At 32.2% G+C, this 115343-nt stretch carries 122 protein-coding genes and 1 tRNA gene (2 of these 123 only partly in view); 60 read left to right on the top strand and 63 right to left on the bottom strand.

Annotated features, from left to right (window positions below):
* The 7 genes from HA143_RS03230 to HA143_RS03200 form a co-directional block, all read left to right on the top strand.
* Positions 1-114: the final stretch of a hypothetical protein gene (locus tag HA143_RS03230; RefSeq protein ID WP_209083198.1), read on the top strand. 309 nt of this gene lie to the left of the window's left edge; the window shows 114 of its 423 coding nt (coding positions 310-423); its start codon lies beyond the left edge, outside the window; it ends in the stop codon at positions 112-114.
* Positions 104-1120, top strand: a complete 1017-nt coding sequence (gene trpS / locus HA143_RS03225; protein WP_209083197.1) for a tryptophan--tRNA ligase — start codon at positions 104-106, stop codon at positions 1118-1120. The genes HA143_RS03230 and trpS overlap by 11 nt, the downstream gene beginning before the upstream one ends.
* Positions 1121-1123: 3 nt before the next feature.
* Positions 1124-3040 (top strand): threonine--tRNA ligase, encoded by a 1917-nt coding sequence (gene thrS / locus HA143_RS03220; protein WP_209083196.1) that lies wholly within the window; start codon positions 1124-1126, stop codon positions 3038-3040.
* 10 nt (positions 3041-3050) lie between these two features.
* Positions 3051-4088 carry a glucokinase gene (locus tag HA143_RS03215; protein WP_209083195.1) on the top strand — a complete coding sequence of 346 codons (1038 nt, stop codon included), beginning with the start codon at positions 3051-3053 and terminating at the stop codon, positions 4086-4088.
* 4 nt (positions 4089-4092) lie between these two features.
* Positions 4093-5040 carry a homoserine kinase gene (gene thrB, locus HA143_RS03210; protein ID WP_209083194.1) on the top strand — a complete coding sequence of 316 codons (948 nt, stop codon included), beginning with the start codon at positions 4093-4095 and terminating at the stop codon, positions 5038-5040.
* Between the two features lie 79 nt (positions 5041-5119).
* Positions 5120-6658, top strand: coding sequence for an NAD(P)H-quinone oxidoreductase subunit 4 (locus tag HA143_RS03205; protein ID WP_209083193.1), 1539 nt, complete (start codon positions 5120-5122; stop codon positions 6656-6658).
* Between the two features lie 18 nt (positions 6659-6676).
* Complete coding sequence (locus HA143_RS03200; RefSeq protein ID WP_209083192.1) at positions 6677-8767, top strand: M3 family metallopeptidase; 2091 nt, start codon at positions 6677-6679, stop codon at positions 8765-8767.
* Here HA143_RS03200 and HA143_RS03195 read toward each other — a convergent pair.
* The 4 genes from HA143_RS03195 to HA143_RS03180 all read right to left on the bottom strand — a co-directional run bounded on the left by HA143_RS03195 (position 8757) and on the right by HA143_RS03180 (position 15159).
* Complete coding sequence (locus tag HA143_RS03195) at positions 8757-9350, bottom strand: esterase/lipase family protein (protein ID WP_209083191.1); 594 nt, start codon at positions 9348-9350, stop codon at positions 8757-8759. The genes HA143_RS03200 and HA143_RS03195 overlap by 11 nt on opposite strands.
* 5 nt (positions 9351-9355) lie before the next feature.
* Positions 9356-9718: a dihydroneopterin aldolase gene (locus tag HA143_RS03190; RefSeq protein WP_209083190.1), complete on the bottom strand. Its 363-nt coding sequence runs from the start codon at positions 9716-9718 to the stop codon at positions 9356-9358.
* 11 nt (positions 9719-9729) lie between these two features.
* The gene (locus tag HA143_RS03185) at positions 9730-11040 is read right to left on the bottom strand and encodes a glutamate-5-semialdehyde dehydrogenase (RefSeq protein ID WP_209083189.1); all 1311 of its coding nucleotides are present in this window, start codon (positions 11038-11040) and stop codon (positions 9730-9732) included.
* 66 nt (positions 11041-11106) lie between these two features.
* The gene (locus HA143_RS03180) at positions 11107-15159 is read right to left on the bottom strand and encodes a hypothetical protein (protein WP_209083188.1); all 4053 of its coding nucleotides are present in this window, start codon (positions 15157-15159) and stop codon (positions 11107-11109) included.
* A gap of 121 nt (positions 15160-15280) precedes the next feature.
* On the opposite strand from HA143_RS03180, the gene HA143_RS03175 reads away from it, so the two are divergent.
* The 9 genes from HA143_RS03175 (at position 15281) to HA143_RS03135 (ending at position 25579) form a co-directional block, all read left to right on the top strand.
* Positions 15281-15724 carry a DUF2518 family protein gene (locus HA143_RS03175; RefSeq protein ID WP_209083187.1) on the top strand — a complete coding sequence of 148 codons (444 nt, stop codon included), beginning with the start codon at positions 15281-15283 and terminating at the stop codon, positions 15722-15724.
* A gap of 12 nt (positions 15725-15736) precedes the next feature.
* Positions 15737-16144, top strand: coding sequence for a DUF4332 domain-containing protein (locus HA143_RS03170; RefSeq protein WP_209083186.1), 408 nt, complete (start codon positions 15737-15739; stop codon positions 16142-16144).
* Positions 16145-16197: 53 nt separating this feature from the next.
* Positions 16198-16464: a hypothetical protein gene (locus HA143_RS03165; RefSeq protein ID WP_209083185.1), complete on the top strand. Its 267-nt coding sequence runs from the start codon at positions 16198-16200 to the stop codon at positions 16462-16464.
* A gap of 7 nt (positions 16465-16471) precedes the next feature.
* Positions 16472-18046 (top strand): CocE/NonD family hydrolase, encoded by a 1575-nt coding sequence (locus HA143_RS03160; protein ID WP_209083184.1) that lies wholly within the window; start codon positions 16472-16474, stop codon positions 18044-18046.
* 59 nt (positions 18047-18105) lie between these two features.
* Positions 18106-20373: a 1,4-alpha-glucan branching protein GlgB gene (glgB, locus tag HA143_RS03155; RefSeq protein WP_209083183.1), complete on the top strand. Its 2268-nt coding sequence runs from the start codon at positions 18106-18108 to the stop codon at positions 20371-20373.
* 123 nt (positions 20374-20496) lie between these two features.
* Positions 20497-21537: a uroporphyrinogen decarboxylase gene (gene hemE / locus HA143_RS03150; protein WP_209083182.1), complete on the top strand. Its 1041-nt coding sequence runs from the start codon at positions 20497-20499 to the stop codon at positions 21535-21537.
* 8 nt (positions 21538-21545) lie between these two features.
* Positions 21546-22529: an NAD-dependent epimerase/dehydratase family protein gene (locus tag HA143_RS03145; protein ID WP_209083181.1), complete on the top strand. Its 984-nt coding sequence runs from the start codon at positions 21546-21548 to the stop codon at positions 22527-22529.
* Positions 22530-22586: 57 nt separating this feature from the next.
* Positions 22587-22937: a plastocyanin gene (gene petE, locus HA143_RS03140; RefSeq protein ID WP_209083180.1), complete on the top strand. Its 351-nt coding sequence runs from the start codon at positions 22587-22589 to the stop codon at positions 22935-22937.
* A gap of 59 nt (positions 22938-22996) precedes the next feature.
* The gene (locus tag HA143_RS03135; protein WP_209083179.1) at positions 22997-25579 is read left to right on the top strand and encodes an ATP-dependent Clp protease ATP-binding subunit; all 2583 of its coding nucleotides are present in this window, start codon (positions 22997-22999) and stop codon (positions 25577-25579) included.
* A gap of 49 nt (positions 25580-25628) precedes the next feature.
* Here the strand turns inward: HA143_RS03135 and HA143_RS03130 are convergent, their stop codons facing one another.
* Positions 25629-26099, bottom strand: a complete 471-nt coding sequence (locus HA143_RS03130; protein ID WP_209083178.1) for a 6-carboxytetrahydropterin synthase — start codon at positions 26097-26099, stop codon at positions 25629-25631.
* A gap of 63 nt (positions 26100-26162) precedes the next feature.
* On the opposite strand from HA143_RS03130, the gene hisIE reads away from it, so the two are divergent.
* The 4 genes from hisIE to HA143_RS03110 all read left to right on the top strand — a co-directional run bounded on the left by hisIE (position 26163) and on the right by HA143_RS03110 (position 28637).
* Positions 26163-26819 (top strand): bifunctional phosphoribosyl-AMP cyclohydrolase/phosphoribosyl-ATP diphosphatase HisIE, encoded by a 657-nt coding sequence (gene hisIE / locus HA143_RS03125; RefSeq protein ID WP_209083177.1) that lies wholly within the window; start codon positions 26163-26165, stop codon positions 26817-26819.
* Between the two features lie 165 nt (positions 26820-26984).
* Complete coding sequence (locus HA143_RS03120) at positions 26985-27908, top strand: sigma-70 family RNA polymerase sigma factor (RefSeq protein WP_209083176.1); 924 nt, start codon at positions 26985-26987, stop codon at positions 27906-27908.
* A gap of 39 nt (positions 27909-27947) precedes the next feature.
* Entirely contained in the window at positions 27948-28316 is a 369-nt protein-coding gene (locus tag HA143_RS03115; protein WP_209083175.1) for a YkvA family protein, read from the top strand.
* Complete coding sequence (locus tag HA143_RS03110; RefSeq protein WP_209083174.1) at positions 28317-28637, top strand: hypothetical protein; 321 nt, start codon at positions 28317-28319, stop codon at positions 28635-28637.
* 241 nt (positions 28638-28878) lie between these two features.
* Here HA143_RS03110 and HA143_RS03105 read toward each other — a convergent pair whose 3' ends face one another.
* Positions 28879-29148, bottom strand: a complete 270-nt coding sequence (locus tag HA143_RS03105; RefSeq protein ID WP_209083173.1) for a YciI family protein — start codon at positions 29146-29148, stop codon at positions 28879-28881.
* Positions 29149-29246: 98 nt separating this feature from the next.
* Here HA143_RS03105 and HA143_RS03100 point away from each other — a divergent pair, with 98 nt between their 5' ends.
* On the top strand, positions 29247-29603 hold the full coding sequence (locus HA143_RS03100; RefSeq protein WP_209083172.1) for an AbrB family transcriptional regulator: 357 nt from the start codon (positions 29247-29249) through the stop codon (positions 29601-29603).
* Positions 29604-29687: 84 nt separating this feature from the next.
* Here HA143_RS03100 and trpA read toward each other — a convergent pair whose 3' ends face one another.
* The 6 genes from trpA to pyrC form a co-directional block, all read right to left on the bottom strand.
* The gene (gene trpA, locus HA143_RS03095) at positions 29688-30530 is read right to left on the bottom strand and encodes a tryptophan synthase subunit alpha (protein WP_209083171.1); all 843 of its coding nucleotides are present in this window, start codon (positions 30528-30530) and stop codon (positions 29688-29690) included.
* 26 nt (positions 30531-30556) lie between these two features.
* Positions 30557-30877 carry a DUF3007 family protein gene (locus HA143_RS03090; RefSeq protein WP_209083170.1) on the bottom strand — a complete coding sequence of 107 codons (321 nt, stop codon included), beginning with the start codon at positions 30875-30877 and terminating at the stop codon, positions 30557-30559.
* Positions 30878-30881: 4 nt separating this feature from the next.
* Positions 30882-31115 carry an NAD(P)H-quinone oxidoreductase subunit L gene (ndhL, locus tag HA143_RS03085; RefSeq protein WP_209083169.1) on the bottom strand — a complete coding sequence of 78 codons (234 nt, stop codon included), beginning with the start codon at positions 31113-31115 and terminating at the stop codon, positions 30882-30884.
* 78 nt (positions 31116-31193) lie between these two features.
* Positions 31194-31279 (bottom strand) — tRNA-Leu (locus HA143_RS03080).
* Between the two features lie 315 nt (positions 31280-31594).
* Positions 31595-32080: a DUF805 domain-containing protein gene (locus HA143_RS03075; protein WP_209083168.1), complete on the bottom strand. Its 486-nt coding sequence runs from the start codon at positions 32078-32080 to the stop codon at positions 31595-31597.
* A 388-nt stretch (positions 32081-32468) separates the two neighbouring features.
* Positions 32469-33518 carry a dihydroorotase gene (gene pyrC, locus HA143_RS03070; RefSeq protein ID WP_209083167.1) on the bottom strand — a complete coding sequence of 350 codons (1050 nt, stop codon included), beginning with the start codon at positions 33516-33518 and terminating at the stop codon, positions 32469-32471.
* Positions 33519-33635: 117 nt separating this feature from the next.
* On the opposite strand from pyrC, the gene HA143_RS03065 reads away from it, so the two are divergent.
* Positions 33636-34715, top strand: coding sequence for a calcium/sodium antiporter (locus tag HA143_RS03065; RefSeq protein ID WP_209083166.1), 1080 nt, complete (start codon positions 33636-33638; stop codon positions 34713-34715).
* 1 nt (position 34716) lies between these two features.
* On the opposite strand, the gene gorA is transcribed toward HA143_RS03065, so the two are convergent.
* A complete protein-coding gene (gene gorA / locus HA143_RS03060) occupies positions 34717-36081 on the bottom strand; it encodes a glutathione-disulfide reductase (RefSeq protein WP_209083165.1) in 1365 nt (454 codons plus the stop codon).
* Positions 36082-36133: 52 nt separating this feature from the next.
* Between gorA and HA143_RS03055 the strand changes: the two genes are divergently transcribed.
* On the top strand, positions 36134-37363 hold the full coding sequence (locus HA143_RS03055; protein WP_209083164.1) for a glutathione S-transferase: 1230 nt from the start codon (positions 36134-36136) through the stop codon (positions 37361-37363).
* Here HA143_RS03055 and dnaA read toward each other — a convergent pair whose 3' ends face one another.
* Positions 37364-38758 carry a chromosomal replication initiator protein DnaA gene (gene dnaA, locus HA143_RS03050; protein WP_209084416.1) on the bottom strand — a complete coding sequence of 465 codons (1395 nt, stop codon included), beginning with the start codon at positions 38756-38758 and terminating at the stop codon, positions 37364-37366.
* A 194-nt stretch (positions 38759-38952) separates the two neighbouring features.
* Here dnaA and HA143_RS03045 point away from each other — a divergent pair, with 194 nt between their 5' ends.
* Positions 38953-39564 carry a TIGR04282 family arsenosugar biosynthesis glycosyltransferase gene (locus tag HA143_RS03045; RefSeq protein ID WP_209083163.1) on the top strand — a complete coding sequence of 204 codons (612 nt, stop codon included), beginning with the start codon at positions 38953-38955 and terminating at the stop codon, positions 39562-39564.
* A 5-nt stretch (positions 39565-39569) separates the two neighbouring features.
* Positions 39570-40253, top strand: coding sequence for a TIGR04283 family arsenosugar biosynthesis glycosyltransferase (locus HA143_RS03040; protein ID WP_209083162.1), 684 nt, complete (start codon positions 39570-39572; stop codon positions 40251-40253).
* Here the strand turns inward: HA143_RS03040 and HA143_RS03035 are convergent, their stop codons facing one another.
* The 3 genes from HA143_RS03035 to hisG are packed head-to-tail and all read right to left on the bottom strand — an operon-like array spanning position 40254 to position 43231.
* On the bottom strand, positions 40254-40784 hold the full coding sequence (locus HA143_RS03035; RefSeq protein ID WP_209083161.1) for a GNAT family N-acetyltransferase: 531 nt from the start codon (positions 40782-40784) through the stop codon (positions 40254-40256).
* Positions 40784-42580 (bottom strand): ABC transporter ATP-binding protein, encoded by a 1797-nt coding sequence (locus HA143_RS03030; protein ID WP_209083160.1) that lies wholly within the window; start codon positions 42578-42580, stop codon positions 40784-40786. The genes HA143_RS03035 and HA143_RS03030 overlap by 1 nt, the downstream gene beginning before the upstream one ends.
* A 12-nt stretch (positions 42581-42592) precedes the next feature.
* On the bottom strand, positions 42593-43231 hold the full coding sequence (hisG, locus tag HA143_RS03025; protein ID WP_209083159.1) for an ATP phosphoribosyltransferase: 639 nt from the start codon (positions 43229-43231) through the stop codon (positions 42593-42595).
* Between the two features lie 40 nt (positions 43232-43271).
* Between hisG and gloB the strand changes: the two genes are divergently transcribed.
* The 3 genes from gloB (at position 43272) to HA143_RS03010 (ending at position 44741) form a co-directional block, all read left to right on the top strand.
* The gene (gene gloB / locus HA143_RS03020; protein WP_209083158.1) at positions 43272-44012 is read left to right on the top strand and encodes a hydroxyacylglutathione hydrolase; all 741 of its coding nucleotides are present in this window, start codon (positions 43272-43274) and stop codon (positions 44010-44012) included.
* 24 nt (positions 44013-44036) lie between these two features.
* Positions 44037-44429 carry a RidA family protein gene (locus HA143_RS03015; protein ID WP_209084414.1) on the top strand — a complete coding sequence of 131 codons (393 nt, stop codon included), beginning with the start codon at positions 44037-44039 and terminating at the stop codon, positions 44427-44429.
* An 87-nt stretch (positions 44430-44516) separates the two neighbouring features.
* A complete protein-coding gene (locus tag HA143_RS03010) occupies positions 44517-44741 on the top strand; it encodes a DUF3136 domain-containing protein (RefSeq protein ID WP_209083157.1) in 225 nt (74 codons plus the stop codon).
* Positions 44742-44750: 9 nt separating this feature from the next.
* On the opposite strand, the gene HA143_RS03005 is transcribed toward HA143_RS03010, so the two are convergent.
* The 8 genes from HA143_RS03005 to HA143_RS02970 form a co-directional block, all read right to left on the bottom strand.
* Positions 44751-44990 carry a 4a-hydroxytetrahydrobiopterin dehydratase gene (locus HA143_RS03005; RefSeq protein WP_209083156.1) on the bottom strand — a complete coding sequence of 80 codons (240 nt, stop codon included), beginning with the start codon at positions 44988-44990 and terminating at the stop codon, positions 44751-44753.
* A gap of 74 nt (positions 44991-45064) precedes the next feature.
* Positions 45065-45313 carry a carboxysome peptide B gene (locus tag HA143_RS03000; RefSeq protein ID WP_209083155.1) on the bottom strand — a complete coding sequence of 83 codons (249 nt, stop codon included), beginning with the start codon at positions 45311-45313 and terminating at the stop codon, positions 45065-45067.
* A gap of 13 nt (positions 45314-45326) precedes the next feature.
* Positions 45327-45584 (bottom strand): carboxysome peptide A, encoded by a 258-nt coding sequence (locus HA143_RS02995; RefSeq protein WP_025929977.1) that lies wholly within the window; start codon positions 45582-45584, stop codon positions 45327-45329.
* 2 nt (positions 45585-45586) lie between these two features.
* On the bottom strand, positions 45587-47116 hold the full coding sequence (locus tag HA143_RS02990; protein WP_209083154.1) for a carboxysome shell carbonic anhydrase: 1530 nt from the start codon (positions 47114-47116) through the stop codon (positions 45587-45589).
* A gap of 7 nt (positions 47117-47123) precedes the next feature.
* Entirely contained in the window at positions 47124-49421 is a 2298-nt protein-coding gene (gene csoS2 / locus HA143_RS02985) for a carboxysome assembly protein CsoS2 (RefSeq protein ID WP_209083153.1), read from the bottom strand.
* Between the two features lie 94 nt (positions 49422-49515).
* Entirely contained in the window at positions 49516-49857 is a 342-nt protein-coding gene (locus HA143_RS02980) for a ribulose bisphosphate carboxylase small subunit (protein WP_011376108.1), read from the bottom strand.
* A gap of 98 nt (positions 49858-49955) precedes the next feature.
* Positions 49956-51371 (bottom strand): form I ribulose bisphosphate carboxylase large subunit, encoded by a 1416-nt coding sequence (locus HA143_RS02975; protein ID WP_002805854.1) that lies wholly within the window; start codon positions 51369-51371, stop codon positions 49956-49958.
* Between the two features lie 69 nt (positions 51372-51440).
* Positions 51441-51752: a BMC domain-containing protein gene (locus HA143_RS02970; protein WP_002807869.1), complete on the bottom strand. Its 312-nt coding sequence runs from the start codon at positions 51750-51752 to the stop codon at positions 51441-51443.
* 335 nt (positions 51753-52087) lie between these two features.
* Between HA143_RS02970 and HA143_RS02965 the strand changes: the two genes are divergently transcribed.
* The gene (locus HA143_RS02965; protein ID WP_209083152.1) at positions 52088-52672 is read left to right on the top strand and encodes a non-canonical purine NTP pyrophosphatase; all 585 of its coding nucleotides are present in this window, start codon (positions 52088-52090) and stop codon (positions 52670-52672) included.
* Between the two features lie 7 nt (positions 52673-52679).
* On the opposite strand, the gene HA143_RS02960 is transcribed toward HA143_RS02965, so the two are convergent.
* Positions 52680-53450: a BMC domain-containing protein gene (locus tag HA143_RS02960; RefSeq protein WP_209083151.1), complete on the bottom strand. Its 771-nt coding sequence runs from the start codon at positions 53448-53450 to the stop codon at positions 52680-52682.
* A gap of 97 nt (positions 53451-53547) precedes the next feature.
* Here HA143_RS02960 and HA143_RS02955 point away from each other — a divergent pair, with 97 nt between their 5' ends.
* The 4 genes from HA143_RS02955 (at position 53548) to bchL (ending at position 57994) form a co-directional block, all read left to right on the top strand.
* Complete coding sequence (locus tag HA143_RS02955; RefSeq protein WP_209083150.1) at positions 53548-53916, top strand: hypothetical protein; 369 nt, start codon at positions 53548-53550, stop codon at positions 53914-53916.
* A 157-nt stretch (positions 53917-54073) separates the two neighbouring features.
* Complete coding sequence (locus HA143_RS02950; protein ID WP_209083149.1) at positions 54074-55330, top strand: ferredoxin:protochlorophyllide reductase (ATP-dependent) subunit N; 1257 nt, start codon at positions 54074-54076, stop codon at positions 55328-55330.
* A 3-nt stretch (positions 55331-55333) separates the two neighbouring features.
* Complete coding sequence (locus HA143_RS02945) at positions 55334-56914, top strand: ferredoxin:protochlorophyllide reductase (ATP-dependent) subunit B (protein ID WP_209083148.1); 1581 nt, start codon at positions 55334-55336, stop codon at positions 56912-56914.
* A 192-nt stretch (positions 56915-57106) separates the two neighbouring features.
* Positions 57107-57994, top strand: a complete 888-nt coding sequence (gene bchL, locus HA143_RS02940; RefSeq protein WP_002805445.1) for a ferredoxin:protochlorophyllide reductase (ATP-dependent) iron-sulfur ATP-binding protein — start codon at positions 57107-57109, stop codon at positions 57992-57994.
* A gap of 6 nt (positions 57995-58000) precedes the next feature.
* Here the strand turns inward: bchL and HA143_RS02935 are convergent, their stop codons facing one another.
* The 3 genes from HA143_RS02935 to psaM all read right to left on the bottom strand — a co-directional run bounded on the left by HA143_RS02935 (position 58001) and on the right by psaM (position 59597).
* The gene (locus HA143_RS02935) at positions 58001-59005 is read right to left on the bottom strand and encodes a protochlorophyllide reductase (protein ID WP_209083147.1); all 1005 of its coding nucleotides are present in this window, start codon (positions 59003-59005) and stop codon (positions 58001-58003) included.
* Positions 59006-59059: 54 nt separating this feature from the next.
* The gene (locus HA143_RS02930) at positions 59060-59407 is read right to left on the bottom strand and encodes a hypothetical protein (protein WP_209083146.1); all 348 of its coding nucleotides are present in this window, start codon (positions 59405-59407) and stop codon (positions 59060-59062) included.
* Positions 59408-59492: 85 nt separating this feature from the next.
* Positions 59493-59597: a photosystem I reaction center subunit XII gene (psaM, locus tag HA143_RS02925; protein ID WP_025887817.1), complete on the bottom strand. Its 105-nt coding sequence runs from the start codon at positions 59595-59597 to the stop codon at positions 59493-59495.
* Between the two features lie 139 nt (positions 59598-59736).
* Here psaM and HA143_RS02920 point away from each other — a divergent pair, with 139 nt between their 5' ends.
* Entirely contained in the window at positions 59737-60441 is a 705-nt protein-coding gene (locus HA143_RS02920; RefSeq protein WP_373921633.1) for a lipoyl protein ligase domain-containing protein, read from the top strand.
* A gap of 12 nt (positions 60442-60453) precedes the next feature.
* Here HA143_RS02920 and HA143_RS02915 read toward each other — a convergent pair whose 3' ends face one another.
* Entirely contained in the window at positions 60454-61677 is a 1224-nt protein-coding gene (locus tag HA143_RS02915; protein ID WP_209083145.1) for a site-2 protease family protein, read from the bottom strand.
* A 55-nt stretch (positions 61678-61732) separates the two neighbouring features.
* Between HA143_RS02915 and HA143_RS02910 the strand changes: the two genes are divergently transcribed.
* Positions 61733-62389 carry a phosphoribosylanthranilate isomerase gene (locus tag HA143_RS02910; protein ID WP_209083144.1) on the top strand — a complete coding sequence of 219 codons (657 nt, stop codon included), beginning with the start codon at positions 61733-61735 and terminating at the stop codon, positions 62387-62389.
* Here the strand turns inward: HA143_RS02910 and folE are convergent.
* From folE to HA143_RS02880, 6 genes are all read right to left on the bottom strand, one after another.
* Positions 62386-63126, bottom strand: coding sequence for a GTP cyclohydrolase I (gene folE, locus HA143_RS02905; protein WP_209083143.1), 741 nt, complete (start codon positions 63124-63126; stop codon positions 62386-62388). The two genes, HA143_RS02910 and folE, sit on opposite strands and share 4 nt — an antisense overlap.
* Before the next feature lie 150 nt (positions 63127-63276).
* Positions 63277-64011, bottom strand: coding sequence for an SDR family oxidoreductase (locus tag HA143_RS02900; protein WP_209083142.1), 735 nt, complete (start codon positions 64009-64011; stop codon positions 63277-63279).
* Positions 63986-64993, bottom strand: a complete 1008-nt coding sequence (locus HA143_RS02895; RefSeq protein ID WP_209083141.1) for an acetyl-CoA carboxylase carboxyltransferase subunit alpha — start codon at positions 64991-64993, stop codon at positions 63986-63988. Before HA143_RS02895 ends, HA143_RS02900 begins: the two co-directional genes overlap by 26 nt.
* 3 nt (positions 64994-64996) lie before the next feature.
* Positions 64997-66037: a long-chain acyl-[acyl-carrier-protein] reductase gene (locus tag HA143_RS02890; RefSeq protein WP_209083140.1), complete on the bottom strand. Its 1041-nt coding sequence runs from the start codon at positions 66035-66037 to the stop codon at positions 64997-64999.
* A gap of 106 nt (positions 66038-66143) precedes the next feature.
* Entirely contained in the window at positions 66144-66872 is a 729-nt protein-coding gene (locus HA143_RS02885; RefSeq protein WP_209083139.1) for an aldehyde oxygenase (deformylating), read from the bottom strand.
* 99 nt (positions 66873-66971) lie between these two features.
* On the bottom strand, positions 66972-67778 hold the full coding sequence (locus tag HA143_RS02880) for a creatininase family protein (protein WP_209083138.1): 807 nt from the start codon (positions 67776-67778) through the stop codon (positions 66972-66974).
* A 66-nt stretch (positions 67779-67844) separates the two neighbouring features.
* On the opposite strand from HA143_RS02880, the gene HA143_RS02875 reads away from it, so the two are divergent.
* From HA143_RS02875 to pgeF, 3 genes are read left to right on the top strand one after another with little or no spacing between them, the layout of a single operon-like run.
* The gene (locus HA143_RS02875; protein WP_209083137.1) at positions 67845-69059 is read left to right on the top strand and encodes a S1 RNA-binding domain-containing protein; all 1215 of its coding nucleotides are present in this window, start codon (positions 67845-67847) and stop codon (positions 69057-69059) included.
* Entirely contained in the window at positions 69056-69961 is a 906-nt protein-coding gene (locus tag HA143_RS02870; protein WP_209083136.1) for a Tab2 family RNA-binding protein, read from the top strand. Before HA143_RS02875 ends, HA143_RS02870 begins: the two co-directional genes overlap by 4 nt.
* Positions 69954-70766, top strand: a complete 813-nt coding sequence (gene pgeF / locus HA143_RS02865; RefSeq protein WP_245210841.1) for a peptidoglycan editing factor PgeF — start codon at positions 69954-69956, stop codon at positions 70764-70766. The genes HA143_RS02870 and pgeF overlap by 8 nt, the downstream gene beginning before the upstream one ends.
* Before the next feature lie 6 nt (positions 70767-70772).
* Here pgeF and HA143_RS02860 read toward each other — a convergent pair whose 3' ends face one another.
* From HA143_RS02860 to hemH, 3 genes are all read right to left on the bottom strand, one after another.
* On the bottom strand, positions 70773-71123 hold the full coding sequence (locus tag HA143_RS02860; protein ID WP_209083135.1) for a hypothetical protein: 351 nt from the start codon (positions 71121-71123) through the stop codon (positions 70773-70775).
* Positions 71124-71190: 67 nt separating this feature from the next.
* Positions 71191-72954, bottom strand: a complete 1764-nt coding sequence (gene ilvB, locus HA143_RS02855; RefSeq protein WP_209083134.1) for a biosynthetic-type acetolactate synthase large subunit — start codon at positions 72952-72954, stop codon at positions 71191-71193.
* Between the two features lie 137 nt (positions 72955-73091).
* Positions 73092-74267 carry a ferrochelatase gene (gene hemH / locus HA143_RS02850; RefSeq protein WP_209083133.1) on the bottom strand — a complete coding sequence of 392 codons (1176 nt, stop codon included), beginning with the start codon at positions 74265-74267 and terminating at the stop codon, positions 73092-73094.
* Between the two features lie 65 nt (positions 74268-74332).
* On the opposite strand from hemH, the gene HA143_RS02845 reads away from it, so the two are divergent.
* The 5 genes from HA143_RS02845 to HA143_RS02825 all read left to right on the top strand — a co-directional run bounded on the left by HA143_RS02845 (position 74333) and on the right by HA143_RS02825 (position 78760).
* A complete protein-coding gene (locus tag HA143_RS02845) occupies positions 74333-75502 on the top strand; it encodes a site-specific integrase (RefSeq protein ID WP_209083132.1) in 1170 nt (389 codons plus the stop codon).
* Positions 75503-75535: 33 nt separating this feature from the next.
* Positions 75536-76228 carry a cob(I)yrinic acid a,c-diamide adenosyltransferase gene (cobO, locus tag HA143_RS02840; protein WP_209083131.1) on the top strand — a complete coding sequence of 231 codons (693 nt, stop codon included), beginning with the start codon at positions 75536-75538 and terminating at the stop codon, positions 76226-76228.
* 126 nt (positions 76229-76354) lie between these two features.
* Complete coding sequence (pyrH, locus tag HA143_RS02835; protein WP_209083130.1) at positions 76355-77059, top strand: UMP kinase; 705 nt, start codon at positions 76355-76357, stop codon at positions 77057-77059.
* A 22-nt stretch (positions 77060-77081) separates the two neighbouring features.
* Positions 77082-77630 carry a ribosome recycling factor gene (gene frr, locus HA143_RS02830; protein ID WP_209083129.1) on the top strand — a complete coding sequence of 183 codons (549 nt, stop codon included), beginning with the start codon at positions 77082-77084 and terminating at the stop codon, positions 77628-77630.
* Positions 77627-78760: an NAD(P)/FAD-dependent oxidoreductase gene (locus HA143_RS02825; protein ID WP_209083128.1), complete on the top strand. Its 1134-nt coding sequence runs from the start codon at positions 77627-77629 to the stop codon at positions 78758-78760. Before frr ends, HA143_RS02825 begins: the two co-directional genes overlap by 4 nt.
* 24 nt (positions 78761-78784) lie before the next feature.
* Here HA143_RS02825 and tal read toward each other — a convergent pair whose 3' ends face one another.
* From tal to HA143_RS02805, 4 genes are all read right to left on the bottom strand, one after another.
* The gene (gene tal, locus HA143_RS02820) at positions 78785-79786 is read right to left on the bottom strand and encodes a transaldolase (protein WP_209084407.1); all 1002 of its coding nucleotides are present in this window, start codon (positions 79784-79786) and stop codon (positions 78785-78787) included.
* 88 nt (positions 79787-79874) lie between these two features.
* Positions 79875-81626 carry a peptidoglycan D,D-transpeptidase FtsI family protein gene (locus HA143_RS02815; protein ID WP_209083127.1) on the bottom strand — a complete coding sequence of 584 codons (1752 nt, stop codon included), beginning with the start codon at positions 81624-81626 and terminating at the stop codon, positions 79875-79877.
* Positions 81626-82054 carry a hypothetical protein gene (locus HA143_RS02810; RefSeq protein ID WP_209083126.1) on the bottom strand — a complete coding sequence of 143 codons (429 nt, stop codon included), beginning with the start codon at positions 82052-82054 and terminating at the stop codon, positions 81626-81628. The genes HA143_RS02815 and HA143_RS02810 overlap by 1 nt, the downstream gene beginning before the upstream one ends.
* 85 nt (positions 82055-82139) lie before the next feature.
* On the bottom strand, positions 82140-83501 hold the full coding sequence (locus HA143_RS02805; RefSeq protein ID WP_209083125.1) for a CPBP family intramembrane glutamic endopeptidase: 1362 nt from the start codon (positions 83499-83501) through the stop codon (positions 82140-82142).
* Positions 83502-83617: 116 nt separating this feature from the next.
* On the opposite strand from HA143_RS02805, the gene HA143_RS02800 reads away from it, so the two are divergent.
* Positions 83618-84946: a histidine phosphatase family protein gene (locus HA143_RS02800; RefSeq protein ID WP_209083124.1), complete on the top strand. Its 1329-nt coding sequence runs from the start codon at positions 83618-83620 to the stop codon at positions 84944-84946.
* Positions 84947-84999: 53 nt separating this feature from the next.
* On the opposite strand, the gene lepB is transcribed toward HA143_RS02800, so the two are convergent.
* The 5 genes from lepB to HA143_RS02775 form a co-directional block, all read right to left on the bottom strand.
* Positions 85000-85659 (bottom strand): signal peptidase I, encoded by a 660-nt coding sequence (gene lepB, locus HA143_RS02795; RefSeq protein ID WP_209083123.1) that lies wholly within the window; start codon positions 85657-85659, stop codon positions 85000-85002.
* A gap of 29 nt (positions 85660-85688) precedes the next feature.
* Complete coding sequence (locus HA143_RS02790) at positions 85689-86045, bottom strand: Spx/MgsR family RNA polymerase-binding regulatory protein (RefSeq protein WP_209083122.1); 357 nt, start codon at positions 86043-86045, stop codon at positions 85689-85691.
* On the bottom strand, positions 86042-86596 hold the full coding sequence (locus tag HA143_RS02785; protein ID WP_209083121.1) for an inorganic diphosphatase: 555 nt from the start codon (positions 86594-86596) through the stop codon (positions 86042-86044). The genes HA143_RS02790 and HA143_RS02785 overlap by 4 nt, the downstream gene beginning before the upstream one ends.
* A complete protein-coding gene (locus HA143_RS02780) occupies positions 86586-86840 on the bottom strand; it encodes a hypothetical protein (protein WP_209083120.1) in 255 nt (84 codons plus the stop codon). The genes HA143_RS02785 and HA143_RS02780 overlap by 11 nt, the downstream gene beginning before the upstream one ends.
* Before the next feature lie 96 nt (positions 86841-86936).
* Positions 86937-87287, bottom strand: coding sequence for a resolvase (locus HA143_RS02775; RefSeq protein WP_209083119.1), 351 nt, complete (start codon positions 87285-87287; stop codon positions 86937-86939).
* 175 nt (positions 87288-87462) lie between these two features.
* Between HA143_RS02775 and HA143_RS02770 the strand changes: the two genes are divergently transcribed.
* The 4 genes from HA143_RS02770 to HA143_RS02755 all read left to right on the top strand — a co-directional run bounded on the left by HA143_RS02770 (position 87463) and on the right by HA143_RS02755 (position 92141).
* Positions 87463-89265, top strand: coding sequence for a proline--tRNA ligase (locus HA143_RS02770; protein ID WP_209083118.1), 1803 nt, complete (start codon positions 87463-87465; stop codon positions 89263-89265).
* A 26-nt stretch (positions 89266-89291) separates the two neighbouring features.
* On the top strand, positions 89292-89729 hold the full coding sequence (psb27, locus tag HA143_RS02765; protein WP_209083117.1) for a photosystem II protein Psb27: 438 nt from the start codon (positions 89292-89294) through the stop codon (positions 89727-89729).
* An 81-nt stretch (positions 89730-89810) separates the two neighbouring features.
* The gene (locus tag HA143_RS02760) at positions 89811-91121 is read left to right on the top strand and encodes an adenylosuccinate synthase (protein ID WP_209083116.1); all 1311 of its coding nucleotides are present in this window, start codon (positions 89811-89813) and stop codon (positions 91119-91121) included.
* 15 nt (positions 91122-91136) lie between these two features.
* The gene (locus HA143_RS02755; protein WP_209083115.1) at positions 91137-92141 is read left to right on the top strand and encodes an adenosine kinase; all 1005 of its coding nucleotides are present in this window, start codon (positions 91137-91139) and stop codon (positions 92139-92141) included.
* 6 nt (positions 92142-92147) lie between these two features.
* Here HA143_RS02755 and cutA read toward each other — a convergent pair whose 3' ends face one another.
* Positions 92148-92453 (bottom strand): divalent-cation tolerance protein CutA, encoded by a 306-nt coding sequence (gene cutA, locus HA143_RS02750; protein WP_209083114.1) that lies wholly within the window; start codon positions 92451-92453, stop codon positions 92148-92150.
* A 13-nt stretch (positions 92454-92466) separates the two neighbouring features.
* Entirely contained in the window at positions 92467-93264 is a 798-nt protein-coding gene (locus HA143_RS02745) for a precorrin-6A/cobalt-precorrin-6A reductase (protein WP_209083113.1), read from the bottom strand.
* A 28-nt stretch (positions 93265-93292) separates the two neighbouring features.
* On the opposite strand from HA143_RS02745, the gene HA143_RS02740 reads away from it, so the two are divergent.
* A complete protein-coding gene (locus tag HA143_RS02740) occupies positions 93293-93718 on the top strand; it encodes a single-stranded DNA-binding protein (RefSeq protein ID WP_209083112.1) in 426 nt (141 codons plus the stop codon).
* Position 93719: 1 nt separating this feature from the next.
* Here HA143_RS02740 and HA143_RS02735 read toward each other — a convergent pair whose 3' ends face one another.
* Positions 93720-93902 (bottom strand): hypothetical protein, encoded by a 183-nt coding sequence (locus tag HA143_RS02735; protein ID WP_075440528.1) that lies wholly within the window; start codon positions 93900-93902, stop codon positions 93720-93722.
* A 42-nt stretch (positions 93903-93944) separates the two neighbouring features.
* Here HA143_RS02735 and HA143_RS02730 point away from each other — a divergent pair, with 42 nt between their 5' ends.
* The 3 genes from HA143_RS02730 (at position 93945) to HA143_RS02720 (ending at position 96504) form a co-directional block, all read left to right on the top strand.
* The gene (locus tag HA143_RS02730) at positions 93945-94475 is read left to right on the top strand and encodes a DUF2854 domain-containing protein (RefSeq protein WP_209083111.1); all 531 of its coding nucleotides are present in this window, start codon (positions 93945-93947) and stop codon (positions 94473-94475) included.
* Positions 94476-94539: 64 nt separating this feature from the next.
* Positions 94540-95391: an acetylglutamate kinase gene (gene argB, locus HA143_RS02725; protein WP_209083110.1), complete on the top strand. Its 852-nt coding sequence runs from the start codon at positions 94540-94542 to the stop codon at positions 95389-95391.
* A gap of 3 nt (positions 95392-95394) precedes the next feature.
* Entirely contained in the window at positions 95395-96504 is a 1110-nt protein-coding gene (locus HA143_RS02720; RefSeq protein ID WP_209083109.1) for a DUF3153 domain-containing protein, read from the top strand.
* Here the strand turns inward: HA143_RS02720 and priA are convergent, their stop codons facing one another.
* Complete coding sequence (priA, locus tag HA143_RS02715; RefSeq protein ID WP_209083108.1) at positions 96505-98778, bottom strand: replication restart helicase PriA; 2274 nt, start codon at positions 98776-98778, stop codon at positions 96505-96507.
* A gap of 324 nt (positions 98779-99102) precedes the next feature.
* Here priA and rpoD point away from each other — a divergent pair, with 324 nt between their 5' ends.
* Both rpoD and hemC read left to right on the top strand, forming a co-directional pair.
* Positions 99103-100290, top strand: coding sequence for an RNA polymerase sigma factor RpoD (gene rpoD, locus HA143_RS02710; protein ID WP_209083107.1), 1188 nt, complete (start codon positions 99103-99105; stop codon positions 100288-100290).
* Positions 100291-100386: 96 nt separating this feature from the next.
* A complete protein-coding gene (gene hemC / locus HA143_RS02705) occupies positions 100387-101337 on the top strand; it encodes a hydroxymethylbilane synthase (protein WP_209083106.1) in 951 nt (316 codons plus the stop codon).
* 6 nt (positions 101338-101343) lie between these two features.
* Here hemC and HA143_RS02700 read toward each other — a convergent pair whose 3' ends face one another.
* Complete coding sequence (locus HA143_RS02700; RefSeq protein WP_209083105.1) at positions 101344-101931, bottom strand: inorganic diphosphatase; 588 nt, start codon at positions 101929-101931, stop codon at positions 101344-101346.
* Positions 101932-101994: 63 nt separating this feature from the next.
* Positions 101995-103500 carry a carboxypeptidase M32 gene (locus HA143_RS02695; RefSeq protein ID WP_209083104.1) on the bottom strand — a complete coding sequence of 502 codons (1506 nt, stop codon included), beginning with the start codon at positions 103498-103500 and terminating at the stop codon, positions 101995-101997.
* A 109-nt stretch (positions 103501-103609) separates the two neighbouring features.
* Here HA143_RS02695 and HA143_RS02690 point away from each other — a divergent pair, with 109 nt between their 5' ends.
* Genes HA143_RS02690 through HA143_RS02675 form a run of 4 tightly spaced genes read left to right on the top strand, consistent with a single transcriptional unit; the run spans position 103610 to position 107120 of the window.
* Positions 103610-104065, top strand: a complete 456-nt coding sequence (locus HA143_RS02690) for a secondary thiamine-phosphate synthase enzyme YjbQ (protein ID WP_209083103.1) — start codon at positions 103610-103612, stop codon at positions 104063-104065.
* Positions 104066-104101: 36 nt separating this feature from the next.
* Positions 104102-104392 carry a 4a-hydroxytetrahydrobiopterin dehydratase gene (locus tag HA143_RS02685; RefSeq protein ID WP_209083102.1) on the top strand — a complete coding sequence of 97 codons (291 nt, stop codon included), beginning with the start codon at positions 104102-104104 and terminating at the stop codon, positions 104390-104392.
* 23 nt (positions 104393-104415) lie between these two features.
* On the top strand, positions 104416-105567 hold the full coding sequence (locus HA143_RS02680) for a CobW family GTP-binding protein (protein ID WP_209083101.1): 1152 nt from the start codon (positions 104416-104418) through the stop codon (positions 105565-105567).
* Positions 105568-105581: 14 nt separating this feature from the next.
* Positions 105582-107120: an ABC transporter permease gene (locus HA143_RS02675; protein ID WP_209083100.1), complete on the top strand. Its 1539-nt coding sequence runs from the start codon at positions 105582-105584 to the stop codon at positions 107118-107120.
* Here the strand turns inward: HA143_RS02675 and HA143_RS02670 are convergent.
* Genes HA143_RS02670 through HA143_RS02655 form a run of 4 tightly spaced genes read right to left on the bottom strand, consistent with a single transcriptional unit; the run spans position 107117 to position 110273 of the window.
* Positions 107117-108073: a hypothetical protein gene (locus HA143_RS02670; RefSeq protein ID WP_209083099.1), complete on the bottom strand. Its 957-nt coding sequence runs from the start codon at positions 108071-108073 to the stop codon at positions 107117-107119. The genes HA143_RS02675 and HA143_RS02670 overlap by 4 nt on opposite strands.
* Complete coding sequence (larC, locus tag HA143_RS02665) at positions 108070-109296, bottom strand: nickel pincer cofactor biosynthesis protein LarC (RefSeq protein WP_209083098.1); 1227 nt, start codon at positions 109294-109296, stop codon at positions 108070-108072. The genes HA143_RS02670 and larC overlap by 4 nt, the downstream gene beginning before the upstream one ends.
* Before the next feature lie 53 nt (positions 109297-109349).
* Complete coding sequence (locus HA143_RS02660; RefSeq protein WP_209083097.1) at positions 109350-109949, bottom strand: hypothetical protein; 600 nt, start codon at positions 109947-109949, stop codon at positions 109350-109352.
* Between the two features lie 39 nt (positions 109950-109988).
* A complete protein-coding gene (locus HA143_RS02655; RefSeq protein ID WP_209083096.1) occupies positions 109989-110273 on the bottom strand; it encodes a hypothetical protein in 285 nt (94 codons plus the stop codon).
* A 71-nt stretch (positions 110274-110344) separates the two neighbouring features.
* Here HA143_RS02655 and xth point away from each other — a divergent pair, with 71 nt between their 5' ends.
* Both xth and hemL read left to right on the top strand, forming a co-directional pair.
* The gene (gene xth / locus HA143_RS02650) at positions 110345-111181 is read left to right on the top strand and encodes an exodeoxyribonuclease III (RefSeq protein ID WP_209083095.1); all 837 of its coding nucleotides are present in this window, start codon (positions 110345-110347) and stop codon (positions 111179-111181) included.
* A gap of 227 nt (positions 111182-111408) precedes the next feature.
* Positions 111409-112710 (top strand): glutamate-1-semialdehyde 2,1-aminomutase, encoded by a 1302-nt coding sequence (gene hemL / locus HA143_RS02645; RefSeq protein WP_209083094.1) that lies wholly within the window; start codon positions 111409-111411, stop codon positions 112708-112710.
* Positions 112711-112773: 63 nt separating this feature from the next.
* On the opposite strand, the gene HA143_RS02640 is transcribed toward hemL, so the two are convergent.
* The 5 genes from HA143_RS02640 to HA143_RS02620 form a co-directional block, all read right to left on the bottom strand.
* Complete coding sequence (locus HA143_RS02640) at positions 112774-113577, bottom strand: prohibitin family protein (protein ID WP_209083093.1); 804 nt, start codon at positions 113575-113577, stop codon at positions 112774-112776.
* Positions 113578-113691: 114 nt separating this feature from the next.
* The gene (locus HA143_RS02635; protein ID WP_209083092.1) at positions 113692-113898 is read right to left on the bottom strand and encodes a hypothetical protein; all 207 of its coding nucleotides are present in this window, start codon (positions 113896-113898) and stop codon (positions 113692-113694) included.
* Positions 113899-113924: 26 nt separating this feature from the next.
* Positions 113925-114422 (bottom strand): YajQ family cyclic di-GMP-binding protein, encoded by a 498-nt coding sequence (locus tag HA143_RS02630; RefSeq protein ID WP_209083091.1) that lies wholly within the window; start codon positions 114420-114422, stop codon positions 113925-113927.
* A gap of 67 nt (positions 114423-114489) precedes the next feature.
* On the bottom strand, positions 114490-115002 hold the full coding sequence (locus tag HA143_RS02625; protein ID WP_209083090.1) for a DNA recombination-mediator protein A: 513 nt from the start codon (positions 115000-115002) through the stop codon (positions 114490-114492).
* Positions 115003-115027: 25 nt separating this feature from the next.
* Positions 115028-115343 carry the final stretch of a phosphotransacetylase family protein gene (locus tag HA143_RS02620; protein WP_209083089.1) on the bottom strand. It continues 794 nt past the right edge of the window, so only the last 316 of its 1110 coding nucleotides appear in the window; the start codon falls outside the window, past its right edge — the gene reads right to left on this strand; its stop codon occupies positions 115028-115030.

Genomic DNA, 115343 nt, shown 5'->3' with positions numbered 1-115343 from the left:
CAAAATTCTTATGAAGAAAAGACAAAAACAGCACCTGACCCTTTTGCAAGACCTGTAAAAAGTACATCAACTGAAGAGATCCAATCTAGCGCAGTAGAAGAGGATGGCAAATAAAAAAAGAATTCTTTCGGGAGTTCAACCAACTGGTGATTTACATATTGGGAATTGGCTTGGGGCCATAAATAATTGGGTTACGCTTCAAGAGCAATATGAAACATTTCTATGTGTAGTTGATTTGCACGCAATCACAGCTTCATATAATCCCAAAGAATTATCTCAGAACACTATCTCTACTGCTGCTTTGTACGTCGCTTGTGGAATAGATCCCAATATATGCTCTATTTTTGTCCAAAGTCAGATTTCCGCACATTCAGAACTTTGTTGGATATTGAATTGCATGACCCCAATAAATTGGATGGAAAGAATGATTCAATTCAAAGAAAAATCCATACAACAGGGGAATAATGTATCTATTGGATTATTTGACTATCCGATCCTAATGGCTGCAGACATTCTTCTATATGACGCTGACTTTGTACCCGTAGGTGAGGATCAAAAACAACATCTTGAACTTGCCAGAGATATTGCACAACAGAGAATTAATGCCAGATTTAGTAGGGATAAAAATATTTTAAAAATCCCTCAACCAATAATCATGAAGAATGGATCAAAAATAATGAGTTTAATTGATGGTTCAAAAAAGATGAGCAAAAGTGATCCTAATGAAGGCAGTCGTATTAACTTATTAGATGCTCCTGAAGTAATAACGAAAAAAATAAAAAGAGCAAAAAGTGACAGTTCTATTGGAATTGAATTTAACAACCCTGAGAGACCAGAATCTAAGAATCTTTTGATGATTTATTCAATATTATCTGGCAAAGAAATTTCTCAATGTGAAAATGATTTATCAGAGACTGGATGGGGGACATTTAAGAAATTAATTACAGAACAACTTATTGAATCACTAGAACCTATTCAGAAAAAATATAAATTATTAATTAATGATCCCTATCAATTAAATAAAATCCTTGATGAAGGGAAGGAAAAAGCTGAAAATTTAGCAAATCAGACTTTAAAAAGAGTTAAATCAAAATTGGGATTCTTTGAAATGGAGAAATAAAATATGCCAATAATTACCTTACCAGATGGTTCAAAAAAGGTTTTCGAAAAATCTGTAACTATTCTAGAAATTGCCCAGACTATAGGCGCTGGATTAGCTAAAGCAACAATTGCTGGAAAAGTAAATGATGTTCTCCTTGATGCAACTATTCCTATAAGTAGAGATTCCGAAGTTGTAATCATCACATCAAAAGATAAAGAAGGCATTGAAATAATAAGACATTCTTTTGCTCATCTTATTGGTCATGCAGTTAAACAAATTTACTCTGATATTAAGATGGCAATTGGTCCTGTAATTGAAGATGGTTTTTATTATGATATTTTCTCTGAATACAGATTTACTCCTGAAGATTTAATAAAAATCGAAAACAGAATTAATAAATTAATAAAAACAAACTATGACGTTGAAATTTTACAAGTTTCTAAAGAAGAGGCAATTAAAACGTTTAAAGAAAGAGATGAGACTTTTAAATTACGAATAATTGAAGAAATTCCTGAAGAAGGGCTCATAAATTTATACAAACACGAAGAATATATCGATATGTGTAGAGGGCCTCACGTACCCAATACTAGACATTTGAGACACTTTAAATTACTTAAGTTATCAGGTTCATACTGGAGAGGGAATAGTAAGAATGAATCATTACAGAGAATATATGGAACTGCATGGGCAAAAGAAAAAGAACTCAAAGATTATTTAACAAGAATTGAAGAAGCGGAAAAAAGGGATCATAGAAAACTTGGTAAAAAACATTCACTATTTCATATACAAGAAGAATCTCCAGGAATGATTTTTTGGCATCCAAATGGATGGACAATTTACCAAGTACTGGAAAAGTACATAAGAGAAATACTCAAAAAAAATGATTATTTAGAAATTAAAACCCCACAAGCTGTTGATAAATCTCTTTGGGAAAAATCCGGTCATTGGGAAAAATTTAGAGACGATATGTTCACTACTGCATCAGAAAATCGAACTTATGCAATTAAACCAATGAATTGTCCATGCCATATACAAGTATTTAATCAAGGTTTAAAAAGTTATAAGGATTTACCTATTCGTCTTGCTGAATTTGGTTCTTGTCACAGAAATGAGCCCTCTGGTGCACTGCACGGCTTAATGAGAGTAAGAAACTTTACACAAGATGATGCACATATATTCTGCACAGAAGAGCAAATTCAAGAAGAGGTATCAACTTTTATAGATCTTGTTTTCGAGGTTTATAAAACTTTTGGTTTTGATGAAATTATTATCAAATTATCAACCCGTCCTGAAAAAAGGGTAGGTAGTGAAGAGATTTGGGATAAATCAGAGGAGGCTCTTACCAAAGCTCTCGATAATAAGAACCTCAAATGGGAACTCCAACCAGGAGAGGGGGCTTTTTATGGTCCCAAAATAGAATTCTCCTTAAAAGATTGTCTTAATAGAGTTTGGCAATGCGGTACTATTCAGGTTGATTTCTCAATGCCTATTAGGTTGGATGCAACTTATGTAGATATTGATAATGAGAAAAGAAATCCAGTTATGCTTCATAGAGCAATTTTAGGATCCTTTGAGCGATTTATCGGAATCTTAATTGAACAATATGAGGCAAAATTCCCAATTTGGCTTGCGCCTTATCAAATAATTTTATTGAGCATTACGGATAGAAATATTGAAAAGTGTTTAACGTTTAATGAATTAATAAATAATAATGGTTACCGATCAAAAGTTGATGTTAGGAATGAAAAAATAGGATATAAAATAAGAGAGGCAACTCTAGGGAGAGTTCCCTTAATTGCAGTTATTGGGGATAAAGAAGAGGAAATTGATTCAGTCGCTTTAAGAGCTTTGGATGGAACAAGTTTAGGAATTTTCGACCTACCAAATCTATACAAATTAATGGATGAATTAATAGAAAAAAAAGGAAGAACACAATAATTTCGAATAGATGAATTTTCTGGCTTGTGATTTAGGAGGTACCAAGGTTCTATTGGGAATATTTGAAAGTGTAATAAATGATGATTCACCTAAATTGTTATTCAAGAAGAAGTATATATCTTCTGATTGGGATTCTTTTGAACTGATCCTAGAAGATTTCCTCAAAAATGAATGCAAAAATATTACTCATCCTTCTTCTGCATGTTTCGCTGTAGCTGGTCCTTTATCTAACAACAACGCAAAAATAATGAACTTGTCATGGAATATTTCAGGAAATAAATTAAAAAATAAATTTAAATTTGAACAATGCGAGCTAATTAATGATTTTGCAGTACAAATTTATGGAATTCCTTTCTTAAAAAAAAATCAATATTCAACTATCCAGAATGGATCAATATCTGCAGGGACTAACAATGATTTGCATGCTATTGTTGGAGCCGGTACTGGTTTGGGCATTGCAAGAGGTCTAATATCAGGAAGGGAGGTAAAAGTTTTAGCTAGTGAAGGTGGACACGTTGAATACTCTCCAAAGTCAGAATTAGAGTGGAACTTAAAGACTTGGCTCAAAAATTCTTTAAATATTGAGAGGATATCTTGTGAAAGGATCGTTAGCGGTACTGGTTTATCAAGAATTGCTGAATGGAGACTTAGCAAATCTGATGCCAAAAACCATCCTTTACAAAAATTTTTTATAGAAACTAAAATTTCTGATAGTTTGAGAAAAAAGCTGCCCGAAAAAATTTGTAATCTTTCTGAAGAAGGGGATCAAATAATGATTGAAGTTGAAAGGATTTGGTTAAGCGCTTATGCCTCTTTATTGGGAGATGTTGCTCTTCAAGAATTATGCTTTGGGGGATTATGGATTTCTGGAGGAACTGCACCAAAACATTTCAAAAACTTTAAATCAGATTTATTTATGAAACAATTTTTTGATAAAGGAAGATTAAAAGATATTCTTAGAACAATACCTCTGAGAGTGATTTCAGATGAAGAGTTTGGACTCTTTAGTGCAGCCTGCAGAGCAAAAATGCTTTTAAACACTACGTAAAAAAATGTCTATTCCTGAAGTAGGAAAAAAAATAAGAGTAACAGTACCTTCTACGACTGCCAATTTAGGTCCTGGGTTTGACTGCCTTGGTGCAGCATTAGATCTATATAATGAATTTATTTTTACAAGAATTGAAGGCGGTGGAGGGAGATTTGATTTAATAATGGAGAGTACAGATGGTAATCATTTAAGAGGTGGACCTGAAAACTTAGTTTTTAGAGCGGCTCAGAAAGTATGGGAGAGCACAAATATGGAGCCTTTTGCACTTGAAGCGAGAGTTAAGTTGGCGGTGCCACCTGCACGAGGACTTGGAAGCAGTGCTACAGCAATAGTTGCGGGACTAATCGGAGCAAATGCAATAATGAACTCACCATTGCCCAAAGAAAAACTCTTAGAACTTGCTATTGATATAGAAGGTCATCCTGATAATGTAGTTCCCTCCCTCTTGGGGGGGCTTTGTTTGACAGCCCGGTCATCTTCTCAAAGATGGAGAATCATAAGATGTGATTGGCACGATTCCATTAAAGCTGTTGTAGCAATACCTGCGATTCGTTTAAGCACAAGTGAAGCAAGGAAGGTTATGCCTAAGAATGTACCAATGTCAGATGCAGTGATAAATATGGGAGCACTTACTTTATTACTAAATGGCTTAAAAGCAGGAAATGATGAACTCATAAAAGAGGGAATGTTTGATAAGCTACATGAACCATACAGATGGAAACTTATTAAAGGTGGATTAGAAGTCAAAAATGCCGCGCTTCAGGCAGGTGCTTTAGGATGCGCAATTAGTGGGGCTGGACCAAGTATATTAGCTTTGTGTAAAAAGGAAAATGGCAAAATGATTAGTCAAGCGATGGTAAAAGCATGGGAGAAGTTAGGTGTGGCTAGTAGAGCCCCATTTTTAAACCTTCAAACAACAGGTAGTCAATTTAGTACTATAGCGGGTAAGTAGTTTTACTTAGACATTTTTAATGTTATAGTCTCAAGCTAGTACAACTTCAACTAGAATAAAAAAATTATTCATTCCATAAATGAATTTAGAATATTTTCCTTGGCTATCCTCAATTGTTTTACTGCCTTTAATTGGGGCACTAATAATGCCTTTCTTGAGTTCTAAGGAAGGAGAAAATAATACACTCCCTAGAAATATCTCATTAAGTTTTTTATTTATAGATTTTTTACTAATAGTGGGAGTACTTTTCCAAAAATTTAATACTACAGATAGCTCCTTGCAACTTATGGAAAGAGTTACTTGGTTACCTTCAATAGGCTTAGAGTGGTCTCTAGGTTTAGATGGATTATCTGCTCCTTTGGTTGCCTTGAGTGGGTTAATTACATTCTTATCCGCTGCAGCAAGTTGGAAAATAAAGAAAAAATCTAATTTATATTTTGCCCTATTATTAGTGCAAGCATCTGCTCAGGCACTAGTTTTCCTTTCTCAAGATTTCTTGCTATTTTTCTTAGCTTGGGAACTAGAGTTGGTTCCGGTATATCTTCTTATTGCTATATGGGGAGGGAAAAAGAAATTATATGCAGCTACTAAATTTATTCTTTATACAGCTTTAGCTTCTTTATTAATACTCATAAGTGGTTTAGCACTTGCCTTGAGTGGCGATACCTTTACTTTAAATATTACCGACTTAACAAATAAACACGTAACCGGAAGCCTAGCATTGTTATCATATCTTGGATTTTTAATTGGTTTTGGAGTAAAACTTCCTATCTTTCCACTTCATACTTGGTTACCCGATGCGCATGGAGAGGCTAATGCACCAGTATCAATGTTACTTGCTGGAATACTTTTAAAAATGGGAGGCTACGCTTTATTAAGATTCAACGTTCAAATATTACCCGATGTACATCTGCAAATTGCCCCTGCATTAATCATTCTTGGAATCATTAATATAATTTACGGGGCACTAAATGCATTCGCACAAGATAATGTTAAAAGAAGAATTGCATGTAGCTCAGTGAGTCATATGGGTTTCGTTCTCTTGGGGATTGGAGCAGTGGATGCTTTAGGGATTAGCGGAGCAATGCTCCAGATGATCAGTCACGGGCTTATTGCAGCAGCTATGTTTTTCGTTACGGGATCATTTTATGAAAGAACAAATACTCTTTCAATTCCAAATATGGGTGGATTAGCAAAGGTCTTGCCGATAACTTTTGCTTTTTTCTTAGCAAGCTCATTAGCTTCTCTAGCATTGCCTGGAATGAGTGGTTTTATTAGCGAAATAACTATATTTCTAGGTATCACAAGTCAAGAAGGCTTCAGTTCTATATTTAGATCAATCACAATTCTTATGGCAGCTATCGGTCTTGTACTCACTCCTATTTATTTACTGTCGATGTGTAGGAGAGTATTTTTTGGCCCCAGAATTCCTGCACTAGCTACAGTTAAAGAAATGAATGGTAGAGAATTGACAATTGGTTTCAGTTTATTGTTGCCTACTTTAGTGATAGGTTTTTGGCCAAAGATCGCCATAAATTTATATGAATCTTCAACTAATGCTCTCAGTCAGCAGTTAACTTTAGCTAAATTAGTAGGGATAATATCGAATATTAGTTAAGTTTAATTTGCCTTAAAAATGGAAACCTCAATTTTTAAATATGGAGAATTACCAGAATTTAAAAAATTCACTCCAGAAACTATAAATAAACAATTTCCAGGTGTATTAGAAAAGATAGGCAATGATTTCAAAAATATAGAGAAAAATCTATCTAATCATTTAATTCAGAACGATTTAACTTGGGATAAAGTAATAAATCCTTTAAATGAAGTCAATGAAGTTCTCAGGTGGAGTTGGGGGGTAATAAGCCACTTAAATGCAGTAAATAACTCTGAAAGTCTTAGAGATATTTATTCAAAATTTCTTCCCGAGATTATTAGCTTGAGTAACAGATTTGGGCAAAGTAAAATAATTTACAATTCTTTAGTCAAGCTTAAAGAGTCAAAAAACTTTGATCAAATCAAAAACAGAATTTTAGATAAAGAAATTCTTGAGATGCAACATAGAGGAATTTCACTACAAAAAAATGATCAAAAAGATTTCAATAAAATAGCAGAAGAGCTTGGCAAGCTATCAACAGATTTCAGCAACAACGTTCTTGATGCTACAAACAATTGGTTTTTAATTTTAAATAAAAAATCTGAAGTTGAAGGCCTTCCTGAACGAGTTCTAGAACTAATGGCCATATCAGCTCATAATCACTTAAAGAAAGATAGCCAAGTTAACTTTATAAATGGCCCTTGGAAATTAAGTCTAGATATTCCAACTTATACAGCTTTTATGACATATGCCACTGACCGAAAACTCAGAGAAAAACTCTATAAGTCATTTGTAAACAGGGCGTCTCAAGGAGAAAAAAATAATTCTCAAATTATTGAAGAGATATTATTTCTCAGAACTAAACAGGCTCATCTACTTGGGTATAAAAGTTGGGCAGAACTAAGTTTGTCAACGAAAATGGCCAAAGAAATTAAAAATGTTGAAACCCTTTTAGAGGAATTAAGAGAACCAGCTTTTAAAACCGCAAAATTGGAATTACAATCTCTCCACAAATTTGCTAAAGATAATGGATTTCCAAAATCCGAGACTATTGAGCCATGGGATATTAGTTATTGGTCTGAGATTCTTAGGAAGGAAAAGTTCAATTTAGATCAAGAGTCTTTGAGGCCTTGGTTCCCTCTAAATGATGTTTTAAAAGGTTTATTTAGACTAAGCGAAAGGTTATTTGAAATTAAAGTTGTCGAAGCAACTAATGAAGCACCTTCTTGGAATGATGACGTTTTGTTTTTTAATATCCTCGATAAAGAAGATAAAAAAATAGCATCTTTTTATCTCGATCCATATTCTAGACCGGAATCAAAAAGAGGAGGGGCCTGGATGGATGAATGTTTGAATAAAAATAATGTTGGCAATAATACCCTGCCTGTGGCTTATCTTGTTTGTAATCAGACTCCCCCATCAAAAGACAAACCTAGTTTGATGAGTTTTGAAGAAGTTCAGACACTTTTCCATGAATTTGGTCACGGTCTTCAACATATGCTTACTACTGTAAATCTCCCTCAAGCTGCTGGCATCAATAATGTTGAATGGGATGCAGTGGAACTTCCAAGTCAATTTATGGAAAACTGGTGTTTCCATAAAAATACACTATTGAATATTGCTAAACACTATCAAACAGGAGAAAAATTATCCGATGAAAACTTTGAGAAAATCTTAAAAAACAGGACTTTTAATTGTGGGATGGCAACTCTTAGACAACTTCATTTTGCGATTACAGATCTCAGATTGCACAGTAATATTGATAAAAACAAAGGTAAAACCGCAGATGAAATCAGAAGAGAAATTGCAGAACAAACAACTGTAATTGCTCCAATTCAAGAAGATCAATTCCTTTGTTGTTTTAGTCATATATTTGCAGGTGGATATTCTGCAGGATATTACTCATATAAATGGGCTGAAGTTCTAAGTGCTGATGCTTTTTCTATGTTTGAAGAAGCTGATCTGGAAAATACTGAAGATTTAAAGTTAATAGGAAAAAAATTTAAAGACACAATACTTAGTTTAGGAGGAAGCTTATCTCCACTAGAGATATTCAAACTATTCAGGGGGAGAGAGCCACAAACAGATTCCCTAATAAGACAATTGGGTTTGTCTGGAGCTACATCATAATTGTCTCAATTATTTTTTTAACAGAAGAATTATTTCTTACTAAATTTCTGTGTTTATATACTTTTACTGATATTTTTTCTCCTGAATTTAAATTAGTCCACCAGGAAGGAAAAACCATTAGATCCCAGTAAGTAAAAAAACTTATACACTCTACATCATCAAGAAAAATATCATTTTTTGCAAGTTCTCTCAAAAACTTACTATTTATTTTCATTTCTGATATTCCTCGAAAAGGGTATTTAGGTACTAATTGAGCCATCAATGTTCCTTTATGAGGGGAACCTAAAGATATTAATCTTCTTGTTCTTTTATATCCATTAAATTTTTGAAGCCAATATCTACCAATTATTCCTCCCATAGAGAATCCTAAAATATCTATTTCTTTTTCTAAACCGTATTTCTCTAATATTAATTCGTTCAACACATTTGTTAAATCAATAATAGAAGTCATTCCTAATGAATGATTAAGAGTTGGGGCGAAATATTCAATTCCAATTTCATCAAGTTTTGAGGTAATAGAAGAAAAAATAGTTGAAGTATTCCAAAGACCATGAATCAAAATAATGGGATTTCTTTTTTCCAAAACTTTTACTTGTTTTCAAGAATTCTTACTATTGAAACCTTCCCATCAAAACCAGTAATTGGAGGATTACATTTTGTCAAAATAATTTTAATTTTAGAAAGCTTAAATTCCTTATCAATAATTTCTAAAATTTCGTTTGAGTATTTTTCTATTGTGAAACAATATATTTTCTTTGATTGATATTTTAAAATTTCAACTAATTTTGAATAGTCAACTGTTTTTTTTATATCATCATTTGCAGTACACTTTTCAAAATCAGTCCACAAAAATATATCCAAACTAAATAGTTGACCTAATTGCCTTTCTTCATACAGGACACCCACTCTAGCCCAAAGTTTAATATTTTCAATTTTTAAAAATGTTTCCATCTTCAAAAAATTTAAAGATCCTTATGCGTATAGATAGCCTTCCCAGATGAAAAATCATCAACTATATTCCCATCTCCTTTTAGGAAATATTTATATGTAACCAAACCCTCTAGACCTACAGGTCCTCTTGGGGGCAGAGCTTGAGTTGATATCCCAACTTCAGCTCCGAATCCATATCTAAACCCATCTGCGAACCTAGTAGAGCAATTATGAAAAACACCTGTGCTATCAACTACATTCATAAAATTCTTAGCAGTATTTAAATTTTCAGTAATTATTCCATCTGTATGTTTTGAACTAAATTTTTGAATATGAGTGATTGCCTCCTCAAGATCATCAACAATTTTTATCGCTAAGATTAAATCTAAATATTCAGTTTGCCAATCTTCTAGACTAGCCTCATGTTTTAACCCTAATTCAACTGATCTTTCATCTCCAATCAATTTAACGTCATTAGAATTAAACAAAGGTATAGCCTTTTCTAGAAAGACTGGTGCAATTTCATTATGTACTAATAAAGTTTCAATAGAATTACATGCTGCAGGATATTGAATTTTACTGTCCAAAGCCACTGATAAAGCCATCTCGAGATTTGCCTCATTATCTATAAACAAATGACAAATTCCATCAGCATGACCTAATACGGGTATTCTTGTATTCTCCTGAATAAATTTTACTAATTCATTACTTCCTCTAGGAATTATTAAATTAATATATTTCTCAAGATTTAACATCGACATACTATCTTTTCTGCTTTTAAGTAAGCATATTGCATTTTTATCAAGGCCTGATTCCTGCAAACCCTGTTGCAATGCTTTGACTATTGCAGTATTTGTTGAATTAGCTTCACTTCCGCCCTTTAGCATAACTCCATTACCAGATCTTATTGCTAGAGAACTAATCTGCATTACAGCATCTGGCCTTGATTCAAAAATAACCCCTAGGACTCCGATAGGCACAGTTTTTCTTTCTAAGATCAATCCCTTGGATAGCTCTCTTCTGATTTGCACTTGATTTACAGGGTCAACCAAGTCTCCAACTTTTCTTACTCCTTCAATTCCTGAAGTTAATTTTTCTTTTGATAACTTTAATCTAGAAAGTAAAGCCTTTGAAATACCTTTCTTTTCTGCTCTTGTATAGTCCTCATGATTAGCCTCTAAAATTTCTGTAGTATTTTTCTCTAGATAATCAGCCATAAAATTTAAGGCTTTAATTCTATTGTTATTTTCAGTCTGACTTATTTTTATTGATGCCAAACGAACTTGATCAGCTTTTTCTAAAAGATCATTCTCTGGTTGAGAAACTTCAAAGATATTGGCCATAATAGTTTCTAGTTAAATTAATCATAATTCAAATTAACGATTCTTTAAACCAACTTTATTTATGACTTAATATCTCCAGAATAATTGCAATTGACTTTTCCAATCTCCTTTGGAATCAGTAGAACCTGTTACTTCCAAATCAATGTTTTCATTAAAGAATTCATTATGTTGTAAAGTTAAAATTCCTTGAGGTGGTATGTCATCTCTTCCTGGGATTGTTTGAATTGCAAAGTTTATCCAACCTTTATCAGTAATATCAAAACCAATTTCTGTGATCCATTCTTCTGAAGATTGTCCAATATTAGAAATCGACCCTTCACTATTTTCTAGATCTAAATTATCATTTGCGTAAATATTATTTAGAGAATCATTATTTTCTATTAATGCGGGGTATAAAGATAGCTGAAATCTTTCACTAAATGCATCTGCATTATTAATTCGAGAAATAAACGTACGATTAATTAAATTAGCTGAATTACCGCTCATTAAACCAATAATTTGAGAGCGGTTATAGCTGGGTGTACTCCTCAAAAAGATATTATTACTGGATCTTAATTCATCTAAGTATCCATAATATGAGGCCTCAATTCTTATAAGTCTTGTATTCCCAATACCAATCGCAGCAAAGTCTCTTGAATTATCATTAGTACTCAAATCAGTTGAAGAGTCATTTTCTTTGTCGTTTTGATTGATCTTTCTTATTGGTTCTGGAACTTTACTAATAAGAGAAAAATTAACTAAGGGAACCAAACAACTTCTTGATGCAAAAGCTAAATGGTTATCATTATTTTTATTTAGCTTAAATGGTGTTGTGTACAAATTAGCTATTCCATTCATAAGGTTAATACGACCTTGTAAGGATAAAGAACCACATTTCTTATCATCATCTTCTTTTAAATTAAATTCTTTTTTGTCAATATCTTCTTTTATTTTTCCATTTATTATTAAATCAGTGCCTGGAGGTTTAGTAGATAATTGAGTTTTAATTATATTTAAGTACTCTACTCTAAAGTTTGGTCCAAGTTTTAATTTCAAATTATCAAAGCTAAAAGTATGCAAATAACTTGGGATAATTTTCCTTAACTCAACTAAGCTAAAAGGGGTTTCATCAGATATTATTTCAATTTGATCATCATAATTCCAAGTCAGTTCTTCCCAATCTATTTTATTTTCCTTGCTTGCTAAATTAAAATTTTTTAATTTGTAAGAACCATCCCTCAAGGTTATATCCCCAGAAAAAATGGGTTTTAAAATTGATCCTCTTACATTTAAATTTGAGTCATAAATGTAGTTAAAATTTTCAGAAACTAGATTTAAGTTTTTTGTTTCTAAACTAATCTTTTTTTCAATTAAATCATCTTTTATAAAAAGAGGAAGAACTCCTGTAATGGATATAGTCCCTTTATCCTCGTCTGTTGCTTCAAATTCTATGATTTCAATATCATTTATTATTTTTGAATCTTTTTCATAAGAATTCCAAAAAACTCTCGAATTAATATTTCTTAAATTAGTATCTAGAATATCAACATCTGAATCAATTATATTCAATCTTCCAGATATTTCTGGCTTTTCAATTGAACCTCTAATTTTAAAGGTATAAAAAAGGTCTCCTTTCTTAAAATCAAAATAATCTTGAGATAAAAAATTGATAATATCAATAAATTGTTTGTCCCCGCCAAAAGTAAGTTTTAAATCTTTTTTTTCTGGTTTATTTTTTATTGGGATAGAACCTTTGAGGTATATAGGAATGTTGGAATTATCATATTTTAATTTTAAATTTGTTGTAACTATTTGATCATTAACCTTAATCTCTCCTTTGCTAAATTTAAACTTATTTTCATTAATTGATGTATTGATTGAATTTATTTCTTCTATTTCTAAGAAGTTTTTGTCAAGATCATACTCTAAATTAAAATTCAAAGTGCCATTTAAATCTATTGGGTTATCTAATAATAAGTTTAAAGTTTTCAGAGGGATTTTATCAACATTCAGTTCTCCATTACCTTTCATTAATCCTCCATTAAAACGCAACGAAATTTTTTCTTTTTTACTAATAGAGGTATTTCTATTTAATTCTATAGCGCCATCAAGGTAAGCATTTTTTATTTTTAAATTATTTTTTTCTTTAGCATCTATTAGTAATTCTGCATTATATCTACCATCGAATTTTTTAATAAGTTTCTTTAAATTATATTTATCCCCAGAATAAAGATTTACTGCATTATAGTTTTTAATGAAATTGACCTTTTCCTCTAAAGATTTTTTATTTAAATCAATATTTAAAGTTTTTAGTTTTCCCGACGTCTTATTTTTGCTTATTTTATTTTTATTATTATTTAAATTTTTTATTTTTTCTAACTTCTTATTTTTACTTATTTGATTATTATCAAAATCTAAAATATCAACTATAGTTAGTAATGTCCAATCTGTACTTACATTTTCAAAACTAATATCATAAATTTCTTTATTAGATGAATAATTATTAATTTCTATTATTCCTCCATCATTTGGATATAAAGAAGAATTTAAATAATAATTATCGTCTCTGACTTCAAAAGAAAATAAAGAATTAGCAAATTTGATATTTCTATATTCACCTAAACTCCAAGCAAGTCTTCCACTATAGGAAGAATCACTTAGCGAGAAAAATCCCGTTCCATTAATATTTCCACTAATCCTATCAAACTTATCATTTCCTATCGCCATTTGAAGTTCATTGAGAGGAAAATTCTTGGCATCCCAATTAATCTTATCGCCCTTTCTAACCATATTTAAGCTTCCATAATTAGAACCTTTTTTGGATCGAGAAAGTCTACTGAAATTTACTTTCTTAAGTTTTATATTTGAATCATATTTAATTGTAAGAAAAGATGGAACTGGCGTATTTCTATTATTCATGTTTATTGTATATTCATCATCTTTATTGTTAATTTCACCTCCCCAAAATTCTGTGATTTTTATATTTTTGTATTGTGGATAATCAACATTAAATTTAACTAAAAGCTCAGGGTTATTTATACTTCCTCCAAAATCTCCATTAGCAGTAACAAAACCGCTTATTCCTCTTCCTTTGAAAATATTTAAATTATCCAACTTAGTTCTATTTAATACAAATTTAGAATTAAGCTTTCCAAAATTCACTCCTCTTTTATCAAACCAATATGGAATGCCCCCTGATAAATTGACATCTGGGTTTGAACTATTTTCAAATTTAATTGTTCCTTTAAGATCTATTTTATTAACGCTTTGATTTAATGGAATATTAAGATTAAAATCTGAAATTAAACTTCCATATTTAAATGCAAGATTATTAGCTATTAAATTATTTTTTTCACAACCAAAATTTAAAGAATCAGAGTTTATATCTTCCTGTAATCCATAGGTATTTAGTTTTAGTTTATTTAAAGAGAATCCTCCTTTACAAATTGCTTGGTTTGATATTTTGTAAAATTTAAAATTGGATTTAAACTTCCCTTCCTTTAATAAAAATTGTCTATTTCCAACATTGTATTCAGACAAGCCAAGTTTGAGCCCATTTGAAAAAAACTCAAATTTCAAAAAGTCTTTATTAAGTTTCTTATTAAATTTAAATACTAACTTACCCCTATCTTCAAAATTTGATTTTATATTTCCAATTATTTGTTTATCAGCAGACTTGTATATAAGATCACCCTTAATTTTAGTATCTAATCCAATTCCTTTCAATTTAAAATTTGAATAATTAGTTAAATTAAAAATTAAATCATAATTCAAATTTGACTTAGAAATATTTTTATTACTTAGATATAATTTTTCTCTTTTGAAAAAGTCCCTATCAATATTAATTTCAGTATTTTCAGGTTTTATTTTAATGATCCATTTTTGATTTAAAAAAGACCTTAAAGGCATAATCCCCACATATATATTCTTAGCTTTAATTTCAGAATCTATATTTTTTTTATCAATAATTTTGGAATTCCCAATAGCAATCCCCAGAAATCTAATTCCAGCATAATCACCTAAATCAACCTCTTTATTTAAAAAATTCTCAATGGTTTTTTCTAGTTCTGATTTCTTGGTGCTATAAGTTTCTCTTAAAAAATTATTTAATAAAAAGGTGCCTAAAAATCCTAAGGACATGATTATCCCTAAATAAATAATTTTTGTATTTAAATTTAGAGATCTAATTTTTTTCAAGTTAGAACCCAAAAATAGAGTAGGCTTACAAAATATAAGAAATTAATTAGGTCAAAGCCACTAAATGTCTTTTTTTGAACTATTAGAGAACACACCCAAAATCTTTGGATTATTTGGAATATGCCTTTTAATGGCTACTGTAATAGCTTTTATATTTAATTTTGGGTTTAAATTTCGAATAATAGGAGCAACCATTTTCTCATTATTACTTTCATTAAGTAGTTGGGCATTTATACAAAGTTATACTGAAAAAGTTGTAATAGAAGGTGCAAAATATGTTCCAATTGTTTACGATAACGGATTTGATTTAATTGTTGCTAAAGCAGAGGATGACTTCCCAGAAGAATCTATTGCACCAACTTTAGAGCAATTATCAGAAAACCTGAGGAAAGGTAGCAGGTCGGGTGCGAACGTAAAAATAAAGCTAAGGAAACTCGAAAAAATTTCAGAGGGAGTAAGTAAACCAGTAATAATAGGGAAAGTGCAGAAAAATGTAAAAATGAATTAGTCTCTAATAATAATGGAAAGCAAAAACTTTTTAGATTTTTTGCCTACTAACTTTAGACATGAGAAATCTTTTTTTATTCAAAATAATCTAACTGACTTTAAAAAACTAAGTAATCTTTCAGACTTAGATATAAATGAGATCCAAAGAAAATCTCCACTATGCACATTAAATAATTTAAAAAAAATTAGAGCCATAGCTATATTTAAAAAAGAAATTGAAATTTCTCCACCGAAAGCATATCTACTTTTACATTGCGGTATTGGATCTATTAAATCATTATCACTATGTACACCTTACGAATTAGAACGAAAAATTGGGAGATTAGAAAGAATTCTAAGAGTAAAAACTGAAGCAGATATAACTTTTGCTCTTTTAAAAAAATGGATTAAAAAAGCAAAGCAAATCTACAATTCTTTTTAAAATCTTGGTTAAAAAATATTTTTTATGTAGAATTTAGAAAAAAGTAAGTAATAATGAAATCTTTTTTATTTGTTTTATTCATGCTTTCATCTTCATTAAATCCTATTTTAAGTCAACCTAACTTACTAGAAAGGGCAAAAAATAATCCTAATGAAGGTTTGAAATTATGTAAAAAGTTTAAAGAGTACAATGCAGACAATAAATCTGCGACTTCAGTTAAAGCAACTAATTTTGTCTCTAAAAAGAATAAACTATCTTTAGTAAACGCTGAATTTTATTCTATATATGTAATTGGTCTTTATTGCCCCGAGATTTACTAAAAACCAAATGCATCAAATAAGATGGTTTGACAAATCTCTGGTACTTAGAGATGGAGTAAGACTTATATCAAGGATTTGGTTGCCCAATGGTCATGGGCCATGGCCTGCATTATTAATGAGACAACCTTACGGTAGGAAAATTGCTTCAACCATTACCTACTCTCACCCTTCATGGTGGGCTCACAAAGGATACATAGTAATAATTCAGGATGTTAGAGGTATGGGATCTTCTGAAGGGGTTTTCAATGGTTTCACACAAGAAGCTAGCGACACTTCAGAAACACATAAATGGGTGAGATCCTTAAAAGAATGTAATGGGAAACTTGGCTTATATGGATTTTCATATCAAGGATTTACACAACTAACTGGCGAATTAAATTCAGAGCCTCCCGATTGTTTATCTCCAGCAATGACTGGGTTGAATATTAAAGATCATTGGTGCTCAGACGGAGGAGCATATTGGTGGCATAACAATATTGCATGGGGCCTGCAAATTGCAGGACTAAAAAAGAAAAGAGAAAATAATTTACTTGAATGGGAAAAGATAAGATTATCCTTAGAAAATAAAAGTTATCTAAGGGAAGGACTTGATATCTTAAAAAAATACGACCCTAATAGCTTTGTCTTGGAATGGCTTAAAAATTTAAATAATAATTATCCATTTGAAGAATTCAAGCCAATTTCAACATGGATTAAAAAACCTATGTTAATTATTGGAGGACTTTGGGATCCACATTTAAAAGGTGCATTTGATCTTTATAAAAAATCAAAAGAAGCTGGTGGAAGTCCAGAGATACTTATTGGGAATGCTACACATCTAAGTTGGTGGGAAGGATCACAAGAGTGTTTATTAAAATTTTTTGATAAACATTTAAAATTTGATAAAAAATTAAATTTTGATGATACTAAAATAGAGAAAAAAATATGGAATATTTCATTAAATAAATGGGACGAATTCGTTAATGATTTTAACCCTGAATTTATTTTTGGACTTAAAAGTGATGGTACCGCAAATATAGCAATTGAAGATGGAAGTCTTAGCATAAATTCAAAAGGATCAGGTTGGTTCACAATTGTTAACGACCCTTGGAGGCCTACACCATCTGAAGGTGGTCATTTAGGTCCAAATCCAGGAAAGTTTAATAGAAATATTATTGATAAACGTTTGGATGTAGGTGTTTTTCAAACAAAGTTTTTTGAGGAAGATCAAAATTTCAAAGGGATTCCTAAATTAGAAATCTCTATAAAAAGTGATCAACCAAACTTTGATGTCTGCCTTGCCTTATCTCTAGTTGAAGAATATGGTGAGAAGGTAAATCAATTCTCAACTGGATTCTTAAGAGTTAAAAACTCTAAAATAAATGAGGAATGCATTTATTCAATAACTATGCAGCCAACGAATATCTGTTTGATTAAAGGTAGCAAGCTTCGATTATCTATTTCAGCGGCAGCTTATCCTGCTATTGGAGTTAATCCAGGATTTGGGGAAGAAAATGTTGGAGCACCTTCAGCAATTCATAGAATTATTACTCTTAGTTTTAGCCTTAGTAAAACATTTATGAAAATGGCCCCTTTTTTTTAAAAAATTATTTTTTTTTTGGTTAATCATTTGATATTATTAATCCTTAATATCCACCAGTCATGATAAATACAAATCAAGCAGACTGGATTAAATCAGAAGCTATCAACCTAGAAAATTGTTGCAATGATAATCCATTAAAAATTTTAGGTCCTCATTTTTATGAAGAGAAATGGGTAATAAGGGTTTGGATCCCTGAAGCAGATGAAGTTAAAATAAATTTTAAAAATAAAACCTATAAGGCCGAAAACATAAATCATCAATGGCTTTTTGAAGCAATCCTGCCTGAAAATCCAAATTCTAATTACGAAATAACTATTTCAAGAGGAGGCATCACTCATTCACAACATGACCCATGGTCTTATAGAGAAGAGTGGATGGGAGAGATTGATAGGCATCTTTTTGCAGAAGGGAATCATCATCATATTTGGGAAAAAATGGGAGCTCATCTAATTGAAGATGAAAATCAAAAGGGTGTCATGTTCTGTCTTTGGGCTCCAAATGCAAAATCAATCTCGATAATTGGAGATATAAATTCTTGGGATGGAAGACATCATCCTATGCAAAGAAGATTAGGAGGGATTTGGGAACTATTCATGCCAATAATGAAAGAGGGAGACAAATACAAATATGAAATAAGAACGCAAGAAGGGCATATTTATGAAAAAGCTGATCCATATGGTTTCCTTCATGAAGTCAGGCCTCAAAATGGTTCAATAGTTTCAAAATTGAATAACTTTAATTGGAATGATAGTTCTTGGATTACAAATAGAGATTCCTCTACTCAAATCAACAAGCCAATTTCAGTTTATGAGATGCATTTAGGAAGTTGGCTTCATGAATCAACAGATAATAAATATCTCGAAGACAATGGAAATCTTAGAGATCCAGTGCCTGCTGCAGATTTGAAACCTGGAACAAGATTATTAACTTATCCAGAATTAACAGAAAAACTAATCCCTTATGTGAAAGAGAGAGGATTTACTCATATTGAACTGATGCCAATCTCTGAACATCCCTTTGATGGTTCATGGGGATACCAGGTTACAGGCTGGTATGCTCCAACGAGTAGATTTGGTACTCCGAATGAATTTAGAGAGTTTGTAAATAAATGTCATGAAGAGGGCATAGGTGTAATTCTTGATTGGGTACCAGGTCATTTTCCAAAAGATAAACATGGTTTAGCATTTTTTGATGGATGTCATCTATACGAACACGGAGATTCACGAATAGGAGAACACAAAGAATGGGGAACTTTAATCTTTAACTACAGCAGAAACGAAGTAAGAAATTTCCTAGTGGCCAATCTTGTTTATTGGTTTGAACAATTTCATATCGATGGAATAAGAGTAGATGCTGTAGCTTCAATGTTATACAGAGACTATCTACGCCCAGATGGAGAATGGATACCTAATGAGAATGGCGGGAATGAGAACATAGAAGCTGTTAAATTTCTTCAACAGGCTAATCATGTACTCTTCCAACATTTTCCTGGTGCACTTTCTATCGCTGAAGAATCAACAACTTGGCCGATGGTGACCAAGCCAACAGACACGGGAGGACTTGGGTTTAATTTAAAATGGAATATGGGATGGATGCACGATATGCTCGATTATTTCGAGATAGATCCTTGGTTCAGACAATTCCATCAAAATAGTGTGACATTCTCAATAACATACAACTATACAGAGAACTTTATGCTTGCTCTTAGTCATGATGAGGTTGTCCATGGGAAAAGTCACCTATTGCATAAAATGCCAGGTGATGACTGGAAGAAATATGCAAATACTCGAGCTTTACTAACTTATATGTGGACCCATCCCGGGAAAAAAACGATATTTATGGGAATGGAATTTGGACAAAGACAAGAATGGAATGTTTGGGATGATCTGCAATGGGAATTACTAGAATTTGAACCTCATAAAGGTATCAGAAACTTGGTTGATGACCTAAATGAACTTTATAAAAATGAACCTGCGTTATGGAAAAATGACTTTGATCCTTATGGATTCCAATGGATTGATTGTAGTGACAAATCTAATTCGGTCATAAGTTTTATGAGAAGAGAAAGCGATACCAATGAGTGGCTTGTTGTAGTTGCAAACTTTACACCTAATACTCATGGGTCATATAAAGTAGGTGTTCCTTTAGAAGGATTCTATGAAGAGATATTTAATTCAGACAGCTCTAGATATGGAGGCAGTAATAAAGGAAATATGGGAGGTAAGGAAACTATAAATTACAATATTCATGATTATCAAAATGCTCTAGACATTGCTTTGCCACCATTAAGCGTGAGTATTTTCAAACATCAATCAAAAAAAAATTAGGAGGACCCATCTAACTTAGTGCTTCATATAAATGTTCATATAACGCTTTTGATATGCTTTGCATTGTAAGATTTTTAAGTTGGAATTTTAAAATTTATTTTTAAAAACATATCGAATTGAAAAATGGGTGAAAATTTACCACTACTACTTTCTGCCGCATTAGGTAAAAAAGTTAATAGGCCTCCAGTATGGATGATGAGGCAAGCAGGAAGATATATGAAAATCTATAGGGATTTAAGGGAGCGTTACCCAAGCTTTAGAGAGAGGTCTGAGAATCCAGAACTTTCATATGAGATTTCAATGCAGCCTTTTCATGCTTTCAAACCAGATGGTGTGATCCTTTTTTCAGATATTCTCACACCTCTTCCAGGGATGGGCATAAATTTTGAAATAATAGAAAGTAAAGGTCCAATAATTGAGGACCCAATCAGAACTCTTAGCCAGATAGAAAATTTAAAAGAATTAAATCCAAGTGAGAGTTTAAGATTTGTTGGACAAGTTCTTTCTTCACTAAAAAAAGATGTGAATAATGAAGCAACAGTTTTAGGTTTTGTTGGCGCACCTTGGACTCTTGCTGCATATGTAGTTGAAGGTAAAAGCAGTAAAAATTATTCTTTAATAAAATCAATGGCTTTTAAAGAACCAGATTTACTTCACAAACTTCTTGATCATTTTGCAAAATCTATTGGTGAATATCTTAAATATCAAATAAAATCTGGAGCGCAAGTAGTACAAATTTTTGATTCATGGGCAGGTCAACTAAGCCCACAAGATTATGACATCTTTGCTGGACCTTATCAAAAAAAAGTTGTTGAAATTGTAAAAGAGGAGTACCCTGACACACCTGTTATTCTCTACATTTCAGGAAGTGCTGGAGTAATAGAAAGAATGGCCAAAACTGGGGTAGATATAATTTCATTAGACTGGACAGTAGATATAGAAGAGGCTTGTAAAAGAATCCCTAATAGGATAGGAATTCAAGGTAATGTTGACCCTGGCATTTTATTTGGAAATAAGCAATCAATAAAAGAAAGGATCGATGATACTTTCAATAAAGTCAAAGATAGGAAATATATTCTGAATTTAGGTCATGGTATTTTACCTGGTACTCCAGAGGAAAATGCACAAACATTTTTTGAACATGGAAAAAAACTCACTTACTAGTCAAAATCTTGACCTATAAAAACTTATTAATAACAGGAGCGAATGGATGTGTTGGCCAATATTTAGTTGATTGGTTTTTAAAAAACACAAAATTAAGGCTTTATCTCATGGTAAGAGATAAAAGTAAGCTACCAATTAATATTCAAGAAAATAACAAAGTCAAGTTAATAGTATGCGATATCAGAGAATCAAATAGATATAAAAAGGAAATTAGTCAAATTAATTATCTAATACATACTGCTACGGCTTGGGGAGATCCAAGAAGAGCATATGAAGTAAATATTAAAGCTTTTGAAGAATTACTTGAAATGCTTGATATGGAAAAGTTAGAAAAGATTATTTATTTTTCAACAGCTAGCATTCTTGATAAACAAACAGAATTAATGAGGGAATCATTAATTTATGGAACGGAGTACATACAAACAAAATATGAATGTTTCCAGAGACTTAGAGAAAGCTCATTTGCAGAAAAAACATTCGCTGTTTTCCCTACCTTGGTTTTTGGAGGAAATCTTGGCAAAAAAAGTAAATATCCTGTGAGTTATTTAACTAGTGGATTGAAAGAAATTAGGAAATGGCTTTGGTTGGCAAGATTTTTAAAACTCGATTCTAAATTTCACTTTATACATGCATATGATATCGCTCAAATTTGCGGGTTTCTAATTAAAAATTATAAAGAAGATCAATACAAAGGCTTTAGAAAATTTGTACTAGGTCAGAAATTTATTTCAATTGATCAGGCCATAATTACACTTTTAAAAAGAAATAATATGAGGAGATATTTTGCGATACCCCTTACAAAAAAAATTCTAAAAATATTATTAAGAATTCTTCCCATACAAACCACCCCGTGGGATAGCTTCAGTATCAAAAAATATGACTTTAATCATGTCACCATCACTAATCCTGAGACTTTCAAACTTAAAAGTTATGGTAAGTCACTGAATGATATTTTAAGGTTATCAAAGTTACCAAGCTGTAATAACAATTAAAATTCTCACAGTTAGGTTCCCAAAGCCTTGTAATATATATATAACTAAATTTTAATTATGTTACGTTCAATCTTTGCAGGGTTATTCGCAATAGTTTTAACTCTAGGTCTAGGTATTTCATCAGTTTCAGCTAAGACAGTTGAAGTAAAACTTGGTACGGATGCTGGAATGCTTGCATTTGAACCAAGTACAGTAACCATAAGTGCTGGTGATAAAGTTAAATTCGTCAATAATAAACTTGCCCCTCACAATGCTGTTTTTGATGGGCATGAGGAATTAAGTCATCCTGACCTAGCTTTTGCCCCAGGAGAGTCTTGGGAAGAAACATTTGACACTGCAGGAACTTATGATTACTATTGCGAGCCACATAGAGGAGCTGGAATGGTAGGTAAAGTTGTTGTTCAATAAATCTTCTAGTAGTTAAGTATTCTTTTTTACTTAATTCAGTCATACCTTAATTTTAATTGATGAAAATAGTTCCAAGCGAATTTTCAAATTCTGCTTGGAACTGTTTTATTTTGGCCAAAGAAATTGCTTATAAAAATAACCAACAAGACGTAGACTCTGACCATTTATTATTAGCTCTCATAAAACAAGACAACCTTACAAAAAAGATCTTAAAAAAAAATAATGTAAATCTCAAAGAGCTGGAGAAAGAAATAATGTCTTCATCAAATTCGAAGGCCAAAATGAAAAATAAACAAGAAAATTTATATATTGGTGATACTCTTTACAAAATATTTTTAAAAGCCAATGATATTAAAAATAATTTAGATGATGTAGTGATATCAACAGAACACTTGGTTTACGGTTTCACTTATGATAATAAATATGGATTTCAAATTTTAAATCAAAAAAGTATTCCAGAATTTCTTGAAACTATAAATAAAATGAAGTCAGATCCAGCAGTAAAAAATGACTTTGATACTTATAATAAGTCTTTAGATAAATATGGTATTGATCTAACCCAGTCAGCAAGGGATGGGGTATTAGATCCAGTTATTGGTAGGGATGAAGAAATTAGAAGAACAATTCAAATATTGAGTAGAAGAACAAAAAATAACCCGGTTCTTATTGGAGAACCTGGCGTTGGCAAAACAGCCATAGTGGAAGGGTTGGCCCAAAGAATTATTAATGGCGATGTCCCTTCTGCACTACAAAATAGGCAACTAATTTCATTAGATATGGGTTCACTTTTAGCTGGAGCAAAATATCGTGGAGAATTTGAAGAAAGAATAAAAAATGTCCTAAAGAAAGTCAAGAAATCAGACGGTAAGATCATTCTTTTTATTGATGAAATTCATACAGTAGTTGGTGCAGGCGCCAGCGGAGGTTCTTTAGATGCCAGCAACCTATTAAAACCTATGCTAGCAAGAGGAGAACTTAGATGTATTGGTGCTACAACTATTAATGAACACAAACAAAATATAGAAAAAGATCCTGCTCTAGAACGAAGATTTCAGAAAATAAAAATTGATGCTCCTTCAATAGATGATACTGTATCAATTTTAAGAGGATTAAGAGAAAGATACGAAGTTCATCATAGTGTGAGGATTTCTGATAATGCTTTGGTTGCAGCTGCCACCCTTAGCGAAAGATATATTAACGATAGATTTCTTCCTGACAAAGCAATAGATCTAATCGATGAAGCAGCCTCAAGATTAAATATGGTCATAACTTCGAAACCTGAAGAAATTGATGAAATTGATCGAAAAGTTCTACAGTTTGAGATGGAAAAATTATCTTTAAAAAGAGAAACAGATGATTTTTCTATAGCAAGATTAAAAAAAATCAATAATGAACTTATATCACTTAAAGATAGACAGGCAGAATTAGGCGCTCAATGGAAAAAAGAAAAAGATGAAATTGATGAGATTAGCACCATAAAAGAAGAAATTGAATCCATTCAATTACAAATAGATCAAGCCAAAAGGAGTTTTGACCTCAACAAAGCAGCAGAATTGGAATTTGGAACTTTAAATTCTTTACAAAAAAAATTAAAAGAGAAAAGTGAATCCCTAGTATATTCTCACAAAAAAGGAGAGACGAGTCTTTTAAGGCAAGAGGTAACTTTTGATGATATTGCAGAAGTTGTCTCAAAGTGGACCTCTATTCCAGTACAGAACTTGAACCAGTCAGAAAAAGATAAGCTTTTAAGCCTGGAGTCGATTCTTAAAGAAAAAATTATTGGTCAAGATAGTGCAATTAGGGCTGTTGCAGATTCCATTAAGAGATCAAGGACGGGTCTAAATGATCCAAGCAAGCCATTAGCCAGTTTCCTCTTTTTAGGTCCAACTGGTGTTGGGAAAACAGAGCTGAGTAAAGTAATAGCAGAAATTATATTCGATTCAAATTCTTCAATTACAAGACTAGATATGTCTGAATATATGGAAAAGCATTCAGTTAGCAAAATTATAGGTGCGCCGCCTGGATATTTAGGTTTCGAATCAGGCGGTCAACTAACTGAAGCTGTACGCAAAAATCCTTATTCATTGATACTTCTAGATGAAATAGAAAAGGCTCACAAAGATATCTTAGATATTCTCTTACAGGTTCTTGATGATGGGATCATTACTGATAGTCAAGGCCGTACAATCAATTTCAAAAATTCAATCATAGTTCTCACAAGTAATTTAGGAAGTCAATCAATAAATGATTTATCAGTTAGGAAAGAAGATACAAATGAAATTAAAAAAATTGTAGATTCTGAACTTAAAAAATTTTTCAAGCCTGAGTTTTTAAATCGACTTGATGAAATAGTTATTTTTAATAATTTAGAATTATGTGATATAAAAGAAATTGCAAAAATCCAGCTTCAAAATTTAGAAAATAGACTTAACAAAAAAAACTTAAAATTCAAAATTACTGATGAGGCAATTAACCAACTAGTCCAAAATAGTTTCGACAATGCCTATGGTGCAAGGCCTTTAAAAAGAATTATTCAAAAACAAATTGAGACAAAAATTTCAAACAATATATTGAATAATAATTACCTTAATCAAGACGAGGTTAATATTTATCTGGTTAATGGAGAGATAATTGTTGATTAAAGATCTAAATTAAAGACTTTTATATTACTCGAAATTTAATAACTTTAATCTAAGATTGGAACCACTCAGGAATTTTCTCATAACTTGCTTTATTAGATTTATTTTCTTTTGATTCTGTTTTCCAACAACATGTTCTGCCCTTATCCTTATCATGCAAGTATTCATTAGCCCATCTCCAAATCAATTCAGAAGTGAATTCCATTCCCACATTATCCATAATTCGCAGATCTAAAGCATCTAAGTCATATAATTTTTCCCAGTAATGCAATAAAGGATCATCTTTATTTATCAAGAAAGTATGGTCAAATTGCTGCTTTAGTTTATTTTCAAGGGGCTTTAGACTTGAAAAGTCCACAACAAAACCATTTAGGTCTAATTTCTTTGCAGTAAACCAAAAAGTGAATGATCTTGAATATCCATGCACAAATCTGCAGTGACCTTCATGGCGCCATTGCCTATGCGAACATGGAAAATCCTCGTAACTTTTACTGCATGAAAATTTCAGAGAATGAATATACATCAATTAACTGTTAGGATAATTTTTAATAAAACACAATGAGTAGGATTTAACATAACGAACATAATGACTTATTCAACTAATTTTTCGATAGAAGATCTACGCTTTGATAATTATGGATTAATCCCTGCAATAGCACAAGATTGGCTTGACGGATCAATTCTTATGCTTGCTTGGATGAACAAAGAATCATTGACAATGACTCTAGAAACCAAAAACGTCCATTACTGGAGTAGATCAAGATCTGAAATTTGGAGAAAAGGAGCTACGAGTGGAAGTACCCAAATACTTAAGGAGATAAGATTTGACTGCGATAATGATGCACTAATCCTTTTGATTGAACAAAATGGTTCAGGTGCATGTCACACTGGGGAAAAAAGTTGTTTTTTCAACGAAATTCAAATTAATCAAAATTATAAAAAAGAGAAAATAACAACTCCCTTCTCAAATATTTGCTCTGAATTATTCAATACCATTAATGAAAGATCAATAAATCCTTCAGACAAAAGTTACACAAATCATTTATTAACAAAAGGTAGTAATACTATTTTAAAAAAAATAGGAGAGGAATCCGCTGAATTTATAATGGCTTGCAAAGATAATGATAAAAATTCCATCTCAAATGAAGCTGCCGATTTAATTTATCACCTGCAAGTAGCCCTTATGCATAAAGGTGTTGAGTGGAGAGATGTACTTGCTGTTCTAGAATCAAGAAGAAATTAAATAATTAAAATTTAGAATTTATTATAGTAGTTTCATCTAAAAATTTCAGAATTAATAATTAATTAAGTAATTAAAAATTATTAATTAAATATTAATTAATTATTACATGTATGGCTTATTACTGAATTAACTATAAGTTAAATATATAAACTTTTGGGGTCAATCTTGAGTTCATTAAGCGATTTTCTTGGTGAAATAGGGCGTCATCAACTATTGACCCCCGAAAAAGAACTCACTATGGGCAGAAAAGTCCAAGAGATGGTGCAACTTTCAAATAGGTGTCAAGAGGCAGGTGGTAAAGGTCCCGCTTGTGAATATTCCGAAGCTGAAAGAAAAAAGATCAAAATTGGTGAAAAAGCCAAAAATGAGATGATTACAGCAAACCTAAGATTGGTTGTGAATCTTGCCAAGAGATATCAAGGGAAAGGATTAGAATTGCTGGACTTAATTCAGGAGGGGACATTAGGCCTTACAAGGGCTGTAGAAAAATATGATCCATCTAGGGGGCACAGATTTTCCACCTATGCATATTGGTGGATTAGGCAAGGATTAAATAGAGCATTATCAACTCAAAGTAGAACTATTAGGATACCTGTTAATATCAATGAAAAACTTACAAAATTAAGATCAGCGAGATCAAAGCTTGTGCAACTTAAGGGGATTCCCCCTACAAACAATGAGCTGGCTGAAGAAATGAAAATAACTAAGGAGGAAATTGAGGAACTCCTTTCTTGCGAATTAAGAAGTATTACTGTTAGTCTTCAAGGTACTGTTAAATCAAAGTCAGATCCCTCTGAGTTAGTTGATATCCTTCCAAGTGATCAAACTGCTCCAATGGAATTAGCTGAATTAGCCGAAAGGACTGCGTCTGCTTGGAATTTATTAGATAAAGCAAATTTAACTGAAAAAGAAAGAAAGATAGTAAGTCTGAGATTTGGTTTGGATGGTTCAAATGAGTGGAGAACTTTAGCTGAAGTTGCAAGACATATGAGTTGTAGTAGGGAATATTGCCGACAAGTCGTTCAACGTGCCTTGAGAAAACTAAGAAAGGCGGGGATACAGAATGGATTAGTTGATAGTATTAGCTAAAAATTCCCAGTAAAATATTTAGAGTTTCATTTATTAAAGATGAAAGAGAATTATAAAAACCAAGAGAAAATTTATGATGCTGAAGTTTTAGAAAGTTCAACATTTGATGAGAATATTATTATCAAGATTCTTATTAAAGCAGGAAGAACGATTGCTAAGCCTGCCTTAGAAGTTTTAGAGATGGCTATAGACCCTTATACTCCAGCGCAAGTAAGAGTTTCCTTAATGGCTGCGCTAGCCTATTTAATTATGCCATTTGACCTTTTCCCTGACTTTATGCCATTGGTTGGTTTTAGTGACGATTTTGTAGCCCTCACAGCAGTACTAAGTATATGGAGTAAATATATGACCCCTTCAATAAGAGCAAGAGCAGAAAACAAGCTCAATAAGTTATTCCCTTTTTATTGAATGAGTAAATTATCTCAACAGGAAGAAAAAGAACTAATCTCGTTCATTAAGGATTGGTTGAAATCCTATGGATTTACACAAAAGGATTTAGCCTATGAACTAAATATTAAATCAAGTAGAACCTCTGAAATCATTCTAAAAATCAAAGACTTATATAAAAAAGGTGGTATGTTCAATATTGCAAAAAATCTTATAAAGATTGAACAAAATTGGATAGAGAATATCAAAAATGATTATCCGGAAACGAACCAAACGCCACCATATAATCAATTAGATATAGACTCATTAGTAAACCAGATCAATCAAGATACTAATAAATAAATATTTTGTTTGAACATCATATTTTAAGTAGAAATCATCTTATTGCATTACAAATAGAATTCAGAGAAAATATATTGCTCTTAAAAACTACCCTTTTAATACATAACTATAGGATGGATTCCTAAAAATATCATGAATAATTAAATTATAATATTATGAATGTATATTATTTTTATTTAATTTCCTTTAAAGAATTTTATTTAAATTAATAATAAAGTTTACCAAAATATATAATTCATATTTAAAGAGCCTGAACCCAGTGATAAATATCATAATTAATCCATATACCTTTTTCCCAATATATATCTTCCTCAATCAAATCTCTTAATTGATTTTCGTTATTAACATTAAAAATTCCAAACAAATATTTATTACATTTTGTTGGCCCTAAAGTAACTAAAATATTGCGATCTTTTAAGTTTTTAAGTCTATTAAGATGTTGTTCACGAAATGGTTCCCTTTTAATAATTGCATCTTCACAGTACTTTCCAAAAACTACAAACTTTTCCATTTATAAAGATAAATAATAGGATAAATATATACTAAATAATTGCATATATTACACACAAATTGCTATCTTATTTAAGAAGAACTTTCTTTTAATTAATTATGCTGACTGGTAGCGATCTTCTTGCAAAAGTCAAAGAACTTGGTGATGTTAGCAAGTCTGACCTTGTTCGCGCTTGTGGATATGTTTCCACCAAGAAAAGTGGGGGTGAACGCCTAAATTTCACTGCATTTTATGAAGCACTTTTAGAAGCAAAAGGGGTTAATCTTGGTGATGCTGGAGTTGCAGGTATTGGCAAAGGTGGAAGAAAACTAAGTTACATAGCTACAGTTCAAGGGAACGGAAATCTTTTGATTGGGAAAGCATATACAGCACTTCTAGATTTAAAAGCAGGTGATGAATTCGAAATTAAACTTGGAAGGAAACAAATAAGATTATTACCTACTGAAGAGTCTTAAAAGATAACAAAAATAAATTTAATAGTTATTATTAATTTATAAATCCCCTAATTAGTGTTTTTATCCATTTTTTATCTTTAATATTTATTTTTTTTGATCGGCTGCTAAACGCATATCTTTACAAAATTCACCAACATGATCAACAACATCTTTTTCACTTGAACTAGAAATTCGTTTTACAAATGCGCTTCCTATAATTACTCCATCTGCTCCCCATTCACGAACTTTAATTACATGTTCAGGGGTAGATATACCAAAACCAACAGCAATTGGATTAGTGTTTACTTTTCTTAATTTTGCAATAAGATTTTCTACTCTATTTTCCATTTTGCTTCGCTCCCCAGTTACACCTGTAACACTTACTAAATAAGTAAAGCCTTTTGTATGATTGGATATTTTCTTCATTCTTTCAAAAGGAGTAGTTGGAGCCACCAATAAAATCAAGTCCATAGAATGGGTACTAACTATTTTAGAAAATTTATAAGCTTCCTCTAAAGGGAGATCAGGAATTATTAGTCCAGAGATTCCAGCATTGGATGCTATCTCACAAAACCGTTCAAAGCCAAAAGATAATAAAGGATTTAAGTAAGAAAAAAGTATGATGGGAATATTTAATTTACCTTTTAGAGACTCTAAAAGTGTAATTACTTTTATTGGGGTGGTACCTGACTTTAAAGCACGAGAGGCAGCAAGTTGAATAATAGGCCCATCTGCAAGAGGATCACTATATGGAATCCCTAATTCAATAAGGTCAGCTCCATTTTCTTGTAACTTTAATAAAATCTCAGAGGTTATTTCAATATTGGGGTCCCCAGCCATTATGAAAGGCATCAAAGCTAACTTTTTATTATTTTTTAACTCATAAAACTTCTCATCTACCTTAGATAAAGTTTCATTTTTAGTCTTTTGCATTTTGTTATCTTTCATGAATTTCAGATTTTTTATATGAAAATTTATGGATTTTTTTCTAAATCTTCCATTAGCTTTTCCTGCTCTTCCTTTGACAATGAATTGAACTTGGTTTCTAGTTTATCATTAACAATTTTTTCATACTCTTTTCTATAACGCTTCCTTTGTTCCATAAACGTCATTTTTCCATTTAAAACTCTATAAACATAAGATGATACCCAAGTAATAACAATCAGAATTAAGATACAACTTGAGATAGTACTTGCTGTAAAATTATCAATCCCAATTTGGGGCGATACTTCATAACTAATTAATCCTATTAATGAGACAAATAGTCCTAATTGTATAACTTTACCTTTAGTCAATTATTTAACCTTTACTGCTTCCTTTTAATCTGAGATTTAAAAATGGAGAAAATAAAATTAAACCTGGAAAGAAAAGAAATACTAGTCCATAAATTCCTAATCTTTCAAATTTGCCCATAACATTCCATCTATTATTCATCCAGTAGAATAATAATAATGGAATAACTAATAAATAGAAAGAAATAACCAGAATATAAGCAATTAAAATAGCGAAAGAATTATTGAAAATATTTTCCATTTTGATTTATGGCTTCTTAGTTCAAACATAACAATTATTAGATGTTATCGTAAGCACTAAAAATAAATAATTAAATTATGGGAGTGGGGGGACTTGAACCCCCACGAGCTAAATCGCTCGACGGATTTTAAGTCCGGCGCGTCTACCAATTCCGCCACACTCCCAAAGGAATTTCGCTCTATAATCGTAGCTGAAAGTATCCCATTTAACCAAGAAAATTTCGAATATTTACACTTTTGTGGATTTTGTGAAAGCGCTGGATTATCAACTCAATTAAAAGATCTTTTTGTCAGGTTAGATATGAACTTCCTCTTAACGAGTTAAACCTTATTTCTTACGACTTACATTTAATTCTTTATTAATAATATAAGGACAATTCTAATAATTCATATTATTATTTTTAAAAAGTGATGATTTAGAAATCTATAGTCTCGTTAGATTAAGATATAGCAAAGGATAAAGACAATCATCTGGGGAAATTATTTAATTGAGCTTACAGCAATAATCAGAGGGCCAAGATAACCGAATACAAACCATGCAACGCCTCCAATCCAATATCCAATGATATGATTTTTTTTAGTAGGGTATTTTAAATAATATTCATTCCCATCAATAAAAACCATTGATGACCTAGTAAGAAATATCAGTAAAAAAATAGCGCCTATATATGGTATAGAAACAAAAAATATCCATTTCCATGACATACCAACATCTCTAATTCTTCTTACGGTGAGTGGAAGAGCAATCCAGGTACTTCCAAAAAACAACAAAAAACCTATTAGATAAAGAGGTATTGATATGGCACTCGGAAAACTGTAATAATCAGCATAATCGAATGCTCTTATAAGAAGAAAAAACCCTAAGATAATGGAATTTAAAATTAAAAATTGCCAGTATTCTTTTCTAGTCGATTTCCCTTGAAAATTAAAAGGCTTTTGCCAAGCAGACAAATAATTCTTTATCATGAAAAATATTATTTCTATACGATTTAAATTATACAAATTTAATTACTGATAACTTCCTACATTGCATTTATTTTATAAATCTACTCGGATTTAATTGCTCCTGCTGATCCAATATTAGTTTTTTTGGATTAGCATGCTCGGCAGATTTTATTATGTATTGATCTATATATTTGTACAGTTTGATAATTAAGAAAGGGAATAGCTTTTAAAAACTAATCCCATCCACTAATTACTAGATTCTCAGGAGATTCCAAGTCATGAAAGTCTACTGACTCCTGCGCAATCAAAAGGAGTTTCTATATTTAATCGACGCCGAAAGTGAACAATTTAACCAAGAAAAATTGGGAAATTTACACTTTTAATGAATGATCAGATTAAATATAATTTTTTAATTTACTATCCCTTCGACTTGCCATTGTAAAGTTTCACCTGCATGAAATGGTTTTATTTGTCCGATAATATTTTTTTCTTCAAAAACATGAATTAATTCTTCGATTTTATTAGGTCTAGATACTAATTTTAATTTTTCTTTATTTGGGGGCACATTATAAAAATTACAGCCATTCAAACTTGCAAACTTCTCAAAATTATCTAGAGCATTTTCCTCTTCAAATACTGTTAAATAGCTTTCTATTGCAACTGGGGAATTAAAAATACCTGCACAACCACAAAAAGCCTTCCACTTTCTCAGGTGGGGAGCAGAATCAGTTCCCAAGAAAAAACATTCTTTCCCACTTGTTGCAGCTTTCCTTAAGGCCAGTCTATTATTTTCCCTCTTGGCAACTGGTAAACAGTAAAAATCACTATTTAAGCCTCCAAAAAACATTGCATTTCTATTTATATGTAAATGATGCGGTGTGATAGTAGCTCCAATATTATTTTCTTGGACAAAATCCACTGCATAAGATGTGGTTATATGTTCTAAAACAATTTTTAATTTTGGAAATCTTTTAGTTATTTGTGAAAGTTCTCTATCTATAAAAACTTCTTCTCGATCAAATACATCCACTTTAGAATCAGTCACTTCCCCGTGAATCAAAAGAGGCATTCCAGAATCTTGCATTAATTCAAAGATGTTATATAGATTTTCAATTTTCTTAACTCCATGACTGGAATTTGTTGTGGCATTAGCTGGATATAATTTTGCTGCGAAAAATACATTATTGTTGAAACCATTTATTAGTTCTACTTTATCAGTCTCATCAGTAAGATACATTGTCATTAATGGTTCAAACCTCGAACTCTCTGGTAGCGCTTTAGCAATAGATTTCTTGTAAGAAATAGCAGCATCAATAGATGTTATTGGACTTTTAGTATTTGGCATGACGATAGCTCTTCCAAAATATTCTGATGTAAAATGAATTATATTTTTTAATACAAGACCCTCTCTTAAATGTACATGCCAATCATCAGGTTTTAATATGGTTAATGTCTTCAAAATTTTTACGATTTAATCAATTTTAACAGCAAATTAAAATTGACAATAAATTATAGATATTCGAGGATAGTTATTAATCAATTTTTAAAGATTTAATTTTCTAAATAAAGCTTAAATATGAGTGATTTTGTATTTCCAATAATAGAAATAATATTAGGTGTAGTTTTACTTTTCGCAGGAGGAGAGTTTTTTATTCAAGGAGCCATAATTTTATCCTTGATTTTAGGTATACCTCAAATAGTAATTGGATTAACCGTTGTCTCACTCGGTACAAGCTCTCCTGAGTTGTTGGTAAGTTTAAGTTCAATTTTAAAAGGCAGTGATTCGCTTGCGGCTAGCAATGTAATTGGAAGCAATATTTTTAATGTTCTTGTAGTTTTAGGTATAAGCTCATTGATAACACCTCTTAAGGTAAAAAGCAGAATAGTCAGAAGAGATGTTCCTCTTTTGATGGCTATTTCTTGTGCGGTTTGGGCAATGTCATCAACAGGCTTATTAACATTGCAAGCAGGAATATTTCTAATATTTTGTTTAGTCTTAAATACAATATGGGAAATTAATACCATCAACGAGAAAGAAGAGGATACAAAAGTTGCTGAACCAGAGATAGAGGAATTCAATTCCAATTATAAAGGGAAGCTAAATATTTTACTAAAGTTGATATTGGGAATATTTCTTTTAAGCTTTGGTTCAAACATTTTAGTAAATGGTGCTCAAATGCTTGCTACTCTTTTAGGGGTTAATGACATTATTATTGGTTTAACTATTCTTGCCACTGGAACATCTTTACCAGAATTAGTAACTTCAATTATTGCGGCATTTAAGGGGAAAACAGATCTCGCTATTGGGAATGTAATAGGAAGCAATCTGCTTAATCAACTTCTAATCCTTGGAAGTTGTAGCATTTTTTCAGGATTTAAAGGTTTAGTAATTGATCAAAGCCTAATAAAAGTTGATCTACCTTTTATGGTTTTAACCACCTTTGCATGCTTACCAATTTTTTGGAGCAAAGGGAAAATAACGAGAATTGAAGGATTTATTTTGCTTAATCTTTATATTTTTTACATCCTCGATAAGATACTTTTTTTGAATGAATTTAATTATCTCTTTGAATTAAGGATAGGTTTATTGATTTACTTTTCATTACTTACTGTCTTTCTCTTTTTTCAAGAAAATTTAAAATTTTCTAAATTATAATTTAGCCATACATTGTCACAAATTCTTCTGAGATAGTTGGATGCAAAGCCATAGTAATATCAAAATCTTTTTTTGTTATACCTGCGTTTAATGAAATTGATACCATTTGAATAATCTCAGATGATGTTTCTCCAAACATATGGCATCCCAAGACTTTGTCAGTTAGTCTATTAACGACAATCTTTAACATACATTTTGATTTATTCTCTTTAAACGTATTAGACATAGGTGTAAATTTACATTTGAAAATTTTTATATTTTTCTCAGAGTAGATTTCTTTAGCTCTTTTCTCACTTAAGCCAACTGATGAAATTTCAGGAATAGTGAAAACTGCCTTAGGAATATATTTATAATTTACTTTTCTTTTTTGATCATTAAAAAAATTATCCGAAAAAGCTCTACCTTGTTCTATTGCTACTGGAGTTAAGTTAGGTTTATTTATGATATCGCCAACTGCAAAAATATTATCATTACTTGTTTGATTAAGTTCATCAACATCTAAATATGTTCCATCCATCTTTAAATTTAAAAAATCTAAATTTAAAGGCAAAAGATTTGGTTCTCTACCTGTCGCGATAAGAATATTATTAGTTAGAACTTCATCTCCTGAGTCCAGGCTAGATTTCAAATTCCCATTTACTTTCTCGATAGACTTTAATTGAGTTTTAGGGATTATATTTATTCCAGCAAAAGTAGGTGATTCTTCTAAGCATGAAGACAGATCCTCATCAAAACCATTAAGCAAATGTTGACCTCTAATTACTTGAGTTACTTCAGTACCTAAATTCCTGAAAATAGACGCAAATTCACAGGCAATATATCCGCCTCCAACTATTAATATTGATTCAGGAAACTTATCTAATTCAAAAATATCATCACTCGTCCATGCCAAGTCTATTCCAGGAATATTTAATTTCTTTGGTTTACCTCCAACTGCAATAAGAATTTTTTGTGATCTTATTTTATTTATAATTCTGTTTGTTTTTGGACAAATTATTTCTAATTCATTTTGTGTTATGAATCTTCCTAATCCCTCAAAAACAGTTACATTCAGTTTATTTAAATAATTTTTATGTAAATCACTTAACCTCGAAACCTCTTCTCTAACATTCTTCAATAGAATACTCGATTGAAAAATAATGCCTTCACTTTTTAATCCATATCCTCCAGAAGAAGTAATATTATTTTTACTTTTAGCTGCATAAACCATCAATTTTTTAGGAACACATCCCTTTATTACACAAGTACCGCCTATTTGATTTGCTTCTATAATTGCAACTTTTGCTCCATAACTTGCAGCACGTTTAGCCGCTGCCAATCCTCCAGATCCAGCACCAACAACAATTAAATCAAATTGAAATTCCAAGATTTTTTTTAATCAATTATTATAACTTAAGTTTATTACTTAAATTCAAAGAATGTATGAGATTTTGACATGGGAAGACTTAAATAAATTTAAGATTGAAGATCTTGATAGAGTTAATGGTATTAATAATTCCTACGCAAACTTAAGATTATTTGGTCATAAAGAAGAGGATGTCATAGTTACTCTTTTTAGGGATAGACATTCATGGTGTCCTTATTGTCAGAAAATATGGTTGTGGCTTGAATTTAAGAGGATTCCTTATAGAGTAAAAAAAATAAATATGTTTTGCTATGGTCAAAAAGAAATTTGGTTCCTTGATAAAGTCAGATCAGGTAAATTACCTGCAATTGAATTTAAAGGGCAAGTTGTAACTGAAAGCGATAACATCATAGCTTTTTTAGAAAATGAATTTGGAGCACAAGGGTCTTATATAACATCAAGTCACCTTAGAGAAACGCGAAAATTAGAAAGAGAAATTTTCAGATCTTGGTGTAATTGGCTTTGCCGAGAAAGCTTTAATTTCATAGATAACTCTTTTAGAAAAAAAAGATTAAAAGAATCTATTTCTAAATTTGATGAAATCTTGAGCAGATCAGAATCAGGGTTTGTTGATCCAGCAGTATCTAATTCAGGTGATTTAGAGCCTGGGATTGGAGATATAATTTTTATTCCATATATGGAGAGAATGAATGCTTCCTTAATGTACTATAAAGGTTTTAACATAAGATCTAATTATCCATCTATACATACCTGGCTTACCCTTTTTGAAGGAACAAATGCTTATAGAGGAACTCAGGGAGATTTTCATACTCACTCTCATGACTTACCTCCACAAATGGGTGGATGTTTCAAAGAGAGCAATCAAAAACAGATTGTTTTCTCTAAGGCAATAGATACTGGGGAAGGTCTTGGTAATTTTGAATTAAATAAAAATTACGATTCAAAATATTACGCCAGAATTGCTATTCAAAGAGTATTAAAGCATAAAGAAAGTTTAATAAAAGTTAACCCATACGATAAGGAATTCTTTGAAGAATCATTGAGATCAGCATTAACTTATATGATCACAAGTGAAGTAAGAATCCCTGAGAAACTTTCAGGAAAATCTCTGAGATATTTAAAAGATAGAATCTCAGTTCCAAGAGATATGCCAATTATTTCAGCAAGGTTACTAAGACAATCATTAAATAAAATTGAATTAATAAGTGATAACAATGAAATAGATGAGATACCTCTCAAGCATAGATATGATCAAGACCCTATCAATTTCATTTCTAATTAATTAGAAATTTTTTCTTGAATCTATTTGAAGTAAATCTCTTATTTTTTGAACTTGACTTGCAATATTAGGATCAATGGACAATTTTTTTTCAACCTGTTCTATAGCATACATAACAGTGGTATGGTCTTTACCTCCAAATTCATCTCCTATTCTTGGCAGACTTAGATCGGTTCCATGTCTCATAAGATACATACCAATTTGTCTGGCTTGACTTACTGGTTTTCTTCTACTTGAACTAATCAATTCATCAGTAGAAACTTTAAAGAAATCTGACACCTTGTTAATAACTTGTTTTGGAGTTACAACTACTCCAACACTATTCGGATCAAGCATTGGGGCAATTGACTGGACTGTCATTGGCAAGCCTGTGATTGAAGCGAATGCAACTGCCCTAGTAAATGCACCTTCTAATTCTCGGATATTGGAAGTAAATCTTCCTGCTATAAATTGGATTAAATCTCTTGGGAGACTCATCCTCTCTTGTTCTGCCTTTTTTTGAAGAATAGCCGTCCTCGTCTCAAGGTCAGGGGGTTGAATATCTGCAGTCATACCCATTGAGAATCTAGAAATTAATCTCTCTTGAATTCCCGACAATTGATTTGGAGGCCTATCACTTGCAATCACTATTTGACTTCCTGATTCGTGAAGAGCGTTAAAAGTATGAAAAAATTCTTCCTGAGTATACTCTTTACCTTCTAAAAACTGTATATCGTCTATTAAAATCAGATCTACATTTCTATATTTATCTCGAATAGCTGTCATTCCATCTCTCCTGATACCACTAATAACATCGTTAGTAAAAGTCTCTGTAGATACATATTTGACTTTTGCTTCAGGATCTATTTCTACTCGATAATGACCTATTGCTTGCATTAAATGAGTTTTACCAAGACCTACTCCACCACAAATAAATAATGGATTAAATTCTCTCCCAGGAGATTCGGCAACTGCTAAAGCTGCGGCATGAGCCAACCTACTATTTGGACCCACAACAAATCTTTTAAAGACGTAACGTAAATTTAAACCATTAGGATTCTTGGATCGATTTTTTGAAGAATTATCTTGGTAGTTATTAGAAAAAGATTTTGTTTTGTTATTTAACTTCAGTTCCTTTGGGCTCTCTTTATTTGTTAAATCGCTGTTGCTATTTATTTCAGATTTAAAAACAACTTTTACATCATGGCCACAAATTTCTTTTGCAGCTTCTTCGATAGTTGCACAATAATTCTTTCTTAACCAATCACTTGAAAATGTATTTGGAGCGATTAAGGTCAATAACCCATTCTCAAAGCAACTAAATTTAGCAGGCCTTATCCACGTCTCAAATGAAGGCTTACTTAAAGTTTTTTGAAGTAGTTGTTGAACTTCCGACCAAATAGGATTAGTTGCTTGCAAAATTTTATTCACTAGATTATTAATCTAGTTGGAATTTAATAATTGGCCATTATCAAATCACAAGATCACGATAAATTTAAAATTTTTTAACAAAGCATAATCCTAATCTATAAGAATAAATTTTATATTTTTTTCATAGGCATATAATTATTATAAATCTCACTGAAGTATTGGATAAATCATTACTTATTATCATGGCTAAATGGCATGGTTTTGGAAGATGCAAAACAAGATTATCTAGAGATATAGGTAAAAGTAATTCTGCAAAAATACAAAGTGTGATGACCAACCACACCATTTCCGTCGCCAAATCTATCCAGAAACTTCAACCAATTGATATTTCTATAGCTATATCTGGTTTAGGGGGGACATCTTGTAGAAGATGGTCTAAAGAATTAGGCATTAAAAAGTTTAATTTGCAGGGTAAAGGCTGCTTGGGAGAAAAAATGAAACGGCAAATAATTATCAACAAAAAATTTTGTACACAAAATAAGATAAAAAATATAATTTTTATCGGCACTGATCTACCAGATTTATGCCATCTAGATTTATTGAATACTATCAGGGAACTAAAACAAAATGATCTTATTTTAGGGCCATCTAATGATGGAGGGTATTGGCTTATTGGTTTATCAGAATCAATAATATCAAATCATCTACACTTACCTTTTATCAATATCAAGTGGAGTAAAGAAAATGTTCTTCAAAATACAATTGATAATTTTGCCTCGACGAACATGAAATATAAGTTTTTGGACAAAAAAATAGATATAGATACAATAATTGATATTGAAAATAGAAAGTAATCAACTTGTCTAAAATTTCAGTTGTAATTCCAACTATTAATGAAGCCAATAATTTGCCATTATTGCTTTCGGACTTGTCGATTATTCAGAAAGAGGGTGAAATTCTTATTGTTGACGGTGGGAGTGAAGATAAAACTATTGATGTAGCTAATATTTATGGCGCGAAAGTATATAAATCCAAAGAAAGAAATCGAGGCTTACAATTAGATACTGGTGCTAAAAAATCAAATGGGGACTGGCTAATGTTTTTACATGCTGACACAAGATTAACTCATGATTGGTTTACAAAAATACAATCAGTTTTAAAGGGAGATAAAAATTATATTTACTATTTTAAATTTAGAATTAATGACAAAAAGTTAATTTACAGACTGCTCGAGATTCTTGTTAATTTTAGAAGCCAATATTTTAAACAACCTTATGGAGACCAAGGTTTAATAATTCATAGATCTATTTATCTTAAGAATAATGGTTTTAGAAAGATTCATTTAATGGAGGACGTAGATTTTTTAATGAGATTAAACTGCAAAAAATATTTAAAGCAATTAAATTTACCTATTTTTACAAGTTCAAGGAAATGGGAAAGAACGAATATTTTTCTCCAAGCACTCAAGAACTGGAACTTTAGAAGAAGATGGTTAAAAGGCGAATCGACAAAATCTATATATTATGACTACTACAAAAAATAATTAATTTGCATACCAAAAAGCGCATTTAGAACCTCTTGGTTCCAATATCCAACCTTGTCTTTTATAAAAAGTAACCACTTCCGCATCAGCAAAAAGAGTAACTTTTGAAATGCCAATTTGTTTTAATTCTTTTAGAATATATTTCATTAGTTCTTTCCCCAATCCTAGCCCTTGATAGACAGGATTCACAGCAACATCCCAAACAGTTGCTTCTAGAATTCCATCGCCAGTGCATCTCGCAAATCCTACTAGCCTAGGAAATTTATCGTCATGGCGCCATAATCCAACCACTAAAATACTAAAATCCAAAGCTCTTTTAACTCTCCTTATTGGTCGTCTGCTCCAACCAACAGTTTGCAAAAGTTGATCTAGCTCTATTAGATCTAACTCTTTACTTTTGCTACATACAAAAATTTGTTCTTTATCTTTTTGAGTAAATTCATAAGAATTCAAACCATATATATCTATAAGTTCATCTCTAGATATACTGTTTGATTTTTTAATTGATGGCACTTGGTTTCTAAAAATCATTAAAAATTTGCAAATCCTTTTTCTTGAAGCTCAGAGAGCTGAAAATACAAACCCTTTTTCATTCTTAATTCAATATGTGTTCCCTCTTCAATTAATGATCCCCCTTTTAAAACTAAAATCTTATCAGAACTTTCAATAGTTGCTAATCTATGAGCTATTACTAATGCTGTTCTTTTTTTTAGAATTCTTTCAAGATCTTTCTGTAATGCAGCTTCTGTAGAGGGATCCATAAACGCTGTTGCCTCGTCCATTATCAAAACAACAGGTTTTCTAATCGCCACTCTAGCTACTGAAAGAAGTTGTCTCTCTCCCGAAGAAAGATTTCCTCCTCTTTCTCTAAGAAAAGTGTTCAAACCTTCTGGTAATTTTTTTACCAAATTACTTAATCCTAATTCTTTACATAAATTTTCTAATTCATGATTGTCTATATTTGCATTGAGTTTTAAATTATCCGCAACATTGCCACTAAAGATAAAGGTATCTTGTAAAACCACACCCAACATATTTCTAAGGGTGGCAATAGGAATATCTTTGATATCTATATCATCGATTAAAATTTGACCTGATTGAGGTTCATACAATCTACACAACAATCTAATTATGGTTGTTTTACCTGAACCAGTTGGGCCTACGAAAGCTACATGTTCCCCTGGTTTGATCAGAAAAGATAAATCCTTCAGGATATGTTCTCCTTCTTTGTAGAAGAAATTAACATTCTTAAATTCAATTTTACCCTTAAATTGCATATTTGCATTCTGAGCATCTTCTAAAAAATGCTTTGAGGATAAAGAGTCTTTAATCTGAATTTCTTCATCCAATAATTCATTTATTCTCTCAACAGCTGTAAGCCCTCCTTGAATCTGAGTAAATCTTTCTGCAAGCTGTCTTAAAGGTTCAAAAAGTCTTTGGGAATATAAAATAAAAGTTGTTAATGTTCCTAACCCAATATTACCGGACGTAACAAGATACCCTCCAACTGCTAAAACCAAGGAAACTGCGGCAAGCGAAATCCACTCTATAAATGCTGAAATGCTGCTGTCATAAAATATTGTTCCATTAACTGCTTTCTTATAAGCGGCTCCAGTATTTGAAAACTTTTTACTATTAAAAGCCTCTCTCCTAAACATCTGAACTACTTCTAGACCTTGAAGATTCTCTTGAAAATCAGAGTTGAGTTGAGACAACTCCTCTCTTACTTGATAATTGGCCTTTCTATAACGTTTTTGAAGCCAAATAATGAAATATGAAACTGGGATTTGAGTCAAAAGCAATAAAATTGCAAGTCCTTGATCAATTGAAAGCATTGTCAATGAAATCACTATAAGACTCACAAAGTCAGCAATAACTCCAACTGCCCCACTTCCAAAAACCTCGGCTAAAGCATCAACATCATTTGTTAATCTCGTTAATAATTTTCCAACAGGCATTTTATCGTGATACTTAAGAGACAAAGATATTGAATGCTCAAAAAGTTCTCTTCTTATCCTTGCCGTTAATCTTTGCCCAACCGCTTGGATATTGTAGGTTTGGTACCCTTGCAAAACTAACCTAAGAAGAACCGTTACAAATAAAGTTAAAATTATGGCATTTATTGACTGCCCAATGAAAATTTTACTTAGCCAGACATCTGTGGTTTCTTTTTTAAGGATAGTAATTGCTTGACCTACTAATAGTGGCTGAATAGCTCCAGAGAAAGACACAGGAAGCAATACTATTAAGATCAAATAGATTGTTTTTTTATCTTTAGTTAAATATTTACCTAACTTTTTAATTCTTCTAAAATCATTCAAAAACATTTAGCTAATCTTCTATAAAGCATTAATTGATTCTATTGATAAAATTGTATCTCTGAGATGATTATCATCTAACCTCATAGATAAAGGATTGCCAATTAGTCTTGCAGTCGAGTAGAAAAGATCATCTATTTTAATTAAACCATTCTCTTTAAGAGTCTTTCCTGTTGCCACCAAATCAACTATTGCCTCTGCCATACCTGTAATAGGACCAAGCTCGACTGATCCTGTTAAATGAACTATTTCTACAGGTATATTTAATTCATCAAAATAAGATCTTGCCGTTTTTGTGAATTTACTTGCTACTTTACAATTCGCAGGAAGATCTGTTGGTTTTGAAAAATTGCTATTTTTCTTAACGGCCAATGACATATAGCAACCCCCAAATCCCAAATCGAGTAACTTTGCGACTGTCAAATCAGATTCTCGTAAAACGTCATATCCAACGATACCCAAATCAGCCTGGCCATAACTCACATAAACAGGGACATCTCCATTTCTTACCAATAAGGCTTTAGCCCGTTTGCAATTTGATTCAAAGGTTAATGATCTATTATTTTCCTCCAACGCTTTAGTGAAATCTAAACCAGCTCTTTTAAAAATTGAAATTGAATCTTCTAACAGAGCTCCCTTTGGTAAAGCTATAGTAATCATAGTTCAATTTCTTCCAAGGATTCTTCATTCTAAGTTAATAATGGAATTTAATAAAGCTCAAAATATAATAGGAATAAGAGTTTTAAGTGATAATGTCATTTGGTTATGGGTAAAAGATAAATCAGTAGTAGTTATAGATCCATCTGTACACGACCCAGTAGTTAGATATATAGAAGAAAAGAATCTTCACTTAAAAGCTATTTTGCAAACTCATCATCATTCAGATCATATTGGAGGGACTCAATCTCTTATGGAAAGGTGGCCAAATGTAAAGGTGATTGCTTCATCCAAAGAAAAAACTCGAATACCTTTTCAAAATATATCTGTAAATGATGGAGAAACTTTAAATATTTTAGGTGAAGAAGTAAAAATAATTGAAGTATTAGGACACACAAGCTCGCATATCGCCTTCTTTTTGAATGGCAAAAATCCTGTTCTATTTATTGGCGATACATTATTTTCAGGTGGCTGTGGAAGAATTTTTGAAGGGACTTATCAACAAATGTACTCTTCTCTAGAAAGAATAAAATTATTACCAAAAAATACTCTAATATATTGTGCTCATGAGTATACCAAGGCGAATCTATTATGGGCATTAAATCTCAAGCCTAAAGATCAAAATATAAAAAATAAACTTTTACAAGTTGAAAAAAAACTTTCTCTCAATGAATTAACAATTCCATTTCAACTAGATGAAGAGATGAAAATTAACCTTTTTTTAAGAGCAAAAGGTTTAAAAGAATTTACTTTTTTAAGAGAAAATAAAGATTTATGGGCTTAAATGGAGAGGTATCATTCTCAACAAATGTCAACAAAGAAAGTAATTAAAACATCTAATGCTCCAGATCCAGTAGGGCCTTATAATCAAGCAATAAAAGCTGGGGATTTTATTTTTTGTTCTGGCCAAATTGCCATAGACCCAGCTTTAAATGAAATAACATGTTTGGGTGATATAGAGAAGGAAACTATTCAAGTTTTAAAAAATCTCGAAGCAGTTCTTAAAGCTGGTGGAGCAAGCTTAGAGGATGTAGTAAAAACAACTATTTACTTAACCGACCTAAGTAATTTTCAAATAATCAATAAGATATATAGTGACTTTTTTAAAGTTGAAAATCCTCCTGCAAGGGCATGTGTGGAAGTTTCATCTCTTCCGAAAGGAGTTTTAGTTGAAATAGATTGCGTTGCATTTTTAGATTAATTTCTAATTATTTAGAAATTTCAAATATGATCCAATTTTGCACCATATTTGTATAGATTATTAAAGTGGTAATTCCTAATTTGGTCTATGTCAGCAGCAAACCTTAATATAGATGAATTAGAAGCAGGTTATCCACTATTTTGCAAAGCTCTTAGACTATTAATTTTAAAAGGTAACTCAGTTAAAGATATACAAAGAACAGTGTGTTGGGGGCATCTTGAAACTTTAAATAGATGTCTACCGGGAAGATATAAAGCTCCCACATATTTAATGGCTTTAATCAAAAGAGATATTGCTAAGCCCAATAATTAGTAAAAAGGATTAATCTTGTAAATAAAAATTATCTATTTCCTTTGAAAAGTCTTTTTCCTTATCAGATATTTCTTTTTTATCGAAAAATATTGAAAGACTAACAAAATTCTTACCAAAGCTAATATTCGGATAGATGTCCTTTTCTTTACATAATTTCTCAATTTTTTCGATGAATTTACTAATTTTTGAGTATTCGTTAAATTCAAACCTTTTTTCAATCCTCAACGGTGATTCTCTTTCATTCCACATTAAATTCTTTATTCTGGATTAATTACACTATACAGTCAACAAAGTTTCTAAATAAACTTTTTAAGTTAAAGTATTTAATCATTCTCCCAATAATCGATAATACCGCCAATAGTTAAATCGGTTTGAACTTCTGGATTAGGGCAAGCAAATCTTGCAGCAGAGCCACTAGCAGTAAAAACCCAGTTTCCTTCTCTAGCTCCAACAGGATCAACAGCAACTAATTTCTTTCCTTTGTTATTTTCCAAAATTCGCAAATTCATATGACCTAAGCCAGCTACTCTTTGAGTACATACCATCCTTCCTAATACCTTCATTATTTCCACGATTTCTGTCCTCCTAGTTTTTTGAGTTATCAGGATCCCAATGATCAATTATGCCAACAATGGTTAAATCGCTTGGATAAGATTTACTTCCTGCAGCTTCTCTAGCAGCAGAACTCCCAACACAAATAACCCAATCTCCTGGCTTACAGCCAACAGCATCCACAGCAACCTTACTTGAAGAGCCATCTAAAACAACCTGTAGATGTTTATGTTCAAAACCAGGAATCCTATTAGTAGATACTAGTGGTTTTACAACCTTGCAAATTAACATAACTAGTGAGCCTCCTCTGTTTTTTTATCTAAAGACATTCCAATAATTTGGGCGGAATGAATTTTGTCCCTATCTCTAATAGTAGAGCAAGTATGTAACAATCCTTGGTCAACTAAATTTTTATATCTAATTGATATCGCATTATTAACTCTTTCACAATCTTTTATTGCTCTCTCTTTTGCTCCAGGCACTTTGCCAGAGTAATCAAATCTTATAACTACTGGAATTGGTAGATCTTTAGAAATATTTAATCCAGTAAAAATCTTAACTCCTACATCTAAATCTGGCGCCCCTTCTTCTACAGTATCTAAATGAGCAAAATAAGTTAAATTTCTGAGGTGGACTTCTTTGAAACCTATACCAACTCCAATAAATCTCTCAGCATGACCAATATCTTTATAAGAGCTATTATGAAAATTTTTCACATAATCAATTTGAGATATATTATTAACAATTAATTTATAGATAAATTTTTCTATTCCTTGAAGTTTATCTTTGGAAGACTGCTTAGAAATTATCTGACATATTTCTCTCTCAGCATCATCTTTTGAAAAGTTTATTGTTGAATTATAAATTTCTAAAGTAGAAATAGTTTTTTCTAAATCTATATTGCCATCACTAGTTGTCAAATGTATTTTTAATGAATCAGTGTCTGTGTCGAGCCCAATTAACATTAAATCAACAGATGCTCCGCAGCAAAAACTATTCTCTACAGCCTCTTTGAAAGCATATAATTTATTTCTACCTTCTTCTGCAGCTAACTCGTCATTACTCCCATGAGCTGCACATCCCTGATGCAAAGGATCTACAGAACTAAAATGATAAGTTACAACTTTTAAGTATCTTGTATTTTTATGAGCTTCATTAGGGATATTTTCTCTATATCTTTTATGTTCAGTTTTTACCCATCGATTTACTGTATTTTCAATATCAAACATTGCACCAGCATGAGATCTTCTTCTTACTGAACTAAAAGGTATTCTCATAACATATGCTACTGAATGAGCTAATCTCCCATCGGAACAAGGAGTTATATCAAGTAAATGTATTCCACAATCTAAAATAAATTTTTCAAAGTCTTGAGCACTTCTACTACCAGCAGCTCCTTCAAGAGGGTCATTTTTAAAAAAATTGTCACTAAGTTTCTCATGCTGCTTGAAAGCACACCATGCATATAGAGCTCTCATATCAAGAGGTTTAACCCAAGATTTATCTAATACATGAAGGGGTAAATCTATTCCTAAATTTTTTCTTGATATTGACTGAGCAGTATTTATAAAATCTTCATGATGTTGAATTCGAGCAATTTCCTTGAGAGTTGGAACAATTTCGTCAAAATCACTTTTTATTTGGCTGTCGTATCTATAAAGCTTTTCATTTTGTATATTATTAGTTAATTTATGAGACTTTCCCGAATTTCTCAAATCATTTGATTCTTTAGTTTGTATATGAATATTTTCCGTAAAAGTTTTCATTGGAGCCGTTGGCCCCAATGTGAAGTTCTTGGCTTTAGCCAGTCCTCTTAAAGGCATTATTTACTTAACCTCTTGCACCACCTGAAAAGGTAACAAGTTGTCCTTCACGAGTATTACCACTAGATCCAGTTATCAAGAAATCTGGTTTTTCTGTTTCTTCATTTCTTTTAACCTCTAACGGGGGCATTGCACCAATGAATCCTGCTCTTGATGGATTTCTCTTCCTAGAAGAAGCTCCCTCTGTTCCGGTTACTTTATCTCCACGATCCCAATCATCACCAGTTACGTTTCCCACTGATTGTCCTTCACCAGTAATCCTAGAGGCAACTCTTCTTTCTGGTGTCTTTGAAACACGTTCTTCCTCTTCAAGTTGCATTTTTTGTTTATAAGTAATATTTTTATTAGGTTCAAATCTGAATTGTTCAGTTCCAGTGACTTTATCTCCTGCCATATCAAATGGTCCTGTTATCTTTGAACCATTCTCATATTGATTACCTGTAACACCCTGAGTATTTTTTTCAGAATATTTATCTCTTGATGGTGAATTAACGGAGAATTCTTTCCAAGAATTACCTGCTGACTTTTCCTGATTAGCATAAGCATTATCATGTGGAGGATTATCACAAGCTTTTGAGAACTGATCGCCACCAACATAAGGAGTTCCTGTTAAGTTCTTACAAGCACCTTTCTTAGCCCCTGTCATTACTCCACCAATACCTGGTTGATGTCCTGTAAGTCTGGCATTTGAATTATTTCCAGAATTAACTGTTGCTCGGGATTTCATATCTTCTGAAATTTCATTACTACAATTTTCATTAATCTGATCTAAACCTGCATATGGTGTTCCTGTTAATACTTTGCAGGAACCTGGTTCATCTCCAGTTACGATTTTTGATCTTCCTGTCATAGTCCCACTTATCAAATTAGACTTTGAAGAAAGGCTTAAACCTACTTTCCTAGCTTCTGGTTTTGGTTTTGAACCGCAAAACTTCTCATATTGTTGAGATCCTATGTACTCATCACCAGTTACATTTTTACAACTACCATGCTCATTACCTGTCATATGCTCTGATCTGCCTACTCCTGTACCAGTTACATTATTCCCATTAAGAGTGTTGTAAGTTCCTACTTTTTCAAATGCTTTACCTTTTGGATTTGGCTCAGATCCAAGATATTGATCTCCTGTTAATTGTTTCCCAGAACCTGATTCATCTCCAGTGACTAGGGTTGATCTACCGGGAAGGGATCCAGATACTTTTAATCCATCAGTTGTAATACTATGTTTAACCTTTGAAGGGTTTTTTGGGACATCACCACAATACTTCTGGGATTGATTAGCTGATATATATTCAGTACCTGTAAGATTTTTACAAGTTCCTGGTTCATCCCCTGTAACCCTCTCAGATCTACCAACTTCATTACCTGTTACTTTATTCCCCGATGTTGTTGAAGTAACAGTAGATCTAAGTGGTTGTTTATAACTTGGTTTATCTTGACAAAATTGATCAATTACTTCTGCTCCCATATATTGGGTACCAGTAACTGTTCTACATGTACTTGCTTCATTTCCTGTAGTTTTTACAGATCTATTGGCTTGTGTTCCAGTAACTATTTGACCTGAATCAGTTTCACTTTTGCCAACTTTCCAACTAGCATCAGCAATATTTTGTTTAGCTCCATTTTTATTTGGGCCACATGGTCTACATTTACCATTACCTTTATTACCTGTGGCGCCAGTTTTACTTCTTAGCTCTCTTACTCTCTGAGAAATTTCTCTACTACTTAAATCTGGGTCTCCCCTTCTAGCTAAAGAAGCTGCACTAGTATTTTGTTTTGATGCTGATTTACCATGCTTAGATTGAGCTTCTCTTCTCGCTAAAACAATATCTCTACTTGTATTAGTAATAGGCTTTTTCTTCTGATTAATTCTTCTTTTAACGTTTGGTTTGGATGTTTTAGTTTCTATATTATTTGAATTTTGAACTTCTTGATTTTTACTTACAGTTGATTCAAGTTCATTTACAGTAATTTCTTTTTTAACATCAGTACGAGTTCTATCAGATGAAGATATAGCTGATTTACCATGAGTGGACATTGCTTTTCTTCTCTTTATAACTAACTCTTTACTAGATAAAGTTGTTGAAGAAGACTTTCTAGTTACCTGAGTTTTTGGAATATGTTTTATTGCTGGTTTAGTAATATTTTTAGTGTTAGGAGAAGACTGAATCCCAGAATTCTGAATATCTTGAGAAGATCGAACTCTATCTTGAGTAGTTGAAGAATAAGCAGCAGCTTTTTTACCGCCATCACTCATCGCCTTTCTTCTTTCTAGTGCAATCTCTCTACTGGTTTTTTTTGACATAATCTTCAAATTTAAAACTCTTTAATAAACTCTTTTAAAAAATTTCTCCAAAAATATTTTTTTTGGAGAAAGATATTTACTACATAAAGTAGATTTAACGTCCTTGGAAAACTACAAATGCTGTCCCTTGGCTTTGAGTGTAAGCATCGTAGCCGATGATTCTTACGTGGTGATCAGGGTATGCTCTATGACATGCCTCTAATTCACTTACAACCAAGTTAAGATCTTTTTCACCAAAGAATGGGAGTTTCCAATAAGACCAATAAGTTTGCATACTTCCACTAGGGTGAACATGCTCAATAACAGGACTCCAACCTTGAGCAATTATGTATGCAATTTGATCGTATATTTCTTCCTGGGTCATCGGTGGTAAGAAACCGAATGTTTCCAGGGTTGCAACTGTTTGATAGTCGCCTACTGTGCTCTGGAAAGGCATAATTAATCTAAATTAAATGTGAATGAAAAATAGTCGTTATAAAACGAAATTTATAGAAGTTTGAGGAGAAAAAGAATCTCCTCAATTTTGAATCTGGTTTAACCTTGAACGTCAAGCTTGTCGACGGTATCAAACTCAAATTTGATTTCCTTCCAAGTTTCAAGAGCAATAGCTAATTCAGGACTATGCTTAGCAGCTTCCATAAGAATGTCTCTACTCTCTTTTTCGATTTCGCGACCAGCATTACGTGCTTTTACACAAGCTTCTAAAGCTACTCTGTTAGCTGCAGCTCCAGCAGCTGAACCCCATGGATGACCATGTGTTCCTCCACCGAACTGAAGACAAGAGTCATCTCCAAAAATCGCTAAAAGTGCAGGCATATGCCAAACGTGAATACCACCCGAGGCGACTGCAAATACTCCAGGCATTGAACCCCAATCCTGATCAAAGAAGTTACCTCTTGATCTATCTTCAGGAACAAATGACTCTCTTAAGTTATCAATGTAACCAAGAGTTGTTTGACGATCACCTTCAAGTTTTCCAACAACAGTTCCAGTATGTAATTGGTCTCCTCCGGAGAGCCTCAAACATTTTGCTAGAACTCTGAAATGAATACCATGCTTTGGATGTCTATCAATAACAGCATGCATAGCTCTGTGAATATGCAGAAGCATGCCATTTTTACGACACCAGTTAGCCAAACCAGTATTTGCAGTAAAACCACCAGTTATATAATCATGCATGATGATTGGCATATCTAGCTCTTTTGCAAATTCGGCTCTTTCATAGAGTTCTTCAGGAGTGTTAGCTGTACAGTTTAGATAGTGACCTTTAACTTCTCCAGTCTCTTGCTGAGCAAGCTTAACCGCCTCTGCAACAAACTCAAATCTCTCTCTCCAACGTTGGAATGGTTGAGAGTTAATATTCTCATCATCCTTAGTTAAATCAAGACCACCTCTAAGACACTCATATACAACTCGACCATAGTTTTTACCAGACAAACCTAATTTAGGTTTAATGGTACAGCCAAGAAGAGGTCTTCCGTATTTGTTTAGACGATCTCTTTCAACTACGATTCCGTTTGGTGGACCACCGCAAGTTTTAATAAAAGCAATTGGGAATCTAATATCTTCTAGACGTAAATGTCTTAGAGCTTTAAATCCAAAAACGTTTCCAACAAGAGATGTTAATACGTTTGTAATTGAACCTTCTTCGAAAAGATCTAAAGGATATGCGATAAAAGCATAAAAAGCTTCAGGATCTCCAGGAACGTCTTCGATTCGATAACAACGTCCTTTATAAAATTCTAGGTCTGTAAGTAACTCGGACCAAACTGTTGACCAAGTACCTGTTGAAGATTCAGCCGCAACAGCCGCTGCAACCTCTTCTCTTGGGACACCTTCTTGGCCTGTACATTTGAAACAGGCTAGTAAATCGGTGTCTAGGGGTACATATTCTGGAGTCCAGTAGGTATCTCTGTACTCCTTTACCCCTGCATCATACTTCTTACTCATAAGGATAAATTTAGGTCTGTGTAGGGAAAATAATTATTGTGCAAAATTTATAAATCTTGCTTTAGTTAATTAGTCCTTTTGACCAAGAAATTCACCGTTTCCAAGAGCAGGTTCAACTTCTCTATGAGGACGAGCAATAATGTGAGCTGCAACTAAACCGTCACCAACTCTTTCACAAGCATCAGCACCAGCTCTAACAGCTGCGTTAACTGCGCCTGTTTCGCCTCTAACTAATACTGTGACATAACCGCCACCTACGAATTCACGACCAATAAGACGAACTTCTGCTGCCTTGGTCATTGCGTCTGCTGCTTCGATTGCAGGTACAAGTCCGCGTGTCTCGATCATGCCGAGAGCGATACCCATTGTTTCTGTAGCCATTGCCTACTAAATTACTAAATGTGGAATGTTCGTTTGCAAGAATGCTCCATTGAGTACTTATAAGTCAAGTGTTTTTACCTAAAAACTCTATTAATCTTTTTTCTATCACTCATAAGATAAACTTATCACCCTTGGTATTATTGATCTATTAATACTTATGAGAATTAGTTAGAGCATCAAAACATACTGTTGTGTTAAATAAAAATTTACATTAAGTTATTTGCGTACGAGGCAGGCCCTGTCTACTCAGGTGTGGAATGTTCAACCTTTCCTGTCTCCGTATCACATCAAACTTTGAAGTAAGATAATATTCTCAATTAAATAAATTAACTGTTTTGTCTATTCCAGTACTTACTATTGCTAGTGGGAATCACAGAAAGGTATCTGAAATTTCAGAAATGTTAGATGTTTTGTCTCTAAAAGTAGAAAAACAACCGGAATATTTAAATGTAGAAGAAACTGGCTCTAATTACTTTGAGAATGCCTTATTAAAAGCTAAAGCAGCTTCTTTAGAGACAAAAACATGGGCATTAGCAGATGATTCAGGTCTTGAGGTGGATTATTTAGATGGTCGGCCAGGGATATATTCTGCTCGATATGCCAAAACAAATGATGAAAAAATTAAAAAATTAATTAGTGAACTTAAAGACAGTCCATACAGAAGTGCAAGATTTATAAGTTGTATGGTTTTATGTGATCCTTTAGGAAACTTAGTTAAAGATACAACTGGAATTTGCTGGGGAGAAATTCTTAAGGACCCCAAATACCCAAATGGGGAATTCGAATCTATTTTTTGGGTTAAAGAAGCTAACTGTGTTTACGGAGAGCTCTCACAATCACAACTAAGTAAATTAGGCAGTAGGGGTAAAGCTGCGAAAATTATGTCGCCTTTTTTAAAAAAAGAAATAGGTTTAAATTAAAAAATTCTCAATAATTTGAAATTTCTTCAATTGCTCTTATAGCAGCTGCTGCGGCTTCTTCTACATCTCCTTCTTTCCCCGCGAGAGTTAATCTACCAAAAGCTCCGACTGCCTTAACATCAACAACTGTTATATTAGATGCTTTTTCAGCTTCGTTTGCAGCTTTTAAAACATAACCAGCCGGTTCAGTTTCTAGTATGAACATGCTCATTCCAGATTGGATCATTGATCCACTTCTGTTTTGTCTATTTATTAAAACGGCATGATCTGGAGTAATAGCTCGAATAACTTCTGTCCAACTTGTTGCAGGTTTTGTTCTTTTTCTAACTTCACTTCCAATAGCATCTAGAACAACATCTCCAGAATGTAAAACGGTGCTTTGATCTTTATGGTAAAGAGCAAGAGATCCAAATGCTCTTTCAACAATCATCTGACCAAGTCTTACATTACTTGCTTTTAAGGCAATATCAGTAACTCTATGAACTGCCATCCCAGGTGAGACTTCCATCCAAAGACATGAATCACCAGGGATAGGTAAAAAACCTCTACTAACCGTTCCCATATATGCAGCTAATTGAGGTTGCAGAGAATCTAAAAAAACATATGTTCTCAACTCAATTTGCTCAACTTGACTTGCTTGTCTGGATACCAAAGACTTTTCTGAATCAGTAGTAATAAAACAGCTAGCACCACTGGCCTGAGATTGTACCTCAGATCCTGTTACAAGAGAACTCCCTTTTTTTCGTTCCCCTCTGTTAAAGCTAGAAGTTGGTTCCATTCACGCGACTATAACGGATAATGGTTCATTTTTTCTATTAAATTTACTTGCATGCTGCCCACAAAACGATAACTTCAAGTAAAAGATATTCATTTTTATGGGAACATCTCAAAACAAAGAACCAAATGTTTCTGGTACGGAAAAAGAATTAACTCCTGATCAAACTCTTGGATTAGTAAGCTTAAGTTTGATGCAAAAACTATCTCAGAAAGATCCATCTTTTAGTTGGTTAGAAGAAGATAAAATAGAGAAAGTAAATCTTAAGAACCTTAGAGATAGATTGGAGTTAACGCAATTAGCTATTAATACCGGAGCGCCTTTAACGACTTCAGAGGTGACAGCTTTAATTGGAGCAAAGCCAGGAAAATCCAAGTTAGAAAGAGCAGGATTATTAGCTACAAAAATAGCTAGAAATTTATGGAGGATTTCAAAAACAAGTCAAGGAAATTCCTTCTACAGGAATTAAAAAGACCCTTAAAAAATCTATTTAATAATTCTCATTTAATTATTTAAACATTCATATAAGTTTTCTAAATGTGTGCATTTTGTAAGAGAACTTATTAATTACTTTCTTAAATTAAAAAGTTTATGCAAGCTTAAGTAATAAGCTCTAAATATTTTTAATGAGTAAAGTAGAACTTAATAAAGAAACAGGGCCAAGAGAAGTCTTTTGTGGACTAACTTCGATAGTTTGGTTACACAGAAGAATGCCAGATGCATTTTTTCTCGTTGTTGGATCAAGAACATGCGCACATTTAATCCAAAGTGCTGCAGGGGTAATGATTTTTGCTGAACCAAGATTTGGTACAGCTATTCTTGAAGAGAAAGATCTTGCTGGTCTTGCCGATGCTCACGAAGAACTCGATAGAGTAGTAAATGATCTTATTTCTAGGAGACCTGAAATAAAGACTCTTTTCCTAGTTGGTTCTTGCCCTAGTGAAGTAATCAAGCTAGATCTTTCAACTGTTGCCGAAAAATTAAACAAACGATTTTCAGGTCAAGTAAGGTTTGTGAACTACTCAGGTAGTGGAATCGAAACTACATTTACACAAGGAGAAGATGGCGCATTAAAAGCTCTTATCCCCTTAATGGAATCTACAGATGATGAGAAATTATTATTAGTTGGGACATTAGCTAATAATGTCGAAGATAGATTCAAGAAGATTTTCAATAATATTGGGATAACTAATGTTGAAAGTTTCCCCCCCAGGCAATCAACTGAATTACCAAAAATCGGAAAGAACACAAAGGTTTTATTAACTCAACCATACTTAAGTGATACAGTCAGGGACCTTAAACATCGAGGTTGTGAGATAATTTATGCTCCATTTCCATTAGGTGTGGAGGGCAGCACTAAATGGTTTTTAGCTGGGGCAGATGCTTTTGAAATTAATGAACTAAAAGTTCATGAGGTAATTGCTCCTTTAGCTAATAGAGCTAGGCAGGCACTAGAAAAACATACTGAAATATTAAGAGGAAAAAAATTATTCCTTTTACCTGAATCACAACTTGAGATTTCATTAGCACGATTCTTACATAACGAATGTGGAATGAAGCTAATTGAAGTTGGGACTCCCTATTTAAATAAAGATTTGATGGATGAGGAGCTTAATTTATTACCGGATGATACAAAAATAGTTGAAGGGCAACATGTAGAGAAACAACTTGATCGTGTTAGAGCTTCAAGTCCTGACTTGGTAGTTTGTGGAATGGGTTTAGCCAACCCACTGGAAGCCGAGGGTATTAGTACTAAATGGTCTATAGAAATGGTATTTAGCCCAATACACGGAATTGATCAAGCAGCTGATTTGGCTGGACTTTTCTCAAGGCCTTTAACAAGGAATCAAATACTTACATCCAAAACATTAGCGACTCATTAAATTATGGAATTAACTCTTTGGACATATGAAGGTCCTCCTCATGTAGGTGCAATGAGAGTGGCTTCATCAATGAAAGATATTCATTACGTACTCCATGCTCCTCAAGGAGATACTTATGCAGATCTCCTTTTTACAATGATTGAGAGAAGAGGTCAGAGACCTCCTGTAACTTATACAACGTTTCAAGCTAGAGATTTAGGAGGAGATACAGCCGAATTAGTTAAAAGGAATATTACTGAGGCAGTTGAAAGATTTAAACCAAAAACCCTTTTAGTAGGAGAAAGTTGTACTGCTGAACTAATACAAGATCAGCCAGGTGCTCTTGCTAAGGGTATGGGCTTTGATATTCCAATTGTTAATCTTGAACTTCCTGCTTACAGCAAAAAAGAAAACTGGGGAGCTTCAGAAACCTTTTATCAAATAATTAGAACTCTTTTAAAAGATAAGGTAAATGAAATTGATAAAATCAACCCTCAAAGATGGAAGTTGTTAGGTCGAAGACCTAAAGTTAATATATTAGGCCCTACATTATTAGGATTTAGATGCAGAGATGATGTAATCGAGATTCAACGTATACTTTCAGAGCAAGGTATTGATACTAATGTTATTGCACCACTCTGTTCAAGCCCAGAAGATATTGAGAGATTAACTGATGCTGATATAAATGTTTGCCTGTATCATGAGATTGCTGAAATTTCTTGTGAATGGCTTAAGCGTAATTGCGGAATGGAATATACCACTACTATTCCAATTGGTATAAAAAATACGATTAATTTTATTCATGAAGTTCATGAAAAGCTTGACCTACCTTTAACGAATAAAGGGGAACTAGAGCACAAGTCAAAACTTCCATGGTATTCAAAGTCAGTTGATTCTAATTATTTGACGGGGAAAAGGGTTTTTATATTTGGTGACGGTACTCATGCTATCGCAGCGGCCAAAATTGCCAAAGATGAATTAGGCTTTGAAGTCGTAGGTCTAGGAACCTACAGCAGAGAAATGGCGAGACAAGTAAGAGCTGCAGCTAAGAATTTAAATATAGAAGCACTAATAACTAATAGCTACCTAGAAGTTGAAGATGCAATGAAAAAAGCATCCCCTGAATTAGTTTTAGGGACTCAAATGGAAAGGCATAGCGCAAAAAGACTTGGTATTCCATGCTCAGTGATAAGTACCCCAATGCATGTCCAGGATGTTCCCGCTAGATATAGTCCTCAAATGGGATGGGAAGGAGCAAATGTGATTTTTGACGACTGGGTTCATCCTCTAATGATGGGATTAGAAGAGCATCTAATTGATATGTTCAAACATGATTTTGAGTTTGTTGACGGTCATCAAAGTCATCTAGGACATACTGCGACAAATGCTCCTGAGAATAAAGAAACTAAAGACGAGCAAAGTAATATAAGTATTCAAAAAGAAAAAAGTATTCTATGGACAGAATCTGGAAAAGCAGAACTTACAAAAGTACCATTTTTTGTGAGAGGGAAAGTTAAATCAAATACAGAGAAATATGCTCTCTCAAAAGGTCTTCCTGAAATTAATGATGAGACCCTCTATGACGCAAAAGCATTTTTCGCTTAATTATTACAAATAAAATATTATTTAGGCATGAGTATTTTCACTCATAGAGTAAATAAAAAATTCTAGAATATCTAGTTATAAACATATATCTTGCATCTTTAATCTTAATAAATAACTATTTGTTGAGAAATACATTCTAGGAGGCATATACCTGCAAGAATATAAGTATTAACGTGTAAATTACAGCTTTAAATGACAAGTACTATAAATAAACCTCTTGATGGGGAAGGGAGTGTTCAAGTAAAGCAAGATCCAAAAATAAATATTGAAGAAGGGGCTTTAGTTATTGCCGTATACGGCAAGGGTGGTATCGGAAAATCGACTACATCATCAAACCTTTCTGCAGCATTTTCAAAATTAGGGAAAAAGGTACTACAAATTGGATGTGATCCGAAACACGATAGCACTTTCACTTTGACGCACAAAATGGTTCCTACAGTAATCGATATTCTCGAAGAGGTAGATTTTCATAGCGAAGAATTGAGACCTAACGATTTCATGTTTGAAGGTTTTAACGGCGTAATGTGCGTAGAAAGTGGAGGCCCGCCTGCTGGCACAGGATGCGGGGGATATGTTACTGGTCAGACAGTTAAGCTTCTAAAAGAACATCACTTATTAGAGGATACTGACGTTGTTATTTTTGATGTCCTAGGAGACGTCGTTTGCGGGGGCTTTGCAGCTCCATTGCAACATGCAAATTACTGCCTAATAGTTACGGCTAATGACTTCGATTCAATATTCGCCATGAATAGAATAGTGTCTGCAATTAAAGCAAAAGCAAAAAATTATAAGGTCAGATTAGGCGGAGTAGTAGCAAACAGGTCAAAAGATACTGACCAAATTGATAAATTCAATGAAAGAACAGGTTTAAAAACTATGGCTCATTTTAAAGATGTAGACGCTATTAGAAGATCAAGACTAAAAAAATGTACCATCTTTGAAATGGAACCAACTGAAGACGTAATTGAAGTTCAAAATGAATATTTATCTCTTGCTAAAAATATGCTTGAAAACGTAGAACCTTTGGAAGGCAATCCACTGAAAGATAGAGAAATTTTTGATTTATTAGGATTTGATTAATTTTAATTAATTTAATCCAACTAATTTTTTTGTTAGATCATAAGTTTGTTGAGAGGTCTGCGTATCAATTATTCTTTTAGACAACTGTTGAGAAAAAGCTTTTCTGCCAGTTTTTTGACGATTTCCCCAGCTCCAATGGACTGATGGTTTAGCATATTCTTTAAAGGTTGCCACCTGAGCAACCCTCTCTCCTGACAATCTTTGTGACACATATCCTTTTGTTATGAATTTCTGAAATAGGGGGAAAAGAAATCTAAATATCCAAGGTGTATCTCTAAAAAGTTTAGTGTCCGCGACACATCCAGGATAGAGAGAATTAACAATAATTTTCTCTGCAGGATATCTTTTTGATAATTCCTGAACTGTCACCATATTGCAAAGTTTACTATCCTTATAAGCCTTACCAGGTTTGAATCTCTTTCCATTCGCCATACTTATTGGAGATAAAAAGCCATTTTTAAATCCAGATAAATCTCCTAGATCAGCTGGGGCAGGAATGGGAATTCTCCCTCCAAGTTCTGAATAATTAGCAGTGACAGTTCCTAATACTGTAATTCTTGGCTTGAATACAGTAGATTTACCATTTAGGACAATTTCTCTTTCCGAAGATAAAATATTTTCCATAAGCAGGTTTATCATAAGAAAATGACCAAAATGATTAACTGCCATAGAGTTTTCAAAACCCTGAGGAGATCTTTCAGGCCTCTTTAGTCTCGGCTTATAAACTGCTGCATTACAAATAAGAGAATTTATTGGGTTTTCAAATCTTTCCAATATTTCATCGCAACCTTTTCTTACATCATCCAAGTCAGAAAGATCTATTTCTATAAAGTGAACATTTTTAATTTCCTCTTTTGTCAAGAATTCCTCAGCTATTGTTATAGCTCTTTTATTTGATCTATTAACAGCTATAACCTCCCATCCAAACCTCAATAGAGGTTTTAGAGTATTTAATCCAACTCCTGAAGTTGTTCCTGTTATTAGGACTAAACCCTTATTGTTCATATTCACTAGCAAAAAAAGTTAATAGAAAGATGATAAGTAAAATGTTTTAAATCATCCTTATCAACGCCATATTACTCTGATAATGTCCCTAGAAATGATTTGATCCTGATCCTTCATAAATCTTTGCTCACCTTCAGAAGAAAATAAATCATCAAACCTTGTTGTCAAAACATTAAAGCGATATTTTTCGTATAAAAATGAGTCTTGAATCTCTCTTAGTCTGGTCAATCTAAATTTGGAACTATAGCCAAGTTTAATTAAGCTTATTATTGCTAAAAGGGAAAAGCAAATTTTTATAATTAAAAAAACTAAATATGCAGAATCATCCTGTTTTTGTTGCTTTATTTTAGATGGAGAACCTATATATTTTTTGTGAAAAATACTATTTTTATGAAAAAAATGTGACAAATTTAGTAACTGGTATTTTTACTGAATAAGTCAATTCAGTCTTATTGATATTATTACCTTAAAAATATATATTTTCTAATAAATTTTAGTTTCTACCTAAACTTATTCCTAGCCTTAGTGCTAAAACTCCAGCATGCATAACTACTATTAGGCTTAGTGCAATTAAATTTATTGTTTGGGTTGGCTCCATGGTTAAAAAAAATATTTCCTATATTCTCCACCTAAAAGTGGGGTTTTGACACACTATTACAAAATGATGTTACGTAATTAATAAATTGAAAGAAAAAATTTTTTGAAAATTATTATAAATTAGACCTGCAAAGTTAATTTTGGGAATAGGAAATCAAGCTTTAATTTTTTCGACAAGTAATTTACCTGGATTCGATCAAATGGCTTTAGATTTAAATTCTTTAGATCAGACAATTTCAAATCCTGAAATAATTTTCACATTGAGATTCTACTATTGGACTGGAGATTGGCTTTCAATTGGCTATCACCAAAAGGAAATTCCTCCGCACTGGGAAAAATTATTATCCGATGGGGAAATTAACATTGTAAGGCGTCCTTCTGGAGGGGGAGCAGTTTTGCATTCAGGAGGCATAACATATGCATTAACATTTAAAAAAACTTACTATAAAATCCTTAGTTATGAAATGGTAAATAATTGGTTAATTAAGAGTTTTAGAGAATTAGGTCTAAATTTACAAAATGGTAATTTACGAACATCACCTATAACATCTAATTGTTTTGGGTCTTCATTAATTTCTGATTTGGTTGATCAAGATGGGTTCAAGAGGATAGGAAGTGCACAATATCGTAAAAATGGGGCATTTCTGCAACATGGAGAGATTCAAACAAAACCTTCAAAAGATTTATGGTTCAAATTATTTAAAGAAGAAGCTCCACCAAAAATAAATCTGGGCCTCACAAATGATGAAATAGTTCAACATTTAAGAAATTCATTCCTAGAGAATAAATCAAATATAAAGTTCAAAAATGTAGCCATAGATAATAAAAATATTAAAAAATTTTAATGATACGGATTCTTAAAGATCTCCTTTCTTCTTCATTAAATTAATTATTCTTGGTAATTCAATTCCCAAAGGATACTGATTTCTATAATTTAATTTGTTCACAATCTCTGAAGGCAAATTAAAACCTAATTTCTTTAATATAAATTGTCCAATCTTTGACCTATCAATTATCCCCAAAGGGATATCTGCAGCGTTGAGTACCAACAAAATACCTTCACTTGTTTCTTCAAGGGTTTCTATAGTTTTCCATAATTTGTCATTAAGATATACACTTGCAAAACTATTGATTGGTTTCTCAAAGTCTCCAACAAATTTCCGTTCCCATTTATTTATGGAGACAGTTTTTAAAATATTCTCATCAACAAAACCCGACCATCTACCATTATTTACAACAAAAAAATATTTATCTGCTGCATTCTTTTTATTTTTTACTAATCTATTCAATTCTGAGAAATCAGAATCGTATTCAATTTTTCTTAATGGCTTTAATTTAAGTTCAGAAACTTTACTAAATTTAAGTAAGTTTTCAATTTTAAAAAATTGACTTTCTGATTTTGAAGAATTAACTCCAAACAAACCTAAAAAAGAAAGAATAAAGCCATAGTAAAAGTTAAATCTAAATAAACAAATTATGCCAAATATTAGAACTAATAAAGATAAAAACAAATTTACTTTATTAAGGAATTTTCTTCCTTTGTTTTTACTCCCTGAGAAATGCCAAATAATACTTTTTAATAAATTTCCTCCATCTAAAGAACCAATTGGAATTAAATTTAGGAATCCTAAAAATAAATTCAATATACCTACTCTCGAAATTATATTGATTGCTATTATTTGTTGAGATGCACTGTAATAACTAATTAAAAGTAGAAATGATGCTGTAGCAAAACATAATAGAGGCCTTACAACTGCTATTTTTATATTACCTAAAGCAGTTTGACAATACTTATCTATTTGAAAAATTGCTCCCAGAAAATAAAAAGTAATTTTTTTTATTTTCACACCCTGATTTAGGGAAACAAAGGTATGTAAAACCTCATGGGTAATAATTGAAGATAATAAGAAAAAAGAAGTTAGGAACCCTATAATCCAAGCTTCTTTAGTATTGTAGACATCACCAGAAGATAAATTAACCTGTTTACTTATGCTCCATGAGAATAAAAAGAGAATAACAAACCAATAGGGATGAACTTTGAAGGGAATTCCCCATATTTTAAAAATTTGCCAACTTCTCAAAAATAATCTCCGCTATATTTAGCAATAATATTAATTTTACATACAGGATAATGATATGCCCAAGACTAATACTTTAGTTAAAATTTGTGGACTAACTTCCGAAGAACAAGCTCTTAAAGTCGCTGAATTAGGAGCGCATGCTATAGGCATTATTTCGGTTGAAGAGTCACCAAGGTATGTATCAGCTGAAATTAAGAAAAAAATATTTAAAACCTTAGACAGTTTTTATCCAAAAATCCATAGAGTATCTGTTGTGCAAAATTGTCCCATAGATTTAATTATCAAAAATTTCTTAGGCAACCCAAGTGAAACTATCCTTCAATTACATGGAGATGAGGATATTCATTACTGCAAAAAAATAAGAAAAGAAATTCCAAATATTGGCATATGGAAGGCTTTCAGAATAAAAACAAAAAGAGACTTGGATAAAATAAAACCTTTTGAAGATTATGTAGATGCGATACTGCTTGATTCTTGGAATGAAAAAACTTATGGAGGCTCAGGGGAAAAAATAAAATCTATTTATCTACAGAATCTGCAATTTAGCAAACCTTGGTGGTTAGCAGGTGGAATATCAATTAAATGGATTGATGAGATTTTAAATGAAATCAAACCAGATGGACTAGACATTTCTAGCAGTATTGAGACTTCTCCAGGTATAAAAGATCTTAAAAAAACAAAAGAGTTAATTAAGTTTTTAGAAAATAATTAGTAATTATTTGTAGCAGATTGCTGTTTTACAAGCTCAAAAAATTCTTGTTTTAAACTTAAATCATGTCTGAAGTCACCTCTTACTACTGAATTAATCATACTTGTATTTGGTTCTTTAACTCCCCTCCACTTCATACAATAATGTTGAGCTTTTACAATAATGCCTAAACCTTTAGGTTCACACAATTTTTCAATTTCATCTGCAAGTATCATTACAGCCTCTTCCTGAATATGAGGTCTTGAAAAAACCCAATCAGCAACTCTCGCAAATTTTGAAAGTCCTATGACCTTGTTCCCAGGTTTAATACCTATCCAACACTCTCCCAGTATGGGAACTAAATGGTGTGAACACGCAGATCTTACAGAAATAGGTCCAACTGTATAAATCTCATCAAGGTTCTTATCATTCGGGAAACTTGTAACTTTCGGTTGGTCATGATATCTCCCTTTAAAAACCTCATTTATATACATCTTTGAAACTCTTTCAGCAGTTTCCTGTGTATTATGATCATTTTCAACATCTATTACTAGAGACTTCAGTAAGTCTTTTACTCTTGAAGCAACTTCTTTTTCTAAAATTTCTAATTCTCCAGGATTTATAAAATCCGCAATATTATCATTAGCATTAAATCTTCTTCCAGAATTCTTAATTCTGCCTCTTATAATTTCGGAGATTAATTTATTAGTAATCTGGTCGTCAAAGTTTCTAATATTATCGTTGGGTAATGTAGACGTCATAAAATTTTAAAAAGAAAATTGTATGTAACTTAATTAACTGTATCTTCTAAAAGCTTAATTGCTCATACACTATATCACATTCTCTTGTTCAATCGGGTTCGTATAGTCCTAAAAAAATCACTTTTTAAGGATAAAGTAGATAAAAAATTTTTAAAAAGCTCCACCAGAAGGCATTAAAGTTAAGTCTTCAATCAATTGTGATTCAGGTTTTTGAGCCATATAGAGAATAGTATCTGATACCTCACTCGAAGAGAGCATAGAAGTTCTATCAAAATCAGAATTGATTGATTCGGAATCCCAAAGTGGAGTATTTACTGAACCAAGAGTAATTGTGCACGCTCTTATTGAATTAGATCTCTCTTCTTCCCTTAAGCATTTAGTAAACATCGCTAGTGCAGATTTTGAAATACAATAAGCTCCCCATTGGGGGAATGCATTATAAGAGGCATGACTACTAACATTAATTACTAAACCACCATTTTTTCTCATATGAGGAATTATTGAGCTGCAAATTTGAAAAACACTTGTGAGGTTTATTTGAATAGTTTGTTCCCATTGACCAAAATCCATCTCTACTAAAGGCCCATTAAATGCACAACCGGCATTGTTTATCAAGACTGAAGGACAACCATACTTCACAATTGCTTCTTTAACACAATGATCTATTTCTAGAGGATTAGATAAATCACATTTAACTAGGCTAATTTTTGATTTAGTAGTTAACAGTTCGTTCTTTAGTTTCTCCATTAAATTCATATTCCTAGAGAGTAAAATTAAATCCCAGCCAGCATTAGCAAAAGTAATTGCAGTAGATCTACCAATACCTTTCGTAGCACCTGTTATAAAAGCTAGTTTCAATTTATTCAGTTTTTTGGGGAATTTCACTATAAATCTCTTCAATATTATTTGCTTCGATAAATTTACCTAAAACCCTAAATTTTTTGTATCTTTCCTCAATTAATTCATCTTCAGGCATTTTCAGTAAATCATTAAGGTGTTTCTCAATAGCCTCTTTTAGTGTGTTACCAGCATCTAAAGGAGCCCAATTGTTCCCACCAGAAGGTTCTGGTAATACCTCATCTATTATCCCCAATTTAAGTAAATCTTTACCTGTAATTTTAAGTGCTGCTGCAGCTTCTGGCGCCTTCGCTGCATCTCTCCAGAGAATTGATGCACATGCTTCTGGGCTGGCAACTGTATAAACACTGTGTTCAAACATTAGTAACCTATCGGCAACACCTATACCGAGTGCACCTCCTGAACCGCCTTCTCCAATGACAGTAGCCACAATTGGAACTTTCAATCCAAACATCTCTCGTAGATTTCTTGCAATCGCTTCCCCTTGCCCCTGTTCTTCAGCTTTTAAACCAGCATAAGCTCCAGGAGTATCAATAAATGTAAGAATTGGCAAGGAAAATCTATTTGCATGCTGCATTAATCTAAGAGCTTTTCTGTAACCTCCTGGTTTTGCCATCCCAAAGTTTCTTACTACATTTTCTTTTGTGTCCCTTCCTTTCTGATGCCCTAACATCATCACTGGTCTATTATTTATCGAACCTACTCCCCCAATTAGGGCCATATCATCGCCCCCATTTCTGTCTCCATGTAATTCGATCCAGTCATCACAAAACATTTGAACAAAATCCAAAGTACTAGGCCTTTGAGGATGCCTAGCTACCTGAATCTTTTGTGCAGGAGTAAGAGATTTAAATATTTCTTCTCTCCTCCTAGCGGCTAAGGTTTCAAGCTGTAGAAGCTGTTGACTAACATCAACTTCTGAATCTCGAGCTAATTCTTTAATCTGCTCTATCTGTTTCTCAAGTTCAACAAGAGGCTTTTCAAAATCAAGAAGGTAACGTTTAGCCATAATTTAGACAGTTAATACTTTAGGTTGCTTATCAAGTCCAATCGCAGAAAAACCATGTTTTAAAGAAGCTGCTCCAATAAATTCCATCTTTTCAAGAGAGATGTTATTTCTTCCCCAACTAAAGTTTGTATGACACTTTTCAAATTCTAAAATCATAGCTTCTGCAAAACAAGCAAACATCTCTCGCTGAGGGTTTTGCATTTCCGCAAGTTCCATCATATTCCAACCAATATCATTGAAAAACTCTACTATACCTCCTTTTAAAACATGAATATTTTCACCTTGAAATTTCTCATCAAGATTTTTGGGGTATCCACCATCAATCATTAAACATGGTTTCTTTAAGTTATCAGTATCAATTTCAATAGTTTTAGGCATACTTGCGACCCATACAACAATATCCGCCTGAGGCAATGCCTCATCTAAACTTGTTATGGTGCCACCATCTAATTCTTTTTGTAAAAGCGCTAGTGGTTCTTGTTGTCTTGCTACCATAAGAAGTTCTGAAATCCCAGTTTTATTCAAAAGCCATCTACAAACAGCACTACCAATATCACCTGTAGCACCAATTACAGCAACAGTTGCTTTTTTAAGGTCTATCCCAATGCGAGGCGCATTTATTTCTAGTTGTTTACAAATAACCCAGGCGGTATGAGTATTGCCAGTAGTAAATCTCTCCCACTCTAATGAAGTATTTCGAATTTGTTTATGCTGTAGAAGATTAAAATTCTCGAAAATAATAGAAGTAAATCCTCCTAAAGCGGTAATATTTATCCCTTTTTTCTGAGCTAGTTCCATAGCATTTAATACCTTTCTTCTGGCCGTTTTAAACCTAGAAAGCATTTCAGGAACAAAGCAAGAATCTATGTATGAACCTTCAATAGATATTCCAGTAGCACTCTTAACCTCTACATTCTCAACCAATTGAGGAGGAGCTGTACACCAAACATCTAGGTCGCCATCTGCTATATGATCAAAGCCTAGTAACGAAGCTTTTCTTTTTGCATCTTCAAAACTAGTTGAGTGGCCTATTAACCCAAACATTTAAAATTTATTAATGGTCTATACGTTGTTATGAAGAATAGCATAGAGGTAACTACTTAATTAAAAAGATTAATTATTAAAATGCTTAAAAAAAGTAGAAGTATAATTAAACAATAGCTGCCATAGCCATTCTTGCTATTTCTCTATTGTCTAGACCTATTTCCATAAGGGTATCTTGATAAGCAATCATAAATTCTTCCATTAATTCTTCTCTATCCATACCTAAAACTGATGCGTCATCTGCTACTTCATCCAGCATTTTTTTTATTAAGGGAAGGTTAACCTTATTAGCTTCGAATAATTCCTCTTTACAAGTGGATAAATTCTCTTTAAGCCATTCTTGGCCATAATTTAAATGAAGATATTCATCTTTAACAACTCCCTCTGTTATTTTTTTTGCGAAAGGATCTGCAACTCGTATATAGACGTTATAAGCAGAGATTGCAAATGCTTCGATTAAAATAGCTTGTATTAAAAGACATGTTGTTATATTTCCTTTTTGTAGAGCAATTTGAAAATTACCATGTAATTTAGAAAAGAATTTTTGAGCAAATTCCATATCGGCAACTACGCCTAAATTTCTTCCACATGCAGTAAAGCCTTTTTTATGCTTCATTTCCATTTTCGCCAACTTAGTTAACTCTTCTAACTCATTTGGAATTAAGGATGCTATTGAAATGTAATTATCATGAGCCTCCTGCTCTCCCTCTATAACAATTGCATTTATTCTGCTGTATGCATCCTTATAAGAATCTGTAGTGAAGTCGGGCAAATCTAAAGAAATCGGGTTTGTAGATTCCTCAGTTGTTTTTTTATTTGATTCTAGAGTTTGCATGTCGGTAATCTTTAGCTCATTATGCATGAATATTACATGATTATAGTAAGTTTATTTAAATATCATGAAAATATTTTCAATTGTTAAATCACATTTTTACTAAAATTTATTGCAATTTATATTGGGCCAATCCGATTGCATCAGATTCATTATCAATTTGAACCAATGATTAACTAATAATTCCTTTAGATTTTTTCCTAAAGACTCATTTGCTCCTCTGCTATCCCCTATAACACCTGATTTACTAAAGTCGTCAGTAAGCCAAGCAGTAGGCGCATTCCCCTCTAGACTCCAACCTTCTGGGATCTGTCCTTTAATGCCCTCATTTGGGCGTGCATCACCTACCAATTCTGGTTTTAAAGCGAGCATCAAACTTGTTTCGGCTAAAGAAGCATGAAGCCCATCCTCGATCTCAGTTTTTGTTAACAATTCATTTAATCCATTAACACCACTCCACAAGAAACAAGGGAAAACTGCCATGGCAGGCGCGAAACTTCTTAACTCTCTTGCCGCTGTATTTAGTAGTGAGATTTGACCTCCATGTCCATTAATCAATATCAATCTTTTAAAACCCATTTCAGATAATTGACCTCCGACTTCCTTAATCATTGAGGTTATTAAATTTGAGGAAAGTGAAATTGTTCCGGCAAAACCCTTATGTTCTGGAGAAAAACCAATATATTGAGTTGGAAGTTTTTTTAATGGAATATCGGTAGGGATTAATTTAAACACTTCGCTAATAATTTCATCAACAAAAATACTATCTGTAGCAAGAGGCAAATGCGGCCCATGTTGCTCAACAGCACCGAATGGCCAAATCACCGTCGATCTTTTTTCTTTTGCAATACTCTCAATTTCTTGCCAATTTAAATATTCAAATTTATTAGGTATTCGTTTAAAGTTCATTAATTTTCATTTTGAGTACTAACATTTAGAGTATGTTAATAGTTAATTATTCTTATTTTACCTACGATGGGAGTCAGTAATAACAATGCCCAAGATAATATCCAACCAAAGGGCAATAAAAAAGATTTTAAAAAACCTCTTCAGGTACTTCACATAAGCAAAAAAGATACTCAAAAAAAATCTCAAGAAATAGAAACTGAACAAACCAATTCGCAAGAAGAAATTAAAAAAGAAAATATCGCAATCAAACCTCAAATACTTAAAGATGAATCAGTGAGAGAAATTGAGGCCAGTAATGAAGACACTAACGCTTTTAATATTTCTCAACAAAACTTAAATAGACCCAATAGTTTTTCTGAGCAAAACACAGATTTTCAATTAGAAAGAACAGTTGATGAATTCGATTTTGATGAAAGTGCTTTTTTAGAGGCTTTAAATGCAAACGAGCCCGTTGGGGCTACAGGAGAAACAATTTCAGGGAAAGTTATAGCAATTGAAAGTGATGGACTATATGTTGACATTGGTGGAAAAGCTCCTGGTTATATGCCAAAAAAAGAATGTGGGTTAGGCGTCATAACTAACTTTAAAGAAAAGTATTCTATAGGCCTTGAAATGGAAGTTTTGGTTGTCAAAGAACAAAATGCTGATGGGATGGTAACAGTTAGCGCTCGGGCATTAATTCTCAGGCAAAGTTGGGAGAAAGTATCACTTTCCGCAAAAAATGGAGAATTAATTGACGTTTTAATTAATGGATTCAATAGAGGTGGGCTTACATGTGATGTAGATGGATTGAGAGGATTCATTCCAAGATCTCAACTTGAAGATGGTCAAGATTATCAATCTTTTGTTGGTAAAACTCTAAAAGTAGCCTTTCTTGAGGTTAATCCAGAATCCAGAAAATTAGTACTCTCTGAAAAGAAAGCATCATTAGTCTCTAAACTTACAAGTCTAGAATTGGGTCAATTAATTGAAGGAGAAGTTTTAGCGGTAAAACCATATGGTTTTTTTATTGATTTAGGAGGAGCTAGTGGACTTCTTCATCAATCCTCAGTCACAAATGGATCGATTCGTTCTCTAAGAGAAATCTTTAGAGAAGGGGAAAACATAAAAGCTCTAATATCTGAAATTGACCTTGAGAAAGGGCGCATTGGTCTCAATACAGCACTCCTAGAAAACTCTTCTGGAGAATTAATTATTGATAAGCAAAAAGTTATGCAAGAAGCTACAGAGAGAGCACTAAAAACCAAATCACTCTTCGATAAAAAAGAACAAGATAAATGAACATCAATAAAAAAACAGAACCTGGTATTGAATTAAAAATTTCAGATTGGGAATTAGACTTTTATTCAAGACCAATACTTGAAGCAAATGGAAAAAAAAGATGGGAGTTAATTATTTGTTCTACAAAAAGGTATAAGACAGAAGATATTTTTCTTTGGAATAAAAAATGCCCTGCCAATGAAGTTAATTCAGTATGGCTTACAAAGGCTCTTACCGAAGCAATATGTGAAGCAAAAAAACAAGGTTGGGCGAAACCTTCAATAGTTCGATTCTGGAGGTCGTCAATGAAATCGATCATTAAGAAATCTCTTGAGGCCATACGTATTGAGCCTCTTGTAAGTAGAAGAACTTACAATTTATTCGATAGAATTGAATTTCTTGAAAAAGAGATTTATCCAAAGGAAAAAGGTTATGTAAGAGGGGTACTAGCTCCTAGTTTTACTTCCACAATGGAACCCCCCCCTCAACCTCTCCCAGAAGCAGTGAGGGGTGATGCTTTAACCATCTCTGAAATATCAATTGGCGAACTCAAATCAGCACAAAATTGGCCTATGGAATTTGGAGATATTTTCCCAATTCAGCAAGATTTAGATGATAATGACTTGGTTCCAGGGTTAAGACTTTTTAGCAAAGATAGATCTCTAGCTCTTTCTGCATGGTTCAGTTGTTTAGAACCTGTTAAATTAACCATAAGTAAGAACCAACTCATCCTTGAAGCTTCAGAAAACGATAAGTGGCTGGTAACAGATTTGCCAGAAAAAGATGCGAACATTTTAAGTACAAAGTTTTTAGAAAATAAAAAAAACTCTTTTGGTTATCAATTTATCTCTATACAATCAACGCCATACATCGAAAAATTTGCAGGATTCTGGATCTTGAGAGATATTGAATTAATTGCATAAATTTAGGTTAGGAGAGAGAACTATTCCTTACAAAGAAATATATTTTTCAAAAACTGAAATTTTTATTCAAAACAAAGCATTTGAGTATTATTCTTCACCTATTCTTAGTCAACATAGATTTGCACATGCATACTTTACTAATTCTAGCTCTGAAAACTTAATTCAATTATTAGGAAATCACTTTAATGAAAATCAGGTAAATTGTATTTCTAATCAAATTCACAGTAATGTGATAGTTTTTGGATCAAATTCTCAAAAAGGTAGTAAGGTTGATGCAGATGGTCTTGTTGGGGATCAATCCAATCAAAATTTGTGGGTTTACACAGCAGATTGCATGCCAATATTTTTTGCAGATAAAAGTTCAAGAAATGTAGCTGCCTTACATTGTGGAAGAAAAGGATTAGAAAAAAAAATAATAAAAAATCTGGTTAAATTTTTCGATAATTTAGGAACTTCTAGAGATGATTTACTTGTTGCGATAGGGCCAGCGATATCTAAGGAACATTATCTAGTTGATAAAAAGACACTCAAAGAATTTTATAGAAAAGCTGAAAACAACAAATCAACAGTCAATTTTACTAAAACTGAAAGAAATTTTTATTTTAATGATTTAAATAACTTGAAAGAGAAAAAACTAAATCAACTAGATCTTAGAAAAGTTGCCTATAGGCAACTTTTGAATGAAAATATCCCAAATACAAATATCGACATCTCAAATTTATGCACATACGAATTAAAAAATGAATTTAATTCCTGGAGAAGGAGCAAAACAATCTCGAGGCAATGGAATTTAATCTGCTCATAGGATTAGTTAATTTGGACAATTTTCTATAGTTAACTCTTTAGCAACTAATAATTCTGTCATCTCCTTAGTACCTTTAATATTAAAAACCTTGGCTAACAAAATATTCTCCTTAAAACCAAAAGGTTTTATTTTCACTTTGCTTCCCCTTGGAAATTCACTCTTGAGTAAATTAGTTGCTTCAAGCTCATCATTTTCATTTACATCTACACAAAATAATCCAATTGTTAGGTTCCTATTTTGATCCCCAACCAAAATAGTATTTGAACTTTTAATTTGAAGAATTTCGGCCGCGTTAACTATTACAGGATTAAGAACAATCATGCAAATTATAATTAAAATTTTTGATAATTTTTTCAATTCAGAAATATCTAATTTTTTAAATTATTTTAAAGTTAATTTTTTAAAATGACGAATTAAATAAAAATTACTCTTCACAATTAACATATCCAACCATTTGAGCATTACTTTTACCAGGAGGAACCATTGGATAACAATTTTCACCTCTTCTGACAAGGATATTAATCAAAGCAGGTCCGTCATGATCAAGCGCATTTTTTAATTCATTCTGTAATTGTTCTCTATCAGCAATTAAGTATCCTTTAACTCCAAAAGACTCAGAAAGTTTTACAAAATCAGGTTCACCACAACTCATATCAGATGAGGAATATCTTTCATCGTAGAAACTTTCCTGCCATTGTCTTACCATCCCTTGCCAGCGATTATTGATAATAATCAATTTCACCTTTAGACCATATTGAGATAAAGTTCCTAATTCTTGAATATTCATTAAGACACTTGCATCTCCTGCAATACAAATTACATCTGAATTAGGTAAGGCTGCTTTTACTCCAATTGCCGCTGGCAATCCAAAACCCATAGTTCCTAAGCCTGCACTACTAATCCATTTTCTTGGAGAATTCCTAAGATATTGGGCAGCCCACATCTGATGTTGGCCTACATCTGTAGTTACATAAGCTTCTGGTAAAAGTTCCCTAACTTTCAACAGAACTTCCTGAGGATAAATTTCTCCTTCTTTAGGAGGGTCATACAAAGGATGTTTATTTTTCCAAAAATCAATTTTTTCTAACCAATTCTTTGTCCGACAAGCAAATGTGTTATTTAGTGATTTTTCATTAATTTTGCTAACGGCTTTTGAAACATCTGAGACAATTGCAACATCTACACGTCTATTTTTATTAACTTCTGCTGGATCAATATCTATATGAATGACCTTTGCATGAGGTGCAAAAGTATCTAATTTTCCAGTCACCCTATCATCAAATCTAGCTCCAATAGCTATTAAAAGATCACATTCTGTAACGGCAAAGTTTGCGTAAGCAGTTCCGTGCATTCCTAACATGCCAACGGATAAATTATCTTTTTCATCAAAAGCGCCTTTCCCCATTAAAGTCGTAGTAACTGGTATTTGATAATTGTTTGCCAAAGTTCTTATTTCATCATGAGCCCCTGAAGATATTGCCCCACCTCCAACGTAGAGAAGAGGTCTTTCAGATTCTTCAATTAATTTAATAGCTTTTTTAATGTCAGAATCATTAATTGCTCCATTTCTTTTGAATCCTTTAGGAATAATCTCACCAGGCAAAACTCTTTGGTAATGAAAGAATTCTTGACCTACATCTTTGGGTATATCAATTAAAACAGGGCCAGGTCTTCCTGAAGAGGCTATAAAAAAAGCTTCTGAAACTACTTTTGCAATGTCTGAAGGATCTCTTATTACCCATGAATGTTTGACTATTGGAAGAGTTATGCCAAAAATATCAGTTTCTTGAAAAGCATCTGTCCCTATAGCAGGTCTTGGGACTTGACCGGTAACTACTACTAGAGGGACTGAATCCATTTGAGCAGTTGCAATTCCGGTTACCAAATTTGTTGCACCTGGACCTGAGGTCCCGAAACATACGCCTACTTCACCAGTAGATCTTGCATATCCATCAGCCGCATGAGAACCTCCTTGTTCATGTCTAACCATATAATGCTTTAACCAACCATCTTGTTCTGCCTTATGAACGGCGTCATATATTGGTAGTATGGCTCCCCCAGGATATCCAAATATAACCTTTACCCCATGAATTCTTAGAGAATCCATTAGTGCATCTGCACCAGTTATCCAAACTGGATTCTCATTTTTTGAACTACCCTTTGACAAGGATCTCGAACTAAGAGTCACTAAAGATATTCAATATTTACTATAAATACTAAACTTAATTAAAAACTTTTGCCTCATTTAGAAATGTAATGTCAGAAAAGTATTCAAAAAAACCTTTCAAGAAGTTGAAATTGCTTAAATAAATTATAGATTGATCCTTATAAGATTCCTAACTTATGTAAGGGGCCAGAGCCTGAAATAAGCTCAACAAAAAGCACAAGAAAAACAATCATAGCAACCCTTCCATTCCACACTTCTGAACTATTATTCCAACCCCATTGCCATTTCTCTTGGGGATAAAGTTTAACTTTTTCAGGCAACTGAGAAGCATCCTCTATATTAACTATAGGTCCTTCTAAAGAGGAAATCACAAGATCAGTAAGACCCTCAATAAAAGTAGAATTAGTATTTAGAGCCTTCACTCTGCGAAAGTTTTTAATACCAGCTTTTTCGGCAATTTCTTTATATTCAATGTCAATTTCTTGCAATGTCTCAATATGCTCTCCAACGAAACTAATGGGAACCACAATTAAATCATTAACATTTGACCTCCCAAGATCAGCTAAAACTTCTTCTGTATAAGGCTTCAACCATTCAACTGGACCAACTCTACTTTGATAAGAGAGTGTATGAGGGTTACTGTGCCCTAAATATTTTTCCAGCTCACTTATTAATAATAAAGAACAATCTTCAATTTGTTGTTTATAAGGGTCTCCAGCTTCCTCTACATAACTCTTAGGAACTCCATGAGCAGTAAAAAATATATGAGCATTAGAAGGTAACTCACAAAGTGAAATTTGTTCGGCAATTAATTCGACCATTGCCTTTAAATAACCTGATTGACTGAACCAACTTCTTACACATCTCATTGGGATTTTCTTAAAATCATCATCAGCATCTCGCAATTTTTTTAATTCCCTAAAGCTTGAACCACTTGTACTTATTGAAAAATGTGGATACAAAGGTAGTACAACAATTTGCTGTATACCATCTGCTTTCATATCAGCAATTGCTGATTCCGTAAAAGGATGCCAATACCTCATAGCGATATAGGTAGTAGCATTTAACCCTTTATCCCTTAATTTAGATTGCAATTCTCTAGCTTGTTGTTCAGTGATCCTCCTGATAGGTGATCCTCCGCCTATAGAAAGATAAGCCTGTTGTGAAGTTGTACTTCTAAGCGTACTAATTAACCAAGCCAAGGGCTTTTGGAAAGCAGGGAAAGGAGTTCTGATTATCTCCGGATCAGAAAAAAGATTATATAAGAATGGGCCTACATCGGTAATGCGTTCAGGCCCTCCTAAATTCATTAGTAAGACGCCTATTTTATCCATTTAAAAATTATGAAGATTGAAAATCAACATTAAAAACGTCATTATAAGGTCAATTATATAAGTAAATGAACGTAATTCAGGAAATTAATAATGTCAATGAAAAATTTGCTACTCAAGGAAGTAAGCTTAGGATTGAAAAAAGGGGCGAGAAATTAAATATTAGAGGTTCATTACCCTCAAAAGAAGATAAAAACAACTTTAAAATTCAAAGAATATCTCTTGGTATAAAGGCCGATACTTCTGGATTAGAGGAGGCCAAAAAAAAATTACAATTAATCAATTTGCAACTGGAATTAAATCAATTTGAATGGGTTAATTGGATAAGTAACACTAATAATAATCAAATAAAAATTGATTATGAATTTCCAAAAAGATTAAACCAATTTGAGGAATTTTTTTTTAAAGAAAGCAAAAGTGAATATCTAAACAGTACTAGGAAAACCACATGGAGAAGTTCTTACAAACCCTATCTGAAAAGAATCCTAACAATTTATAGTGCTTATGTTAATGAAGATTTAGAAAAAATATTTCAAAAAACACTTGAAAGTTACGAAGAAGGCAGCAGAAGTAGGAAACAATGCGCCACTTCTCTAGGTGTGTTGGCTAAGTTTTTGGACATTAAACTTCCAGAAGATTGGAAATTAAATTCTAAAGGATATGGCCTAAATAAAGCAGGATTTAGGAATCTCCCAACCGACGAGCTGATAGAGAAACTTTGGGAGAAGATCCCGAACAAATCTTGGAAATTTGTTTTTGGTTTAATGGCTACATATGGATTAAGAAATCATGAAGTCTTTTTTTGTGATTTAAGTTCTTTAACAAAATTTGGAGACAAAATTATTAGAGTTCTACCTACGACTAAAACAGGGGAACATCAAGTTTGGCCATTCCACCCTGAATGGGTAGAAAAGTTCGAATTATCAAAACTTGGTGAGAATCCAGGACTTCTACCAAATATTAATAGAAACCTAAAATTTACAACCTTACAAAATATTGGCAAGACAATTACTGACCAGTTTAAACGTTACTCTTTACAAATAAAACCTTATGATCTCAGACATGCTTGGGCAGTAAGAACAATTTTTTATAATTTACCTGATACTGTTGCTGCCAGAATGATGGGACATTCTGTTAGTCTACATACTCAAACTTATCACCACTGGATTACTAAAAGGGATCAACAACAGGCAGTGAATAATGCACTTTTAAAAATTAAGAGAGCTAAAAGTATTTAAAGATTTATAATCACTAAATAAAATTATAGTTATATGAAAGAAGAACCTTTATCTTCCGAGAAAATATTCAACCTCGATAATCAAGCTAAAGAAATTGGTATAGGAGGCAAACTATCACCAGAGAGAGATGAGAGCTTGTATAAAAAAAGAATGCAGCAAAGAAAAGATATTCAGGCTGAAAGACTACAAATCAGAAAAACAAAAAAAGGATTATGTATCGTTTTCACAGGGAATGGTAAAGGCAAAACAACTGCATCTTTAGGGATGGCCTTAAGGACAATAGGGCACGGTTATAAGGTGGCAATTATTCAATTTATTAAAGGTGGCTGGACCACTGGAGAAGAAAAAGCGCTTAAAAATTTGTCTTCAAACATATCTTGGCATTCATTAGGAGAAGGATTTACTTGGGAAACACAAGATAGAATTAGGGATGAAAAATTAGTTAGAGAAGCATGGCAACTAGCAAAGAAGTATATAAAGAATGAATCTTATAAACTTATAATCCTTGATGAAATAAATATAGCTACAAAACTTGGCTATCTTGCTTCCGAAGAAATAATCACTTTTTTTAAAAGTTTAAATAATAGAAAAAATCATATTGTTTTAACCGGAAGGGGGGCCTCAGATTCAATTATCAATTACGCGGATCTAGTTACGGAAATGAAACTAATAAGTCATCCTTTCAAAGAACAAGGAATAAAAGCACAAAGGTGTATTGAATTTTAGTAAAAACAAATTTTTATTTAATTTTCTTCATCCTGGTTTAGAAATGTTTAAAGACGCAAGCAATATCTGAACAAAAAATAAATTCGGTACAATTACTTGCTAATGTCTTAAAAGTATAATTATTGAATGACTTACAAAAGAGTTCTCTTAAAACTTAGTGGTGAGGCACTAATGGGTGAAAAACCTTATGGTATCGATCCTGCTATAGTTCAGTCAATTGCGGAAGATGTTTCAAAAGTAGTCAAAAATAATGTAGAACTTGCAATAGTTGTTGGGGGTGGGAATATTTTTAGGGGCCTTAAAGGGTCTGCAGATGGCATGGATAGAGCGACTGCTGATTATGTGGGGATGCTGGCAACAGTAATGAATGCGATTTCACTTCAAGATGGTCTCGAAAGAGTAGGAGTAGCAACTAGAGTTCAAACAGCAATTGAAATGCAGGAAATTGCCGAACCATATATCAGAAGAAGAGCCATGAGGCACCTAGAAAAAGGTAGAGTTGTAGTTTTCGGAGGTGGATGCGGAAATCCATTTTTTACAACTGACACTACGGCAGCTTTGAGGGCAGCAGAGATAAACGCCGAAGTTGTTATGAAGGCTACTAAAGTTGATGGAGTATATGATCGTGATCCTAATCAATTTAAAGATGCAAAAAAATATTCCTCTCTCAGTTATCAACAAGTTCTTAGTGATGAAATTGCAGTAATGGACAGTACTGCGATTGCACTTTGCAAAGATAATAATATCCCAATTATGGTTTTTGATATATTCAAAAAAGGGAACATTTCTAAAGCTGTTGCTGGTGAGCCAATAGGCTCTTTAATTAGTTAAAGATCATTTAATTTTTTTAATTATGAAAGAAAAAGAAATTCAAGAAAATATGAATAAAAGTATTGAAGCCACACAAAGAAACTTTAATACAATTAGGACAGGCAGAGCTAATGCTTCCTTGTTAGACAGAGTAAGTGTTGAGTACTACGGAGCAGAAACACCAATCAAATCGCTTGCGACCATAAGCACTGTTGATTCGCAAACAATTTCAATACAACCTTTCGATATTTCATGTTTACAAGCGATAGAGAAATCTATTTCTATGAGTGATTTAGGTATTACTCCAAATAATGATGGGAAAGTAATAAGAATAAATGTACCTCCTTTAACAGAAGAAAGAAGAAAAGAATTTTGTAAATTAGCATCTAAATATGCAGAGGAAGGAAAAGTAGCTTTGAGAAATATCAGAAGAGATGCTGTTGATAAAGAAAAAAAAGACGAAAAAGAAGGCCTTATTTCTATTGACGAATCGAGAGATAATCAATCTGAAATTCAGAAAATTACTGATAAATATATTGCTTTAATAGAAACTAAATTGTCTGAGAAAGAGAAGGAAATTCTAAAAGTTTGATAGGATTTGACGTTGTAATAATTGGTGGAGGTTTATCAGGATCTTCCACCGCTCTGAACCTATCAAAGAGAGGATATTCAGTTTTAATTATTGAAAAAGAAAAATCCCAAAATTACAAACCATGTGCAGGTGGGATGGCATCTTCAATGCAAAGATTTCTTCCTTTTAATATAGAAGATTGCATAGAATCAAAAATTAAGAATGTTGAATTCAGATGGAAGGGTGCAGATAATGTAACTGCTGATCTGACTGGTGAATCGCCATTTTGGATTGTTAAAAGAGAAAAACTAGATCAATTATTACTTAATGAATCCTTGAGTAATGGATCTCAAATAATAAGACCATTATTGATAGAAAAAATTAAAAAAAAAAATGATAAATGGGAAATTACTTGCAATAACAAAATAAAATATATTGCAGAATTTCTTGTAATTGCAGATGGGTCTCAATCAAAATGGGCGAGTTATTTCAAGTTAGGGCCAAGAAAACCGAAATTTGCTAACACAATCTCATTAAGATTAAAAGGGTTAGGTGAAATACCTAGAGATGCAGTTAGATTTGAGTTTGGATTTATAAAATATGGTTTTGCATGGGCATTCCCCCTAAGAGAAAGCTTAAATATTGGTTTAGGTACTTTTATAAATAATGGTCTTCTAGAAAATCAGGCTATAAATAAACAAGTAATAAGAAGCTTAGGTTTTGATGATTTTCCGAATAAAACAATTAGTAAGAAACTGAGAATATGGAATGGCTTCCACTCAATTAATGGTGACAAAGTTTTAGCGGTTGGAGATGCAGCATCTCTATGTGATCCATTTTTAGCTGAAGGAATTAGACCATCTTTAATTAGCAGTTTTTATGCTGCAGAATACATAGATCAGTGCATATCACGAAAAGTAGATGATTTAAATCTTTATACGAAAAAAATTAACAACATTTGGGGGCAATCAATGGCCTGGGGGAGGAGAATAGCTCAAGTATTTTATAGATTTCCCAGAACTGGATATCAATTAGGTGTCAAAAGAAAAACAGCACCTAAACGTATCGCTCAAATATTATCAGGAGAAATGAGTTATGAAGATATTGCAAAAAGGGTTATCAGAAGACTTTTAACAAAAAGTGGGGATTAATTCTTTTTCAATTCAAACTTAAATTTAGTTAGCAGAAATCAATTTATGTTTTTTAATCTCTGAATATCTCTGTAGTAGCAGCTCTTCCAATTCTTCTATAGCCTTACTGAATCCAGTGATACCTTCACTAAGCTTCTCACTCGCCATTTGATCTTCTAACATACTTAATCTGAAATCTTTTTCTTCAAATTCGTAATCAATAGATTTATTAATTTGGGTACTTACATCTAATTTTCTAATTAACTCTCCATTTTCTTTTTTCAGTTCTTCAAGAAATTTTGGTGCGATTGTTAAAAGATCGCAACCTGCTAATTCTTTTATTTCATCAAGATTTCTAAAACTCGCTCCCATTACTTCTGTCTTGAATCCCTTTTCTTTAAAGTACTTATAAATTTGTGTAACCGAAATAACACCAGGGTCTTCAGCACCAACAAAACTAGTTTTACCAGTTTTTGCTTTATGCCAATCCAATATACGGCCAACGAACGGAGAAATTAGAGTTATTTTTGCATTGGCACAAGTTACCGCTTGGCAGAAGTTAAAAAGTAAAGTTAAATTGCACCTAATACCTTCTTTTTCCAAAATTTCAGCTGCCTTAATTCCCTCCCAAGTTGCAGCAATCTTAATCAAGATTCTTTCCTTTTCAATTCCAAAATTTTTGTAAAGATTGATCAATTTTCTCGCTTTTTTTACCGTAGATTCAGTGTCAAAGCTCAGTCTTGCATCAACTTCTGTAGATACGCGCCCTGAAATAATTTTCAATATTTCTTTCCCAAAAAATACTGAAACTTGGTCAACAGTTTCTTTAATTAATTCAAGTTCAGAGAATCCTTGTGGTAATGCATTTTCTGAACTTTCTAAAGCTTTATCAATTAATTTCACATAATCAGGGTTCTTAGCAGCAGCAAGTATTAGGGATGGATTGGTGGTGGCGTCCCTTGGTTGAAATTTTTTTATCGAATCTAAATCTCCAGTATCTGCAACAACAACAGTCATTGAGGACAATTGTTCTAAAATTGATTTCATATCTAAATAATCGTATATATATAAACTAGCTTTTATTCCTAATGAAATCATCAGATAATGAACTAAATATTTATAAAATTGGAAAATTTTAGGGTTTTTTAACAATCATTCCGTGATCTTTAATCTTAGGAGGTATTTTTTCAATTACTATCAAACTCTCGATTATTTCTTTCGCAACTGGTACTGCAACAGTTGAACCATATGCATATGATTTAGATGGCTCATCAACGACTACAAGGACAGCATATTTTGGATCATTAACTGGTAAGGTCGCGATAAAACTACAAACTTTTTTGCTTGTGTAGGAACCATTTAAGGCTTTTTGAGAAGTGCCCGTTTTCCCAGCAATCCTATAACCCTCGATTTTTACTCCAGATCCACTACCTTTATCAACTACGCTCTCCATCCATTCAAGAACAGTTTTAGAAACCTCTTGAGAAAAAAATTGTTTTTTTGGATTTTTATTAAATCTTTCTTTAAAAGTTGAGGTTACATGAGGAGTTACTTCAAACCCCCCATTTGCCAGAGCCGCATGTAGTTGAAGTAATTTAAGTGGCGAGATTGAGAACCCTTTACCAAAAGAAGTTACGGCAGGCTCAATTGATTGATTTACAAATAAATCTTTTCTCTTAAGTTGGCCAGCAGTTGATTCAAATAAGTCAGTCTCTAAAATTTTATTTATACCTAAATTTTTTAGCCAATCCCAATAAATTGAGGGGTCTAAATTTTGCATGATTTTTACCATCCCAACATTGCTTGAAACCTGCAAAACTTTTGGATAGTCAATGTATCCATTACCTTTTTTATCCCAATTAGAAAGTGTCCATCCTCCAACATTAATTCTCCCAATATCTTCAACTACTCCATCTTTCTGGATTACTTTTTCTTCTAAAGCCAATGCAAGATTAATAGGTTTAAAAGTTGAACCGGGCTCAAATAAATCTTGAGAATACCATCCCCTAAAAAGTTCAGAATCATACTGCCAAAATTTATTTGGATCGTACGACGGGACTGTAACCAAGGAGAGAATCCTACCATTATTAACATCCATAACTATGGCAAATCCCTTCTTTGCTTTCCATTTGCTTACTTGCTTTGATAATGCATTGAATGACGCTTTCTGTAATTTTGAATCTATAGTTAAGCCTAATTTTTTGTAATCAGAAATAAAATCTCCTGGGGCTGAATTATCCGGGAGAGGTGTTCCATCTCCTCCTATTTTTACAAAATTACTTTTATTAAAAACTTTAATTTGATTATCTAAATGAAGCTCTAAACCTGCTGAAGCTATATTCTCATCATTAACAAAACCAACAAGATTAGAGTAAATCTCGCCTTGTGGATAATATCTCTGCGAATATTTAAACAAATCAAGTCCGCTTATTTGGAGGTTTTTAATCTTTTCTGCCTTTTCTTCGGAAATTTTATCCACAAGCTTGATACCACTCATTTTATTATTAAATTTACTCAAGAGTATTTCACCATTTATATCCAAGATAGGTGACAATTTTTCTGTAACTTCTTCAATACTGCGAACTCTGTTAATTGAATCACCAGGAAAATTAAAATATTTTGGATGGGCCCATAATTTATAGAGAGGTTTATCGTAAGCAATTAGTCTTTTATTTCTATCAACAATCGCTCTCCTTGTTTTTAAGGCATTAGTTTTAGAAGACTGTATTAATCTAGCTTTCCTTTGCAAATCAGAGGCGTTAAAGACTTGCAATTTAACTAACCTACCAAACAAACAAAGTATTATGAGCAAGCTAAAAATATAGAGAAATTTAAATCTTCTTTGATCAAGAGGTACTAGACGAACAATTTTCTTGTATTTTTTCATCAATATCCCCTTTGAAATTTGCTATCACTAAAACCTTCAAGGAAACTACTTAAGTTTTTCTTAAATAAACTTTCTTTTTTTTCTGGAAGTTTATCTAGATAGATTAAATCTTTAGGTTTAGTTTTTCTATAAGTATTAATAGACTCAAGTTCACTAATATAAAATTCCTCAATTTTAGAAATAAAATCAATCAGATTATTATTGATAGCTCTTGTTTTAGATAAGTTTTTATATGTATTTGACCATTTTCTTTGACTATTAAAAGACAAGAAAAAAAAGGTGAAAATTAATACCAAAAGAGAGACATTAATGGTGTCGAAAATTTGATGTATTAATTTGATATTAATTAAGGATATTTTTTCAGAGTTTTTTTTACTTTCATATGAAACTTTTTTTTTTAAATTAAGTTGATTCCCATAAGGTTTCATCTATGATTTATTTTTTAAATGAAAGAAGTCTTATTAATTAAATAAACATCTTTTTGTTTAATTCGCAAGTAAAAAATTAAATTCTTTATGTCCTCAATAAGAACAAATTTAAGAAAGTCAATCCATTCCATAAAGAATGCATAATCACTGAGGAAAACAAACTCCCTGAAGCAATTCTTGTAATTGCTAATCCAATCCCTAGAACAAATAATGGCGGCATTTCTGCCAAACTTAAATGGGCTAATGCAAAGATAAAAGCTGAAACTATGATGCCCGAAATTACTCCAAAATCTCTTGAAAGAGTTGTTAGTAACATACCGCGAAATATAATCTCTTCAAATAAAGGAGCTAATAGAGTTGTTGTTACAAATAATAGAAAAAATGATAAGTAATTATTATTGTTAAGAACAATTTCCAGCAAAGGGTTACTACCATTCTGATTATCAATCAGACTATTCATAATTAGAGAGATCAATAAAACAAAAGGAACAATTGTTAACCAACCTTTAATTCCCTGAATAACTGCATATTTTATTGGCAAGAAATTAAACTGTAAATAATCCTTTTTAAAAGTAAATTGACCATTCAAAGATTTAATTTGATAATAAACTATCCATAATGGCGGAATAGCCATAAAAAGATATCCAAAGAAAATTTTTAAAGATTGAGACAATTCATTAGAGATATTTTTAGAAAAAAGTTCAACCAAACTGATAGAAAACAAAGGTGATACCACTTCTCCTAAAACAACAAATCCACCTGCAATTAATAAAACCATATCTATTAATTCTAAATCTAAGGATTTAATTTCTTTCCAACCAAACTTTTTCAAAGATATGGTTGTCCATAATATTTTTAAAGCCAGAATAGATCCAATAAGTATTGTTAAAAGCGGTATTAGTCTTATGGCTAATATTTTAAAAAACATTTTGCTTGAAAATGATTTTGTTATTAATTCACTATCGTCAAAATCAAATTTCCGGCTTAAAAGGTGATATAAAAATCTATCATCTTTAAATAAATCAAATTTATCAGAATTTGCTTTGTATGAATTATTCTTAGATTTTTTTTCTATCTCATCAATCAGAAATTTAAAGTTTTTATTTTCAAAATCTTTGGAAATATTTTTATAGATTATAGGATCATTTGATTCTGAAGTAATTATTCGAATTAATTTATTTCTTTCTGTTAGCTCTTCAAATGAGACATTAGAGAGTGATTTATTTATTTGATCAAGAGGATCATTAATGATAAAAAATTTTTTAAGATTTACAGGTATGGATTGGACAGATAATTCAGCAATTTCTTGCTCTTTTTGACTAATATCAAATGAGACAGATGGTCTATTTAAACTATCTCTTAAGCCTTGTTGCCATACAAAAAAAGTTATGACGATAGAAATAAAAGCTAAAGTGAGTTTTGATTTAGAAATATTTTTAAAGATCATAACTTATTATATTCTTGAAAACTATAGTTAGTTATCATTGAATTTCCTTATATTTATGTATCTATTTTAATCACGTCATGAGATGATTAAATTATCTTAATTTTCAAATTTATATAATGGCAATAAGATTAGTTTTAGTTAGGCATGGACTAAGCAGTTTCAATGCAAAAGGATTAATTCAAGGTAGGACAGACGATTCATTACTAACTGATGAAGGATACGAACAAGCCCGAAAAGCAGGAAAAGCATTATCAAAAATAAACTTCGATAAAATCTATTCCTCCCCACTTGTGAGAGCGGCAGAGACTGCAAAAACAATTAAAAAGACCTTCAATAAAGAACAAAATATTGTATTCGACGATAATTTGCTTGAGGTAGATCTTAGTGAATGGTCTGGTTTAAAAATTGATGAAATAAAAAAGAAATTTCCAGAAATTTACCCTATATGGAAAAATGATCCAGAAAACCTTATCTTAAAAAGAAATGACAATAAAACTTATAAACCAATTCAAGAGTTATTTTTTCAAGCAACAAATTTTGTAGAAGATATTTTAAAAATTTATCTAGACAAAGATGATGTAAATATTTTAGTTGTTGGCCATAATGCAATTCTCAGATGTTTAATACTCTTGTTATTAGGAAAGCCTAAGCAAGGTTTTAGAAAAATAAGATTAGAAAATGCTTCTTTCTCGATAATCAATATTTCAAGGAAAGATAACTCTTTTAAGACTCAAATTGAATGCTTAAATCAAACTTCCCATCTCAATAAAAATATTCCAAATAAAATTGGAGATTCCAGAATATTTCTAATAAGGCATGGTGAAACTAACTGGAACAAAGAAGGTAGATTTCAAGGCCAAATTGATATCCCTTTAAATGAAAACGGGAAAGATCAAGCTAGAAAGACTTATGAATATTTGAGAAATATTTCTTTCAATAAGGCATTTTCAAGTTCAATGCATAGGCCTTATGAGACTGCACAAATAATCCTTCAAAATAGCAAAGATTTAAAAATAGAAAGAATAGATTCACTTGTAGAAATTAGTCACGGATTATGGGAGGGTAAACTGGAAGCAGAAATAAGAGAACAGTGGCCTGATTTACTAAAAAAATGGCATGATAAACCTGAAGAAGTAATAATGCCCGAAGGCGAATCTATAAAAGATGTATCAGCAAGGTCTATAGATGCTTTTGACAATATTTGTTTATCTCAAAAAGATAATGATCTCACCCTTCTCGTAGCTCACGATGCAGTAAATAAAACTCTCATTTGCAATTTCCTAGGCATTAATTATTCCAATATCTGGATGATAAAACAAGGTAATGGCGGCATAACGGTAATTGACCTCTTTAATGATCCCAGTAAAATTCCTGTGATTAGTGCTCTTAATATTACAACACACCTGGGAGGGATAATTGATTCAACGGCTTCTGGCGCTCTTTAAACAAAAACGCTTTAAAAAAATATTTTATTTAAATCTGCTTCGAAAGTGATTCTTTATTTATTAAAAAAGCCAATCTTACTAAGAGGCCAAAATCTTACATAAGCTTTTCCTATGATCTCCTTTTTATGAAGAAATTTACTTCCTGGCCAATATCTTCCATCCCAGCTATTTGATCTATTATCGCCTAAAACTAAAAAATGATCTTTGGGCACTTTTATATTTTCAAATTCACCACATTTATTAAAAAAGTATGCTGAGCACTTATAAGAAATATAAGGTTCAGGAATTAATTTATTATTTATCATTACTTCACCTTTACTATTTACACTCACAATTTCACCTGGGAGTGCGACTACTCTCTTAATATAAGCATCGCAAGCTTTATCCCTAAGACCAGGAATAAAAGAAACTGGAGGAAAACTCATAAAAAAACAATAGCTTTTTTTTGGTAAAGGCTTAAATCTTGATGAAATTAGTTTTTCATCAAATGAGTAAGGAGATTTAAAAACTACAATATCTCCTCTTTTTGGTAAAGAGTTTCTTAAAGAAAATTTTTCAATAATTAGCCTATCATTTATTTGTAATTCTGGAAGCATTGAACCAGAAGGGATATAACGTGGTTCTGCTAGAAAAGATCTACAAGAAGAAACAAAAAAAGTTAATAGAATTAGTAGACCCCATTCTTTTAAAAAACTTTTAATAGAAGCATGCATAAAATTAATAAAGTTTTGATTTTTTAACCTTATATAATTTGTTTGGCATATTCAATTTCGTTAAAACCTAATATTACTTTTTTTTCCTCGTAAATCAAAAATGGTCTTTTTATTAATTTGCCATCACCTAAAAGAAGTTTAATAATTTCTTCCCTTGATAAGCCATAAATATCAAGATTGAGAGTTTTAAAAGCTTTACCTCTTGTATTAAAAATCCTTTTCTTATCATCAGAGTATTGTTCTAAAGCAAGATTTAAATAATTAACAAGTGGTGGTTCTTTTACAATATCAATTAGTTTAAATTCGAAATCTTTGCTTTTAAGCCACTTTGCAGCTTTTATGCAAGTAGAGCATTTTAAATAACTATAAAAAATTATTTTTTTCAATTTAATTGACCACTTTTTAATTTCTTAACTACTTTAAAGTTTTTCTTTTTTATGGGTGTACAATTTTTCAATAAATTTTCAATCACGTCATAATCTCTCCAACCATCAATTCGAACTGTTCTTCCATCAAGTCCTTTACTAGTTCTAAAAAATTCAGCAACATCTTCAAGCTGATTTGGAGCAATTTGATTAATACTGACTATATTGGCCTGTCTAGGATTAGCCATCGGCACACATAAAAGTTTTCCGTCATATGCACCACAATCATGCATATCCAAAACTCCAATAGGTCTAGCTTTTATTAGACAACCAGCAAAAGTCGGCTCATCCATTATCACCATCGCATCAAGAGGAGCCCCATCATCAGCAAGGGTATTTGGGATAAAGCCATAATCAAAAGGGTATCTTACGGAAGAATGCAATACTCTATCTAATGCCATTATTCCTGCTTCAGAGCAATATTCGTATTTATTCCTACTGCCAGCAGGTATTTCAACAACTATATTTACTATTCCCTTCATTGGAGATGGAGGTATAGAGCTAAGATCCATCTTTTTTAAATTCGTGATTAAGAATTACCTCTTTTCCTTGAGAAAAAGGTCTTCCAATTAAAATGCTGATTGAAGGTAATACAAATGTCAGAAAGGCAAAAATAATACCTAAAGATGTTATAGATAAGCTCCTTATACTTAAAGGATCATCATCATCTCTTTCAAAATCACTTTGAGCAGAACCAAGAGAAGAATCTTCGCTTAATTTACTTTTTATAAAGTGCTTTGATTTCGTATAACTCAAGAACTCTTAATTGGTAAATGTTAAGGAGATAATTGAACATAATTATCCTACATTCTAAATGTCAATAAATCAAAACATTCTCGAGCAAATTTTTAATTATTCTTTTTCTAATAACGACCTAATAAATTTTAATTCGTCTAAAATTTGTACAAGTATGTTTTGAGCTGCTGAGGAAGGTGTATTGAATACTTCTACAGTAACTTCCTTAATTCTTAAAATATCTTTAGCAAATCTTGCTACTTCATTAGGGTGGAACTTTAAGGGATCTTTTTGATCAGTTCTAAATTCGGGATTTAATTTTCTTGGATTAAAACTGGGGTTTAAATTTCTTAAATCAGTATTTGTATATCTATAAACAGAAGCTCTTGATCTATTTAGGAATTTTTGAACTTCATCAATACCTACTAATTCTTCTTCGCTAGAAATATTGGAATCTATATTTTCCATAATATTAAGAGAATGTTTTAAAAATAATGAACTTTTGAAAAGAATTTGAACTTCATTACTGAAGAAGTTAGCAGAAAGAATATTTCTAGACTAGTAGCGTTGAGGGACTCAAGACACTTCAATTTTTTTTTTTATCTTAATTGATAAAATTAAATATTATTAAGGATTTTTTTGTATGCGCGTGACCACCTCATTTCCTCTGGGGACACTTCGTGACACACCTTCTGAAGCTGAGATTATTTCACATCAATTACTTTTAAAAGCTGGTTATATTCGCAGAATTAACAGCGGCATTTATGCATACATGCCTATAATGCTTAGAGTTATTGAAAAAATATCCGCAATAATAGATAGGGAACTTAATAGTATTGGTTGCACAAAATTACTTTTACCCCAACTTCATCCCGCAGATTTATGGAAGAGAAGTGAAAGGTGGGAAGGATATACGGCAGGAGAAGGGATAATGTTTAATCTCAAAGATAGACAAGGGAAAGAATTTGGTTTGGCCCCAACGCACGAAGAGGTGATCACCAGTATTGCATCAGAGATCATAAATTCCTATAAGCAATTACCTCAATGTTTTTACCAAATTCAGACAAAATTTAGAGATGAAATAAGGCCAAGGTTTGGATTAATGAGAAGTAGAGAATTTATAATGAAAGATGGTTATTCTTTCCATTCTTCAGAAAACGATCTAGCTTTATTTTATAAAAAGGTGGGCAAAGCTTATGAAAATATTTTTCAATCTTGTGGACTAGAGACCGTAGGGGTTGAGGCAGATAGTGGGGCCATTGGCGGAGCTTCCTCCAAAGAATTCATGGTCACTGCAGATTCTGGTGAAGATTCCATCTTGTTTACGCAAAGCGGTTCTTATGCTGCAAATATCGAAAAAGCTATTTCCATTCCCTCTCAACCTATTCCATTAAAAGAGAATATTTCAGGCTGGATAGATACACCTCAACAAAAAACAATCCTCGAGGTTTGTAAAAATAATAATTTAGACCCTAGTCAGATTATTAAAGTCGTAGTATTCCTTGCAAAGTTCGAAGGCAAATCGGAAGTCCCGGTTCTTGCATGCATTAGAGGCGACCAACATATTAATGAAGTAAAGCTTTTTAACCTGATAAATACAATTTATAGTTCCAGCCTTCTTAAACTTCTGAAAATTGAAGACAAAAACATTATCGAAGAAAACCTAGTTGATTTTCCTTTAGGCTTTATCGGGCCAGACTTAGATAATGAAACGATTAAAGCAAGTTCTAATTGGGATAAAACATGGACCAGAATAATAGATCATTCTGCGAGTAATCTCTCAACATTTATAAGTGGCGCAAATAAAGTTGATCTCCATAAGGTTTTTCAGGATTTTTCTTTTTTCTCAAAAGATTATCTAATTGAGGATATCAGGAATGCTAAAAAAGGAGATAAAATCAAAATTGATGATAATGAGGAACTTAAAGAAAAAAAAGGCATAGAAATTGGACATATTTTCCAACTAGGTCAAAAATATAGTGAAAAATTAAATGCTAAATTTTCTGACAAGGACGGTGAATTAAAGAATTTGTGGATGGGTTGTTATGGAATTGGAGTAACCAGAATAGCCCAGGCTGCAATTGAACAGAATCATGATCAAAAGGGTATTTGTTGGCCGATCCAGATTTCTCCTTTTGAAGTTATTATTATTCCAACGAACCTAAAAGATCCTATTCAAAGAGAGCTTACAGAGCAAATATATAATAATTTAATTATTAATAAAATTGATGTACTCCTTGATGATAGAGAAGATAGGGCGGGCGTAAAATTTAAAGATGCCGAATTAATTGGTATTCCTTTCCAGATAATTATTGGTAAAGATTCTATTAACAAAGAAGTAGAACTTAAATGCAGAGCAAATAATGTCTTTTTTAAAATAAGTGTCGATAAATTGTTGGAAAAATTTATTTCCGAATCAGAAATAATGTACAATAAAAATTCTTAAGGCTAATTTTTTTTTGGAGCTAAGTTATGTTACTGAAATTGAAATCAGAATTAATTTTAAAAAATCTTACCAAAGCTATATCTTTCGCACTTTCTTTGACTGTTATTTTTACATTATTTAGTTCCCCTTCCATAGCTGTAAAAACCTCAATGACAGGTGACTATGCAAAAGATACAATTTCAGTTGTGCAAACATTACAAACAGCTGTTGATACTCCAAAAGATTCTCCAAATAAAGACGAAGTAAGAAGTGAAGCTCTTACCCTCATTACTGACTACATTTCTAGATATAGAAATAGAGGAATGGTTAACAAAACTCAATCATTTACCACAATGCAAACAGCATTAAATGCTATGGCAGGCCATTACAAAAACTTTGCAAGTAGACCTTTACCAGATAAACTGAAGGAGCGTTTAACCAAAGAATTTTCTCTTGCTGAAAAAATGGTTCTCAGAGAAAGTTGATACAATTCATTTACTTTTTAAAAGTAAACCAAGATTTTTGAATATATTAAATATTCGCACAAAAATAATGCTCTTCTAAAATTGGCCAATGTTGTTGTAATCGGAGCCCAATGGGGTGACGAAGGAAAAGGTAAAATAACCGATTTACTAAGTCGTTCGGCTGATGTAGTCGTACGTTACCAGGGGGGGGTAAATGCAGGGCATACTATAGTTGTTGATGATAAAGTCTTAAAATTACATTTAATCCCTTCCGGGATACTTTATAAAAATACTACTTGCTTAATTGGATCAGGAACAGTTGTAGATCCAAAAATCTTGCTAAAAGAAATTGATATGTTAATTGATAATGGAATTGATATCTCAGGATTGAAGATTTCATCAACATCACATGTAACAATGCCCTACCATAGGATATTAGATGAAGCTATGGAAGCTGATAGGGGTTCAAATAAAATAGGGACAACAGGTCGAGGGATTGGTCCAACTTATGCGGACAAGGCGCAAAGGAATGGAATTAGAGTAAGAGATTTGCTCAATAGAGAAAGGCTAATTGATGTGATAGAAATTCCATTGCGAGAAAAAAATGGCCTACTAGAAAAAATTTATGGCATTAAACCTCTTAAATTAGAAGACATTGTCGAAGAATATCTTAACTTTGGACAAAGATTATCAAAGCATGTGGTTGACTGTACAAGAACAATCCATGCAGCCTCAAAAAATAAGAAGAATATTCTATTTGAAGGTGCTCAAGGTACTCTGCTTGACTTAGATCATGGGACTTATCCTTTTGTTACATCATCAAACCCTATATCAGGGGGAGCATGCATTGGAGCTGGGGTTGGTCCCACGTTAATCGATAGAGTTATAGGAGTTGCAAAAGCATACACCACAAGAGTTGGTGAGGGTCCATTCCCAACTGAATTGCAGGGCAGCATCAACGATCAACTTTGTGATAGAGGCAGTGAATTTGGAACTACTACTGGTAGGAGGAGGAGATGTGGATGGTTTGATGGAGTAATTGGTAAATATGCTGTATCTGTAAATGGTCTTGATTGTTTAGCAGTTACAAAACTAGATGTATTAGATGAATTAGATGAGATTCAAGTTTGCATTGCATATGACTTAGATGGAGAGGAAATAGACTATTTCCCAACAAACTCAGATGACTTAAAAAAATGTAAGCCAATCTTCAAAAAATTAAAAGGTTGGCAATGTTCAACTGCAGATTGCAAAATGCTTTCTGATCTCCCTGAAAATGCCATGAATTATCTCAGGTTTTTAGCTGAATTAATGGAGGTCCCAATTGCTATTGTCTCATTGGGGGCAAATAGAGATCAAACCATAGTCATTGAAGACCCAATTCACGGACCTAAAAGAGCACTTTTAAGGTGATTTATTTAAAAATTAATGAGGGAATCCTTTAGACATCTTGAACAAAATAAAATAGTTGACCTAATTGGTCTGGGCAACGCAATAGTAGATATTATTGTCAATATTGAAGATGATTTTCTTGAGATAAATAATTTAGAGAAAGGATCAATGAATCTCATTAATTCTGATGAATCCCAGAAATTGTTAAAGAATTGCAAAGTTATCAAACAAATATCAGGTGGGTCCTCAGCAAATACCGTTGTATGTTTAGCAGAGTTAGGTAATGATGTGCAGTTTATTGGAAGGGTGAAAAATGATCAATTTGGTAAGTTCTTTTCTTCCGATATAAAAAAAAGTAAAACTATATTTAATACTCCCCCCACTAATGAAGGAGCTTCAACAGCTCATTCAATTATTTTGATTACACCTGATGCTCAGAGAACTATGTGCACCTACCTTGGGGCATCTATAGAGTTTGAACCCGAAGACATTGATTTTAGTGTACTAAAGAGAACAAAATACTTGTATTTAGAAGGTTATTTATGGGACGGAGAATTAGCTAAGAATGCTTTTCTCAAAGCTGCTCAAATTGCGAAACTATCTAATACAAAAATAATTCTCTCATTGTCTGATTCATTTTGTGTAGATAGACATCGAGAAAGTTTCTTGGAATTAATTGATAAATATGTAGATGTTGTTTTTTGCAACGAATCCGAGGTTTTAAGCCTATTTAAAAAAAATAAATTAGCTGACTGCCAAGGAGACCTCTCCTCCTTATGTGAATTAGTTGTGGTAACTCTTGGAAGCAATGGTTCTCTTATAATTAACAAAGATGAGGTAGAAGTAATTAAGTCAATTTCAAAGGGGAAAGTTATTGATACTACTGGAGCAGGAGATATTTATGCAGGAGGATTTATTCATGGATTAATAAATAATTATTCCTTAAAAAAATGTGGAGAGATAGGTTCAATTTGTGCAGGTCAGATAATTACACAATTAGGATCTAGATCCAATATTGATCTAAAAGAGTTAATAAAATAAGTTTAATCAAATAGTCTTATTCAGCCAATCAAAATATTTCTTCTCAGTCTTGTATTTGTTGTAGATAATTTGAGGAACTTCATATGTGGAATTTTTGTGAAGGAAATTAATTAAATCATCCTTTAATTCTGGTTTACTTTTTATTGTGATTTCAAACTCTTTAGTTTCTTCAATTTGATCTTGCCACTCATATATGGAGAAAATTTGCTTTATCGAAACACAAGCCGCAAGTTTTTTTTGTACCAGTAACTTAGCAAGTCGCAAAGCTTTTGTTTTACTTGATTCAGTTATAAGCATAATTAAAATTTCCATAATGCATTAAAAATCAAATTTTTGTGATTATGTGATCTATCAAATGCTCATATTGATTGAAAGAGCAAGAATAAACATTTTTAACTTTCGGCCTTTTAACCAAAAATAACTTCATTTTACTTCCAGAAACTATACTCTCCCAGTTTTTCTGAGAATAACTTCCAGAGTCTCTGCATAGAACATAATCTATCTCCCAAAAATCACAAAGTTTTTTTTCTAAAATACTTTCATTATTTTTACTCGGTTCAAGTATCGCTATATTTGAATTTTTAATACATGATCCAAAAGCTTTAGTTATACTCTCATAAGTTGGAAGTACCCTTGTAAATACATTTGCTTTACAATTCATATAATAATTAGCTGTCTCGTTAAGGAATCTTGATCCTATTGCCAGAAGAATATTCTTATTTTCCAGATCAACGTTATTTATATCCTTTAAATCATCAATATAAAAAAAATTATTAGTGGTATTTATTAGAGATTTTCTCTCAAATATTAGAAGAGGCGTATTAATTTCTTTACATGCATCATTAAGATTTTTAGAAATTATCACTGCAAACGGATGAGTAGCATCTAAAACGCATTTGATTTGATTTCTTTTTATGAAATTAATTATTTCATCTTTATTATTTAATTTACCCGTAATGATATGTAATTTTGGATTTTCAATATAAGCTTGCCCTGCTTTATAAGTTAAAACACTTGCAAAAACTGAATAATTAAGTTCAAGAAGCCTATTAGCTATTACAGGTCCATCCGAAGTTCCTGATAGGATCCAAACATTTTTATAGCAATTTTCTTGATTCTGCATCAGTATGTCTTTAATTAAATAGTAACTAATGAATCATTGTTTAATTCAGGCGGTAATTAATAGCGCTCCCCAAATGAGGTATACCAAAGAAAACCAAACTCCAATTGCAGAAATGATTGTTAATTTTAAAGGATTACGTAGTGAAGATCCAACCAGAGATCTCAAGATCATAGGATGGGGAAATATTGCCCAGGAAATGGTAGATGAACTAAAGGAGGGACAAAATATTGTTATTGAGGGACGTCTAAAGATGAATTCTGTCACTAGAAAAGACGGAACCAAAGAAAAGCAACCAGAACTAACAGCTTCAAAGATTCATCAAATATCGCCAATTGACGTTATTAAATCAGATCAAAAAGAAAATAATGAGTCATTTGAAAATAAAGAAAGCACCAAAAAATCTAGTTGGGATAGTTCACCTTTAGTACCTGAAGTTGACGAAATACCTTTTTAAATCAAATATCAACATTATTTTCTTGAACACTTATAATTAATTTGCTTATTTTTCTTTCAAGCGCGGCAAGTTCGCTTCTAATTTCTGGCCATTTACCCTTATCAAGATTTTCTAATAGCCATGCTCTATCTTGATCAAGTTTAAAAATTAAATCTCCTTGATTTGCAGTATTAGGATCTTGCATAATACTTGTTAGCCCATTTAAAACTCATTCTACTAAATCAAAATGAAGAAATACTTATCGCCTGGAAACTTAATCGTAACTGCTGGGGGTATATTAGCTTTTGTTGGAATGACTGCTTATTTTACAGACTCAGTAAATTTAAGTGTACCTACTTTTTTTTATGGAGTACCTATTTTTCTAATTGGATTAGGTTTAAAGACTTCCGAAATACCTCCTGTAGAGTTGCTTGACAAGACAAATTTTGCGACAAATAAATTTAATAGACCAAAAGAATTAACCGCACTAGTTAAAGATGTCACAAGATGGAGGTATGGTATAAAAGCTCATCTTGAATCGTCATTAGAATCTTTAAATTTGTGGGACGAGGATAATCCCCCTCAACTAAAAGAGATAGAAGAGATTACAAAGGAAGAAAAAAATGGTCTCAGAATGCGCTTCGAATTAAACGCTGTCCCTCTAGAAAAATGGATTGAAAAACAAGAAAGATTAAACAGGTTTTTCGTCAAAGGTCTTGAATCAGAATTTATTATCGACGATAATAAAAAGGAATTTGATTTTATTCTTTTTTATTGAATATAGGGATATATTTGTAAAAACATAATTTCTCAATTCAATCAATTTTTAATTAATTATAATAATGAATGATTCTCAAAGAGTATCAATATTAAGCGAAGCACTTCCATATATACAAAGTTTCTCAGGTAAAAAAATTGTTATCAAGTATGGTGGTTCTGTTATGGAGGAGGATGATTTAAAAAATGCTTTTTTTAGAGACATAGCACTTCTATCAACCGTTGGGGTTTGTCCGATAGTGATTCATGGAGGAGGACCCGAGATTAATAATTGGTTAAAGAAATTAGAAATATCTCCTAAATTCGAAAATGGATTAAGAATTACTGATCAAAAAACAATGGAAATTGTTGAGATGGTTCTAATGGGTAGAGTTAACAAACAAATTGTAAAAGGCATTAATAAAAATGGATCCTTAGCTGTGGGCATATCAGGTCTTGATGGCAACTTAATTCAATCTAGAGAACTAGGCGATGGTAGCCATGGCTTGGTGGGAGAGGTTACAAAAATCAATCCTGAAATATTAGATCCTCTTATTTCTAAAGGATATATCCCTATTATTTCTAGTATTGGATCAACCTTGGAGGGTATTTCCCATAACATTAATGCAGATTTTGTTGCTGGAGAAATTGCTGCTGCAATAAATGCAGAAAAACTTATTCTTCTTACTGATACTCAAGGGATTTTAAAAGAAAAAGATAACAAAAATAGTCTTGTTGAAAAAACTAATCTCAAAGAGGCAAGAGATTTTATTGATAAAGAAATTGTGACTGAAGGTATGATTCCAAAGACAGAATGCTGTATAAGAGCTTTAGCACAAGGAGTCAAAGCAGCTCACATAATTGATGGAAGAATAGAACATTCATTACTTCTTGAGATTTTTACAAATTCAGGAATAGGTACAATGATAGTAGCCTAACCTATGAAAACTTATGAGCAAGTTTTAGAAACAGTAGAACTTGCTTTAGCTAGAGGTGAGTATCATTATTGTATTGAATTTCTTTTACCTTTAATCGAATCATTTCCTTTGTCTAGTAAAGAGGGAGTGAATTTAAGAACAATCTTAATTACTGCTCTTTGTGGCATCAATAAAAAGGAGGAGGCTAAAAGGTTTTGTAAAGAACTTCTAAAATCTTACGATAATAAGACGAGAGAAAATGCAAAATATTTGATGGAAGTTATTGACTCTCCTGAAATTAAAAAGCCAGAAAATTGGAACGTACAGTTTGAAAGTGACTCATCACTAAATCAAAAATCTCTTAACTCACTGCGCAAAAAAAAAGCAGTATTGGAGAAAAAGAAATTTATCAATGTAACTGAGACTCCAACTGGTGAAACAAAACCCTTTCAGAAAGGCTTTTCACTGATCATTTTTTTAATACTATTATTATTAATTCCACTTTTAAGTGGCTGCGTTAAAGTTGAAGACAACCTTGATCTTAGAGAACTTGATTCAATATCCAATAATTTAGTGATAGAAAGTAAATACATAAAGAAATTTCCCTGGCAATTAAAATTTGAAGAGAAGATGAAAGATATTTTTCCTGACGCAGAAATTGAACAAGACGAATCGACATTTTCTTTGAAACATAAAAATCTCAATCTAGAAGATACAAAGCAAGTTCTTAAAATCTCCCAAAATATAGCTGGAGAGTTAGCGGGAGGCTCAACAAATATAGAAATTAATACTACTCAAAAAAACTTCATTTTTTTTAAAAAATACTTTTACAGGTTAGATTTGGATCTTAAGTCGATTCAAAGTTTTGATAATTTTGAACTAATTTTCAAAATCATTCCCCCAAATAAAGCTACCCTTACTGGTGAAAAAAATTCAAATTCAGAAATTACAAGAAATCTGATAATTTGGAATTTAAATCTTGGGCAGATTAATAGTCTCGAATTTTCTTTCTGGAGCTGGAACAAATTGTTGATTGGGATATCTATTATTTTAATAATAATAATATTGGCTTATTCATTAAGATTCTATAGATTTAAGTTAGGTACAGATTTGCCTCAACTTCCAGCAAAATAATTACAACTCTACTGGATTAACGTCAATTGTTAAAAAAATATTTTTTGGAATAAGTTTCCATAATAATGACCTATCTGGCAAAGGTATTTTTGAACCTTCAGGACCATGTATTAATATCTGCCATCTAAATTTTTTCCCAACTTTAGCAATTAAACATGGAGCAGGACCAATTAATTTCCAGTTATTTTGCTCACAAAAATTTAGCAGATATTTTGCCACTTTAATTGCAACTAATTCTGTTAATTCATGATTTTCACCAGATAACTTTATTAGGCAAACCTTACAGAATGGGAATAAATTGGCATCTTTTCTCAATTTCGAATTTTCAGTTAAAAATCTTTCATAATCTCTTTTCTGAAGGTATGAAATAACAGGATGGTTCGGTTTATATGTTTGAAAAATAACTTTTCCTTTTTTTTGAGCTCTTCCTGATCTCCCAGCCAATTGTAAAAATAATTGTAATGATTTCTCTTCTGCTGAAATATCTGGACGATGGAGCAATCCATCTGCCGCGATAACTACTGAAAGAGTAATATTAGGAATGTCAATCCCTTTTGCCAACATTTGAGTTCCTACAAGAATATCAGCTGCTCCTTTAGAAAACTTTGCAAGAATATCTCTATGGCCATCCTTACTTGAGGTTGTATCGCGATCAAATCTAAGAACTCTTAAATCCGGAAATTCTTCATTTAAAAACTCCATAACTCTTTGAGTCCCTATTCCAAAAGGCTTGAAGGCAATTGAATTACAATCCGGACAATGATTGATCATTCTCGATTTATGATCACACCAATGACAACTTAACCATTTTTTTCCTTGTGAACCAAGATGTACGGATAAAGGGACGTCACAGTTTGGACAATTTATTAAATATCCACAATATCTACAACTTAAAAAACCACTATGTCCCCTTCTAGGAATCAAAATTATTGCTTGTTCATTCTTTAAGGGTAGCTGAGGAAGCAAGTTTAATAATTCATTGGATAAAATTTTCATGTTGCCTTTCTTAAATTCATCTCTCATATCAATAATTCTTATTTCAGGCACCTCATTCATAGATATCCTTTGAATCATTCGTACCAATTTAAAATTCTTTTCATAAATACATTTTTTCCATGTCTGCATTGATGGGGTTGCGCTTCCAAATATTAGCTTTGCAGAATTCCTTTTTACTATTTCAATAGCAACTTCTCTTGCGTCATAACAAGGCATAGGGCTATCTTGTTTATATGAAATATCATGTTCTTCATCCATTATTATTAATCCTAGATTTTTAATTGGAAGAAATACTGCGGACCTTGTTCCTATAACTATTAGGGGTTCATTAGTATTAATGACTTGCTTCCAAACTAAAGTTCTATGACTAGAAGAGCAGTTACTATGATATTCATAAACAACATTATTAAATCGGCTACTAAATCTATCAACCAGTTGAGGAATCAGGCCAATCTCAGGAGCAAGGATCAAACAACTTTTTTCATTATTTAATTGATCTTCAGACATTCTCATATAAACTTCTGTTTTGCCTGAACCAGTTTCACCCCAGAGCATTAAAACATGTCCAGGTTTCATTGCTTGAAATTCTTGAAATGCAATTTTCTGTTCACTTGTAAGATTTGGTTTTTTTATTGCACTATGATCATTTAAAAAGTAATTTATTTTAGGATTTATTATTTTTTTTCTTTTAGATTTAACAAGGTAATTTTTACTAACCATTGACTTTATGAGATTGTAATTAAAACCAGACTTGATTAATTCAATTTGCCAATTACCTTGTTTAGGCAAAGTATTTATTAATAAGACTTCTTTCTTGGTAAATTGATTTTTTTTAATATCTAATTCTTTCTTGGTTTTAATCCATATTTGATCTTTTAAACCTTGGGAAATTTGCTTATGTTTACCAATCCAACCTGGTGGGAATGCCGTTTTAAACATTTTTAAATTACTAACCATATAAAAAGAAGCTAAGGACTCCATCCATTCTCTCCACCAGTCATCAATTATTTTTTTCTGCAAAATACCTTCAACAAACAAATATTTTATTCTTCTTCCAGTAATATTTGTTTCATCATTATTTATTTTTGAAAAGTCTTCTTTTGAGATCACCAGCCCATTTAATAACCTCCCTCTAAGCTTTACAGTTACAATATCACCCACTTCTACGCCAAGATTATTTCCATCTAAATAGTAAAAGCCATCACTAATACTGCCTATATCAAGCAAAACCTCGAATCTAAAAGAGATATTTGATAACTGATTACTTGCCGGCTTCAAAACTTTTTCTTAGTATTGGATTGTTGAACATTCCACAAAGTGTTTTTTGCACATTGTAAGTATCCTGCTCTTAAGGGAGACATGAAGCTTGGATCATTGAGTGAAAATTCAAAAACTGATCTGCCTGTCTGAGAAATCCCAAGACTTTTTACTTTAGGTAATCTATAGCACTATTTAAATTTTTCAACAATTTAGAAAAACTTTTTTTATTCACTTTTCGTGAAAAAGTTCTTTTAAACATTAAGGGGGATTTACTACTAAATGTACAAATTAGCCCTAAATAAAATTTTATCTAGTTAAATTCACCGTAGAAAGGAGTAAATTATGTGCCCAGTCGCAGCAGAATCAAAGAATTCTAATCCTAGTTCAAAAAAAAAGATTAATAAGAAAATCAATACTAACCTAGAAACAGTAGTTGCAGAAAAAAATGGAAATGATAACAATAGTCAAAATTTACAGACATCTTCTGATTTAAACGAAATTAGTACTGAAAATAATAATGATTTTAGAGATTCTGAAGAGGAAGATAAAGAGATTGGGAACATAAAGCTTGGGCCCAAAGGTATATACACTGAAGATTCAATAAGAGTTTACCTCCAAGAGATTGGAAGAATAAGACTCTTAAGACCAGATGAAGAAATTGAACTTGCTAGAAAAATTGCTGACCTACTCCAATTAGAAGAATTAGCAACTCAATATGAGTCAGAAAAAGGTCATTTCCCATCTGTTAGAGAATGGGCGGAATTAATAGATATGCCTCTTTCTAAATTCAGAAGAAGACTTCTTTTAGGAAGAAGAGCTAAAGAAAAAATGGTTCAATCAAACTTAAGATTAGTTGTTTCCATTGCCAAAAAATATATGAATAGAGGTTTATCATTTCAGGATTTAATACAAGAAGGAAGTTTAGGTTTGATTAGGGCAGCCGAAAAATTTGACCATGAAAAAGGTTATAAATTCTCTACTTATGCTACTTGGTGGATTCGCCAAGCCATAACTAGAGCAATCGCAGACCAAAGTAGAACTATTAGATTGCCAGTTCATTTATACGAGACAATATCCAGAATAAAAAAAACCACAAAGGTTCTTAGCCAAGAATTCGGAAGGAAACCAAGTGAAGAAGAAATAGCTGAGAGTATGGAAATGACAATTGAAAAATTAAGATTTATAGCTAAAAGCGCTCAGTTACCTATTTCTTTAGAAACTCCAATAGGTAAAGAAGAAGACTCAAGACTTGGAGACTTTATAGAGGCTGACATAGAAAATCCAGAGCAAGATGTTTCTAAAACTTTATTGAGAGAAGATTTAGAAGGAGTCTTAGCAACTCTAAGTCCAAGGGAAAGAGATGTTCTAAGGTTGAGATATGGAATTGATGATGGAAGAATGAAAACTCTTGAAGAAATTGGACAGATTTTTGATGTGACAAGAGAAAGAATTAGACAAATAGAAGCAAAAGCACTCCGAAAACTAAGACATCCAAATCGAAATGGTGTTTTAAAAGAATATATAAAATAAAAAAAGTTAAATATAATTTGCAGCTTTAAAAAGTTGCAAAATAATAGCCTAAAATAGTTTCGACTTAATTTTAATCCAAACTCAAAATAATATTTAATGACTAATTTTAAACTGAAAATAGCTAGTAGAAGAAGTAAACTAGCCATGGTTCAAACTTTATGGGTTAAAGATCAACTAGAAAAAAATATTCCCAATTTAGAGGTATCCATAGAGGCAATGGCCACTCAAGGCGACAAAATTCTTGACGTAGCCTTAGCAAAAATAGGTGACAAAGGCTTATTTACAAAAGAACTTGAAGCCCAAATGCTTGTAGGCCATGCTGATATAGCAGTACATTCTTTAAAAGATTTACCAACAAATTTACCTAGCGGGCTTCAATTAGGATGTATCACAAAAAGAGAAGACCCTGCAGATGCTTTAGTTGTAAGCAAAAAAAATGATTGTTATAAATTAGAGACCTTACCTGCAGGTTCGATAGTTGGGACAAGCTCTTTAAGACGACTTGCACAACTAAAAAACAAGTACCCACATCTTAATTTCAAGGATATAAGGGGGAATGTTATTACAAGAATAGAAAAATTAGATGCTGGGGAATTTGATTGCATAATTCTTGCTGCAGCTGGTTTAAAAAGATTGGGATTTGAATCAAGAATTCATCAGATTATTCCAAATGAAATTTCCCTTCATGCCGTTGGTCAGGGTGCACTGGGAATTGAATGTAAATCTGATGATACAAAAGTTTTAGAAATTATCAATGTCTTAGAAGATAAACCCACTAGTCAAAGATGTCTAGCAGAAAGAGCATTTCTAAGAGAGCTTGAAGGTGGATGTCAAGTTCCAATAGGAGTGAATAGTAGTATTCATAGTGAAAAACTTTACCTTACTGGTATGGTTGCATCTCTGGATGGAGAAAGGTTGATTAAAGATCAATATACTGGCAATATCAATGATCCTGAACAAGTAGGGGAAGAACTAGCTAAAAAACTAAAGCTTCAAGGTGCTGACGAAATACTCAGCGAAATATTTGAACAATTTAGAGAAAACTAAAATTCTTTAATCTACTAATTTAGGATCAATTTCTTTTTTATATCTATCTTCACAGTCTTTAATCACTTTAACAGCCTCATCAGTTCCAAAAAAACCATTTACATTGCATGTTCCTGGTTTTTTTAAATCTTTGTAGTGTTCCCAATAATACTTTGTTTCTTTTAGCCAATGCTCTCCAAGGTCTTTGAAACTTGAGATATGATCCATTCTTTTATCATCTGCCAAAACTGCTATTACCTTATCATCCACCTCTCCACCATCATCAAATTTCATCACCCCAATAATCCTAGCCTCGACAATAGATCCAGGAATCAATGGCTCCGTTACTCCAACAATTTCTATATCAAGTGGATCTCCATCTTCATCCCAAGTCCTTGGAATACATCCATAAGCAAAGGGATAAGCAAGTGAAGAATAACCCACCCTATCAAGTTTAAGGTGACCCGTTTCTGTAATTAATTCATATTTATTTATAGTATTAGAATTCAATTCAACAATAGTGTTAACTATTGAATTAGAGCTATCAGTGAAAGCATTTAGTATATGTAATAGATTTGGTGTAACCCTACTTGGGGATTGATTAAGATTTGCCATCTAGAAATTATTTTTGTTTATCTTACATCCTCATACCCAACCAAATTCTTTAAAAGTAATGTTTCAGCAAAAATCATTTAGTTTAGACCTTAAATGATTAATAAAATAGTTTGGTGATAGTTCTTCATTAGTTACAGCTCTTACCAATTCCATAGAATTAACTGATCTGCCATATTTATGTATATTATTTTTTAACCAAAAGATGATCTTTTGATATTCACCATTTTCAATTAAGTTATTAATCAAACCAATGTCTCTTTCCATTTGATTTGAGATTTGTGCACTTATAAGATGTCCTAACAAATATGAGGGGAAATATCCAAACGCTCCTTCACTCCAATGAACATCTTGAAGACAACCTTCTGAATCATTAGATGGCTTAATTCCTAGAAGGTCATCGTATCTTTTATTCCATTCTGTTGGAATATCTTCAGCGGGTAAACCTCGTTCAATCAAATCTATTTCAAGTTCAGTTCTTATTAATATGTGTAAGCCATAAGTCAATTCATCCGCTTCAACCCTATTTAATCCTGCTTCCAAATGATTAATAGATTTCCAGAGTTCTAAATAATTATTAAGAGAACATCCAGCCGAAACAAATTTTCTGAAAAATCTTTTTGAAAAAGATTTGGATTTGACTATTCTATTTTCCCAAAATAAAGATTGACTTTCATGAATACCCATAGAAGTTGCTTGACCTAAAGGCCAAGCAAACCATTGATGACTTTGAGATGGCAACCCCTGCTCATAAATTGAATGCCCCCACTCATGCGCAGTTGCTAAAAAACTTGATAATGGTTCCCCTTCAACAATTCTTGTAGTGATCCTGTAGTCTTTAGGTCCTAATGTAATCGAGAAAGGATGGGGAGATTGACCAACAACAACGAGATTTTTATCTCTCCCAAACTCGTCAAGTAATTTAGAACATAAATTTTGTTGGGATTCTGGACTTAAATCCCAATGATTTTTTTGGGACTTGTTAATACCTCTAATCAAGTCTGGGAGTGTTTCTTTCAATGGTTGAAACATTTTATTCAACCATTTCAAATTTAATTCAGGCTCAAAGGGTTGGGCTAATGTCTCCCAGGGTGAATATTGATCAGATATTTGTTTTGCCTCTTCAATCCGCAATTTGACTAATTCTTTAAAGAATGGGAGAAAAATTTTAAAATCTGATTTGTTCTTAGCTTCCTGCCAGCTTTCATATCCTTTAGATTTTGCCTTTGCCAAAGACTCAACTAATTTAGGATCTAAATTTCTTTCCCTATTAAATTCCTTCAATAAAAGATTAATATTTCTTTCTTTATCTTTTATAAATAGTTGATTATCGGAATTTCGTTCAATATCTAATAACTCAGTTTTAGCAGATTGTATTAAATTAGAAAATTCCTCTGAAGAATTTCTTTTGTGCAATACTTTTGCAGTATAAGTAAGTTGTTCAGACCTCCAAGAAGCCCCTTTTTTTGGCATCCCAGTATTCTGATCCCAATAAAGTATATTTTGGATTGAACCTAATATTTGTGTTTCTTTAAGATAAGCACCCAGCTTATTCCAATGTGTTTCAGCCAAAAATTTAAAAGCAAATTAAATTTATTTTAAGATAAAAATTTTAATGTCTGCATAAAAACATACATCTTTTATCCATAATAGGATATTGATTAATTAAGTTTTAACTGATATGGAACAAATTTTTTCAAAATTAAAATTCATAACCCATGGGGAGGGTTTTATTGACATCACAAATGATTTAAATTTATATATTGAAAAATATAATTTTGATTCCGGAATTCTAAATTTAACTTCACTTCATACCAGTTGCAGTTTAACTATTAATGAGAACGCAGATCCAAATGTACTAAGGGACCTAAAAAAGTATATGCAATCCATAGTTCCTTATGATTCCTACTTAACCCTATCAAAAGATAGAGAAGAAATATCCTATAGACATTATCAAGAGGGTGCTGACGATATGCCAGCACATATTAAAACATCATTGACAAACACTTGTTTATCTTTGAGTTTTAAAGACGGAAAAATTATGCTTGGCACATGGCAAGCAGTTTATTTATGGGAACATCGATTTGATCAAAAGGAAAGAATTATAAATGTACACACAATTGGTGAGAAAAAGTAAAATATTTATAATGAAATTAGTTAGATTAGTTATTTGATGGAACCCTACCTTTTGCAAGATGGAGAATTGAATGAATTAGCTGTCAAAATACCTGACTGGGAAATTAAGGCTGGACAAATCCAACGAGAATTTAACTTCGCTAATTTTATTGAAGCCTTTGGTTTTATGACTAAGGTTGCCTTAATCTGTGAAAAATATAATCATCATCCTAACTGGGAGAATGTTTATGCAAAAGTAATAATTAAATTAAATACACATGATCTGGGAGGTATTACAAATCTGGATCAAACACTAGCTTCGGAAATCAACAAAATTTTTGATCAATAAAATTATCTTTTTAACTAATCAAAATGTCTAAAAATTTATTGCCAGTTACGATTATTAGTGGATTTTTAGGTTCTGGCAAAACTACACTTCTTAATCATATTTTAAAAAATCAAGTTGGCATTAAAACAGCTGTTTTAGTTAACGAATTCGGAGAGATCGGAATAGATAATGACTTAATAATAGAAGGCTCAGAAGATATGATCGAATTAAATAATGGATGTATATGTTGCTCTATTAATGGCGAATTATTAAATACAGTATCCAAAGTTTTAGAAAGAGCTGAAAAATTAGACTATTTGATTGTGGAGACAACTGGGCTAGCAGATCCATTACCAGTAGCCATGACATTTGCGGCTGGTGACCTTAGAGAAAAAGTAAGATTAGATTCGATAATCACTGTTATTGATGGAGAAAATTTTGATTTTGAAATTAATAATACAAGTGTCGCCTATTCTCAAATTTTATACGGAGATATCCTTCTTCTAAATAAATGTGATTTAGTTAACGAAGAACACTTAAAAAAAGTAGAAAAATTTATAAATAAAATAAAAAAAGAACCAAGGATTTTGAGATCAACTAATAGTGAAGTTGCATTACATACAATAATGAGCGTAGGTCTATTTGAGACAGATACTTTTCAATTCGAGAAGGATAAAAAAAATGTAGAAGAAAATTCTCACGATCACTCTTCTCATTCTCACGATCACTCTTCTCATTCTCACGATCACTCTTCTCATTCTCACGATCACTCTTCTCATTCTCACGATCACTCTTCTCATTCTCACGATCACTCTTCTCATTCTCACGATCACTCTTCTCATTCTCACGATCACTCTTCTCATTCTCACGATCACTCTTCTCATTCTCACGATTTGAGCAATAATATAGAGGGATTTACGTCAGTTTCTTATGAGACATTTGAACCATTTTCCTTAAGGAAGTTTCAATATTTCTTAGATAATCAAATCTCACAAAATGTATTTAGGGCGAAAGGAATATTATGGTTTAGGGAAAGTGAAAGAAAACACATTTTTCACCTATCTGGAAAACGATTTTCTCTAGATGATGAAGAATGGGCAAAAGAAAAATCTAACAAAATAGTATTAATTGGGAAAAACTTAGATCATCAAACTATTAAGAATCAACTTTCATCATGTAGATTTAATTCAAAATAGGGTTTTATTAATTTTTGAAAATACTTATTAAAGGATTAAAAAAAGCATTAAACGAATTAAACCTTTTTTATATCACTTCGTTTATTATTGCAATTTTAGTAGTCATTCCAATTTGCAATTTTCTTCTTGAAGGAGTTCAATATGTTTTAGGTGGGAATTTTTCATTAGGAATTGCAGGAGGAGAAGAGGTACTAGGTACTTTAAAAGTTTTAGCACTTACAAGTTTATTTGGAGGAGGCTTAGGTACCTTGAATGGCTGGTTACTTTCAAATTGCGATTTTAAGTTCAGAAAAGTACTCCGTGTTTGTCAGCTAATTCCACTTGCTGCTCCAGCATATCTAATCACAGCTGTTTTGCAGGATTTAGGAAGTATTTTTGGGTATCAAGTAACTGGTTTATGGTGGGGGGTTTTAATACTTTCAATTTCTACTTATCCTTATGTATACATTCTTGCTAATGAAAGTTTTAATAAATTTGGAGTTAATCAAATCAATGCTAGCAGAGGATTAGGAGTGGGGCCTTGGCGGAGCTTCTTTAAAATCGCTTTTCCAATGGCGTTACCAGCACTAATAACAGGAATAAGTTTAATGTGTATGGAAGTAATGAATGAGTTAGGTACATTTGAATTATTAAATATTCCAAGTATTTCTTCTGGGATAGCTGAAAATTGGATAATAGAGGGTAATCCCCAAAATGCTATTGGATTATCTTTGGTAGCCTTATTTATAATTTTTACTTTAATTATTTTTGAAAAATTTTCGCGAAGAAAATCAAAGAGGTGGAGTGAAAATCCTGCATCACAAGATTCACAAGGCTGGGAATTAAAAAAAACTAGAGCTTTTTTGGCGATAATCATATCCTTATTCCCTCCAATTTTCTCTTTTGGAATTCCATGCTTCTGGGTTCTGCTAAATATTGATCAAATTCAAAAAGGCTTATCTATAGAATTACTTACACTATCATTTAGGACTATTTGTCTAGGCCTTTTTACTGCATTAATAACGATGCTTTTCTCCTTAATACTTTCCTTGGCTAGCCGGCCAAATAAAAGCTTATTACTCAAACTAATTACAAACCTTGCTGGAACAGGTTACGCAATCCCAGGAACAGTACTAGCTTTATCTTTAATAAGCATTTCTTCTTCAAAATTTAATTTCATTGCTATTAGCTTACTAATTTGGGGTTATGTTATACGATTTCTAACTATTTCAAAAGGTTCTATTGATTCTAGTCTTGAGAGGATTTCTCCTAGTCTTGATGAAGCTGCACTTGGACTAGGAGAGCGCTGGCTAGGAATTATCAAACGAATACATCTCCCTTTACTACAAGGACCAATATTAGTTGGCTCACTTTTAGTTTTTGTAGACACGATAAAAGAGTTACCCATAACATTTATTTTAAGACCATTCGATTTCGATACATTATCTGTGAGAATATATCAATATGCTGGAGATGAAAGAATGGTAGAGGGAATATTACCAGCTATTTTTATCATGACTTTAGGACTTATTGCATCAATTAAATTGATACCAAGTTTAGAGAAAAAAAACTAAATTCTTTTTAACAATTTTCTAATTAAGAAAGGGAAGCTTAACAACAAATCTGCCGACGTAGATATAACCCTAAAATAAATTACGCTTACAAAAATTATATTTTGAGGAATATTTCTGCCAACAAAAAAAAGTATACAGGCTTCAAATACGCCAACGCCTCCTGGAGCTGCTGGGACTATCAAACCTAAAGACCATGACAAAGAAAAGATTACTAATAAAAAAATGATATTTAGAGTATTATTTGTATAAAAAGTATTTAAGCAAATATAAAATCCAATAAATTTAGATAAAACAAAACCAATCTCAAGTAAAAATGCTGCAGTGGGGAAAAAAGAAATTATATTTATTCTCTTCTCAAATTGACCCTTTGAATTTGAAAGTCTCAAAACCTCAAATGCATTTCTCTTGAGAGACTCTAAGCTTTTTAAGACAAAATAAATTAATCTCCTATTTAAAAATACTAAAGGCAAAATTAAAAAAAAATACAATGGTGAAAAAATTACTCCTAGCGATGCCAACAGAAAAGATCCACTCAACATAAAGTAAGGTTCTATAAGTGTGGAATACAAAGCAATCTGAGGATTACTTAATTTTTTTATAAAATTAAATCTTTCAACAAAATGCCAAATTCCTCCTGGTACGTATTTAAGAATATTAGTTAAAACATAAAAAGAAACGAGACTATTACTTCTACATTCTTTGCCGAACCATTTAACTATATATTTCCATGCGTAAGCGTTAAGGTAAATACTTAAAACACAAAATAAAAATGATGAAGAAAGATTAATTCCATTTTTTTCTAAATTGATATCAAAAGAAATTTGGTCAATATTATAAAAAAAATAGATGGAAAAATATAACAAGCTTGATACAAAGAAAATACTCTTTAAAGTACCAAAATTAATTTTCGTAAAAAATTTCCAATATGATTGATTACTTTTATTAAATCTCATTTCCAGTTTTCAAACGCTTTAAAATGTTTACTTGACTCATTTATTATTTTTCTTATTTCGTCAGTTGATTTGTTTTTCTCTAATTGTAATCTTAAAACTTCATCATTTTCTGGTTTGATATTAATTGATCCATCAGGTTTCAAAGTCTGTTTAACTTTTATATTGCCAAAAGCTGTTGAACATTCTCCTCTTCTTCTAAGAAGTATCCATCTAGATTGAGTCCTTTCACGTACTCCAATAGTCTTGGAATAATCAAACCATAATCGCCTAAAATATTCTTTTTTCTCTGTTGGCAATATTACTTGAATAGAAAATCCAATTCTATTTTTTTTCATATTAATAATTTGATAAGAAACATCATAAGCACCCTCAATCCTCAGTTTCTCCAAAAAGTTAGATATATCTTCAGGTGTTTGGTCATCAATCCATGCTTCTTGAACACATATCTCTTCACACTTTGGATTAATTTGTTGATTAATAGATGGATCTACAAATGAGGTAATTTTATAAACTCTAACCAAATTGGGGAATGAAAATGCTAGGTTACCAATACCTACTCCGTAGGAGTTAATTGAATATTTTGAAGGGGGTTGCAGAGAGTCAGCAAAATTAGCAAGTAAAGCAATGCCCGTAGGGGTAGATAGTTCCCCCTCTATTGATTCAAAGGATGATATAACCCTAATATTTTTTTGTCTTATAAGTTCTATTACAGCAGGAGGCGGGACAGATAATTTTCCGTGTTCTGTTTGAACATAGCCTTTTCCCAACATTGGTTCATTACAATAAACCTTTTTAGGATTTAAGTAATTTAATGCAGCACATACTCCTATTATGTCCACTAATGAATCCATAGACCCAATTTCATGAAAATGAACATCTTCTGATTTGATTCCATGAACTTTCCCTTCTGCAATTGCTAAAGATTCAAATACTTTATAAATTATTTGCTGTAATTTATCTTCTAAATCCCCATTTAAAATGAGTTCTTTAATACTTCTCCAGTCTCTTTTAATTGAACCGCACTCAATATTCTCAACCTTAGCCTTGATCCCCCGGATTGAACAACTTTTAGACTCTTGAAAATCCAGACTATATCGATCATTTAATCCAAGATCAATAAGCGGTTGTTCAATTACTTTTTTAGGCACACCTAAGTCATAAAAAGCTCCTAACAACATATCTCCAGAGATGCCTGGAGAGCATTCAATTAAAATATCTTCCATACAAAGTATATTTCTTGATTGGTAAAAATCACGATAAAGCTCAACTATTAATTCTAATTTTTTTTAGTAAATTTTTTTTCAATCACTTCGTAATTAATTAATTCCAAGGAATTTCCATCTCTGATGACATCTAAACTTATAAAACTATTTAGAAGTTCGAGAGAAAGATCCCCTTTTATGACTAGCTTAAAATTTTTATTTTTTAGAGTCTTTAACTTTGAAGCCGAGCAGATTTTAATAACAACTTCTTTCTTTTTAGTGTTTACAAAAACTAATTCTCCTCTAACAGAAAAATAATTATCTTTTAAACCTAATTCCTCTAATAATTTAGAAAAGTTTGTTTTTAAAGAGTCATTAGGAAAATCATTAAGTTGATAAGGATCCCAGATGCCAGCAACCTGTAAATGCAAGTTTTGAGTATTTTTATTTTTTGGATAAACAACCCAAAAATAACTCCTATTTAAATCAATATGCTTTTTTAAAAGAGATAATGCTTTACCTAATACTACTGTTTCAATTTTTTCACCTTTATTATCAGTTAAGAAGCCTCTATTTAATTGTTGAATATCATTTGGAATAAATTTACCTTCAATAATACCAATTGCTCTGTACTGCAATTGATTAGTAACTTTGGGGATAGGATTTTTTAGCATGTTAAAAATTTAAAATGACAATTTCTCGTATTAAATTTCTTATTTCTCCTCCAAACTATTAAAAGACTCTAGCGCATCGTCTATAGCATCAGAGGGATTAGTGGCATCATTCAAACTATTATATCTTCTAATCATTTCCACAATTTCAAATGGATTTGTTGGGATAACTGAACTATCCTCATCTGTTTTAGTTGAACTTTCGATTTGTAATTCTTCAGATAAATATTCAGCATTTAGAAAATCACCTTTTAAGGAAATTAATGAAAGAAAAAAAACAACTAAAGATAATTTTTTAGAGAGGTTTTTACAAAAGTAATTTTTCATTTTATTTAATTTCAAAATTCTTTAATACTAAAAATATTTGCTAATTTAATTTTACATAAATTAGTAGAAATTTGTTAATAGCAACTTGGAATGTTAACTCTATAAGAACCAGACTTTCACAAATAATAGATTGGATTAATCAAGTTAATCCAGATATTCTTTGTTTGCAGGAAACAAAAGTGATGGATGATAGTTTCCCATTGGAACCTTTCGAAAAATTAGGATATTCAGTAGAGGTTTACGGACAAAAGTCCTACAATGGAGTTGCTATTATTTCTAAAATAAAAGCTAAAAATATTAAAAAAGGTTTCACAGACTCTGATCAAAATATTGAAATTTCCCTAGATCAAAAAAGATTGATTTCTGCTGATATTAATGGCATTAAGATCATAAATGTCTATGTGCCTAATGGATCTTCACTAGAATCTGATAAGTTCGCTTACAAAATCAATTGGTTAAACTGTTTATCTTCTTTTTTGGATGAACAAGAAAAAAATGGAGAACTAATTTGTCTTATGGGTGATTTTAATATTGCTCCATCTCACTTAGATATTCATGATCCAGAAAAATATGAAGGTGGAATCATGGCTTCTGACATAGAGAGAAATGCACTAAATAATGTTCTTAAAGAAAGATTAATAGATTCTTTCAGAATTTTTGAAAAAAATACTGGTCATTGGAGTTGGTGGGATTACCGTAATAACGCATATGAATTAAACAAAGGTTGGAGAATAGACCATATCTACATCAGTAAAGAACTATCAACAAAACTTAAAAGTTGTGTGATAGACAGCTTTCCTAGGGCAAATTTACGCCCAAGTGATCATGCTCCAGTAATGATTAATCTTAATTTGAATGACATAAATGTAGATTTTTTTGATGAAGAGGAAAATTTTTTCGAAATATAAATAAAGAAAATAGAATTTCTTTAATACCTGAAAACGCTTATTAATAAAGAGTTATAAAGGTTAATATTAATTTCTATTATGATTTCCTAAAAATTAATAATTTACAATACAAACTATCGCAATAAAAATATCATAATGTAGAGTTTCAAATTGATTGACAAAATTTTTACTTATTTCTAAGTTAGAACATGACAAATTTTTTTCTCAAAGCTTTATTTATTTAAACTGTGACTGACATATTAAATTGCACCAAATCAGAAGAAGTTTTCTCAGCTGCCCAAGAATTAATGCCTGGAGGTGTTAGTTCTCCAGTAAGAGCTTTTAAGTCTGTCGGTGGACAGCCAATTGTTTTTGATAGAGTAAAAGGCCCTTTTGCTTGGGATATCGATGGCAATAGATATATTGACTACATAGGAAGTTGGGGGCCTGCTATATGTGGACATGCTCACCCTGAGGTTACAACGGCATTACAGGAAGCAATTGAAAAAGGTACGAGCTTCGGAGCTCCATGCGTTTTAGAGAATAAACTTGCGGAGATGGTTATAGATGCTGTCCCATCTGTAGAAATGGTTAGATTTGTCAATAGTGGAACTGAAGCATGTATGGCTGTTTTAAGGCTTATGCGAGCATTCACTGGAAGAGATAAAGTTATAAAATTTGACGGTTGCTATCACGGTCATGCAGATATGTTTTTGGTGAAAGCTGGATCAGGTGTAGCGACTTTAGGATTACCAGACTCTCCAGGGGTTCCAAGAACAACAACTGCTAATACACTAACCGCCCCTTACAATGATCTTGAGGCAGTAAAAAAATTATTTTCTGAAAATCCTGATGCCATTTCGGGGGTAATTCTTGAGCCTATTGTTGGTAATGCTGGCTTTATTACTCCTGAGCCTGGATTCTTAGAAGGATTAAGAGAATTAACCACTGAGAATGGATCCTTATTAGTTTTTGATGAGGTCATGACCGGGTTCAGAATCAGTTATGGAGGAGCCCAAGAAAAATTTGGAGTTACTCCTGATTTAACTACACTTGGGAAAGTAATTGGTGGAGGACTACCAGTTGGAGCTTATGGCGGCAAGAAGGAAATAATGTCAATGGTTGCCCCTTCCGGACCTGTATACCAGGCAGGGACTTTGAGTGGGAACCCACTTGCAATGACTGCTGGGATAAAAACTCTTGAGCTACTCCAACAAGAAGGTACTTACGAAAAACTTGATGCAATTACTTCTAGATTATTTGAAGGGATAATACAGTCTGCAGAAAATAATGGTATCGCTATAAATGGTGGCAATGTAAGTGCTATGTTTGGATTTTTCTTATGTGATGGTCCAGTTAGGAATTTTGACGAAGCAAAAACTAATGATGCCGAACTTTTTGGTAAGTTGCACAGAGAGATGCTCTGCAGAGGTATTTACTTAGCTCCAAGTCCTTTTGAAGCAGGGTTCACCTCCTTAGCTCATAGTGAAGAAGAAATTGACAAAACCATTGAGGCATTTGATCAATCATTTAATGCTATAAAAAATTAATATATTTGTTTAAAGACAAAAAGAAAAGAAATAAATTAATTTGAGAAAAGATAAATTTAAAAACTATCTTCTACCTCCAACTATTACTGGAGGAGTTCCACCTTCTGAACCAGGCAAGCCAGGAACGACTTGGGTTCTACCATCCCATTTGTCGAGAAATAATTTGAAAAGTACCTGATCATCAAGGCTTCTGTTTAGTGTTTCGTACCTCAGTGCTTCTTGTTCCGCAATCTCCACTTCTGTTTTCGCTCTTAATAGTTGTTGACCCGCTATTTGCTTTTGTTCAATAGCAGCTCTATATTCTTCAGCAATCTCCAATCCAGTCAAATCTAAACTTTTAACATCTACATAATCGAATGAATTTAGTTCTTGAGAAACTGTATCTCCTACTTTTTCAGAGATGACTGCGAATTCCGTAGCTATTGTTTCTAGCTCGTATTGAGAAAAAACTGATTTAAGAGCTTTTAGTAAAGATGGCTGAACAATTTTTTGATAAACATCACTATTTCTACTAGCAATTGTGGCAAAAATTCTTCCAGCTTCATTAGGCTTCACTGAATACTTAACAGTGGCTGTAGCCCTAATAACCTGGAGGTCCTTAGTTAAAGTTTCAAATTTCTCAGGTTGAACTTGAGTTTTAATATCAAATGGATAAACAGACTGTATAAATGGGAGTTTAAAGTTCAAACCCGCTCTTCTCGAAGGGCCGCTAACTTTACCTAATGTTGTTACTACTGCAACCTGTCCAGAAGGAACAACAAAGAGAGATTGAGTGAGTAAAAGAAAACCGGTAAAAGATAATACGATCAATAGTGTTGCTGTCCCACCAGGGCCAGCTGGAGTAACATTTTTAAAGGATGTTGACATTAAATCTTTTCTTTTAGTTAATCATATTTAATCAAATTAATTAGTGCATTAATAAGGCGTTTAATTAAAATATTTTTTTAATAATTGTAAAAATAAATGTAAAAATTATTTTTATTAAATGTTGGCTTTAAATTCTTGCAAAAGTTGTAAATAAAGGTCCTCATCTATTTCTCTAATGTCATATTCAGATGGTAAAACACCATGCTTATACTCATGGACTGCCATCCAACAAAATTTATCTATTTCTTCCTTGGAGAAACGAGGATATTCTTTTACCTTTATAACCAATTTCTTAACAAGAGATTCGGGTGAATCAGCCATATTTTTTAATAATCTTATTAAAGATCTTATCTAAAGTTATTAGCTTTTAGAGGAATGTTCAAAGACTCTTCCAAGTCTCTAACAAGTTTAATTGCTAATTGAAGATCATTTTTGCTCTTACTCGACACTCTTAGTGTTTCTCCATTGATACTAACATTAATTTTTTTTATTTGATCTCTTATATTTTTACTAATTTTTTTTGCTATTTCTTGTTTAATACCTTGTTTCAATAGAATTGTCTGCCTCACTTTATTACCACTAACTATTTCAATTTCACCGTAGTCAAAAATTTTTAAAGATAAGTTTCTTTTTATAGCCTTTTGCCTAATTATGTCATTTACAGCATTTAAGGTAAGTTCACTATTAGTTGTTAAAAAAATATTTTCTTTATCGAGATCAACCTTCGTATCTGTCCCTTTCAGATCATAACGCTGAGAAATTTCCCTTTTTACTTGATCCAAAGTATTAACCAGTTCCTGTCTCTCAAAATCAGAAACTACATCAAATGAAAAACTTTCTGCCATCTTAAATTTTTAAACACAAGATTATTTTTAACATAAATTAGATTATTAAAAGTGAAAATAGATTAATCTAATCAAAAAATAACAAACTAACCACTTTTCCCATTTCTTCCGCGCATCTACAACTATTTAGTAAGGTTTCACTATCATGAAATGCAAAACATATTAATTGATCACACCTAGTAATAATTTCTTGATTACAAAGGCTGCTTGCGAGTGGCAAAGGCAGTTCATCATTGTCACTTTTTTCTACCAAATGTATAACCCTTTCAAGTTGGTCCTTAGTTTCGGGTAATTGTCTATCAAGGCTTTGTGGCAACAAAACAGTTAATAATGATGGATTTATATCTAATACAGCTCGAATAACAGCAGCATTGACCCCTTGAGATCCAGACGTAAGTATATTATGGCCCTCCTCTGCTAACGACCTTGCTATTAACTCTATCAAGTGGATATCAACAACTGGTACATGTCTACTGCCCAAAAAAGCAATCCTCCTTTTACCATTATCTTGGAGTTTTGCGAGTTCTTGGGCCAAGGCATCAACACCTTGGGTTGCTGGTAGATCTAAAGAGCGACTCAAAATAAAATTGTTCCTATATTTGAAATTAGCATTTATCTGAAAAATTGCAGGGAAAATCAATCTTTTCTAGAATTCTTTTTAGATTTACGTGCTCCCGAACCAATTGAAAAGCATAAGAAGCTTTAATTGATTCATGTATTCTTACATGACCAAAAGCTTGTTCAATAATTTCTACGGAAGCAAGAGTGTCTAATTCGACTTTTAAGATTGGCACCTCCAATTCCTCCGCTCTATGAATCAATTGTGACAAAGGTTCTCCCAAACCAGTTAAAATAAGGCATTGAGTCGAAGCTTCCAAGGCTGCAAGTTGGATATCAGTTCTGTCAGCGCCAGTAACTACA

The organism is Prochlorococcus marinus CUG1415 (genome assembly GCF_017696015.1).
Taxonomy (GTDB): Bacteria; Cyanobacteriota; Cyanobacteriia; order PCC-6307; family Cyanobiaceae; genus Prochlorococcus_A; species Prochlorococcus_A marinus_AE.
The sequence above is the reverse complement of the archived record's forward strand: the minus strand, read 5'-3'. Positions and strand labels throughout refer to the sequence as shown.

Excerpts from the sequence above, each read along its gene's own strand:
- trpS (WP_209083197.1), top strand. The coding sequence starts at position 104 with ATGGCAAATAAAAAAAGAATTCTTTCGGGAGTTCAACCAACTGGTGAT.
- thrS (WP_209083196.1), top strand. The coding sequence starts at position 1,124 with ATGCCAATAATTACCTTACCAGATGGTTCAAAAAAGGTTTTCGAAAAA.
- HA143_RS03215 (WP_209083195.1), top strand. The coding sequence starts at position 3,051 with ATGAATTTTCTGGCTTGTGATTTAGGAGGTACCAAGGTTCTATTGGGA.
- thrB (WP_209083194.1), top strand. The coding sequence starts at position 4,093 with ATGTCTATTCCTGAAGTAGGAAAAAAAATAAGAGTAACAGTACCTTCT.
- HA143_RS03205 (WP_209083193.1), top strand. The coding sequence starts at position 5,120 with ATGAATTTAGAATATTTTCCTTGGCTATCCTCAATTGTTTTACTGCCT.
- HA143_RS03200 (WP_209083192.1), top strand. The coding sequence starts at position 6,677 with ATGGAAACCTCAATTTTTAAATATGGAGAATTACCAGAATTTAAAAAA.
- HA143_RS03190 (WP_209083190.1), bottom strand. The coding sequence starts at position 9,718 with ATGGAAACATTTTTAAAAATTGAAAATATTAAACTTTGGGCTAGAGTG.
- HA143_RS03185 (WP_209083189.1), bottom strand. The coding sequence starts at position 11,040 with ATGGCCAATATCTTTGAAGTTTCTCAACCAGAGAATGATCTTTTAGAA.
- HA143_RS03180 (WP_209083188.1), bottom strand. The coding sequence starts at position 15,159 with ATGTCCTTAGGATTTTTAGGCACCTTTTTATTAAATAATTTTTTAAGA.
- HA143_RS03175 (WP_209083187.1), top strand. The coding sequence starts at position 15,281 with ATGTCTTTTTTTGAACTATTAGAGAACACACCCAAAATCTTTGGATTA.
- HA143_RS03170 (WP_209083186.1), top strand. The coding sequence starts at position 15,737 with ATGGAAAGCAAAAACTTTTTAGATTTTTTGCCTACTAACTTTAGACAT.
- HA143_RS03165 (WP_209083185.1), top strand. The coding sequence starts at position 16,198 with ATGAAATCTTTTTTATTTGTTTTATTCATGCTTTCATCTTCATTAAAT.
- HA143_RS03160 (WP_209083184.1), top strand. The coding sequence starts at position 16,472 with ATGCATCAAATAAGATGGTTTGACAAATCTCTGGTACTTAGAGATGGA.
- glgB (WP_209083183.1), top strand. The coding sequence starts at position 18,106 with ATGATAAATACAAATCAAGCAGACTGGATTAAATCAGAAGCTATCAAC.
- hemE (WP_209083182.1), top strand. The coding sequence starts at position 20,497 with ATGGGTGAAAATTTACCACTACTACTTTCTGCCGCATTAGGTAAAAAA.
- petE (WP_209083180.1), top strand. The coding sequence starts at position 22,587 with ATGTTACGTTCAATCTTTGCAGGGTTATTCGCAATAGTTTTAACTCTA.
- HA143_RS03135 (WP_209083179.1), top strand. The coding sequence starts at position 22,997 with ATGAAAATAGTTCCAAGCGAATTTTCAAATTCTGCTTGGAACTGTTTT.
- HA143_RS03130 (WP_209083178.1), bottom strand. The coding sequence starts at position 26,099 with ATGTATATTCATTCTCTGAAATTTTCATGCAGTAAAAGTTACGAGGAT.
- hisIE (WP_209083177.1), top strand. The coding sequence starts at position 26,163 with ATGACTTATTCAACTAATTTTTCGATAGAAGATCTACGCTTTGATAAT.
- HA143_RS03115 (WP_209083175.1), top strand. The coding sequence starts at position 27,948 with ATGAAAGAGAATTATAAAAACCAAGAGAAAATTTATGATGCTGAAGTT.
- HA143_RS03110 (WP_209083174.1), top strand. The coding sequence starts at position 28,317 with ATGAGTAAATTATCTCAACAGGAAGAAAAAGAACTAATCTCGTTCATT.
- HA143_RS03105 (WP_209083173.1), bottom strand. The coding sequence starts at position 29,148 with ATGGAAAAGTTTGTAGTTTTTGGAAAGTACTGTGAAGATGCAATTATT.
- HA143_RS03100 (WP_209083172.1), top strand. The coding sequence starts at position 29,247 with ATGCTGACTGGTAGCGATCTTCTTGCAAAAGTCAAAGAACTTGGTGAT.
- trpA (WP_209083171.1), bottom strand. The coding sequence starts at position 30,530 with ATGAAAGATAACAAAATGCAAAAGACTAAAAATGAAACTTTATCTAAG.
- ndhL (WP_209083169.1), bottom strand. The coding sequence starts at position 31,115 with ATGGAAAATATTTTCAATAATTCTTTCGCTATTTTAATTGCTTATATT.
- HA143_RS03075 (WP_209083168.1), bottom strand. The coding sequence starts at position 32,080 with ATGATAAAGAATTATTTGTCTGCTTGGCAAAAGCCTTTTAATTTTCAA.
- HA143_RS03065 (WP_209083166.1), top strand. The coding sequence starts at position 33,636 with ATGAGTGATTTTGTATTTCCAATAATAGAAATAATATTAGGTGTAGTT.
- HA143_RS03055 (WP_209083164.1), top strand. The coding sequence starts at position 36,134 with ATGTATGAGATTTTGACATGGGAAGACTTAAATAAATTTAAGATTGAA.
- HA143_RS03045 (WP_209083163.1), top strand. The coding sequence starts at position 38,953 with ATGGCTAAATGGCATGGTTTTGGAAGATGCAAAACAAGATTATCTAGA.
- HA143_RS03035 (WP_209083161.1), bottom strand. The coding sequence starts at position 40,784 with ATGATTTTTAGAAACCAAGTGCCATCAATTAAAAAATCAAACAGTATA.
- HA143_RS03030 (WP_209083160.1), bottom strand. The coding sequence starts at position 42,580 with ATGTTTTTGAATGATTTTAGAAGAATTAAAAAGTTAGGTAAATATTTA.
- hisG (WP_209083159.1), bottom strand. The coding sequence starts at position 43,231 with ATGATTACTATAGCTTTACCAAAGGGAGCTCTGTTAGAAGATTCAATT.
- gloB (WP_209083158.1), top strand. The coding sequence starts at position 43,272 with ATGGAATTTAATAAAGCTCAAAATATAATAGGAATAAGAGTTTTAAGT.
- HA143_RS03015 (WP_209084414.1), top strand. The coding sequence starts at position 44,037 with ATGTCAACAAAGAAAGTAATTAAAACATCTAATGCTCCAGATCCAGTA.
- HA143_RS03010 (WP_209083157.1), top strand. The coding sequence starts at position 44,517 with ATGTCAGCAGCAAACCTTAATATAGATGAATTAGAAGCAGGTTATCCA.
- HA143_RS03005 (WP_209083156.1), bottom strand. The coding sequence starts at position 44,990 with ATGTGGAATGAAAGAGAATCACCGTTGAGGATTGAAAAAAGGTTTGAA.
- HA143_RS02995 (WP_025929977.1), bottom strand. The coding sequence starts at position 45,584 with ATGTTAATTTGCAAGGTTGTAAAACCACTAGTATCTACTAATAGGATT.
- HA143_RS02990 (WP_209083154.1), bottom strand. The coding sequence starts at position 47,116 with ATGCCTTTAAGAGGACTGGCTAAAGCCAAGAACTTCACATTGGGGCCA.
- csoS2 (WP_209083153.1), bottom strand. The coding sequence starts at position 49,421 with ATGTCAAAAAAAACCAGTAGAGAGATTGCACTAGAAAGAAGAAAGGCG.
- HA143_RS02980 (WP_011376108.1), bottom strand. The coding sequence starts at position 49,857 with ATGCCTTTCCAGAGCACAGTAGGCGACTATCAAACAGTTGCAACCCTG.
- HA143_RS02975 (WP_002805854.1), bottom strand. The coding sequence starts at position 51,371 with ATGAGTAAGAAGTATGATGCAGGGGTAAAGGAGTACAGAGATACCTAC.
- HA143_RS02970 (WP_002807869.1), bottom strand. The coding sequence starts at position 51,752 with ATGGCTACAGAAACAATGGGTATCGCTCTCGGCATGATCGAGACACGC.
- HA143_RS02960 (WP_209083151.1), bottom strand. The coding sequence starts at position 53,450 with ATGGAACCAACTTCTAGCTTTAACAGAGGGGAACGAAAAAAAGGGAGT.
- HA143_RS02955 (WP_209083150.1), top strand. The coding sequence starts at position 53,548 with ATGGGAACATCTCAAAACAAAGAACCAAATGTTTCTGGTACGGAAAAA.
- HA143_RS02950 (WP_209083149.1), top strand. The coding sequence starts at position 54,074 with ATGAGTAAAGTAGAACTTAATAAAGAAACAGGGCCAAGAGAAGTCTTT.
- HA143_RS02945 (WP_209083148.1), top strand. The coding sequence starts at position 55,334 with ATGGAATTAACTCTTTGGACATATGAAGGTCCTCCTCATGTAGGTGCA.
- bchL (WP_002805445.1), top strand. The coding sequence starts at position 57,107 with ATGACAAGTACTATAAATAAACCTCTTGATGGGGAAGGGAGTGTTCAA.
- psaM (WP_025887817.1), bottom strand. The coding sequence starts at position 59,597 with ATGGAGCCAACCCAAACAATAAATTTAATTGCACTAAGCCTAATAGTA.
- HA143_RS02910 (WP_209083144.1), top strand. The coding sequence starts at position 61,733 with ATGCCCAAGACTAATACTTTAGTTAAAATTTGTGGACTAACTTCCGAA.
- folE (WP_209083143.1), bottom strand. The coding sequence starts at position 63,126 with ATGACGTCTACATTACCCAACGATAATATTAGAAACTTTGACGACCAG.
- HA143_RS02895 (WP_209083141.1), bottom strand. The coding sequence starts at position 64,993 with ATGGCTAAACGTTACCTTCTTGATTTTGAAAAGCCTCTTGTTGAACTT.
- HA143_RS02890 (WP_209083140.1), bottom strand. The coding sequence starts at position 66,037 with ATGTTTGGGTTAATAGGCCACTCAACTAGTTTTGAAGATGCAAAAAGA.
- HA143_RS02885 (WP_209083139.1), bottom strand. The coding sequence starts at position 66,872 with ATGCAAACTCTAGAATCAAATAAAAAAACAACTGAGGAATCTACAAAC.
- HA143_RS02880 (WP_209083138.1), bottom strand. The coding sequence starts at position 67,778 with ATGAACTTTAAACGAATACCTAATAAATTTGAATATTTAAATTGGCAA.
- HA143_RS02875 (WP_209083137.1), top strand. The coding sequence starts at position 67,845 with ATGGGAGTCAGTAATAACAATGCCCAAGATAATATCCAACCAAAGGGC.
- HA143_RS02870 (WP_209083136.1), top strand. The coding sequence starts at position 69,056 with ATGAACATCAATAAAAAAACAGAACCTGGTATTGAATTAAAAATTTCA.
- hemH (WP_209083133.1), bottom strand. The coding sequence starts at position 74,267 with ATGGATAAAATAGGCGTCTTACTAATGAATTTAGGAGGGCCTGAACGC.
- HA143_RS02845 (WP_209083132.1), top strand. The coding sequence starts at position 74,333 with ATGAACGTAATTCAGGAAATTAATAATGTCAATGAAAAATTTGCTACT.
- cobO (WP_209083131.1), top strand. The coding sequence starts at position 75,536 with ATGAAAGAAGAACCTTTATCTTCCGAGAAAATATTCAACCTCGATAAT.
- pyrH (WP_209083130.1), top strand. The coding sequence starts at position 76,355 with ATGACTTACAAAAGAGTTCTCTTAAAACTTAGTGGTGAGGCACTAATG.
- frr (WP_209083129.1), top strand. The coding sequence starts at position 77,082 with ATGAAAGAAAAAGAAATTCAAGAAAATATGAATAAAAGTATTGAAGCC.
- tal (WP_209084407.1), bottom strand. The coding sequence starts at position 79,786 with ATGAAATCAATTTTAGAACAATTGTCCTCAATGACTGTTGTTGTTGCA.
- HA143_RS02815 (WP_209083127.1), bottom strand. The coding sequence starts at position 81,626 with ATGAAAAAATACAAGAAAATTGTTCGTCTAGTACCTCTTGATCAAAGA.
- HA143_RS02810 (WP_209083126.1), bottom strand. The coding sequence starts at position 82,054 with ATGAAACCTTATGGGAATCAACTTAATTTAAAAAAAAAAGTTTCATAT.
- HA143_RS02805 (WP_209083125.1), bottom strand. The coding sequence starts at position 83,501 with ATGATCTTTAAAAATATTTCTAAATCAAAACTCACTTTAGCTTTTATT.
- HA143_RS02800 (WP_209083124.1), top strand. The coding sequence starts at position 83,618 with ATGGCAATAAGATTAGTTTTAGTTAGGCATGGACTAAGCAGTTTCAAT.
- lepB (WP_209083123.1), bottom strand. The coding sequence starts at position 85,659 with ATGCATGCTTCTATTAAAAGTTTTTTAAAAGAATGGGGTCTACTAATT.
- HA143_RS02785 (WP_209083121.1), bottom strand. The coding sequence starts at position 86,596 with ATGGATCTTAGCTCTATACCTCCATCTCCAATGAAGGGAATAGTAAAT.
- HA143_RS02775 (WP_209083119.1), bottom strand. The coding sequence starts at position 87,287 with ATGGAAAATATAGATTCCAATATTTCTAGCGAAGAAGAATTAGTAGGT.
- HA143_RS02770 (WP_209083118.1), top strand. The coding sequence starts at position 87,463 with ATGCGCGTGACCACCTCATTTCCTCTGGGGACACTTCGTGACACACCT.
- psb27 (WP_209083117.1), top strand. The coding sequence starts at position 89,292 with ATGTTACTGAAATTGAAATCAGAATTAATTTTAAAAAATCTTACCAAA.
- HA143_RS02755 (WP_209083115.1), top strand. The coding sequence starts at position 91,137 with ATGAGGGAATCCTTTAGACATCTTGAACAAAATAAAATAGTTGACCTA.
- cutA (WP_209083114.1), bottom strand. The coding sequence starts at position 92,453 with ATGGAAATTTTAATTATGCTTATAACTGAATCAAGTAAAACAAAAGCT.
- HA143_RS02745 (WP_209083113.1), bottom strand. The coding sequence starts at position 93,264 with ATGCAGAATCAAGAAAATTGCTATAAAAATGTTTGGATCCTATCAGGA.
- HA143_RS02740 (WP_209083112.1), top strand. The coding sequence starts at position 93,293 with ATGAATCATTGTTTAATTCAGGCGGTAATTAATAGCGCTCCCCAAATG.
- HA143_RS02735 (WP_075440528.1), bottom strand. The coding sequence starts at position 93,902 with ATGCAAGATCCTAATACTGCAAATCAAGGAGATTTAATTTTTAAACTT.
- HA143_RS02730 (WP_209083111.1), top strand. The coding sequence starts at position 93,945 with ATGAAGAAATACTTATCGCCTGGAAACTTAATCGTAACTGCTGGGGGT.
- argB (WP_209083110.1), top strand. The coding sequence starts at position 94,540 with ATGAATGATTCTCAAAGAGTATCAATATTAAGCGAAGCACTTCCATAT.
- HA143_RS02720 (WP_209083109.1), top strand. The coding sequence starts at position 95,395 with ATGAAAACTTATGAGCAAGTTTTAGAAACAGTAGAACTTGCTTTAGCT.
- rpoD (WP_209083107.1), top strand. The coding sequence starts at position 99,103 with ATGTGCCCAGTCGCAGCAGAATCAAAGAATTCTAATCCTAGTTCAAAA.
- hemC (WP_209083106.1), top strand. The coding sequence starts at position 100,387 with ATGACTAATTTTAAACTGAAAATAGCTAGTAGAAGAAGTAAACTAGCC.
- HA143_RS02700 (WP_209083105.1), bottom strand. The coding sequence starts at position 101,931 with ATGGCAAATCTTAATCAATCCCCAAGTAGGGTTACACCAAATCTATTA.
- HA143_RS02690 (WP_209083103.1), top strand. The coding sequence starts at position 103,610 with ATGGAACAAATTTTTTCAAAATTAAAATTCATAACCCATGGGGAGGGT.
- HA143_RS02685 (WP_209083102.1), top strand. The coding sequence starts at position 104,102 with ATGGAACCCTACCTTTTGCAAGATGGAGAATTGAATGAATTAGCTGTC.
- HA143_RS02680 (WP_209083101.1), top strand. The coding sequence starts at position 104,416 with ATGTCTAAAAATTTATTGCCAGTTACGATTATTAGTGGATTTTTAGGT.
- HA143_RS02670 (WP_209083099.1), bottom strand. The coding sequence starts at position 108,073 with ATGAGATTTAATAAAAGTAATCAATCATATTGGAAATTTTTTACGAAA.
- larC (WP_209083098.1), bottom strand. The coding sequence starts at position 109,296 with ATGGAAGATATTTTAATTGAATGCTCTCCAGGCATCTCTGGAGATATG.
- HA143_RS02660 (WP_209083097.1), bottom strand. The coding sequence starts at position 109,949 with ATGCTAAAAAATCCTATCCCCAAAGTTACTAATCAATTGCAGTACAGA.
- HA143_RS02655 (WP_209083096.1), bottom strand. The coding sequence starts at position 110,273 with ATGAAAAATTACTTTTGTAAAAACCTCTCTAAAAAATTATCTTTAGTT.
- HA143_RS02640 (WP_209083093.1), bottom strand. The coding sequence starts at position 113,577 with ATGTCAACATCCTTTAAAAATGTTACTCCAGCTGGCCCTGGTGGGACA.
- HA143_RS02635 (WP_209083092.1), bottom strand. The coding sequence starts at position 113,898 with ATGGCTGATTCACCCGAATCTCTTGTTAAGAAATTGGTTATAAAGGTA.
- HA143_RS02630 (WP_209083091.1), bottom strand. The coding sequence starts at position 114,422 with ATGGCAGAAAGTTTTTCATTTGATGTAGTTTCTGATTTTGAGAGACAG.